Annotated in this window: 108 protein-coding genes (2 of these 108 cut by a window edge); 31 read left to right on the forward strand and 77 right to left on the reverse strand. The window is 65.5% G+C overall.

Annotated elements, in window-relative coordinates:
* Positions 1–899, forward strand: partial view of an ATP-binding protein gene (locus tag HL671_RS10225; RefSeq protein WP_041750797.1) — the 3' portion only. It extends 106 nt beyond the left edge of the window; 899 of the gene's 1,005 nt are visible here — the last part of the coding sequence; its start codon lies beyond the left edge, outside the window; the stop codon is at positions 897–899.
* A 185-nt stretch (positions 900–1,084) separates the two neighbouring features.
* Here HL671_RS10225 and HL671_RS10230 read toward each other — a convergent pair whose 3' ends face one another.
* Together HL671_RS10230 and HL671_RS10235 are read right to left on the reverse strand one after the other, a co-directional pair.
* Positions 1,085–2,539 (reverse strand): LysM peptidoglycan-binding domain-containing M23 family metallopeptidase, encoded by a 1,455-nt coding sequence (locus HL671_RS10230; RefSeq protein WP_172236332.1) that lies wholly within the window; start codon positions 2,537–2,539, stop codon positions 1,085–1,087.
* Positions 2,540–2,646: 107 nt separating this feature from the next.
* On the reverse strand, positions 2,647–3,294 hold the full coding sequence (locus HL671_RS10235) for a protein-L-isoaspartate(D-aspartate) O-methyltransferase (protein WP_012044446.1): 648 nt from the start codon (positions 3,292–3,294) through the stop codon (positions 2,647–2,649).
* Positions 3,295–3,571: 277 nt separating this feature from the next.
* Here HL671_RS10235 and HL671_RS10240 point away from each other — a divergent pair, with 277 nt between their 5' ends.
* Positions 3,572–3,967 (forward strand): response regulator, encoded by a 396-nt coding sequence (locus tag HL671_RS10240; protein ID WP_012044447.1) that lies wholly within the window; start codon positions 3,572–3,574, stop codon positions 3,965–3,967.
* Here HL671_RS10240 and surE read toward each other — a convergent pair.
* The 12 genes from surE to HL671_RS10300 all read right to left on the reverse strand — a co-directional run bounded on the left by surE (position 3,959) and on the right by HL671_RS10300 (position 16,462).
* Complete coding sequence (surE, locus tag HL671_RS10245; RefSeq protein ID WP_172236333.1) at positions 3,959–4,726, reverse strand: 5'/3'-nucleotidase SurE; 768 nt, start codon at positions 4,724–4,726, stop codon at positions 3,959–3,961. The genes HL671_RS10240 and surE overlap by 9 nt on opposite strands.
* A 95-nt stretch (positions 4,727–4,821) precedes the next feature.
* Positions 4,822–5,181, reverse strand: a complete 360-nt coding sequence (locus HL671_RS10250; protein WP_172236334.1) for a hypothetical protein — start codon at positions 5,179–5,181, stop codon at positions 4,822–4,824.
* Between the two features lie 103 nt (positions 5,182–5,284).
* The gene (gene serS / locus HL671_RS10255; RefSeq protein WP_172236335.1) at positions 5,285–6,613 is read right to left on the reverse strand and encodes a serine--tRNA ligase; all 1,329 of its coding nucleotides are present in this window, start codon (positions 6,611–6,613) and stop codon (positions 5,285–5,287) included.
* 131 nt (positions 6,614–6,744) lie between these two features.
* A complete protein-coding gene (tatC, locus tag HL671_RS10260) occupies positions 6,745–7,560 on the reverse strand; it encodes a twin-arginine translocase subunit TatC (protein ID WP_172236336.1) in 816 nt (271 codons plus the stop codon).
* Positions 7,557–8,099 carry a Sec-independent protein translocase protein TatB gene (gene tatB / locus HL671_RS10265; RefSeq protein ID WP_172236337.1) on the reverse strand — a complete coding sequence of 181 codons (543 nt, stop codon included), beginning with the start codon at positions 8,097–8,099 and terminating at the stop codon, positions 7,557–7,559. The genes tatC and tatB overlap by 4 nt, the downstream gene beginning before the upstream one ends.
* Positions 8,100–8,208: 109 nt before the next feature.
* Complete coding sequence (locus tag HL671_RS10270) at positions 8,209–8,442, reverse strand: twin-arginine translocase TatA/TatE family subunit (protein WP_006614346.1); 234 nt, start codon at positions 8,440–8,442, stop codon at positions 8,209–8,211.
* Between the two features lie 279 nt (positions 8,443–8,721).
* Positions 8,722–9,879, reverse strand: a complete 1,158-nt coding sequence (gene scpB, locus HL671_RS10275; protein WP_172236338.1) for an SMC-Scp complex subunit ScpB — start codon at positions 9,877–9,879, stop codon at positions 8,722–8,724.
* Positions 9,880–9,898: 19 nt separating this feature from the next.
* Positions 9,899–10,738 (reverse strand): segregation and condensation protein A, encoded by an 840-nt coding sequence (locus tag HL671_RS10280; protein WP_012044454.1) that lies wholly within the window; start codon positions 10,736–10,738, stop codon positions 9,899–9,901.
* Complete coding sequence (gene nagZ, locus HL671_RS10285; RefSeq protein ID WP_172236339.1) at positions 10,735–11,763, reverse strand: beta-N-acetylhexosaminidase; 1,029 nt, start codon at positions 11,761–11,763, stop codon at positions 10,735–10,737. The genes HL671_RS10280 and nagZ overlap by 4 nt, the downstream gene beginning before the upstream one ends.
* Positions 11,764–11,805: 42 nt before the next feature.
* A complete protein-coding gene (locus tag HL671_RS10290) occupies positions 11,806–13,395 on the reverse strand; it encodes an SPOR domain-containing protein (RefSeq protein WP_172236340.1) in 1,590 nt (529 codons plus the stop codon).
* A gap of 95 nt (positions 13,396–13,490) precedes the next feature.
* Positions 13,491–15,287, reverse strand: a complete 1,797-nt coding sequence (gene argS / locus HL671_RS10295; RefSeq protein ID WP_172236341.1) for an arginine--tRNA ligase — start codon at positions 15,285–15,287, stop codon at positions 13,491–13,493.
* 8 nt (positions 15,288–15,295) lie between these two features.
* Positions 15,296–16,462: a deoxyguanosinetriphosphate triphosphohydrolase gene (locus HL671_RS10300; RefSeq protein ID WP_172236342.1), complete on the reverse strand. Its 1,167-nt coding sequence runs from the start codon at positions 16,460–16,462 to the stop codon at positions 15,296–15,298.
* Between the two features lie 109 nt (positions 16,463–16,571).
* Between HL671_RS10300 and erpA the strand changes: the two genes are divergently transcribed.
* A complete protein-coding gene (gene erpA, locus HL671_RS10305) occupies positions 16,572–16,913 on the forward strand; it encodes an iron-sulfur cluster insertion protein ErpA (RefSeq protein ID WP_012044459.1) in 342 nt (113 codons plus the stop codon).
* Positions 16,914–16,928: 15 nt separating this feature from the next.
* Here the strand turns inward: erpA and HL671_RS10310 are convergent, their stop codons facing one another.
* Both HL671_RS10310 and HL671_RS10315 read right to left on the reverse strand, forming a co-directional pair.
* Positions 16,929–19,247: a hybrid sensor histidine kinase/response regulator gene (locus HL671_RS10310; protein WP_172236343.1), complete on the reverse strand. Its 2,319-nt coding sequence runs from the start codon at positions 19,245–19,247 to the stop codon at positions 16,929–16,931.
* 801 nt (positions 19,248–20,048) lie between these two features.
* The gene (locus HL671_RS10315; RefSeq protein ID WP_172236344.1) at positions 20,049–20,789 is read right to left on the reverse strand and encodes a metallophosphoesterase family protein; all 741 of its coding nucleotides are present in this window, start codon (positions 20,787–20,789) and stop codon (positions 20,049–20,051) included.
* A gap of 244 nt (positions 20,790–21,033) precedes the next feature.
* Here HL671_RS10315 and HL671_RS10320 point away from each other — a divergent pair, with 244 nt between their 5' ends.
* Positions 21,034–22,344, forward strand: coding sequence for an MFS transporter (locus HL671_RS10320; protein ID WP_041750799.1), 1,311 nt, complete (start codon positions 21,034–21,036; stop codon positions 22,342–22,344).
* Positions 22,345–22,371: 27 nt separating this feature from the next.
* On the opposite strand, the gene HL671_RS10325 is transcribed toward HL671_RS10320, so the two are convergent.
* Complete coding sequence (locus HL671_RS10325; RefSeq protein ID WP_172236345.1) at positions 22,372–23,016, reverse strand: hypothetical protein; 645 nt, start codon at positions 23,014–23,016, stop codon at positions 22,372–22,374.
* Positions 23,017–23,289: 273 nt separating this feature from the next.
* Between HL671_RS10325 and HL671_RS10330 the strand changes: the two genes are divergently transcribed.
* Complete coding sequence (locus tag HL671_RS10330) at positions 23,290–23,613, forward strand: hypothetical protein (protein ID WP_172236346.1); 324 nt, start codon at positions 23,290–23,292, stop codon at positions 23,611–23,613.
* Positions 23,614–23,638: 25 nt separating this feature from the next.
* On the opposite strand, the gene HL671_RS10335 is transcribed toward HL671_RS10330, so the two are convergent.
* Positions 23,639–24,544: a LysR family transcriptional regulator gene (locus HL671_RS10335; protein ID WP_172236347.1), complete on the reverse strand. Its 906-nt coding sequence runs from the start codon at positions 24,542–24,544 to the stop codon at positions 23,639–23,641.
* A 97-nt stretch (positions 24,545–24,641) separates the two neighbouring features.
* On the opposite strand from HL671_RS10335, the gene styA reads away from it, so the two are divergent.
* Both styA and HL671_RS10345 read left to right on the forward strand, forming a co-directional pair.
* A complete protein-coding gene (gene styA / locus HL671_RS10340; RefSeq protein WP_172236348.1) occupies positions 24,642–25,889 on the forward strand; it encodes a styrene monooxygenase subunit StyA in 1,248 nt (415 codons plus the stop codon).
* A gap of 22 nt (positions 25,890–25,911) precedes the next feature.
* Positions 25,912–26,439, forward strand: a complete 528-nt coding sequence (locus HL671_RS10345; protein ID WP_172236349.1) for a flavin reductase family protein — start codon at positions 25,912–25,914, stop codon at positions 26,437–26,439.
* A gap of 406 nt (positions 26,440–26,845) precedes the next feature.
* Here the strand turns inward: HL671_RS10345 and HL671_RS10350 are convergent, their stop codons facing one another.
* Positions 26,846–27,868 (reverse strand): aldo/keto reductase, encoded by a 1,023-nt coding sequence (locus HL671_RS10350; RefSeq protein WP_172236350.1) that lies wholly within the window; start codon positions 27,866–27,868, stop codon positions 26,846–26,848.
* A gap of 199 nt (positions 27,869–28,067) precedes the next feature.
* Between HL671_RS10350 and xth the strand changes: the two genes are divergently transcribed.
* Both xth and bla read left to right on the forward strand, forming a co-directional pair.
* Complete coding sequence (xth, locus tag HL671_RS10355; RefSeq protein ID WP_172236351.1) at positions 28,068–28,859, forward strand: exodeoxyribonuclease III; 792 nt, start codon at positions 28,068–28,070, stop codon at positions 28,857–28,859.
* Between the two features lie 19 nt (positions 28,860–28,878).
* Positions 28,879–29,745 carry a class A beta-lactamase gene (gene bla / locus HL671_RS10360; protein ID WP_172236352.1) on the forward strand — a complete coding sequence of 289 codons (867 nt, stop codon included), beginning with the start codon at positions 28,879–28,881 and terminating at the stop codon, positions 29,743–29,745.
* Here bla and HL671_RS10365 read toward each other — a convergent pair.
* The 24 genes from HL671_RS10365 to pdhA all read right to left on the reverse strand — a co-directional run bounded on the left by HL671_RS10365 (position 29,700) and on the right by pdhA (position 54,370).
* Positions 29,700–30,560 carry an urease accessory protein UreD gene (locus tag HL671_RS10365; RefSeq protein WP_172236353.1) on the reverse strand — a complete coding sequence of 287 codons (861 nt, stop codon included), beginning with the start codon at positions 30,558–30,560 and terminating at the stop codon, positions 29,700–29,702. The genes bla and HL671_RS10365 overlap by 46 nt on opposite strands.
* Entirely contained in the window at positions 30,557–31,201 is a 645-nt protein-coding gene (ureG, locus tag HL671_RS10370) for an urease accessory protein UreG (RefSeq protein WP_012044473.1), read from the reverse strand. Before ureG ends, HL671_RS10365 begins: the two co-directional genes overlap by 4 nt.
* Positions 31,198–32,904 carry an urease subunit alpha gene (ureC, locus tag HL671_RS10375; protein WP_012044474.1) on the reverse strand — a complete coding sequence of 569 codons (1,707 nt, stop codon included), beginning with the start codon at positions 32,902–32,904 and terminating at the stop codon, positions 31,198–31,200. Before ureC ends, ureG begins: the two co-directional genes overlap by 4 nt.
* A 4-nt stretch (positions 32,905–32,908) precedes the next feature.
* Positions 32,909–33,607, reverse strand: a complete 699-nt coding sequence (gene ureB, locus HL671_RS10380; protein WP_012044475.1) for an urease subunit beta — start codon at positions 33,605–33,607, stop codon at positions 32,909–32,911.
* 16 nt (positions 33,608–33,623) lie between these two features.
* Entirely contained in the window at positions 33,624–34,301 is a 678-nt protein-coding gene (locus HL671_RS10385; protein WP_012044476.1) for an urease accessory protein UreF, read from the reverse strand.
* Positions 34,294–34,743: an urease accessory protein UreE gene (gene ureE, locus HL671_RS10390; protein WP_012044477.1), complete on the reverse strand. Its 450-nt coding sequence runs from the start codon at positions 34,741–34,743 to the stop codon at positions 34,294–34,296. The genes HL671_RS10385 and ureE overlap by 8 nt, the downstream gene beginning before the upstream one ends.
* 261 nt (positions 34,744–35,004) lie before the next feature.
* Positions 35,005–35,307, reverse strand: a complete 303-nt coding sequence (locus tag HL671_RS10395; RefSeq protein ID WP_012044478.1) for a putative quinol monooxygenase — start codon at positions 35,305–35,307, stop codon at positions 35,005–35,007.
* Positions 35,307–36,821, reverse strand: a complete 1,515-nt coding sequence (locus HL671_RS10400; protein ID WP_012044479.1) for an amidase — start codon at positions 36,819–36,821, stop codon at positions 35,307–35,309. Before HL671_RS10400 ends, HL671_RS10395 begins: the two co-directional genes overlap by 1 nt.
* An 84-nt stretch (positions 36,822–36,905) precedes the next feature.
* Positions 36,906–37,607, reverse strand: coding sequence for an ABC transporter ATP-binding protein (locus HL671_RS10405; protein ID WP_012044480.1), 702 nt, complete (start codon positions 37,605–37,607; stop codon positions 36,906–36,908).
* Positions 37,604–38,332, reverse strand: a complete 729-nt coding sequence (locus tag HL671_RS10410) for an ATP-binding cassette domain-containing protein (RefSeq protein ID WP_012044481.1) — start codon at positions 38,330–38,332, stop codon at positions 37,604–37,606. Before HL671_RS10410 ends, HL671_RS10405 begins: the two co-directional genes overlap by 4 nt.
* A 1-nt stretch (position 38,333) precedes the next feature.
* Positions 38,334–39,389, reverse strand: coding sequence for a branched-chain amino acid ABC transporter permease (locus HL671_RS10415; RefSeq protein WP_012044482.1), 1,056 nt, complete (start codon positions 39,387–39,389; stop codon positions 38,334–38,336).
* Positions 39,389–40,255 (reverse strand): branched-chain amino acid ABC transporter permease, encoded by an 867-nt coding sequence (locus HL671_RS10420; protein WP_172236354.1) that lies wholly within the window; start codon positions 40,253–40,255, stop codon positions 39,389–39,391. Before HL671_RS10420 ends, HL671_RS10415 begins: the two co-directional genes overlap by 1 nt.
* 65 nt (positions 40,256–40,320) lie before the next feature.
* Entirely contained in the window at positions 40,321–41,559 is a 1,239-nt protein-coding gene (locus tag HL671_RS10425; protein WP_012044484.1) for an urea ABC transporter substrate-binding protein, read from the reverse strand.
* A gap of 97 nt (positions 41,560–41,656) precedes the next feature.
* On the reverse strand, positions 41,657–42,709 hold the full coding sequence (locus HL671_RS10430) for a substrate-binding domain-containing protein (protein ID WP_012044485.1): 1,053 nt from the start codon (positions 42,707–42,709) through the stop codon (positions 41,657–41,659).
* A gap of 197 nt (positions 42,710–42,906) precedes the next feature.
* A complete protein-coding gene (locus HL671_RS10435) occupies positions 42,907–43,398 on the reverse strand; it encodes a GNAT family N-acetyltransferase (RefSeq protein WP_012044486.1) in 492 nt (163 codons plus the stop codon).
* 47 nt (positions 43,399–43,445) lie between these two features.
* Entirely contained in the window at positions 43,446–44,168 is a 723-nt protein-coding gene (locus HL671_RS10440) for a tetratricopeptide repeat protein (protein WP_012044487.1), read from the reverse strand.
* A gap of 103 nt (positions 44,169–44,271) precedes the next feature.
* Entirely contained in the window at positions 44,272–45,996 is a 1,725-nt protein-coding gene (ilvD, locus tag HL671_RS10445; protein ID WP_172236355.1) for a dihydroxy-acid dehydratase, read from the reverse strand.
* Positions 45,997–46,229: 233 nt separating this feature from the next.
* A complete protein-coding gene (locus HL671_RS10450; RefSeq protein WP_172236356.1) occupies positions 46,230–47,201 on the reverse strand; it encodes a tripartite tricarboxylate transporter substrate binding protein BugD in 972 nt (323 codons plus the stop codon).
* 89 nt (positions 47,202–47,290) lie between these two features.
* Positions 47,291–48,532 carry a threonine synthase gene (locus HL671_RS10455; protein ID WP_172236357.1) on the reverse strand — a complete coding sequence of 414 codons (1,242 nt, stop codon included), beginning with the start codon at positions 48,530–48,532 and terminating at the stop codon, positions 47,291–47,293.
* A gap of 134 nt (positions 48,533–48,666) precedes the next feature.
* Positions 48,667–50,088 (reverse strand): dihydrolipoyl dehydrogenase, encoded by a 1,422-nt coding sequence (lpdA, locus tag HL671_RS10460; protein WP_012044491.1) that lies wholly within the window; start codon positions 50,086–50,088, stop codon positions 48,667–48,669.
* Between the two features lie 151 nt (positions 50,089–50,239).
* Positions 50,240–51,598: a pyruvate dehydrogenase complex dihydrolipoamide acetyltransferase gene (locus HL671_RS10465; protein ID WP_012044492.1), complete on the reverse strand. Its 1,359-nt coding sequence runs from the start codon at positions 51,596–51,598 to the stop codon at positions 50,240–50,242.
* A 2-nt stretch (positions 51,599–51,600) separates the two neighbouring features.
* A complete protein-coding gene (locus tag HL671_RS10470; protein ID WP_012044493.1) occupies positions 51,601–51,906 on the reverse strand; it encodes a DUF5076 domain-containing protein in 306 nt (101 codons plus the stop codon).
* A gap of 14 nt (positions 51,907–51,920) precedes the next feature.
* Positions 51,921–53,318, reverse strand: a complete 1,398-nt coding sequence (locus tag HL671_RS10475) for a pyruvate dehydrogenase complex E1 component subunit beta (RefSeq protein ID WP_172236358.1) — start codon at positions 53,316–53,318, stop codon at positions 51,921–51,923.
* Positions 53,319–53,347: 29 nt separating this feature from the next.
* Entirely contained in the window at positions 53,348–54,370 is a 1,023-nt protein-coding gene (gene pdhA / locus HL671_RS10480) for a pyruvate dehydrogenase (acetyl-transferring) E1 component subunit alpha (RefSeq protein ID WP_012044495.1), read from the reverse strand.
* A 471-nt stretch (positions 54,371–54,841) separates the two neighbouring features.
* Here pdhA and HL671_RS10485 point away from each other — a divergent pair, with 471 nt between their 5' ends.
* Positions 54,842–56,521, forward strand: coding sequence for a methyl-accepting chemotaxis protein (locus HL671_RS10485; protein ID WP_244424059.1), 1,680 nt, complete (start codon positions 54,842–54,844; stop codon positions 56,519–56,521).
* 87 nt (positions 56,522–56,608) lie between these two features.
* Here HL671_RS10485 and HL671_RS10490 read toward each other — a convergent pair whose 3' ends face one another.
* The 7 genes from HL671_RS10490 to eno form a co-directional block, all read right to left on the reverse strand.
* Positions 56,609–56,923: an FtsB family cell division protein gene (locus tag HL671_RS10490; RefSeq protein WP_012044497.1), complete on the reverse strand. Its 315-nt coding sequence runs from the start codon at positions 56,921–56,923 to the stop codon at positions 56,609–56,611.
* Positions 56,924–56,985: 62 nt separating this feature from the next.
* The gene (locus tag HL671_RS10495; protein WP_012044498.1) at positions 56,986–57,777 is read right to left on the reverse strand and encodes an aldolase; all 792 of its coding nucleotides are present in this window, start codon (positions 57,775–57,777) and stop codon (positions 56,986–56,988) included.
* A gap of 165 nt (positions 57,778–57,942) precedes the next feature.
* Positions 57,943–58,500 (reverse strand): NADPH-dependent FMN reductase, encoded by a 558-nt coding sequence (locus HL671_RS10500; protein WP_012044499.1) that lies wholly within the window; start codon positions 58,498–58,500, stop codon positions 57,943–57,945.
* Positions 58,501–58,647: 147 nt separating this feature from the next.
* Entirely contained in the window at positions 58,648–59,817 is a 1,170-nt protein-coding gene (locus HL671_RS10505) for a serine hydrolase domain-containing protein (protein ID WP_172236359.1), read from the reverse strand.
* Positions 59,818–60,037: 220 nt separating this feature from the next.
* Positions 60,038–61,036 carry an MBL fold metallo-hydrolase gene (locus HL671_RS10510; protein WP_012044501.1) on the reverse strand — a complete coding sequence of 333 codons (999 nt, stop codon included), beginning with the start codon at positions 61,034–61,036 and terminating at the stop codon, positions 60,038–60,040.
* A gap of 120 nt (positions 61,037–61,156) precedes the next feature.
* A complete protein-coding gene (locus tag HL671_RS10515) occupies positions 61,157–62,299 on the reverse strand; it encodes a zinc-binding dehydrogenase (protein WP_012044502.1) in 1,143 nt (380 codons plus the stop codon).
* A 36-nt stretch (positions 62,300–62,335) separates the two neighbouring features.
* Positions 62,336–63,619, reverse strand: a complete 1,284-nt coding sequence (eno, locus tag HL671_RS10520) for a phosphopyruvate hydratase (protein WP_012044503.1) — start codon at positions 63,617–63,619, stop codon at positions 62,336–62,338.
* A gap of 186 nt (positions 63,620–63,805) precedes the next feature.
* Between eno and queF the strand changes: the two genes are divergently transcribed.
* Positions 63,806–64,282 (forward strand): preQ(1) synthase, encoded by a 477-nt coding sequence (gene queF, locus HL671_RS10525; RefSeq protein WP_012044504.1) that lies wholly within the window; start codon positions 63,806–63,808, stop codon positions 64,280–64,282.
* Between the two features lie 356 nt (positions 64,283–64,638).
* On the opposite strand, the gene HL671_RS10530 is transcribed toward queF, so the two are convergent.
* Positions 64,639–65,187: a hypothetical protein gene (locus tag HL671_RS10530; protein WP_307768991.1), complete on the reverse strand. Its 549-nt coding sequence runs from the start codon at positions 65,185–65,187 to the stop codon at positions 64,639–64,641.
* An 800-nt stretch (positions 65,188–65,987) separates the two neighbouring features.
* On the opposite strand from HL671_RS10530, the gene HL671_RS10535 reads away from it, so the two are divergent.
* Positions 65,988–66,128: a hypothetical protein gene (locus HL671_RS10535; RefSeq protein ID WP_172236361.1), complete on the forward strand. Its 141-nt coding sequence runs from the start codon at positions 65,988–65,990 to the stop codon at positions 66,126–66,128.
* 281 nt (positions 66,129–66,409) lie between these two features.
* On the opposite strand, the gene HL671_RS10540 is transcribed toward HL671_RS10535, so the two are convergent.
* The 5 genes from HL671_RS10540 to secG form a co-directional block, all read right to left on the reverse strand.
* Positions 66,410–67,621, reverse strand: a complete 1,212-nt coding sequence (locus tag HL671_RS10540) for an MFS transporter (RefSeq protein ID WP_172236362.1) — start codon at positions 67,619–67,621, stop codon at positions 66,410–66,412.
* Positions 67,621–68,481 carry a 3-deoxy-8-phosphooctulonate synthase gene (kdsA, locus tag HL671_RS10545; RefSeq protein ID WP_172236363.1) on the reverse strand — a complete coding sequence of 287 codons (861 nt, stop codon included), beginning with the start codon at positions 68,479–68,481 and terminating at the stop codon, positions 67,621–67,623. Before kdsA ends, HL671_RS10540 begins: the two co-directional genes overlap by 1 nt.
* Positions 68,482–68,613: 132 nt before the next feature.
* The gene (locus HL671_RS10550; RefSeq protein WP_012044507.1) at positions 68,614–68,940 is read right to left on the reverse strand and encodes an NIPSNAP family protein; all 327 of its coding nucleotides are present in this window, start codon (positions 68,938–68,940) and stop codon (positions 68,614–68,616) included.
* 196 nt (positions 68,941–69,136) lie between these two features.
* Entirely contained in the window at positions 69,137–70,768 is a 1,632-nt protein-coding gene (locus tag HL671_RS10555; RefSeq protein WP_012044508.1) for a CTP synthase, read from the reverse strand.
* 167 nt (positions 70,769–70,935) lie between these two features.
* Positions 70,936–71,319, reverse strand: coding sequence for a preprotein translocase subunit SecG (gene secG / locus HL671_RS10560; RefSeq protein ID WP_012044509.1), 384 nt, complete (start codon positions 71,317–71,319; stop codon positions 70,936–70,938).
* 209 nt (positions 71,320–71,528) lie between these two features.
* Here secG and HL671_RS10565 point away from each other — a divergent pair, with 209 nt between their 5' ends.
* On the forward strand, positions 71,529–72,095 hold the full coding sequence (locus HL671_RS10565) for a helix-turn-helix domain-containing protein (protein ID WP_172236364.1): 567 nt from the start codon (positions 71,529–71,531) through the stop codon (positions 72,093–72,095).
* A 2-nt stretch (positions 72,096–72,097) separates the two neighbouring features.
* The gene (locus tag HL671_RS10570) at positions 72,098–72,625 is read left to right on the forward strand and encodes a GNAT family N-acetyltransferase (protein ID WP_012044511.1); all 528 of its coding nucleotides are present in this window, start codon (positions 72,098–72,100) and stop codon (positions 72,623–72,625) included.
* Between the two features lie 36 nt (positions 72,626–72,661).
* Here HL671_RS10570 and tpiA read toward each other — a convergent pair whose 3' ends face one another.
* Positions 72,662–73,417 (reverse strand): triose-phosphate isomerase, encoded by a 756-nt coding sequence (gene tpiA, locus HL671_RS10575; RefSeq protein WP_012044512.1) that lies wholly within the window; start codon positions 73,415–73,417, stop codon positions 72,662–72,664.
* Between the two features lie 223 nt (positions 73,418–73,640).
* On the opposite strand from tpiA, the gene HL671_RS10580 reads away from it, so the two are divergent.
* The 5 genes from HL671_RS10580 (at position 73,641) to HL671_RS10600 (ending at position 80,785) form a co-directional block, all read left to right on the forward strand.
* Positions 73,641–75,551 (forward strand): peptidylprolyl isomerase, encoded by a 1,911-nt coding sequence (locus tag HL671_RS10580; RefSeq protein ID WP_012044513.1) that lies wholly within the window; start codon positions 73,641–73,643, stop codon positions 75,549–75,551.
* Between the two features lie 19 nt (positions 75,552–75,570).
* Entirely contained in the window at positions 75,571–76,584 is a 1,014-nt protein-coding gene (gene trpD / locus HL671_RS10585) for an anthranilate phosphoribosyltransferase (RefSeq protein ID WP_012044514.1), read from the forward strand.
* 16 nt (positions 76,585–76,600) lie between these two features.
* Positions 76,601–77,419 carry an indole-3-glycerol phosphate synthase TrpC gene (trpC, locus tag HL671_RS10590; RefSeq protein WP_172236365.1) on the forward strand — a complete coding sequence of 273 codons (819 nt, stop codon included), beginning with the start codon at positions 76,601–76,603 and terminating at the stop codon, positions 77,417–77,419.
* A gap of 2 nt (positions 77,420–77,421) precedes the next feature.
* Positions 77,422–77,913 carry a cyclic pyranopterin monophosphate synthase MoaC gene (gene moaC, locus HL671_RS10595; RefSeq protein ID WP_012044516.1) on the forward strand — a complete coding sequence of 164 codons (492 nt, stop codon included), beginning with the start codon at positions 77,422–77,424 and terminating at the stop codon, positions 77,911–77,913.
* Between the two features lie 148 nt (positions 77,914–78,061).
* On the forward strand, positions 78,062–80,785 hold the full coding sequence (locus HL671_RS10600) for a bifunctional diguanylate cyclase/phosphodiesterase (protein WP_172236366.1): 2,724 nt from the start codon (positions 78,062–78,064) through the stop codon (positions 80,783–80,785).
* 266 nt (positions 80,786–81,051) lie between these two features.
* Here HL671_RS10600 and HL671_RS10605 read toward each other — a convergent pair whose 3' ends face one another.
* Positions 81,052–82,386 (reverse strand): S41 family peptidase, encoded by a 1,335-nt coding sequence (locus tag HL671_RS10605; RefSeq protein ID WP_012044518.1) that lies wholly within the window; start codon positions 82,384–82,386, stop codon positions 81,052–81,054.
* A gap of 267 nt (positions 82,387–82,653) precedes the next feature.
* Positions 82,654–82,827: a hypothetical protein gene (locus HL671_RS37975; protein WP_210263844.1), complete on the reverse strand. Its 174-nt coding sequence runs from the start codon at positions 82,825–82,827 to the stop codon at positions 82,654–82,656.
* On the opposite strand from HL671_RS37975, the gene HL671_RS10610 reads away from it, so the two are divergent.
* The 8 genes from HL671_RS10610 to HL671_RS10645 all read left to right on the forward strand — a co-directional run bounded on the left by HL671_RS10610 (position 82,826) and on the right by HL671_RS10645 (position 89,880).
* Positions 82,826–83,962 (forward strand): alpha-hydroxy acid oxidase, encoded by a 1,137-nt coding sequence (locus tag HL671_RS10610; protein ID WP_172236367.1) that lies wholly within the window; start codon positions 82,826–82,828, stop codon positions 83,960–83,962. The two genes, HL671_RS37975 and HL671_RS10610, sit on opposite strands and share 2 nt — an antisense overlap.
* A gap of 42 nt (positions 83,963–84,004) precedes the next feature.
* Positions 84,005–84,634, forward strand: coding sequence for an HAD family hydrolase (locus HL671_RS10615; protein ID WP_172236368.1), 630 nt, complete (start codon positions 84,005–84,007; stop codon positions 84,632–84,634).
* Between the two features lie 276 nt (positions 84,635–84,910).
* Positions 84,911–85,570 carry a hypothetical protein gene (locus tag HL671_RS10620; protein ID WP_172236423.1) on the forward strand — a complete coding sequence of 220 codons (660 nt, stop codon included), beginning with the start codon at positions 84,911–84,913 and terminating at the stop codon, positions 85,568–85,570.
* Between the two features lie 45 nt (positions 85,571–85,615).
* Positions 85,616–85,996, forward strand: coding sequence for a TfoX/Sxy family protein (locus HL671_RS10625; RefSeq protein ID WP_172236369.1), 381 nt, complete (start codon positions 85,616–85,618; stop codon positions 85,994–85,996).
* Positions 85,993–86,805: an alpha/beta fold hydrolase gene (locus HL671_RS10630; RefSeq protein WP_172236370.1), complete on the forward strand. Its 813-nt coding sequence runs from the start codon at positions 85,993–85,995 to the stop codon at positions 86,803–86,805. The genes HL671_RS10625 and HL671_RS10630 overlap by 4 nt, the downstream gene beginning before the upstream one ends.
* 133 nt (positions 86,806–86,938) lie before the next feature.
* Entirely contained in the window at positions 86,939–88,147 is a 1,209-nt protein-coding gene (locus HL671_RS10635; RefSeq protein ID WP_172236371.1) for a molybdopterin molybdotransferase MoeA, read from the forward strand.
* A 201-nt stretch (positions 88,148–88,348) separates the two neighbouring features.
* Positions 88,349–89,047 carry a transcriptional repressor LexA gene (gene lexA / locus HL671_RS10640; protein ID WP_012044524.1) on the forward strand — a complete coding sequence of 233 codons (699 nt, stop codon included), beginning with the start codon at positions 88,349–88,351 and terminating at the stop codon, positions 89,045–89,047.
* Between the two features lie 392 nt (positions 89,048–89,439).
* A complete protein-coding gene (locus HL671_RS10645; protein ID WP_012044525.1) occupies positions 89,440–89,880 on the forward strand; it encodes a hypothetical protein in 441 nt (146 codons plus the stop codon).
* Positions 89,881–90,181: 301 nt separating this feature from the next.
* Here the strand turns inward: HL671_RS10645 and HL671_RS10650 are convergent, their stop codons facing one another.
* Positions 90,182–92,470 (reverse strand): ComEC/Rec2 family competence protein, encoded by a 2,289-nt coding sequence (locus HL671_RS10650; RefSeq protein WP_172236372.1) that lies wholly within the window; start codon positions 92,468–92,470, stop codon positions 90,182–90,184.
* A 138-nt stretch (positions 92,471–92,608) separates the two neighbouring features.
* Between HL671_RS10650 and HL671_RS10655 the strand changes: the two genes are divergently transcribed.
* Positions 92,609–92,821 carry a hypothetical protein gene (locus tag HL671_RS10655; protein WP_172236373.1) on the forward strand — a complete coding sequence of 71 codons (213 nt, stop codon included), beginning with the start codon at positions 92,609–92,611 and terminating at the stop codon, positions 92,819–92,821.
* Between the two features lie 26 nt (positions 92,822–92,847).
* Here HL671_RS10655 and HL671_RS10660 read toward each other — a convergent pair whose 3' ends face one another.
* Entirely contained in the window at positions 92,848–94,539 is a 1,692-nt protein-coding gene (locus HL671_RS10660) for a glutamine--tRNA ligase/YqeY domain fusion protein (protein ID WP_172236374.1), read from the reverse strand.
* 136 nt (positions 94,540–94,675) lie between these two features.
* Here HL671_RS10660 and gltX point away from each other — a divergent pair, with 136 nt between their 5' ends.
* From gltX to HL671_RS10675, 3 genes are all read left to right on the forward strand, one after another.
* Positions 94,676–96,100 carry a glutamate--tRNA ligase gene (gene gltX, locus HL671_RS10665; protein WP_172236375.1) on the forward strand — a complete coding sequence of 475 codons (1,425 nt, stop codon included), beginning with the start codon at positions 94,676–94,678 and terminating at the stop codon, positions 96,098–96,100.
* Positions 96,101–96,433: 333 nt separating this feature from the next.
* Complete coding sequence (gltA, locus tag HL671_RS10670) at positions 96,434–97,738, forward strand: citrate synthase (protein WP_012044530.1); 1,305 nt, start codon at positions 96,434–96,436, stop codon at positions 97,736–97,738.
* A 100-nt stretch (positions 97,739–97,838) separates the two neighbouring features.
* Positions 97,839–98,615 carry a dienelactone hydrolase family protein gene (locus HL671_RS10675; protein ID WP_172236376.1) on the forward strand — a complete coding sequence of 259 codons (777 nt, stop codon included), beginning with the start codon at positions 97,839–97,841 and terminating at the stop codon, positions 98,613–98,615.
* A 40-nt stretch (positions 98,616–98,655) separates the two neighbouring features.
* On the opposite strand, the gene lpxB is transcribed toward HL671_RS10675, so the two are convergent.
* From lpxB to HL671_RS10755, 16 genes are all read right to left on the reverse strand, one after another.
* A complete protein-coding gene (gene lpxB, locus HL671_RS10680; protein WP_172236377.1) occupies positions 98,656–99,849 on the reverse strand; it encodes a lipid-A-disaccharide synthase in 1,194 nt (397 codons plus the stop codon).
* Entirely contained in the window at positions 99,846–100,703 is an 858-nt protein-coding gene (locus HL671_RS10685) for an LpxI family protein (protein ID WP_012044533.1), read from the reverse strand. The genes lpxB and HL671_RS10685 overlap by 4 nt, the downstream gene beginning before the upstream one ends.
* Positions 100,704–100,708: 5 nt before the next feature.
* Complete coding sequence (lpxA, locus tag HL671_RS10690; RefSeq protein WP_012044534.1) at positions 100,709–101,518, reverse strand: acyl-ACP--UDP-N-acetylglucosamine O-acyltransferase; 810 nt, start codon at positions 101,516–101,518, stop codon at positions 100,709–100,711.
* A gap of 33 nt (positions 101,519–101,551) precedes the next feature.
* On the reverse strand, positions 101,552–102,010 hold the full coding sequence (gene fabZ / locus HL671_RS10695) for a 3-hydroxyacyl-ACP dehydratase FabZ (RefSeq protein WP_172236378.1): 459 nt from the start codon (positions 102,008–102,010) through the stop codon (positions 101,552–101,554).
* The gene (lpxD, locus tag HL671_RS10700; protein WP_012044536.1) at positions 102,010–103,077 is read right to left on the reverse strand and encodes a UDP-3-O-(3-hydroxymyristoyl)glucosamine N-acyltransferase; all 1,068 of its coding nucleotides are present in this window, start codon (positions 103,075–103,077) and stop codon (positions 102,010–102,012) included. The genes fabZ and lpxD overlap by 1 nt, the downstream gene beginning before the upstream one ends.
* A 118-nt stretch (positions 103,078–103,195) precedes the next feature.
* Positions 103,196–105,754, reverse strand: a complete 2,559-nt coding sequence (gene bamA, locus HL671_RS10705) for an outer membrane protein assembly factor BamA (RefSeq protein ID WP_012044537.1) — start codon at positions 105,752–105,754, stop codon at positions 103,196–103,198.
* Positions 105,755–105,926: 172 nt separating this feature from the next.
* On the reverse strand, positions 105,927–107,078 hold the full coding sequence (gene rseP, locus HL671_RS10710; RefSeq protein WP_012044538.1) for an RIP metalloprotease RseP: 1,152 nt from the start codon (positions 107,076–107,078) through the stop codon (positions 105,927–105,929).
* Between the two features lie 40 nt (positions 107,079–107,118).
* Positions 107,119–108,342 (reverse strand): 1-deoxy-D-xylulose-5-phosphate reductoisomerase, encoded by a 1,224-nt coding sequence (gene dxr / locus HL671_RS10715; RefSeq protein WP_172236379.1) that lies wholly within the window; start codon positions 108,340–108,342, stop codon positions 107,119–107,121.
* A gap of 37 nt (positions 108,343–108,379) precedes the next feature.
* Positions 108,380–109,249, reverse strand: coding sequence for a phosphatidate cytidylyltransferase (locus HL671_RS10720; protein WP_172236380.1), 870 nt, complete (start codon positions 109,247–109,249; stop codon positions 108,380–108,382).
* On the reverse strand, positions 109,246–110,001 hold the full coding sequence (locus HL671_RS10725) for an isoprenyl transferase (protein ID WP_172236381.1): 756 nt from the start codon (positions 109,999–110,001) through the stop codon (positions 109,246–109,248). The genes HL671_RS10720 and HL671_RS10725 overlap by 4 nt, the downstream gene beginning before the upstream one ends.
* 12 nt (positions 110,002–110,013) lie before the next feature.
* Positions 110,014–110,577, reverse strand: coding sequence for a ribosome recycling factor (gene frr, locus HL671_RS10730; RefSeq protein WP_012044542.1), 564 nt, complete (start codon positions 110,575–110,577; stop codon positions 110,014–110,016).
* Between the two features lie 166 nt (positions 110,578–110,743).
* Entirely contained in the window at positions 110,744–111,460 is a 717-nt protein-coding gene (gene pyrH / locus HL671_RS10735; protein WP_012044543.1) for a UMP kinase, read from the reverse strand.
* Positions 111,461–111,533: 73 nt separating this feature from the next.
* Positions 111,534–112,457 (reverse strand): translation elongation factor Ts, encoded by a 924-nt coding sequence (gene tsf, locus HL671_RS10740; protein ID WP_041750803.1) that lies wholly within the window; start codon positions 112,455–112,457, stop codon positions 111,534–111,536.
* Between the two features lie 129 nt (positions 112,458–112,586).
* Positions 112,587–113,579, reverse strand: coding sequence for a 30S ribosomal protein S2 (locus HL671_RS10745; protein ID WP_012044545.1), 993 nt, complete (start codon positions 113,577–113,579; stop codon positions 112,587–112,589).
* A gap of 154 nt (positions 113,580–113,733) precedes the next feature.
* The gene (locus HL671_RS10750; protein ID WP_246579460.1) at positions 113,734–114,255 is read right to left on the reverse strand and encodes a DUF2846 domain-containing protein; all 522 of its coding nucleotides are present in this window, start codon (positions 114,253–114,255) and stop codon (positions 113,734–113,736) included.
* An 88-nt stretch (positions 114,256–114,343) separates the two neighbouring features.
* Positions 114,344–114,371: the 3' end of an FHA domain-containing protein gene (locus HL671_RS10755; RefSeq protein WP_172236382.1), read on the reverse strand. Its footprint extends 935 nt past the window's final position; 28 of the gene's 963 nt are visible here — the last part of the coding sequence; its start codon lies beyond the right edge, outside the window; its stop codon occupies positions 114,344–114,346.

Below are 114,371 nucleotides of genomic sequence, written 5' to 3' on the forward strand. Positions count from 1 at the left end.
CGGCAAAACGTCCCGGCGGCCCTGCTCCCGCCGACACGCGGGAGCGGATCGCCACGGCGCTGGAGGCGATTGCGGCGCATCTGGCAGCCACCCGTACCGCGGCGGCGCCGGCACTGGATCTGAATGCGGCCGACGCCTTCGTCTGGCATCCGGACGGCCGGCTCTCGACCGTGCCGCGCGTCAGTCGCGTCGAGATCGATCTGCTCAAGGGCATCGACCGGATGCGCGACATCCTGATCGAGAACACCGAGCGCTTCGCCAACGGCCTGCCCGCCAACAACGCGCTGCTATGGGGTGCGCGCGGCATGGGCAAGTCCTCTCTGGTGAAGGCCGCCCACGCCAGCATCAACGCCACCCGCAAGCCGGCCGACCGGCTGAAGCTGATCGAGATTCACCGCGAGGACATCGAGAGCCTGCCGGCCCTGATGGACATCCTGCGCGCGGCGCCGTTCCACTTCATCGTGTTTTGCGACGATCTCTCTTTCGACGGCAATGATGCCTCCTACAAGTCGCTCAAGGCTGTGCTCGAAGGCGGCATCGAAGGCCGCCCCGAGAACGTCATCCTCTACGCGACGTCGAATCGGCGCCATCTGCTCGCCCGCGAGATGATCGAGAACGAGCGCTCCACCGCCATCAATCCGGGGGAAGCCGTCGAGGAAAAAGTATCGCTGTCGGATCGCTTCGGCCTGTGGCTCGGCTTCCACCGCTGCAGCCAGGACGAATACCTTGCAATGGTCAGAGGCTATTGCAGCCATTTCGCCATCAAGGTGGATGATGAGGCGCTGGAGCGCGAGGCGCTGGAATGGGCGACCACGCGCGGCTCGCGGTCCGGCCGTGTCGCCTGGCAATTCACGCAGGATCTGGCAGGTCGTCTCGGCGTAAGGCTGAGCGCGAAATAGCAATCTCGGTTGTCATCCCGCGCAGGCCGTGGGAGGCACACCGCCTCGATCTCAAAATTGGGATGCCCCGCGCAGGCGGGCATGCAGTGCGCCGGGACGTTCATGCGTCCCGAGCAGCCGGTGTCTACTAAGCCGTCCGCCTGCGCGGACGATGACAGTTTCCCAGAGGCGACAGCTCGCCGGCCTCACGCCCCGTTGAGGAATTGCAGCGGGTCAACCGGCGACGATCCCTTGCGGATCTCGAAGTGGAGCTGCGGCGATCCGACCTCTCCCGATTGACCCGACTTGGCAATGACCTGGCCGCGCTTGATCGGATCACCGCGCTTCACCATCAGCTCACTCGCATGGGCATATGCGGTGACATAGCCGTTGGAATGCCGCACCAGGACCAGATTGCCATATCCCTTCAGCTCGTTGCCGGCATAGGCCACGACGCCATCCTCGGCGGCCTTCACCGGCGTGCCCTCCGGCACTGCGATGTTGATGCCATCGTTGGATTTGCCGTTGGTCTTGGCGCCGTAGCTCGTGATCACCTTGCCCCGTGCCGGCCAGCGGAAGGTCGGCAGCGAGCTGGTGGTCTCGGCCGGGCGCGCCGGCTCCTCCTCTTTCTCAGGCGCCGGATTGGCCTGCGCCAGCCGAGCGGTCTGGACCGGACCCGCCGCCGCCACCCGGGTGGTCGGCGCCGGGGCCGGCACGGTCGCAACCGCCTGGGGAACGGTTGCGACCGGAGCCACGGGTGCAGCCACAGCAGCGGCCTTGGCAGGGACGGTCAGCCTGGCACCAAGCTTCAAGGGCGAAGCCTGATCGAGATTGTTGGCGCGGGCGAGCTCGGCCGGCGTCAGATGGTTCTGGCGCGCGATGCTGGCAAGCGTCTCGCCGCGATTGACGAAATGCACGGTGGACGGGGCCGTGGCTGCTGCAACCGCCACCGGCTTCGGCGCGACCGGCGCCGCAGCCACGGGCGTCGCGACGGGCTGAGCCGCCGGCGCTGCAGCGACCGCGCCCGGATGCGGAATGATCAGCTGCTGCCCCGGCGACAGCGCGCGCGGGCCCTTGTAGCCATTGGCCGCAAGGATCTCAGCCGGGCTCACCCGGTAGCGCTTGGCCAGGATCTCGAGCGTATCGCTGGTCCCGACGATGATCTTGGTGCCTCCCGTCGGACGCGCCGCGGCAACCGAGCGAGGCGGCACGGCCCCCGTGGTCTCGAGCTGCGGCTGCGCCGGCGGCGCATAGGAATGGGTCGGCTGGGCGTAAGCCGGTTGCGGCGCTGCCGCCGGGACCGCCGCCGGCGGCACATAGGACGCAACGCCGCGCCCGCCGCCCGACACGCCTCCAGACCCGCCGCCGGATGGATAGGATTGCGGCGTGGCGACCGCCGGCGGCGGCAGCGCCGAGGACGAATAAGTGGGGGCCGGCGCAGGTGCGGGCGTGTATTGCTGAGCGACCGGCTGATGCTGCCGCGGGGGCGCCTGCACCGAACCGGTGGCGTCGGAGGCGAAGGGATTCGAAAAGGGATTTTGCGCTTGCGACAGCCGCGTCGACATATCGGCGCTGCAGCCGGCAACGCCGAATGACATCAGCGCCAGCGCCGCGAACTGCGGCAGGCGGCGCGAGCGAGGCAACTCGACGATAGCGGGCATGGTTACTCACTCGTACGCAACAAACAACGAATTTGAGTAAACACAGCCGCGGTAAATAAGCGCTTAAGCCGCGAATAAAGCGTTGTGCGGCCTGCTGATCCGCTGCCTCAAAGTTCGCGTGCAATCCCCGGAATAGCCGGCACAAATCGCACGTCGACGAGCTCTTTCCGGTCGAAATGATCGCCCGTCCGCGTGACCCGCACCAGCGTCTGCACCCCGTGTTGCGGTCCCACTGGCGCGATCAGGATACCGTCCGGCTCCAGCCGGTCGAGCAGGCTCTGTGGAATCTGGTCCATCGCCGCGGTGACGATGATACGGTCGAATTGGCCGGCCCCTGGGGGCAGCGCATAACCGTCGCCCAGCATGACCTCGACATTGAAGCAGTTGAGCTTCTCCAGCCGCTCCCGCGCCTTGTCGGCCAACGTGCGGAATCGCTCCACCGTCAGGACGTTGGCGCACAGACGCGACAAGATCGCCGCCTGGTATCCCGACCCGGTGCCGATCTCGAGCACGCGGTGATTCTTCTGCAGCTTCAGCTGCTCGGTCATGTAGGCGACGACGAAAGGCTGGCTGATGGTCTGTCCGCAGGCGATCGCCATCGCGCTGTCGCGATAGGCCTCGGCCCGATCAGCCGGCAGAACGAACTCCTCCCGCGGCACCTCCTCCATCGTGCGCAGGACCGCCTGGTCGCTAATTCCCCGCCGACGCAGCGTCAGCTGGAACATCATCTTCTCGGGCGGGGCAGTCGGAGGCATTCGTGCTGTCGCTTGTTGGGCCGGCGTCAATTTAGACGTCGCCTTGACGTCGCGCACCGTTTTTCCTCACGACCCGACACAACCACGGGTGCCCTGCCGGTCGCGAACCGAAAATCCGTTCCCCCTCGGAGGAACCAAGTCCGGTCGGGCGTGTTGACCGTCGAAGGCGAATTTGCCCGCGCCGCAGGGCCGCGACCAGCAAGGACCACGCAGTTGACGTTGCGCATCGACCCGGTATTTGCGAGCGTCACATCAGGTATGGGCAAGGACTGACATCATGACTGCACCGCGGCCGCCACGCGGCTCTGTGTTTCTGGTTGAAGACGAAGTCATGATTCGGATGATGGTGGCCGACATGCTTGAAGAGCTCGGCTACACCGTGGCGGCTGAAGCCGGCGAAATCGGCGAGGCGATGCGGCTTGCCGAGAGCACCTATTTCGACGTCGCGATCCTGGACGTCAACGTCAACGGCAAGGTCATTTCCCCGGTCGCCGACGTGATCAGGGGGCGCAACCGCCCCTTCATCTTCGCAACGGGCTATGGCTCGTCCGGCCTCCCCGAAGAGTATCGCGATCGCCCGGCTCTGCAGAAGCCGTTCCAATTGGAGACGCTGGGCAAGGCCATCGAGCAGGCCCTGCGGGGCGCCGCCCCTCAGGGCTCGACCTCAGCCTAGGATCGTCGTGAGCTTGCCGGAGAACGCCTCGTCGGTCCGGTCGAGGCGGAGCGGCGTCACCGACACGTAACGGGCCGCCAAAGCGGCAAGATCCGTCCCCTCGTCCGGAACATCGAGAGCTGCAGCGCGATCGAAGCCGATCCAGAAGTAGGGATTGCCACGGCCGTCGCGCCGTTCGTCGACCTTCAGGAAGCCGAGATTGCGCTTGCCCTGGCGGGTGACGACGATACCCTTGACCTCATCCGGCGCGCAGGCCGGGAAATTCACATTGATCACCGTGTTCCTGGGCACGCCGGCTTCGAGCACCTTGCGCACGATCTGCGGCCCGAATTTCAGGGCGGTGTCCCAGGACGGCTTGTCACGGGTGGCGATGCTGAACTCCTGAGAGAGCGCAAAGGAGGGCAAGCCGAGAATGGTCCCTTCGAGCGCGCCGGCGATGGTCCCGGAATAGACGACGTCTTCGGCGACGTTGCGTCCCTTGTTCACCCCCGACAGCACCAGATCGGGCAGCTTGGCCCCGAGGATATGCCGGGCGCCCATGATGACGCAGTCGGTCGGCGTGCCGCGCACGGCAAAGTGCCGCGGACCGACCTCGCGCAGCCGCAGCGGATCATTGAGCGAGAGCGAATGCGACACGCCGCTCTGGTCGAGCTCGGGAGCGACGATCCAGACGTCATCGGACAGAGCGCGCGCGATCTCCTCGATCACCTTGAGACCCGGTGCATGGATCCCGTCATCATTGGTGCAGAGAATCCGCATGACCACCCTTTCATCGCGTTCAAGACGATTGCTGGGGTGTCTTATCTGCTGCGCAGCATCGAGGCAAACCCGCCGCCAATAGCTAAATCAACCGGTCAACACCGGATCCGCCATTGCGGCAGGAAGCGCGCCAGCTGCCCTCGCGTGCTGAGCTGAAACGCGACCGGGGCTCCGGGCTCTGCGGCGTCTCCCTGCCGGTCGACGACGCGCGTCGGCGCAGCACGCGACGCTTGTTCCGCCGGTGGAAACCGGCCGCGGGCGACGCCCAGGGCGTTGTCGAAATCAGCCGCGTTGAACCAGGGCAACTCGTGCAGGGACGTGAGCAGGCCATCGTCCCATACCTTCGCGCGGTCAATGTCGAACGCCCCTTTCAGGCGCTGGTCGATCGCCTGGATACCGGCACCGGTGACCGCCCATTGCCGTCCGATCCAGAAAATGTCCCGATGCAGGGCCATGGCGCCGGTGTTCTGACAAGCGATTGCTGATCAGACCCGAGGATACGATCCACCGGCCGCCGTGCAATCGCGGCGACCGTGCCGATTGCAATTTGCCGCGCGGCTATGGCTCCGCGGCCACCACCTTGAGGCCGCCCATATAGGGTTGGAGCACGTCCGGCACCGCGATCGAGCCGTCCGCCTGCTGATAGGTCTCCATGACGGCGATCAGGGCGCGCCCGACGGCGGTGCCGGAACCGTTCAGCGTATGAACGAAGCGTGGCTTTCCGTCGCTTGCGCGGTAGCGGGCATCCATGCGCCGCGCCTGGAAGTCGCCGCAGACCGAACAGCTCGAGATTTCGCGGAACGCGCCGCCGTCGCCCTGCCCCGGCATCCAGACCTCGATGTCGTAGGTCTTCTGGGACGAGAAACCCATGTCGCCGGTGCACAGCGTGATGACGCGGTAGTGCAGATCGAGCCGGCGCAGCACCTCCTCGGCGCAGGCGAGCATGCGCTCATGCTCGTCCTTGCTGTTCTCCGGCGTCGTGATCGACACCAGCTCGACCTTGGTGAACTGGTGCTGGCGGATCATCCCGCGGGTGTCGCGGCCGGCGGCGCCCGCCTCGGCGCGGAAGCACGGCGTCAGCGCCGTGAGCCGCATCGGCAGCTCCTTCTCGTCGACGATCGACTCGCGCACGAGGTTGGTCAGCGCGACCTCAGCGGTCGGGATCAGGCCCAGACGCTCGGTCTTGAGACGCTCATCGGGCGCGATCAGTAGCTCGCCTCTCACCGCCCAGAACTGATCGTCCTCGAATTTCGGCAACTGCCCGGTCCCGAACATGACGTCGTTGCGGACCAGCAGCGGCGGATTGATCTCGGTATAGCCGTGCTCGGTCGTGTGCAGATCGAGCATGAACTGCCCGATCGCGCGCTCGAGTCGCGCCAGTCCCTTCTTCAGCACGACGAAGCGCGCGCCTGACAGCTTCGCCGCCGATTCGAAGTCCATGCCGAGGGCCGCGCCGATCTCGTCATGCGGCCTGGGCGCGAAGGCGTAGTTGCGCCGGGCGCCGAACACGTGGCGCTCGACATTTTCGTGCTCGTCCTTGCCGTCAGGCACCTCGTCGAGCGGCAAATTGGGAATCGCCGAAAGCTCGCGCGCCAGCTCCTCGTCCGCCTGCTTCGCGGCCGCCTCGAGCTCCGGCATCGTCGTCTTGAGCTTGGCGACTTCCTCCATCAGCGCTGACGCACGCGCGTCATCCTTCGCCTTCTTGGCCTCGCCGATCTCCTTGGACGCCGCATTGCGCCGCGCCTGCGCCTGCTCGGAGGCCAGGATCGCGGCCCGCCGGCGCTCATCGATCGCAAGCAGGTGCGACGACTGGGGCGACAGACCCCGGCGCGTCAGCGCCGCATCGAAACCTTGCGGATTATCGCGGATCGATTTGATGTCGTGCATGGTCGTTCGGTCCTGGGAACGAAAGGATGACGGCGAGTCGCCCGGCTCGGGCCAAGCGCGCTTGCACTACCGCGAATGGGACCAGATGGGAACAGCCAACCCCGCAACGGGGCCGGGCGGCGCAGGCCGCCCTACTCCGATGGATTGGTCGGCACGTTGCCGGGGCCCGAGGATGCGCCGGCCTTGGCCGCAGCCACCTGCTTCTCGACGATGCCCACCGCGATGATCGCCCCCTCGTACAGCGCCATCAGCGGGAGCGCCAGCGACGCCTGGCTCAGCACGTCCGGCGGCGTCAGGACGGCGGCAATGATGAAGGCGATGACGATGAAATAGCGCCGCTTCTCCTTCAGCATCTTCGAGGTCACGATACCGATCCGGCCGAGCAGCGTCAGGATCACCGGCAGCTGGAACGCGATGCCGAAAGCGAAGATCAGCGACATCATCAGCGACAGATATTCGCCGACCTTGGGCATCAGCGCGATCTGCGCCGTCTCGGGGCCGCCAAGCTGCTGCATGCCGAGTGAGAAACGCACGATCATCGGCCACACCGCAAAATACACCAGCATGGCGCCGAGCACGAAGAAGACGGGGGTCGCGATCAGATAGGGCAGGAACGCATTGCGCTCATGGCGATAGAGGCCGGGGGCCACGAATTTGTAGATCTGCGTCGCCACGATCGGGAATGAGATGAAGCCGGCGCCGAACATCGCGAGCTTGAGCTGGGTGATGAAGTATTCCAGCAGCTGCGTGTAGATGAACTTGCTGTTCTCCGCGCCGGCCACCCAGACGAACGGCAGCACCAGGATGTTGTAGATCTGCTTGGCAAAGAAGAAGCAGAAGATGAAGGCCACGCCGAAGCCGAGCAGCGCCTTGATCAGCCGCGAACGCAGCTCGATCAGGTGATCCATCAACGGGGCTTTGCTGGCCTCGATATCTTCGACGGTCATGACGCTTTGGCGTCCTTCAGACGTTCGGCCTCTGCCGGCGCAGCGCCATCGAGGGACTGCGGCTGCGGCTCGGGCTTGATTTCGCGGACGATGGCCAGCGGCTCGCCGACAGCCTGGTGCGCGTCGGATTCCACGAAGGTCTCGACGCGCGGCGGTTCAGGAGTGGTCGGAGTTGCCGGAGCCTCGACGGTCGCGCTTGTCTCCGGGGCCGCGGAGGCGGCCGGCTGAGATTCGACCGGCTTGTCCACACCCTCGATATCCAGGGCCTTGTCGACGTCGCGCTGCAATGACGACATCATGCCGCTCGGTGAGAAGCCGCTCGCGGCCTCCTTCACCTCGTCGAAGCTCTTCTTGAGGTCGGCCATCTCGGCCTCGCGCATGGCTTCCTGGAACTGGCCCTGGAATTCCGATGCCATCCGGCGGGCCTTGCCCATCCACTGCCCGACCATGCGCAGAACGCCGGGAAGCTCCTTGGGGCCGATCGCAATGAGAGCGACGACCCCAATGACGAGCAGCTCACTCCAGCCGATATCGAACATGAAACAATCCGCCTACGCGACGACGCCAATGATCCCGCTCTGCCCGGGCCTATGGGAGCAGGCCCTGCTCTTGCGGGAGCGCGCGCCGCCCGCGCCCATCACGCGCAGATCAAACGGCCTTGCTGCCGACATCCGTGCGGGTGGCCGACGGCGTGGCACCGTGATCGATCGACTTGACCGGCTCGGTCTTTTCCGGCGCCTTGTCGTCGTCCTGCATGCCCTTCTTGAAGGCCTTGATGCCCTGCGCGACGTCGCCCATCAGATCGGAGATCTTGCCGCGCCCGAACAACAGCAGGACGACCGCGATCACCACGATCCAGTGCCAAATGCTAAGCGAACCCATCCTGCAACCCTCCAAACACCGGTGCAGCCGTCCAGCAACTGCCCGCCAACGCTACCGCCGAAACCGCGCCACATCCATGGACTTTGACCGCGACACTTCGCTTCTAGCATCCGATTGTGAAACAGCAACCTGGACCGAAGGCGGCATCAGCCGAAAACGGCGCGCGGATAGCCCGATCTGGCCGGAAGGTAGGCGTCGGCGTCCTCAAAAACAAGCACTTAAGGTCCGCCAAATCGCGGTCGGACCTACGTAATAACGCGAGTGTTAACGGCGCGGCCGTTAGCCCCGGTGGGACGAGTCATCCTCGCCGGTATCGCGGTCGCCTTCGTCATCCGCGGCCTCGCCATCGATCTCGGCCTCGGCTTCGTCCGAGAGTTCCGCTTCGCCCTCGGCCTCGGCCGTAGCATCGACCAGTTCGGCAACGACCTCATCGTCCTGCTCGGCGATCAGTTCCTCGGCCTCGAGCGCCAGGTCCTTGAGCGCATCGCCATCGAGCTCCTGGACCTCAAGGCTCACTTCCGCGATTTCAGCCTCCGCGTCGGCGGCCGAGAGCTCCAGATCGCCGACGACCTGCGACGCGGTGTCTTCACCAAAAACCGCCGCATCGTCCTGTACCGTTCCCACCTCGGGAGTCTCGGCCAGAGTTTCGATGGAACCGGTTTCGCTGACGTCAGCCTCGGCGACAGTCGCTTCCGCCTCTGCTGTTGTCGCCTCTGTAGCCTCGGCCTCTCCGGCCTCGACCTCGACAGCCGGCGCCAGCGCCAGATCGAGATCACCCGGATCCAGCGGTTCCTCGTCGTCGCGCAGGGTCGGATCGTCGGACGGCGTCGGCACCGTGAAGCCGGTGGGCAGGCGCGAATCCAGCAGGCCCGTGCCCTTCAGCTCTTCCAGGCCCGGCAGATCGCCCAGGGTCTCCAGGCTGAACTGGGCGAGGAAAGCATCCGTCGTGCCGAAGGTCAGCGGCCGGCCGGGGGTCTTGCGGCGCCCGCGGGGCTTGATCCAGCCCGTCTCCAGAAGAACGTCCAGCGTGCCCTTTGACGTCACGACGCCGCGAATCTCTTCGATCTCGGCACGGGTCACCGGCTGGTGATAGGCGACGATGGCGAGCACCTCGATGGCCGCCCGCGACAGCTTGCGGGTCTCGGTGCTCTCACGGGTCATCAGCCAAGCGAGGTCGCCGGCGGTACGGAACGTCCATTTGTTGGCGACGCGCACGAGATTGACGCCGCGATTGGCATATTCTGCCTGCAGCTGGGCCAGCGCGGCCTTGATATCGACACCTTCAGGCATACGCTTGGCAAGTGTCGCCTGCTCGAGCGGCTCGGCCGAGGCAAACAGGAGAGCCTCAAGGATGCGCAACTCTTCGGGGCGCACCTCGGGCTCGCTCGCCACGATCTCGTCGGGCTCTTCCATGCGCAGTTCCGCCAAGCTTGCCATGGCAAGGTCTCCTTCTTCGTTACTCAACCGTCAAGTCCGGCGCAGCCATCGCGCCGGGCTGGTTCGGTGGACGCTTACGAAAATACAGCGGCGCGAACGCCTGCTTCTGGTTCAGCTCGAGCTTGCCTTCGCGGACCAGTTCCAGCACGGCCGCAAAGCTCGAGGCGAAGACGGTGGCCTTCTGTGTGGGCTCGGCGACGTAATCCAGCAGGTAATCGTCGAGACATCCCCAATCGTCCGATACCTCGGTCATGCCGACCAGCCGCTCGAGCGTCGCGCGCGCCTCGGCAAGCGACCAGACGGTGCGCTTGGCCATATGAACGGAGGTCACGACACGCGCCTGGCGCTGGATGGCGTAGGCCGACAGCAGATCGAACAGGGTGGCCGTGAATTTGGGACGCCGGACTTCGGCGATCTCTTCCGGATTGCCGCGCGGGAACACGTCGCGCTGGAACTGCGGACGGTTCATCAGGCGGTTGGCGGCCTCGCGGATCGCCTCCAGCCGACGCAGCCGGTTGGCGAGCGCAGTCGCCATCTCCTCGGCGCTCGGCCCTTCCTGCGCAGGCGGCTCCGGCAGCAGCAGGCGCGACTTCAGGAAGGCAAGCCAGGCCGCCATCACGAGATAGTCGGCGGCGAGTTCGAGCCGGATTTTTCGCGCAGCCTCGATGAATTGGAGATACTGGTCGGCGAGCGCCAGGATCGAGATCTTGGCGAGATCCACCTTCTGCTGCCGCGCCAGCGCGAGCAGCAGGTCGAGCGGGCCTTCATAGCCCTCGACGTCGACAACCAATGCCGGCTCGGCCTCGGCCAGCTCCGTCGTGGGACGGCCGGTTTCAAACGACAGAATTTCAGCGGTCATGCGCTCGCGGGTCCCAGCCGGTTGATCAGGGCATCGAGCTCGGCGCGCGCGGCGATCCGGTCAAAGCCCGAGGGGGTCTTGCGCGCCGCAAGCGCGCGATCGGCGCGGAGCAAAGCCTGGCCAGCCAGCTCTGGCGTCTCGGCGGCGACGGCCTGCATCTCGTCGAGCTTGCCGTTGCAATGCAGAACCATGTCGCACCCCGCCGCGACGATCGCGCGCGTGCGCTCGGCGATCGATCCGGCCAGAGCGTTCATGGAAACGTCATCACTCATCAACAAACCCTGGAACCCGATCCGCTCGCGAATCACCCGCTGGATCATTGTCGCAGAAGTCGTGGCCGGATGGGCGGCATCGATCGCGCTAAACACAACATGTGCAGTCATCGCCATCGGCAGATCCGCGAGCGGCCGGAAGGCAGCGAAATCGGTGGCGTCGAGCTCGGTTTCCGGGGTGTCAACGGTCGGCAGCCGGAAATGCGTGTCGGCGGTGGCCCGGCCGTGACCGGGAATGTGCTTGAGCACCGGCAGCACGCCGCCCTGCTCCAGCCCATCCGTCACCGCCCGCGCGATCGCCGCCACCTTGGCCGGCGTCGTTCCATAGGCCCGATCGCCGATCACCGCGTCCGCGCCGGCAACCGGGACATCGGCCAGCGGCAGGCAATCCACGGTGATGCCGAGCTGCTGCAGGTCTTCGGCGATCAGGCGGGCGCTGAGCCAGGCGGCACGCAGGCCGAGGGACGAATCAAGGTCGTAGAGGCGGTCGAAGACGACACCAGCGGGATAGACCGGCCAATGCGGCGGCCCCAGCCGCTGCACCCGCCCGCCCTCTTGGTCGATCAAAACGGGGGCCTCGGCCCGACCCGCGCAAGCACGCAATTGTTCAACGAGTGCAGTCACTTGCGCAGGTGACTGGACATTGCGTTTGAACAGGATGAAGCCCCAGGGCTTCGCCGCGCGGATGAACGCGCGCTCGGCCTCGGTGAGATCAGGGCCGGAGATGCCGGTAATGAAAGCCCGCATGGTCATGCGGGCCGCATAGACCCCGCTTCGGGGTCGGTCAAGCAAGCCTTAATTGTTGCTAAACGGGAAACACTGTCCGCCGGCAGTTTTCAACGTTCCGCACATCTTGTTGGCCTCTTCCTTGGTCGCGAAGGGGCCGACGGCCGCACGGTACTTGACACCGCCCTTTTCACCCAGATCCGCGCGCTTGATGATCGGCTCATATTTGCCGAGCACGGCTGAGTACTTGTCCTGCGCGGCCTTGTAGGCCCGCATGGCCTCGTCCTCGCTGGCCTGCGACGAGATCGAGACCAGATAGCCCCCCGTAGCGCCGCCGCCGCTCGACGGGGCCTGCTCAGTGACCGGAACAGCAGTGGCGATCCGCGCCGGCGCGGGCGCCGACGGCTGCGGCGTAAGCGGCATCGGGCTGTCCCCGGTCGGCGGATTGGCCGAGGCATTGGCGTTGGCCGCGGATTTCTTGCCAGCCTTCGCGGCCTTGGCCGGGGGCGGGGTCGGCGCCGCAGTTGCCGGATCGGCTGCCGCCTGGTTGCCGCCGGTCACCGACAGCGTCTTGATCGGACGCGGATCGCTGTTCGGCAGCGTCCCATTGGCGTTGGCCATTTGCGACGGCATGCCACCCGGCGCGACGCTCGACGCCGCCGGCGGCGCGCCGTTCTGGTTGAGCTGCGGGAACACGACGCGCGGATTGCCTCCGCGCGCATTCGCATTCACGTCCATCGGCGTCTCCTCGCGGGACACCAACTTCTCGCCGCCATCATTGCCGAGCAGACGATCGGGCACTTTCGGCGTCGTATCCTGCTGCGCCATGATCTTGGTCGGCGTATTGTCAGCCCGGATGATCGGCGGCTCGCCGGTCCGGGCGGACGAGATATAGGTCTTGTAGCCGTAGGCGCCGCCGGTTCCGACCACGGCCAGCGTCAGCACTGCCAGGACCGTGCTCATGCCGCTGCGGCGACGGGGCCTCTCTTCTTCCTCGCCCTCGTCATAGCCGTCCTGATAGCCGTATTGGCCATCCTGGAATTCGTTGTCGCCCTGAAAACCCTGCTGGTTGGCCCCCATCTGGCCGAACAGCGCATCATCGTAGCGCGATGAATCCTGATCGTTGTCGTCGAAATCCGAACCGCGATTGTAGTCGGGATCGTTCTCGGCGAAGCGATGGCGCGACTCGCCGACGCTGTAATCAAGCTTGGACAGTTGGTCAGCGAACTCATTGTTCGGATAACCGGCCTGCTGCCGCTGGGCCGGCGCGGCAGCAAAATTCGGTTCGGAAAAACCGGGCTCCTGGCCGCGCTGATCCTGGAAGCCAGCCGGGAAGGCCGGGGGCTGCGGAGCCGGCGGCTCACGTCCCATGTCGGCGAACGGATTGGCCGCCGTCGGTTGCGGAGCGTTCGAGCGCTGCATCCATGTCGGAGGCCCAGCCGGCGGCATGCCGGCGGCTTGATCGGGGGCAGCCGGCGCGGCCGGCCTGGCATTGGCGCGTGGAGCAGCCTGGGGCGTCGCGCGGCCCGATTGCGCGAAAGGATCGTTTTGCCCGATCAGGCGAGCGAGCTCGGCGAGCGGATCGGCATCGGCCGGCTGGTTTCCACCGCGGCCAAAACCATCAGCGGGAAAGGGTCTGTCCTGGTAACGATCAGCCATCGTGATGAAGCGTCCCTGCGGGTGAGCCGCATATGCGTCCTAAGGCGGACCCTGCCAGATTGAGGCCCCCAACTGAAGTCGCGTGTTTCCCCCAATCAGCGCATTGCGTCAGGAGCATTAACGCCCAAGATCGCGAGTCCCGACGCCAGAACCGAGACGACGCCCTGAACCATGGCCAAACGTGCCATGGTCAATTCTGCATCATCATCGATAATGAAGCGTAAATAGGGCAAATCCCGCCCCCGCGTCCAGAGGGCGTGAAATTCGCTAGCAAGATCATAGAGGTAGAAGGCCACCCTGTGCGGCTCATGGGCCAGGGCCGCGCTTTCCACCGTACGTGGGTACAGCGCCAGCCGTTTCAAGAGGTCGATCTCGGAGGGATCGGCGAGTTTTTCGAGCTTGGCCTGGCGAAGGAACGCGAGTCGCGCCCCCTCCTCCACGGGCAGGCTGGGGAAGCTGTCCCGGGCATTGCGGAAGATCGAATGCCCCCGGGCATGGCCATATTGGACATAGAAGACCGGATTGTCGCGCGACTGCTCGATGACCTTGGCGAGGTCGAAATCGAGCACGGCGTCGTTCTTGCGATAAAGCATCATGAAACGGACCGCATCGCGCCCCACTTCATCAACAACTTCCCGCAAAGTGACGAAGTCACCGGAGCGCTTCGACATCTTCACCGGCTCGCCGTTGCGCAACAGCTTCACGAGCTGAACGACCTTGACGTCGAGCACCGCCTGCGCGGCCGTCACCGCCTTCACCGCGGCCTGCATCCGCTTGATGTAGCCGCCATGATCGGCGCCGAACACGTCGATCAGGTCGGCAAAGCCGCGCTCGAATTTGTGCCGGTGGTTGGCGATATCCGAGGCGAAATAGGTGTAGGAGCCGTCCGACTTGATCAAGGGGCGATCGACGTCGTCGCCATAGGCGGTGGCGCGGAACAGCAACTGCTCGCGATCCTCCCAATCCTCGACCGGCGCGCCCTTCGGCGGCGGCAGACGGCCTTCATAGACGTCGCCGCGTTCGCGCAGGAATTCGATCGTATCGGCGACCTTGTTGGTGCTGCCTGCGATCAGCGAGCGCTCCGAGAAGAACACGTCGTGCCGGATGTTGAGCGCGGCGAGATCGTCCTTGATCTCGGCCATCATCATCGCGATCGCCTTGTCGCGCACGATCGGCAGCCACTGCGCCTCCGGCATCGCCTTCAGCCTGTCGCCATGCTCGGCCGCGAGCGCCTGCCCCACCGGCTTCAGATAGTCGCCGGGATAGAGCCCTTCCGGGATGACACCGATCTCCTCACCGAGCGCCTCGCGATATCTCAGAAACGCCGAGCGCGCGAGCACGTCGACCTGCGCGCCGGCGTCGTTGATGTAGTACTCGCGGGTGACATCGCGGCCGGCGAACTGCAACAGACTGCATAGCGCGTCACCGAACACGGCACCGCGGCAATGGCCGACATGCATCGGCCCGGTCGGGTTGGCCGAGACATATTCGACATTGACCTTCGGCGCGCCCACGACCGGCGCGATGCGGCCATAGGCATCGCCGTCGCGCAGGATCGTGCCGAGCTGCCTCGCCCAGACCACCGGGTGCAGGGTCAGGTTGATGAAGCCGGGGCCGGCGACATCGACCTTTGCGACCAGTTCGTCGGCCCGCAGCCGTTCGGCGATCGCCTCGGCGAGGTCGCGCGGCTTGGCCTTGGCCTCCTTGGCAAGCACCATCGCGGCATTGGTGGCCATGTCGCCATGGCTCGGATCGCGCGGCGGCTCGACGACCACGCGCGAGACATCGATGCCCTCGGGCCAATTGCCGTCCTTGGCGAGCGCCGCGCAGATTGCGTGGACGCGCGCGAGGACGTCAGCAAATAAATGAAGATTGGAAGCTTGTTCGAGCATGTCGCCGCCTAACGCAAATCCGGGGTCGAGTCAAAAAGACGGTGGTGCTCGGTTAAGGCGAAACGGTCGGTCATTCCGGCGATAAAATGGCCGATCCGGCGGGCGCGGTCGCCCTCGCTGTCGCATCCCTCCAGCCAGCCCGCCGGCAGCGACGCGGGATCGGCCTGATAGCGGCCGAACAGATCGGCCACGATTCGCTCGGCATCGCGCATCACCCGCATCACCCGCTCGTGCCGATACATGCGCTGCCAGAGGAACCGCTTGATCGTCGCCTCATGCTCGGCGACGTCGGCCGGAAACGCCACCAATGGACCGGCATGTCGCCGCACATCGTGCGGGGACATCGGCTGCGCCCGCTCGATCCGCCGTTGCGACTCGGCGGCGACCGCCGCGATCAGATAGGAGATCAGTTCGCGCACCAGCTCGGCGCCACGTCTGAGGTCGACGAGGCCAGGATAATGGCGATCGATGTCGCCGATCATGGCCTCGAGCAGCGGCACCTCGCGCAAATCGTCCACGGTGAACAGACCGGCCCGCAGGCCGTCGTCGATGTCATGGGCGTCATAGGCGATGTCGTCGGATAAGGCGGCGATCTGGGCTTCCAGAGAGGCGTAGCTCCACAGCTCCAGGTCGAAGCGCGCATTGAACTCGGCGATCCCGCTAGGAATGGCCTCGTGCAACGGTCCGTTGTGCTTGACGATGCCCTCGAGCGATTCCCAGGTCAGGTTGAGGCCATCGAAATCCGGATAGCGCTGCTCGAACGTGGTGACGATGCGCAGTGTCTGGGCATTGTGATCGAAGCCGCCATGGGCCTCCATGCAGCGGTTCAGCGCCCGCTCCCCGGCATGGCCGAATGGCGGGTGGCCGAGATCATGCGCCAGCGCCAGGGTCTCGGTCAGGTCCTCGTCAAGGCCGAGCTGGCGGGCGAGCGCGCGGGCGATCTGGGCGACTTCCAGGGAGTGGGTCAAACGGGTGCGGTAATGGTCGCCCTCGTGGAAGACGAACACCTGGGTCTTGTGCTTGAGCCTGCGGAAGGCGGTCGAATGGATCACCCGGTCGCAATCCCGGCGGAACGGGCTGCGGGTCCGGGACGGCGGCTCGGCGACCAGCCGACCCCGGCTGCGATCGGGATCGCAGGAATAAGGTGCGCGGGGGGCAGCCATTCCGACCGACACGGGCGATTGTTCCCTTGGAGATTTGATTCCTCGACGAAGCCCACTTAACTATGGGGAGTGCCCGATACCAAATGAATAGGGCATGACGAGCTTCAGGAGACTCTTGGTGATGACCGCAACCACGACCACCCCCGTCACCATCAGCGAACGCGCCGCCCGCCGCATCGGCGAGATCCTCGGCAAGGAGACGGAAGGCGCCATGCTGCGCATTTCCGTCGAAGGCGGCGGCTGCTCCGGCTTCCAGTACAAGTTCGACATCGACCGCGCCAAGGCCGACGACGACCTCGTGATCGCGCGCGACCGCGCCGTGGTGCTGGTCGATCCGGCCTCGGTGCCGTTCCTGGCCGGATCGGAGGTCGATTTCGTCGACGACCTGATGGGCGCCTCGTTCCGGATCAACAATCCCAATGCCACCGCCTCCTGCGGCTGCGGCACCAGCTTCTCGGTCTAACACCCCTCTCCTGCGTCAGGCCTCCGCCGCCACCGAGGCGCCGTCCTCGGACGGCGCCAAGCTCGGTGCCGCGACGGTCGGCGCCGCCGGGCCAAGCGCCTTCAGCATCGCCGCGACCATCGCCGGCTTGCGCAGCGGCTTGGCCAGAAAATCGGACATCCCGGCCTCGCGGCACTGCTTGATGTCGTCGGGGAAGGCGTTGGCGGTGAGCGCGATGATCGGCAGCTCGGCGAGCCGGCCGCCCTTGGCGCGGATCGTCCGGGTGGCGGTGATGCCGTCCATCTCCGGCATGCGGACGTCCATCAGGACGAGATCGAACTCCTGTTCGCCGGCCGCCTTCACCGCCTGCAGCCCGTCCGGCACGATGCACTTGTCGACGGCAAACTCCTGCAACATCTTCGACACGACCATGCGGTTGGTGGCGTCGTCTTCCGCGATCAAGACGCGCAATGGGCGGCCGAGCGCCTCGATGCGCTCCTTGAGATCGCCGGCACCGACCCGGTCGCCGCGCTGATCGGAGATCTGCTTGTCGCTCCACGGCAAGGTCAGGCTGAAGCGGAACGTCGAGCCTTCGCCCTGCACCGACGACACGGCAATGGCGCCGCCCATCTGCTCGATGATGCGGCGGGAGATCGCGAGGCCAAGCCCGGTGCCGCCAAAGCGGCGGTTGATGGAGGCGTCCGCCTGGGCGAAATCGGTGAACAGCTTGCCGACGCGGTCGGCGGGAATGCCGATGCCGGTGTCGGAGACCCGCCACTCGATCGTCGCCTTGTGATCGTCGCGGGTGCGGCAGGCCACGGCGATGGTGAGGCCGCCGCGCTCGGTGAACTTGACGGCATTGGAGGCGAGATTGATGAGCACCTGACGAATGCGCGCGACATCGCCCTTCAGCGCCGGCGGCAATTTCGGGTCGATATCGGCGTTGACCAGCAGGCTCTTGGTCTTCGCATTGACGCCGATGATCGCCGTGACGGCCTCGACCAGGGCGGCCGGCGAAAAGTCGACCGATTCGAACTCCAGCTTGCCGGCGTTGAGCTTCGAGAGGTCAAGAATGTCGTTGAGGATGCGCTGCAGATTGTCGCCGGACTCGCGGATCGTCATGACCGCGTGACGCTGCTCGGGATCGAGCTTGGTCTCCAACAGCGTCGAAGCCAGGCCCAGCACGCCGTTCATCGGCGTGCGGATCTCGTGGCTCATCATCGCCAGGAATTCGGATTTCGCCCGGCTCTCGGCCTCGGCCTGTTCGGCACGCCAGCGCTCGGTGACGTCGCGGCCGAAGCCGCGATAGCCTGCGAATTTTCCCTCATAGTCGCGCGCCGGCCGCGCGGTCAATGCCCAGCGCCGCCGTTCGCCGCCGGCGACCACGACATGGATCAGGATCTCCGGAATCGACAGCCGCCGCGCCATGCGATCGGCGAAGGTCGCCAAGGTGGCCGTGTCGGTCGGACACAGATATTCCAGCGTGTCGACGAGCCGTTCGCCCTTGAGCTGATCGAGCGGCAGCTGGGCCACGTCGGCGAAGCGCTGCGGCGCATCGATCAGGCGGCCCTCGGCATCGGTCTGCCACAGCCAGCTCGCGGCGTTCTCCTGGAATTCCTTGAGCAGCAGCGAGATCGTCTCGTTCTGCCGCTCGTGCCGGATCTGGGCCTTCAGGTTTTCCAGGAACACATTGCCGTGCGACACCAGATGGCGCACCATGAAGGAGGAGTAAAGCAGCAGAAAGACCACCAGCACCAGATAGGTCGTGCCGCCACACAGCAACAGCGAGCCGACGGACGCCAGCATCAGCGTCCAGGTGTAGGTCAGCCCCGCCCGCGGCACGCTCGACATCGCGAACGCGCCGCCGGAGATCATGCCTGTCATCAGCGAGCCGACGATGATCTGCAGTTCCGGCTCGATCTGCGGCATCAGGATCAGCGGCAGCGATCCCCACACCGCGGCGAGGAAGAAGGCCTGCAATGTCATGCGCCGGAGGCCGCGCTCGGACGCCTCCTTCGGCCGCGACTTGCGGGCACGCCACCAGCCGCGCAGTGCGAGGCCTCCGGCCACGGCGATGGACAGGCCCCACGCCGTCAGAAATGCGTTGGAGATGTGGTTCCAGAACACCCCGAGAATGATTGCGGCATTGGCGAAGTTGATGCCGATCGTCACCGGGACAAGGCTCGCCACGGCGTCGATCTGCCGCGCCCGGATGCGCCGGCGATCACGCTCGGTCAGGGACTCGTCGTCGAGCCCTTCGATCGCACTGAAGCCGCCGATCCAGAGAAAGAAGGCGCTGAGCGGATTGCCGCCGGCAGTGCGCTTGGAGCTGGATGTGTCCCCGGGCCAATTCATGAGGGCGCAACGTTTCCTTGTGATCCCCTGCCATGCACGAGCGGCTGCTTCAGCGGCGTTAATTGTTCCGCCCGTAGAATTACGGAACGGACCTGTCTGGCCGGCGCTCGCTATTGCTGTGATCCCCAAGGACCGCCGCGTGCCGTCATCAACTCACCAAGGCAATTCACCCAGGCACGGTTTCGCTGTCTCGCGGCGCGAACCGCCCGAGCTGTGCGTTTCGATGTCACCCTCCTGAAAGCAAGGGCGCAGGGAATGCCGGGCGCTGGCCGCAACCCATGGCCCGCCTGCAGCAAAAAAAGCAGGCGGCAGTCACCACAGGTCGAGCCGGTCAACCGGCATTCCCTGCACGACGGCTCTACGCTTTATACGCATTCTCCCCGGGGACCGGGCTGTCTTGCCCCCGTGACCGGCAGATCATCGTCACCGCCAGCGTAGCATCAGCATCGGGATGCCAGGACCATGCGATTTCGGCGTGCGCTCCGGCCCGTTCGTCGGCATGACCTACGCCATGCTGCGGACCGCAGCGCCCATCGCATCCCACCCCGCGTGCCGTGACGATCGCGATACGCCCCTCGTGCCGAGGCGGGACGCGCTCATACCAGCACGACTTCTGAAAAAGAGAAACAGAAATCTTTTTCGGCTCCGGACTGGACAAGCCAAATCAACTTGAAGACGCTGATGAAAATGGACTTCGTGCGCAGACGGAAATGACGCCGCAGAGCAGATGAAAGCTCCTATCAACACCCTGCTGCGCAGGCCCGATTTGCCCGTCGCGCAGGCCGATCGCGAGCGCCGCATTCAGAGCACGGCACCGGAGGCGTAGGCGCTGGCCCAATTCGGGAAGCCGTTCTCGACGGCGCGCGCCGCGGCGCGATCCCAATCATAGGTCAGCGCCAGCAGTTCCGCCTGCCAATGGCCGCGCCGCTCCGTCAGGATGGCGTAACGGGCATGCGGCGAACGATATTCGAGCTGGGCGGCGATCGGAATGTCGCCGAAGACAGGACAACCGACGCTGCCGGGATTGACGATCAACGGGCCGCGGAACACCTGCACGACCGCCTGCCGGTGACTATGTCCGCACAGGACGAGCCCGGCACCGCCGATATTGGCGAGGCGCGACGTCAGCACGTCGCGACGGGCCGGGACATAGCGGCCGTCCTCCAACATCTCCTCAAGCAGACAGGCACTGTCGTCGTCGGGCGTGCCGTGAACGGCGAGAATGCCCTGCTCCAGCGCAATCCGCGCAGGCAGGCCATGCAAATGGAGACGCTGCTCGGCGGTCAGCGCTGCCCGCGAAAACCGGCCGGCCGGCGAGAGCTTCTCCTCGGGCCATTCCTGGATCCAGCGATCATGATTGCCCCGCACCGTCGGCAGCGCCAGCTGCTCCAGCAATGCGAAGGTTTCACGCGGCCACAACGGACCGGTCACACAGTCGCCGAGATTGATCGTGGCGTCGACGCCGCGCGTCTCGATGTCCGCAAGCACCGCCTCCAGCGCCGGCAGATTGCCATGCACGTCGGATATCACGGCCAGTCGCATCGGTCCTCTCCTTCACCGCCCGGCGCAGAGCTATCACTTCGAATCCCGGGTGTCGCATTCGATCCACATCGGGCCCGGACATATCCCGACCGACGCCTCCTGTCGTTCGCTCGCGCAGCGGAACGGCATTGTTCAGGACATGCGACGCATGGTAATTTGGTATTCGGGGATTCTCGAGACATGTGCCGCATTCGCGCCCTCGATCGGGGCAGCCTGTTTGCGCACAGCAGGGGAGCATGGGGCGTTGACGACAGCAGCAGCAGTCAATCTGGAGCAAGGCCAAGCACACGGCCCTTCGGTCTCCCGCGTCGTGTGGGCGAGCGTGCTCGGAACCGCGATCGAATGGTACGACTTCCTGATCTACGCCACGGCGGCCGCCCTGGTCTTCAACAAATTGTTCTTTCCCGCCTTCGATCCCATGGTCGGCACCATGGCTGCGTTCAGCACCTACGCCGTCGGATTCGTTGCCCGTCCGATCGGCGGCGCCATCATCGCTCACTTCGGCGATCGCATCGGCCGCAAGGCGATGCTCGTGACCACCATGATCATGATGGGGGTCGGCACGTTCGCGATCGGCTGCCTGCCGACCTATGACCAGATCGGCGTCTGGGCTCCCGTGCTGCTGATCCTGTTGCGCTTCATCCAGGGCGTCGGAATCGGCGGCGAGTGGAGCGGCGCCGTGACCATGGTCATCGAGCACGCCGGCCGTCGGCGCGGCCTGTATGGCAGCCTCGTGCAGATCGGCTTCCCGGCCGGGGTCGCCGCATCCACCGGCATCTTCGCATTGATGGTCCAATTGCCAGAGGCCAGCTTCCTGAGCTGGGGCTGGCGCGTGCCGTTCCTTGCCAGCCTCGTGCTGGTTCTCGTCGGCCTGTTCGCCCGCTATCGCCTGACCGAGACGCCGGAATTCCACCAGGTGCTGGACCGCAAGGATGTGCTGCGGCAACCGACGCTGGAGGTCATCCGGCGCAGCCGCCGGGAGCTGCTGCTGGCGATCGGCATCACGGTGTCCGAGGTCGGCCTGGCCTATCTTCTGACCGTGTTCGTCATCACCTATGCGACCACGATGCTCGGTCTGTCGCGACAGGTCATTCTGAATGCCGTGGTCTATGCGTCCCTGTTCGAATTCCTGACGCTTCCGCTCGCGGGCTGGGCGTCGGACCGGTGGGGACGGAAACCCTTGTACATGATCGGCGCACTCGCCTCGATCGTGCTGGCGTTTCCGCTGTTCTGGCTGCTCGACACACGGAGCCCGGTGATCATCACGGCCACGCTGATCGTGACGATGACCATGACGCATGCACTGTTGTTCGGGCCGAAGGCCGCCTTCCTGCCGGAACTGTTTGGCACCCGCATGCGATACAGCGGCGCCTCGCTCGGCGCCAACATCGCTGCTGCCTTGAGCGGCGGCTTCACGCCCCTGATCGCGACCGCCCTGCTGGTCTGGGCCGGCGCGTCCTGGGCGATCTCGCTCTATTTGATCGGGCTGTCCCTGCTCACCGTGATCGCTGTGCTTGCGGCTCCTGAAACGGCGCGTCTGCCGTTGAAGTACTGATCATGCGGGGAGACGCCGCGAACGAGGTCAAGCCGGTCGCTGCGAAGACACGGCCGCGTAGCGCAGCAGCAGCCGGTGGGTCGGATAAAAGATCACGAGCGGCAATCCGACCAGCAGCATCGCGAACCAGGCCGGTCCCGGCATGAAGCTCTGCGCCACCGCGTCGCTCAATCCGTAGACATAGTTGATGTTGACCGGCAGGTCGCTGGTCGCGGGCGGCGGCGGCATCAGGAAATAGCACACCGACAGCAGCCCCCAGGCAGCGACGGTCCACACCGCAAAGGCGCGACGATCGTAGCCGAGCCGCCACACCAGCCAGGCCAGCACGAAAGGCAGCCAGAAATGGAAGAACGACAGGCCGCGCGTGAACAGTGGTAGCTTGGCGTCGAACATGTAGGCCGTCATGCCGGTCAACGGCACGCCGGCAGCGGTGCCGAGGAAGTCGATGACCCACAGCGCCTGCGGCAGGATAATGCCGACCGCCGGTGCCGATGCGAGCAATGGGCTCTCCAGCCAGACCGCAGCCAGCGTGGTCAACAGCGCGACATCGCAGAAATAGAGGAAATTGGTCGGGCCGTAGGCCATGAGATAGGTTGGCACCAGCACCGCGCAGAAGGCGCTATAAGCGAGCTTGAACCACAGCGGAATGCCTGGCTTCGCGGCCTCGTTCATCGATCCCCTTCCCCTGCAATATAACTTTGTTGGCAATCGCGCGGAGATTGTCGGGCGACAGGCCGGCGCGTCAATCACGCCGCCGGCGATCTTCGCGCTCAGCGTTAATGAGAGTTTGACCGAAGCATCGCGGGCGCGGTCGAAGACGGGCGCGCGATCGGCTGCGGCGGACGCTCGGCCCGCCCTCGATGTCCTACCAAGTTGAAACGCTTGCGATGCCGTGCCAGGCTGCCGAGGCGGCCCCGTTCATCTGCAACGCGTGGAGACGGAAGCATGGTGGGCGTGTTTACTGGCCCTGCTATCGCCTGGGTGACACTGTTCGGCGTCCTCATGCTGATCGTGCTGAGCGCCGGCGTGTATTGGCTATTCAACAAACAAGTCAGATTGAGAGAGATCGCGATCCTGCGCGAGAAACTCAGCCGCTTGACGACGATGGATCCTGAATATGGCGCGGTGAGAGCGCTGTACACGTCGATGGTGATCGACGCGCAGCGGTGGCACTTTTTCCATTCCGACGCAGCCTCGGCAGATCACGGCGGCGGTCACCATGCGGGCGGCAACGATGCCGGCGCGGTTGGCGGTGCCGACCACGGATGATGTGTCGTTCGTCCCTCCGAATTGCTCACTGGGGCGTATTGATCGCGAATACATCTGCGCGTTCGATGATCAGGTCGCGGAACAGCCGGGCGCGGTGCGACATCCATTGCGGGTCTGGATAAACCACGTGCAGCGGCAGTGACGGGACATCATAGTCGGGCAGCAGATGGATGAGTTTGCCTGACGCGATGTGACCGACCGCGCACCAGTCGGGCAGCACAGCGGCGCCGAGGCCTTCCAGCGCGGCCAGCGACATGATGTCGGCGTCGTCGCAGGTGAGCGACGGCGTGATGCCGACGACGTGGCGGCCGGTCTCGGACTCGAAGCTCCATTCGTTCTTCGGCGACAGCCGCGAATAGGTCACGCAAGGCAGCTGGCGCAGATCGTTGGGCAGCCGCGGCGGGCGATGCCGCGTGAGCAGAGCGGGCGCGGCCACCAGCAGCCGCTTGACGGTGCCGACGCGGCGCGCCACGAGCGAGCTCGAGCTGAGCACGCCGATGCGAATGGCGAGCTCGGTTCCGGTCTCGACGAGGTCGACAAACTGCTCGGTGAAGCGGATGTCGAGCCGCACCTCGGGATAGCGCCGGCCATATTCGGCGAAGATGTCGCCGAAGAAATAGCGGCCGAACGAGGTCGGCACCGTCATCCGCAGGGTGCCGGAGGGCGCTCCGACCCGTTTCGGCGACGGCAGGCCCGCGCTCTCGAACAAGGTGACGATCTCCTTGGCGAGCTTCAGCACCCGGTCGGCCTCCGCGGTCGGGCGCAGCTTGCGCGTGGTGCGGACGAACAGGCGGCAGCCGAACTGCTCTTCCAGAAGCGCGATGCGCTTGGTGATGGCAGGCTGTCCCAGGCCGAGATCGGCCGCCGCCTGGGTGAAGCTGCCGGCCTCCATGACCCGGATGAAGGTTTGCAGCGCGTCGATCCGGTCCATCCATTCCTCCCCGGAATGAGTTTTATTCTTGTCATTCCGTATACGTGATCGGGAGGACTGGTCTAGCCTCGCAAAAAAATGAACCGGAGGGAGACCCATGGAGAAGTCGATTGGCATCGTCGGCGCCGGCATTGGCGGCCTGCATCTGGCGCTGTATCTGCAGCAACACGGCATTCAGGCGACCGTCCTGACGGACCGCGCGCCCGAGCAATATGCAGCAACGCGATTGATGAACACGGTGGCGCATCACGGCGTCACGGTGGCGCGCGAGAACGAGCTCGGGGTGAACCACTGGGATGATCCCGACGTGGTCTATCACCACCACGATCATTTCTTCAATTTCCCGGGCAGTCCCCTGCTCTTCCGCGGCGCCTTCAAGCAGCCGAGCCGCGCGGTCGACTACCGGATCTATTTGCCGGCGCTGATGAAGGATTTCGAGGATCGCGGCGGCACGATCGAATATGCCAGCATTCAGGACGACGACATTCCGGCGCTGGTGGCGCGCTTCGATCTGCTGGTGGTCTCGACCGGCAAGGGCGCGCTCGGGCGGATGTTCAGCCACCGGCCGGAGCTGTCGCCCTACAGCCAGCCACAGCGCCTGCTTTGCGTCGGCCTCTATGACGGCGTCGATCACGGCAGTCCCGACGGCGACGATCCGCGCGGCGTCACGCTGTCAGTCTCGCCCGGGCATGGCGAGATGATCGTGATCCCGACATTGACGTTCGGCGGCATGAAAACGGCGCTGCTGATGGAGAACATTCCCGGCGGTGACATGGCCGAGCTGGTGTCGCTCAACTACGATGCCGATCCCGCCGCGTTCCGGCAGACGATGCTCGACAAGCTCGAGACGCACCATCCGCACACCTACAACCGCATCGACACGCACCGCTTCGACCTGCAGCCGCTGGACCTGCTGCAGGGCGCCGTGGTGCCGACGGTGCGGCGCTCCTCGGTCAGCTTCGACGACGGCAAGATCGCCATCGCGCTCGGCGACGTGCACTCGGTGGTCGATCCGATGATGGGCCAGGGCGCCAACATGGCTTCCTATGCCGCGTTCGAGCTCGGCAGGGCGATCGTCGGCGCCGTGGCGTTCGACGACCGCTTCGTCGAGACCGTCGATCGCGCCCGCGAGAACCGCGTGCTCGCCGCCGCGCGCTGGACCAATCTGATGCTGCAGCCGCCGTCGGAGGCGATGGGCCGGCTGATCTTCACGATGGCGCAGAACCGCGCGCTCTGCGACGAGTTCACCGACAATTTCAACTATCCGGAACGGCAATGGGACCGGCTGGCGAGCGACCGGCGCATTCATGCCTGGATCGACGAGCGAACGCAGCTGGCAGCGTGAGGTGGATGGCGGAGAGCGATCGATGAGCCATCATCCGGATGCGGCGAGCTTCCGCGCCGCGGCCTCGCGCTTCTCCACCGGCGTGACCGTCGTCACCAGCCGCGGTGCCGACGGCGCGGCCGTCGGCATGACGGCCAACAGCTTCACGACGGTGTCGATGCAGCCGCCGACCGTGCTGGTCTCGCTGAAGCGCGGCCGCACCTGGCAGGCGGTGAGCGAGACCCGCCGCTATGCGGTCAACGTGCTCGCCGCCGATGATGTCGCGATCGGCCGGCATTTCGCCGGGACGCCGCTCGCACAGGGCACGCCGGCCTTGGACGAACACGACGGTTTCTTGCTGCTGCCGCAGGCCATCGCGCAGTTCGGCTGTGCGGTGGTGAACGCGGTCGAGATCGCCGACCACACCCTGTTCATCGGCGAAGTGCGCTGGTGCCGGCACCAGGACGGCCTGCCACTGGCGTTCTACGCCAGCCGCTTCCGCAAAGGGGTGGGCGCGGAGATATCGCCAAGCGACGCGCTGGCGTATCCGGCGGAGGGGTGGACGATCTGATCGCGCGGGCGGCCAGTGTTCTTCGTACCGCCCCTGCTTACCCCTCTCCATGAGGACGTAACCGGCAGCGTCCTCATGGTTTGTTTGCAGCGCCGGTTGGCGCACGCGACTCATGGTAAGGAGCGAGCGATTCTCTCTTCAAATAAGACCTGATGCGGTTCGCCGGGACGACTTAGTGAGCCAAACATCGTCACATTGAAGACTGCGGGTCCGGCACAGTCGTGAGGCTCAACCGCCGATCGGTCCGGGGTCGATGCCCCCCGTTGTGGCGGCTCCAGAATGACCGAAGCGCGGCCACGTGACGATCGAATAACGATGTTATCGCTCGCTCCCGCTCGCCGTCAAATGGATCGGTGACGCAGGCGCCGCGCCACCGCGATTCCACAACCATTGAACGGCCGAGCGACTAACGGCGCTCGTTCAGCATCGGGAAGCCACGCTGATGCCAGACTGGATAGGCGGCGGGGATGTCGCTCGCGGCATCGAGCGTGGCCACCTGCTCTGCCGTGAGGCTCCAACCGACTGCACCGATATTCTCGATCAGCTGACTCTCGTTGCGGGCGCCGACGATGATGGTGGCGACCGTCGGGCGCTGCAGCAACCAGTTCAGCGCCACCTGCGGAATGGTCCTGCCGGTTTCCTTGGCGACGCCATCGAGCGCATCGACGACGCGATAGAGCCGCTCGTCCTCGAAATGCGGCCCGGTGCCGGCGATGTCATGGGCGCGGGTGCCGGGCTTGGCCGGCTGTCCCCGGCGGATCTTGCCGGTCAGCTTGCCCCAGCCGAGCGGGCTCCAGATCACGGCGCCGACGCCCTGGTCGAGGCCGAGCGGCATCAGCTCCCATTCATAGTCGCGGTTCAGCAGCGAGTAATAGGCCTGGTGCGCGACATAGCGCGGAGTGCCGTAGCGGTCGGCGGCGGCGAGCGACTTCATCAGGTGCCAGCCGGAGAAGTTCGAGCAGCCGATGTAGCGGATCTTGCCGGCGCGCACGAGCTGGTCGAGCGTCGACAAGGTCTCCTCGACCGGCGTGTTGTAGTCCTGGCCATGCAGCTGGAACAGGTCGATGTGATCGACCCCGAGCCGCTTCAGCGAGCCGTCGATCGCCTCGATCAGATGCTGGCGTGACGAGCCATAATCGTTCGGACCATTGCCTCGCGGGAACGTGGCCTTGGTCGAGATCAACAGGCGGTTGCGCTTGCCCTTGATGGCCTGGCCGAGAATGGTCTCGGCGAGACCATCCGAATAGACATCGGCGCTGTCGAACATCGCCAGGCCGTGGTCGAGGCAGACGTCGATCAGCCGCGCGGCGCCCTCGGAATCGGTGCCGCCCCAGGCCTTGAAGAAGTCGTTGCTGCCACCGAAGGTGGCAGTGCCGAAGCTGAGCGCCGGCACGCGCAGGCCGGAATGCCCAAGACGTCGATGGTCCATCTTCTTCTCCCTTGCCGCGGTCGCCCGGACCGGCTTCGCTGTGGCGAGATGGATACGCCCGCCCGTCGTCGCCGACCATGGGTCACCGTGCATGGCATTGTTGCGCTTGTCTGTGGTTCGCCCGCGCATCCGCCTTGACCGGAGCCGCCGCGGCTTGATCTAACCGGGCCGTCTCTCCTGAAGGTCTCTGGAACCCGCCATGCGCATCGCCACCTGGAACGTCAATTCGGTCCGGCAACGGATCGAGCACCTCGTGACCTGGCTCAAGGAGTGCTCGCCTGACATCGTCTGCCTGCAGGAGATCAAATGCACGGACGATGCGTTCCCGCGGCTGGAGATCGAGGCGCTGGGCTACAATGTGGTCACCCACGGCCAGAAGACCTTCAACGGCGTCGCCCTGCTGTCGAAGCTGCCATTCGACGAAACCAGATCCGGGCTCGATGGCGATGCCGAGGACGTGCATGCGCGGTTCCTCGAAGGCGTGGTCAGCCTGAAGCACGGCGTGGTGCGCATCGCCTGCCTCTATCTGCCCAACGGCAATCCGCCGAACACGGAGAAATATCCCTACAAGCTCAAATGGATGTCGCGGCTTCGTGACTATACGCGTGAACGGCTGAAGACCGAGGAGCCGCTGATCCTCGCAGGCGACTTCAACGTCATCCCGGCGGCGGCGGATGTCTCCAATCCCGAGGCCTGGGTCGAGGACGCGCTGTTCCGGCCGGAGACGCGCGAGAGTTTTCAGGCGCTGCTCGGCTTGGGGCTCACCGACGCGCTGCGCGCCGTCACCGATGCGCCGGGGCAGTACACATTCTGGGACTATCAGGCCGGCGCTTGGCAAAAGAACGCAGGGATCCGCATTGATCACCTGTTGTTGTCCCCACAGGCCAGCGACCGGCTGGTCGAGGTCGGCATCGACAGCTACGTCAGGGCCTGGGAGAAGCCGTCCGATCATGTGCCGGTGTGGGCCGATTTCGATCTCGAGACGGCGTGAGAGACCAAGGACGGGTCCCGTGACGCGTGCCACACGGCGGCAATTGTTTCCGCTCGCGCTGCTGCCGCTGTTCGCGCGGCCGGCTCGCGCGGCCGATCTGCAGCAAACGATCGCCGGCATCGAGGCAGATTGCGGCGGACGGCTTGGGGTGGCCCTGCTGGACTCCGCGAGCGGCGCGCTCAGCGGCCACCGGCTCGATGAGCGGTTCCCGATGTGCAGCACCTTCAAAGCGCTGCTCGCGGCGGCGATCCTGACCAAGGTCGATGCCGGCGCCGAGCAGCTGTCGCGGCGCATTCCGATCGCACAAGCCGACATCCTGTCCTATGCGCCGGTCACCAAGCAGCATGTCGGCACGTCGGGTCTGTCGGTCGGCGAATTGTGCGAGGCGACCGTCACGCTCAGCGACAACACCGCGGCAAACCTGTTGCTGGCGACGCTCGACGGCCCCGCCGGGCTCACGCGAACAATCCGCGGCTTTGGCGATGCCATCACCCGGCTCGACCGCATCGAGCCCGGGCTCAATGAGAGCATCCCAGGCGATCCCAGGGACACCACGACGCCGGCAGCGATGGCGCAGACATTGGCGAAGCTGACGGTCGGCAACACGCTGTCGGCAGCGTCGCGCGACGTGCTGAATGGCTGGCTGATCGGCTGCAAGACCGGTGCGGCCAAGCTGCGCGCCGGCCTGCCCGCCGAGTGGCGCGTTGGCGACAAGACCGGCGCGGGCGATCATGGCAGCAGCAACGACGTCGCGGTGATCTGGCCCGCCGGGCGCGGGCCGGTGATCGTGACGAGCTATCTCACTGAGACCAAGGCCAGCGACGACAGGCGCAACGCGGCTCACGCGGCCGTCGGCCGCGCCGTGGCCGCGGCGCTCGGCGCCTGAGCGGCGCGCGCACCGAGATCGATCTCGCGCACCAGCGCCGCGACCGCGTCGAAGCCGGCCCGCAGCTGGCGCAGCTCGCGGGCTGCAAGGCGAATGCCGATGCCGACACTCTCCGGCAGCAGGCTCGCGGCGGCATAGAGCTCATCGATGTGCGCGAGCGTGTCGATGACACGCAGGCGGATCGCGGCGCGATCGTGCATGTCGGGCAGCATCAACACCGCCGAGCCGAAGGCGCGGCGGCCCTTGAACAGCGCGGTCCCGGGATCGCGCAGCTGCGTGCGGTCGATCAGCAGCGGCTCCTGGCTTGGCCGGCGCACAATGACAGTCGAGTCGAGCTCGCGAAACAGCCGCCCCTGCCCGTCCGGATCGTGCATCGTGAATGCGTCGGTGACGAGCGCGACAGCATCGGCGGCGCAGTCGAGCTCCAGCACCTGGCACAACGCCGCGTCGGGAAACAGGATGCGCGGCTCCGGCCGGTAGTCGAGCGACGCGCCGGCCGCGACGCGCAGCTGCACCTGCTCGACGGCGCGCGCGCCCGGCTCGGCGCGATGCACCGAGGTCGCGCCCTGCGTCGTGACAGAGACGGCTGCTCCTTCTCTCAGCGTGAAGCGTTGCGTCAGCCGGTCCTCGCCATGCACGGCGCCGCTGCCGGTCTGCAGGATGACGCTGAGCAGGTCCGGCCGCGCACCATCCGTGTGGAAGCTGCGCGTCAGCACAAACGGCCAGGCGAACAGCCGCCGGTCGATCACAGTGCGGCCGCCGCGCCGGACAAACGAGAGATCGAGTCGTGGCGGCTCCGGGGCTGAAGCGCTCACTTGCGGAACAGCACCTCGCGCTCCAAGAGATCGACGATCGCCTCGATGCCCTCGCCGCGCCGGCAATTGGTCAAGAGCACCGGCCGTCCGCCCCGCACCTCCGTCGCCTCGCGCTGCATCCGCCCGAGATCGACGCCGACATGAGGGGCGAGATCGACCTTGTTGATGACCAGGAGATCGGCGCGGATGACGCCGGGGCCGCGCTTGCGCGGAATGTCGTCGCCGCCGGCGACGTCGATCACGAACATCCAGAAATCGGTGAGATCGCGCGAGAAGGTCGAGGCGAGATTGTCGCCGCCGCTCTCCAGCAGGATCAGCTCGACGCCAGGAAAGCGCCGCTCCAACTCATCGGCGGCCTCGATGTTGAGCGTCGGATCCTCGCGGATCACGGTGTGCGGACAGGCCCCCGCCTCCACCGCCGAGACGCGCTCGGGATCGATCAGGCCGGAGCGGCGGACGCGCTCGGCATCTTCGGCCGTGACGAGATCGTTGGTGATGACGGCGATGTCTATGCCGCGCGTCTGCAGCGCCGGGATCAGGCGTTCGACCAGCGCGGTCTTGCCGGAGCCGACGGGGCCGCCGATGCCGACGCGCGCGGCGGTCATCGGCTCATCGGCGCGGGTGAGAGCAAGCCGGCTCATCGCAGCATGAACCTCCTGGCGAGCGGCACGGTCGTGGCCGGCGGACACATCAGGAGCTTGCCGTCGGCGCGCACCTCGAAGGTCTGCGGATCGACCTCGACATGCGGCATCGCCGCGTTGCGGATCATGTCGGTCTTGCGCAAACGGCGGACGTTCTTGATCTGCACGGTCGCGCGTCCCAGCCCGAGCCTGCCACGGATGTCGGCGTCGACCGCGAGCTTGGACATGAAGTTGACGCCGAGCCGCTGCGGTGCGGCGCCGAGCGCGCCCCACATCCGCTTCTGGATCATCGGCTCCGACAGGCCGAGGCTGCCATTGCCGTCGCCCATCGCCGCCCACACCGGGAATCCGTTCTTGATCACCATATAGGGCTTCAGCCCGAACGAGGCGCGCGGCCAGAGCACGAGATCGGCCATCTTGCCGACCTCGATCGAGCCGACGACGTGATCGATGCCGACGGCGATCGCCGGGTTGATCGTGAGCTTGGCGATGTAGCGCTTGATCCGCTCATTGTCGGCGCGCGCGGTGGTCTCCTCCGGCAGCCGGCCGGTGCGATCCTTCATGACGCTGGCGAGCTGCCAGCATTTGGCGACGTTCTCGGCGAGCCGCCCCATGCCCTGCGTATCCGTGCCGAAGATCGAGATCGCGCCCATGTCGTGCAGGAAATCCTCGGCCGCCATCGACTGCGCGCGCACCCGCGCCTCACCGAACATCACGTCCTCGGGTGCATTGTAGTTGAGCTGATGACAGATCATCGTCATCGGCACGCCTTCCTCCATGCCATAGGAGGTATAGGGATTGGTCGGATTGGTCGATGACGGGATCACGTTGGGCCATGAGACCACCTTGAGCAGATCGGGCGCGTGGCCGCCGCCGGCGCCCTCGACGTGATACATGTGGATGGTGCGGCCATCGACCGCCGCCATCGTATCCTCGCAGAAGCCGTATTCGTTGATCGAGTCCGTGTGCAGGTGGACGGCGAAGTCGTGACGATCAGCGGCGATCAGGGTCTTGTCGATGACATCGGGCGCCGCGCCGAAATCCTCATGGATCTTGACCGACATGCCGCCGGCCGCGACCGCCTCCTCGACCGCCTCCGGGTTGGAGCCGCCACGGCCGAACAGCGCGTAGTTCAGCGGCGAGAACTCGATCGACTTGAGGAAATGCCCGAAATTCGGCCCCGAGCCGGAGCCGACATCGAACACCGGCCCCGAGCCGTTGCCGATCATCGTCGTCGTGCCGCCGGACAGCGCGTGGTCGGACTGTTCCGGCGAGATCAGATGCGCGTGGCTCTCGATCGCGCCGGCTGTGACGATGAACGGACCGCCGGCGATCGGCGCCGTGGTGTGGCCGACCACCATGTCCGGATGCACGTCGGGCATCACGTCGGAATTGCCTGCCTTGCCGATGCCGACGATGCGGCCGTCGCGGATGCCGATATCGGCCTTCACGATGCCGATGACGGCGTCGACGATGGTCGCGTTCTTGACGACGACGTCGAGGGCCTTGTGCTGCGAGGTGCGGTGCGCCGCGACGGCCTCGCCGTCGCGCAAATTCTTTCCGGCGCCGACCAGGAGCTCATGGCCGTAGGTCGTGTAGTCGTGCTCGATCTCGGCGAGCAGGCTGGTGTCGGCGAGCCTGACGAGATCCCCTTTGGTGGGACCGTAGAGCTCGGCATAGGCGCGGCGGGTCAGCGTGGCCATCAGTTCAAGCTCCCAGATAGCCGCGCGACTGCGCGAGCTTGAGCGCGGCATCGCGGGCGCCGGGTGCATCGAGCGGACCGTTGACGAGTCCGGCCTGGCCGCGCACGATGCGGTCGCCTGTGATCGGCACCAGCCGGACCGACTTGAAGACACCGGGCTCGAAGCGCATGCCGAGGCCTGCGGGGCGGTCGATCTTCATGCCCCAGGCGGCGGCGCGGTCGAAGCGCAGCGCGCGGTTGACCTCGAAGAAATGGGTGTGGCTGCGCACCTGGATGTCGCGGTCGCCGGTGTTGACGACGTCGATGGTGACGGCCGCGAGCTCCATGAACATCTCGATGTCGCCGGAGCCTTCGATGATCTCGCCGGGCACGATGTCGTCGGCAACAGCGCCTTCGGCCGGCTGGATCGGCTCGAACAACGCCATCACCTTGGTGCCCTCGGCGAACATCAGCTCGACATAGAGCATCGGGATCATCTGGGCGACGCCGGGCTCGACGTCATCGGTCGTCAGCAGCCGGCCCGCCATGTCGCGGATCTCGGCGTAGGGCAGATTGCGGCGCGCCGCCGTCATCACTTCATCCGTGATGTAGGCGACCGCCTCGGGATGGCTGAGCTTGATGCCGAGCGAGCGGTTGCGCCGCGCCATCTGCGCGGCGTTGAAGATCACGAGACGATCCATCTCGGTCGGCGACAGGTTCATCATGGCGCGGCACCTCTCGTCAGGTCGTGAACATGCGCACATGCCGCAGCGGCCCGCGCGACACGGCGATATCGATGAAGGGCGTGAAGCTCGACGGCATCGCGTCGTCGTCGGGCGTCTCGGCGAGCAGCTCGGTGAGCCGCGCGCGGGCGGTTGCGAGGCTGCGCTGGGACTCGATGTGACCGATCAGGCCGAGCCGCACGGCGGCGCTGACGAGGCCGGTGATGAGGGTCCAGCCGGAGACCAGCTCGGCGGCCTCGAGGCCGAGGCCCGCATCGCGGCCGGTGATCGCCTGCACGACGGCGAGATGACCGAGATTCGCATCCGCGGACACCCGAGCACGATAGGATACGGCCAAGGGACCCGAGAGCTTGACCCAGACGCCGAGCAGCGCCCTGCCCGCGCGCCGCGAGCCGTCGCGCATCTCCGCCGACGGCGTGGTGGCCTCAGCGAGGCGATCGGCAGCGGCGATCGCCGCGATGTCGTTCGCCTGCCATGCGCGACGCAGCAGAATGCGATCCATGCTCGCCCAGCGCTGCGCGAGATGATCAGCAATGACGCCGTCGAGATCGCCGCGATTGGACAGCAGGCCATCGGCGGCGAGGCCTTCGATGCCCCAGGAGAAGGCAAAGCCGCCGGCCGGAAAGGCGCTGTCGCCGAGCTGCAGCAATGCCAGGGCCGCGCTGCGGTCAAACATGATCGCGCTCCACCACCTCACCGGCGTCGAGCAGTGGCCGGATGCGGGCGCGATAGGTGTCGATCGGCGCGTCGAGCAGGACGACCAGATGGTCGCCCTCGAAGCGGACGCGCCAGTGCAGATTGCCGGCATGCCAGCCGAGCTTGAGGGCGCTGGCGTCGTCGCGGGCCTTGAGGCGCCAAACCTGCTGCTCGCCGAAACGGACGATGATCGCGCGATCGGCATCGAGATGCAGCAGCGCGCCGTCGACCAGCTCCTCGTCGCGATCGAGGCTGACCGCGCAGTCGGTACCGCGATCGGTGGTCAGGCGGAAACGCTTGCGGCCGGCATCGGCCGGCGGCACGAACAACAGCTCGATGCCGCCGCGATGCTCCAGCGCGTGGAGCTGCCGGGCATAGGCCCGGTCGTCGGCGCGTCCCATGATGCCGTGCAGACGGAGCATCGGCGGTGGTCCTCTGGTTGTTCAGCACTCGTCGTTCGAATGGGGGCCTCGTGGTTCGAGACGCCCGCCAAGGGCGGGCTCCTCACCATGAGGGGTGAGATATCGGGCGCGACATCCTCGGGCGAACTCCGCCATTCTCGGCACCAGTCCGATGCGAGACCGCAAGCCGCCGCTCGCCGCACCCACCGCCCTCGTCCTGAGGAGCCCGCCGCAAGGCGGGCGTCTCGAAGGACGGTTGGTTTGCTCATCTCTCGCCGCGCGCTACCGCAGCGTCGCCGAGATCTCCTGCGAGGTCACGAGAATGACCTCGCCGTCGAGGATCGGCTTGGCAATGCCGAAGAAGGTCGCCACCGCGGCGGAGCCGTTGTGGCGGTCCATCGCGGCCTTGTCGGCGAAGCGCTCATAGGTGGTGAACAGACCGGGCTCCGTCTCGCTCTGCGAGATGAAGAACCCGATCGTCTCCGGCTCGTTGGCCGCGACATGGGCCGCGACGGCGACGAGAGCGTCGCGCATCGTGGCCTCGTGTCCCGCCTTGGCCCTGATGACCGCGGTGATGGTGATCATCAGAACGTCTTCCAGTCGCCGTCGGCCTCGAACGCCGCCGCCGCCTGGTAGATGGTGGATTCGGCGTAGTCCTTGCCGATCAGCATCAGGCCGACGGGGAGACCGTCGGAGAGTCCGCATGGCAGGGTCATCGCCGGATGACCTGTCACGTCGAACGGGCTCGTCGTGGCGGTCATCTCGAAGGCGCGCTGCACGACTTCGGCGAGCGGTGCGTCCTTGGCCGGGATCGGCGTGGCGACGCACGGCAGGGTCGGCATCAGCAGGAGGTCGTAGGAGCCGAACATGGCGTCATAGGCGGCCTTGGCCTGGATCGCGATGTTGCGCGACTTGGCGTAGTAGCGGCCGCGATAGTGCTCGAGGCCCCACTGCCCGACCAGCATGGTCAGCTTCAGCGTCACCGACAGGTCGTCGGCGCGGGTGCGCCAGCCGGAATGCGCGTCGAGCAGACCGACGTCGTAGAGGCCCTTCCAGTTGAAGCCCATGCCGTTGCCGAGCATCATCTGCACCAGGAAGCCTTCGAGCGTGATCGGGTTCCACGCCGCCAGCGCATGCATGTGCTCGGGGATCGAGACCTCGGACACCGAGGCGCCCAGCTTGGCGAAGCGCTCCGCGCCGGCCTTGACCTTGGACACCACGCCCTCTTCCATGTTCGGCGCGCTGAAGCCTTCCTTGAGCACGCCGATCTTGAGGCCCTTGACGCCCTTGCCGAGCGCCTCGGTGTAGGCCGAGACCTTCGGCGCATATTGCCTGGGATCGAGGCCGTCGGCGCCGGCCAGCACTTCGAGCAGCAGCGCATTGTCCTTGACGTTGGCCGTCATCGGTCCGGTGTGGTCGATCGTCGACTCGATCGGCATCACGCCGGTGTAGGGCACGAGGCCATGAGTCGCCTTCATGCCATAGATGCCGCAATAGGACGCGGGGATACGGATCGAGCCGCCCTGGTCACCGCCGATGGACATGTCGACCTCACCGGCCGCTACCAGCGCGGCGCTGCCCGAGGACGAGCCGCCGGCTGAATAGCCCATCTTCCAGGGATTGTGCACCGGCGCGGGATCGGAGGTGTGGCTGCCGCCGGACAGGCAGAAATGCTCGCACACGGCCTTGCCGACGATGGTGCCACCGGCATCGAGGATGCGGGACACGATGGTGGCGTCGGCGGCGGGAATAAAGCCTTCGAGCGTGGTCGAGCCGTTCATCATCGGCACGCCCGCGAGCGCGACGTTGTCCTTCAGCACGACGGTGCGGCCGGCGAGCTTGCCGCTTGACGCGCCCTTGACCTCGGTCTTGATCGCCCAGGCGTTGTACTTGTTCTCCTTGGCCGGCGGCTTGGCGCCCGGCGTGCGCGGATATTTCACCGGCGGCAGCGGGTTCGGCAACTCATCGATGATGTCGTACTGGTCGAACATGCCGCCCATCAGCGACAGATATTCGGCGGCCTCCTCGACCGTCATGTTCATGTGCAGGCTGGCGGCGAGATCGGCGACTTCCTCGGCATTCGGGCGTTTGATGGACATGAGTCATCCTTTCTTGTGAGGACAAGCTGAGGCAGAGACAGCAATGTGCAGTTCAATGGGCCGGCGCAGCCGCGCCGGAAGTTTCTAGCTCGGGACCATCTGACCTTCCCGGGCCAGCAGACTCTCACGATCGAGTTCCTCGGTGATGCGTCCCTTCTGGATGTGCAGGATGCGGTCCGATAACGACGTGATGAATTCCAGGTTCTGCTCGACGACGATCAAAGACAGCTTCCAACGCGTCTTCAGCGCCAGAAGCGTCTCGATGATCTCCTCGATGATGGAGGGCTGGATGCCCTCGGTGGGCTCGTCCAGCAGGATCAGCTTTGGCTTGGTGCAGAGGCAGCGCGCCAGCGCCAGCAATTGCTGCTCGCCGCCGGAGAGCGCGCCGCCGCGGCGATCGAGCAGCCGCACCAGGCGCGGAAAATCCTGCAGCACGGTGTCGATGACGCTGCGGTCCTCCTTGGGCGCCGCAGCAAGGCCCATGCGCAGATTCTCCATCACCGACAGATCCGGGAAGATCTCGCGGCCCTGCGGCACCAGCCCGATGCCGAGCCGCGAGCGCTCATGCGGCTTGAGATGCGTGATGGTCTTGCCTGCGAACACCACCGAGCCGTCGGTGGTCGGCAGATGTCCCATCAAGGTCCGCAGCGCCGTGGTCTTGCCCATGCCGTTGTGGCCGAGAATGCCGAGATACTCGCCGTCGGCCACCGTCAGATCGACGCCGAACAGGATCGGAATCCGGCCGTAGCCGGATTTGAGACCCTTGACCTCGAGGAGCGCGCTCATGCTGCCACCTTCTTGCCGAGATAGACGTCGCGCACGCGGCTGTCGGCGAGCACCTTGTCGACGGTGTCCTCGACCAGCACACGGCCCTGGTGGAACACGGTAACGCGCTTGGCGATCTGCTTGATGAACTCCATGTCGTGCTCGACGACGACGATGGCGCGGGTCTGGTTGATCTCGCGGATGATCGCGGCGGTGTGGAAGGTCTCCTCGTCGGTCATGCCCGCGGCGGGCTCGTCGAGCAGGATCAACTCCGGCTCGGCGGCCAGCACCATGCCGATCTCGACCCATTGCCGCTGACCGTGCGACAAGGTGGCGACGATGCTGTCGGCGTAGTCGGTCAGCCGGATCATCTGCAGCACCGCATCGACCGCCGGGCCCTGCTGCCGCGGCGTCGCCTTGCGGCGCACCGCCATCCAGATGTTCTCGCGCACCGACAGGCCATTGAACACGTTCGGCACCTGGGTCTTGATGCCGATACCCATGCGCGCGATCTCATGCGAGGCCTTGCCGGCAATCGGCATGCCGCGGAAGGCGATCGTGCCCGAGGTCGGCACCAGTTGCCCGGTGAGGGTCTTGAAGAAGGTGCTCTTGCCGGCACCGTTCGGACCGATCAGGCAGCGCAGCTCCATCTCCTGCAAAGTGAAGGTGATGTCGTCATTGGCGACGACGCCGCCGAAGCGCATGGTCAGGTGCTCGGCCTTGAGCAGAGGGACGAGGTCGGCCATGTCATTCGGCTCCTGCAGGATGCGGCGCCGCCGCCGATTGCACCGGCGGACCGTTGGTCTTCGGTTTGTTCTGCGGCATCAGCCGCAGCACCAGATCGCGCGCGGTCGGTACGATGCCCTTCGGCAGCAGCAGCACGAAGATGACGAGCACGCCGCCGAGCACGAGATTGGAGTTCAAGAGCTGCTGCGAGCCGATATAGGCGACGATGTACTCGATCACGACGCAGCCGATGATCGGGCCGAGCAAGGTGCCGAGACCGCCCACCGTGATCCAGATGATGATCTCCGCCGACAGCGACAGGCTGAAGATGGTCGGGCTGACGAAGGCGCCCCAATTGACGTAGAGCGCGCCCGCAAGGCCGGCGATGGCACCGCCGAGGATGAAGGTCAGGCATTTCACCAGCCGCGGGTCGTAGCCGAGCAGCGAGGCCCGCACCTCGTTCTCGCGCACGGCGACGATGACGCGCCCTGCCGGCAGCGCCAGCAGCAGGCGCAGCATCAGGAACACGGCGAGCAGCACGCCGGCGGTGGTCCACCATGACTGCTCCGGCGACAGCACCGTCGACGGATCGAACGGCACGTTGAAGGTCGGCACCGCCGGCATGCCGTTGAAGCCGCCGAGCAGCGCCTTACCGATCTTGTACGCATCGCCCGAGGTCGAGTTGACCGAGTTGAACAGGATCAGCGTGACGGTGAGCGTGATGACGCCGAGATAGACGTCCGAGATGCGGCCGAAGAAGATGAAATAGCCGAGGATCGCGGCGAACAAAGCGGGGACAGCGATCGCCAGCAGGATCGCCGGCGTCGAGTCCTGGAAGTTGACCGCCGCGATGGCGTAGGCATAGCCGCCGAGGCCGAAGAAGGCGGTCTGGCCGAACGACAGGATGCCGCCGAAGCCCCAGATGAAGGCGAGGCTCAGCGCCAGCACCGCCATCGCCGCAAACAAGGTCAGCTGCATCAGCGCGAACAGCTCGATGACGCTGGGTACGACCGCGATGGCGACGATCGCCAGCAGGATTCCTGCCGCCTGGAGAGCGAGACGGACGTGCTTGGGCATCACAGGTTCCCCTTGAAGAAGCGCCCGGAGATGCCCTGCGGCAGCAAGCGGATCAGCACGATCGCGGTGGTGAAGACGATGACCTCGCCATAAACCGGCGTGGTAAAATAGGCGCCGATCTGGTTGACCGAGCCGAACAGGCTCGCCGCCGAGAGCGTGCCGGAGAGGATCGCGGCGCCGCCACCGACCACGGTCATGAAGGCCTTGGCGACATAGGCGCCGCCCATCACCGGGGTGATGCCGGACACTGGCGCCAGCAGGCCGCCGGCGAGGCCCGTCACCGCGGCGCCGAGCGCGAAGGTGCTCATATAGACACGGGCCGGATTGACGCCGAGCGTCGCCGCCGTGGCCGGATTCTGCATCGTTGCGCGCGCAACCAGGCCGAAGCGGGTATAGCGCATCACGCCGTAGATGATGGCCATCATGACGGCTGCCATCAAGGCGAGGAACAGCGTGTAGTAGCTCGACTGGTACGAGCCGATCGAGAAGCCGCCGAGCGGCGTCGGCACGCCCTGCTGGGTGTTGCCATAGATCGTCGTGATGATGCCGATGATCAGCAGGCTGAGCCCCCAGGTCGCCAGCATGGAATCGACCAGGCGGCCATAGAGGAAGCGGATCAGGCAGCGCTCGATGACGAGGCCGACGATGCCGACGAACAAGGGCGCGACGATCAGCATCGCGATCCAGATGTTCACCCCGGCATTGGCCGAGATCACCGTCGCATAGGCCCCTAACATGATGAACTCGCCATGGGCGAGGTTGATGATCTTCATCATGCCGAAGATGATCGCCAGTCCCAGGCACAGCAGGAACAGCGATGAGATTCCATTGAGGACGTCGAGCGCGAGGATGACGTAGATCGCCATGCGTCAGGTCTTTCAGGGCAGTTCAATGAATCCGGGTCCCGCCGGCCGGCGGGACCCGGCAGGCGTCAGAGATTGATGATGTACTGCTTGACGTCGTTCGGGTTCTTGACGAGGTCGCAGACGCTCGCGGTGTCCGCCGGCTTGGCGTCGGTGTAGGTTTCCAGCACCGACCATTTGCGGTCCTTGACCTCGGCGAGGAACGCGTTACGGACCGTATGATGGGTCTGCTTGTCGAGCGAGACCTTGCCGCTCGGGCCGTCGAAAACGAGGCCGCTTTCGAGGGCTTCGATCACCTTCATGCGGTCGATGCTGCCCGCCTTCTTGACGCCCTCGGCCCACAGCATCACGCCTTCATAGGTACACGAGGCGAGCTCGCTGATGTAAGGCGAATCCGGATGCGCCTTCTTGATCTTCTCGACGAAGCTCTTGGAGGCCGGCGTGGTCAGCTCCTCGAAATAGCCGTACGCGCCGATGATCGCGTCGCTTTCGGCGGCATCGAGCGTCGAGGGCTCGTTGACCAGGCCGAAGGTGGTCGAGGCGATCGGGATCTTCCCCTTCATGCCGGCCGCGGTCCACTGCCGGTAGAAGGCGGTGTGGTTGCCGCCGACCAGCGCCGACAGGATCAGGTCGGGCTTGGCCGCCTGGATCTTCGAGATGGTGGAGCCGAAATTGGTGACGTCGAGCGGGAAGAAGTCGGTCGAGAGGATCTCGCCGCCATTGTCCTTGCAGTACTTGGTCATCCACTTCGCGGTGATCTGACCATAATTGTAGTCGGCCGCGATGATGTAGGCCTTCTTGCCTGCCTTCTTCATCGCGCTCGGCACCAGCTTCTCCACCGTCTGCGCCGGCGTCGTGCCGGTGCAGAAGGTGTTGCGGTCGCAGACGCCACCTTCATACAGCGTGTTGTAGAAATACAGCACCTTGAAGCGGTCGAAGGTCGGCCGGATCGCCTCGCGCGAAGCCGAGGTGATGCCGCCGTGCACGACATCGACCTTGTCCTTCACCGCCAGTTGCTGGGCGTATTGCGAGTACAGCTGGATGTTGGACTGGGTGTCGTAGTGGATGACCTTCAGCGGCCGGCCGAGCAGGCCGCCGCCGGCATTGATCTCGTCAACGGCCAGCTGCAACGCATACACCATCGGCGTGCCGGAGGTGCCGATCGGACCGGACTGGTCGTGCAGGCTGCCGACCGTGATCGGGTTCTCGGCCGCGAGCGCACCCGAACGGAACACCGCTGGTGCCGCGATCAGCGTCGAGGTCGCGAGGGCCGAGCGTTGCAGGAAACGACGGCGGGAAAGAGTCATAAGGGGTCCCCATGGGTTGGTGATGCTGGTTCACGAGCCGGTTAAAGTTTAAAATTACAATATTTGAAAAGGCAAGCGATTTTTGGTGCGACGCGCCTCAGTGCGACGTCGCGACGAGCGAAAAATCGTAGCCGTCCAGCTCGGCGAGATGGACGGGATGGCGGCCGCCAACCACCGGCTGTGCCTCGACGCCGCGCGCGGTGCGGCGCTGCAGGGTGCGCCCGTAATAGCGCCGGAGCTCGCGGGCATCGAAGCTTCCGGCTCGTTCGATCAACGCCGCCAGCGCGTGAACGCCTTCGTAGCAGGACTCGCCATAGCCGTTCGGCGGCGGCGGATTATCGCCATAGGCCGTGTAGTAGCGCTCCAGGAATGCGCCGTTGTTGCGCGAATGCATCGACGCGAAATAGCTCGACGCAACAAACAGGTTCTCGGTCTGGCTGCTGTCAAGGCCGTAGACGATGGTCTCGTCGAAGGCGGAGGAGAAGCGCAGCACGTGGCGGCTCAGCCCGGCGGCGCAGAAGGCTCGGCTGAAGGCGATGCAGTCGAAACCGAGAAACACCGGCAGCACCACGTCGCTGCGCGTGATCTTGATGCGGTCGAGCATCTCGTCGAAGTCGTGAGCGCCGACCGGCAGATAGCACTCGCCGGTGACCGTGCAGCCGACACCGGCGATGAGCCGCTTGGCGATCTGAAGCGACGCGCGCGGCCAAATGTAGTCGTTGCCGCACAGGAAGAAGCGCCTCGCGCGCTTCGCCTCGGAGAGCCATCGGATGGCGGGCGCCATCAATTCGCCGGCCGTTTCTCCGGTCGTCATCACGTCCGCGTTGGTCGCCAGCCCCTCGAATTGCGGCGTGTAGACAAAGGGAACCTGCCCCTGTGTCGCCTGGACCACGGGATCGCGCGCATAGCTCGGCAACATGCCGATGAGGCCGTCGACGGCGAGCTCGTCGACCGCCTCACGCGCCGCGTGCGCCGCGCTTCGTCCGGTCTCGCCGGCATTCACCACGATCAGTTCCACCGGGCGGCGCATGATACCTGCAGCCTGGTTCAGCTCGGACACGGCCAACCGTCCGCAGGCCTCGGCGGAGGGCGCCCAGAGGCCCGCCGAGCCGCTCAGAGGGACGAGAAGACCGATCCGTACGCTGCGCAAAGCGTGGCGCCTCCGTTGTATCGAGGTCGCCCACTCACGAATCGTGCCAACAGCGGGTTTCCTGCAAAGCAGGTCATTCGTGTACGAAAGATCGCCAATTCCAGGGTCGCCGGCCACAACTGATCAAGAGAGCGGCGGCACCTCGCTTAATCCTTGGGCAGAAGGGCCCGGCCCGCGAATCGCGTGCCGGCGGCGGCTCAGCCGGGCTGCCGACGACCGGACGCGGCGATCGGCTTGGCCATCGGATAGGAGGATGCCGTGCCGAACTTTCCGACCGGGACGCCGGTGTCGACATAGCCACGTGCCAGATAGAAGCGGTGAGCGGTCTCGGTGCTCAGCAGCACGCAGCTCGTGGCGCCCTGCTCCGCCGCGCGCTGTTCGAGCGCCGCAAGCATGGCCGAGCTGACCCCGCGATAGCGGGCCTGCGGCGCCACATAGTTCAGCGTGATCTCGCCGGGATGCGCCAGCCCGCCGACGGCGAGAATCGCATCACCCTCGATCGCCACGAGCAGCGATCGCCCTTGCCCATCCGCCCATTGCGCGACGACGTCGGGCGTCTTGTTGGCGAGCCATCGGCCAAGGATGTCCGGATCGCCGCGGTGGTCGGCGCTGCACAATTCGGAAATCGACGCACGAATGACGGCGCAGGCCGCCGCCGCATCGCCAGGGGTCGCATCGCGAATGATCATGACGTGCCCTCTCTCGCAAGGAGGGAACGCGATGCATTCCGCTCCTGCTATTCCCGCTTGCCCTGCACCCAGCTCTCGAGCATCTGCAACGCGCTGGCGCGGTCGTCGTCCGAGGCCTTGGCAAAGGCCCGGTTGTAGCTTTCCTTGATCCAGGCCTCGTCCGGACCGGCGCTGTCACGCGCCAAGGTCAACCACATCAGGCCGCGCGCCGGCTGCCGGGGCAGACGGTCGCCGTTGAACAGCATCTGGCCGAGCAAGGCCTGGGCCTGATGCTGCCCCTTCTGGGCGGCGAGGCCAAGCCAGCGCGCGCCATAGCGGAAGTCGTCGCGCGAGGCGTCCGCCGTCTTCAGATACATCCGCGCCAGATCGTACTGGGCATCGGCATTGCCGAAATAGGATGCCGCATAGGAGAACATCTCGCGGGCGCGATCCGGATCGGCCTTCACCTTCGAGTTCGGGATTCCGTTCAAGTAATAGCGGCCAAGCGCCACGAAGGCGTTGGCGACGATCTGCGCCTGCGGCGCCGACGGACTATCCTCGGCATGCGCGTTGGCGATGCGGCTGAAATAGTCGAACGCGCGGATATCGTCGCGCACGACGCCGTCGCCCGCGGCATACATCCGGCCAAGCTTGAACTGCGCCACCGGGTGACCTTCCTCAGCCGCATATTGCAATGCGGTCAAAGAAGGCGTCGTGGTGGTCGCGTTCGCGGCGGCGGCCGGCACCGATTTACGCAGCGCGCCGGGCGCGCCCGACTGAGGGCTTGCCACTGGGATTGCCGGCTCCTGGTTGACCGGAGCACCGTCGAAAGCGAATGACGGCGTCGGTAACGCGAGCGGGGCAACCCCCAGCATCAATGCGAATATGAGTCGATCAGATGTCCGCATAGCAATGTTTCTCTTGCGCACCACCTGGATGGGTCACGGCGCCCGCAACGGCCGGCCCCACCTGCTGGGCATATTTCCAAAGCGCACCTGACGTGTGCTGTGTCTCACGCGGCGTCCACTTGGTCTTGCGTGCCGCGAGTTCGGCATCACTCAACTTGACGTCGAGACGCCCTGCGACGGCGTCGATTTCGATAATGTCGCCGTCTTCGACGAGGGCGATCGGCCCCCCGATGGCGGCCTCCGGTCCGATATGGCCGATGCAGAAGCCACGGGTCGCGCCCGAGAACCGGCCGTCGGTGATCAGCGCGATCTTGCCGCCCATGCCCTGTCCGGTGAGCGCCGCCGTGGTCTGCAGCATCTCCCGCATGCCGGGACCGCCGCGCGGCCCCTCATAGCGGATGACGATGACATCGCCTTCGCGATAGGTCCGCTTCTGCACCGCCTCAAAGGCATCCTCTTCCCGATCGAAGCAGCGGGCCGGCCCAGAGAATTTCAAGTTCGACATGCCCGCGACTTTCACGATCGCACCCTCTGGCGCGAGATTGCCTTTCAGACCGACAACACCACCGGTCGCAGTGATCGGCTGATCAGCCGGCCTCACCACGTCCTGGTGCGGATTCCATTTCACGCCTTTGAGGTTTTCGGCGATCGTCCGGCCGGTGACTGTGAGGCAGTCGCCATTCAAATAGCCATGGTCGAGCAACGTCTTCATCAGAAGCGGAATACCACCAGCCTCGAACATGTCTTTGGCGACATAGCGGCCACCTGGCTTCAAATCCGCGATATAAGGTGTCTTTTTGAAGATTTCGGCGACATCAAACAGGTCAAACTTGATACCTGCCTCGTGTGCAATCGCTGGTAGGTGCAGCGCAGCGTTGGTCGAGCCGCCGGAGGCCGCGACGACGGCCGCCGCATTCTCCAGCGCCGCCCGCGTGACGATGTCGCGCGGCCGGATGTTGGCCGCGATCAGCTCCATCACCTTCTCGCCCGCGGTCATGCAGAACGAATCGCGGATCTCGTAAGGCGCCGGAGCCCCGGCCGAATAGGGCAGCGCCAGTCCGATCGCCTCGGAGACCGTCGCCATCGTGTTGGCCGTGAACTGCGCGCCACAGGCGCCGGCCGACGGACAGGCGACGCGCTCGAGCTCATCGAGATCGTCGTCCGACATCTGGCCGACCGAATGCTTGCCAACGGCCTCGAACATGTCCTGCACGGTGACCTGCTGCCCGCGGAAATTGCCGGGCAGGATCGAGCCGCCATAGATGAAGATCGACGGCACGTTGAGCCGGACCATCGCCATCATCATGCCCGGCAGCGACTTGTCGCAGCCGGCCAGACCGACGAGCGCGTCGTAGGCATGACCGCGAATCGTCAGCTCGACGGAATCAGCGATCGTCTCGCGCGAGGGCAGCGACGAGCGCATGCCGTCATGGCCCATCGCGATGCCATCGGTGACGGTGATGGTGCAAAACTCGCGCGGCGTGCCGCCGGCGTGGGCAACGCCCTTCTTGACGGCCTGAGCTTGCCGCATCAGCGCGATGTTACACGGCGCGGCCTCGTTCCAGCACGAGGCGACGCCGACGAAGGGCTGATGGATCTGAGCCGTGGTGAGGCCCATCGCGTAGAGATAGGACCGATGCGGCGCACGCTCGGGCCCTTCCGTCACGTGACGGCTGGGCAGCCTGCGCTTGATGTCGGTCTTCGCGTCCATCGCTGTTCTGGCCTCCCGGTGCTCCGAAGGCCGCCAAATCCCAGGAGTGGATTTTTGCAGCCTCACACGCACTGGTACTGTTCTGATCAAAGTATTTCACGACCAGGTGTGGCCAAAAAGCGGCGCGTTTGCGGAGCGCCCGAGATTGTTACCAAAACTTCGTAAACTGTGACTGCGTCGCAACATTCGTGGCCGATGCGCCACCATCGCTCGCAGAGCCTAATACCTCTCCTTTACTCTGGCACCACTCCCGCGGCCCTGATTATGGGCCACCATTTAGCGATTTCCTGCCGCTGCAGGGTGCCGAGCGCCTCCGGCGTCAGCTGATTTGGGGACGGCATCTGCAACCCCAAGTTATTCAATTGATTTTTTACAGCCGGATCATTCAGGGCGGCGACGGCGGCCGCATTGAGTGTCGTGACGATCTCCCCCGCCGTTCCTTTCGGCAGCCAGAGCCCGGACCACAGGGTCATGTGGAAGCCCGGCAGGCCTGCCTCATCGGTCGTCGGAATATCGGGCGCACTGTCCAGGCGCTTGGCGTCGGTCACGGCATAAGCGCGGATCGTGCCGGCCCGGACCTGGCCGATGGCGTTCGATGTCTGGTCGACGATCAGGTCGATCTGGCCGCCGACGAGGTCGTTCATGGCCGGGCCCGTGCCGCGGTAAGGCACGTATTGCAGCTTGATGCCGGTCACCTGCTCGAAATAGAGGCCGGCGATGTGGCTGCCGGAGCCGTTGCCGGCGGTACCGGCGGATGCCGGGTTCGACTGCGATTTGAGCCAGGCGACCAGTTCGGGCAATGATTTCGCCGGCACATTCGTCTTGCTGACGATGATCATCGGATTGCTCGGCAGCAGCACGACCGGCTCGAGATCGGCGACGAGATCGTAGCCCAGCCGATAGACCGCGCCGTTGGCGACATGGGTGCCGAGATGACCGAAGCTCACCGTGTAGCCGTCGGGCTTCGACCGCACGGCGCGCCCGACCCCGATCGAGCCACCCGCACCGGTCACATTCTCGACCAGCACCGGCTGCCCCAGCGTCCGCTTCATGTGTTCGGCCAGGATGCGCATCATCGCATCCGACGGCCCGCCGGCCGCGAAGGGCACGATCACGGTGATCGGGCGCGAGGGATAGGTGTCCGCCCGCGAAGGCATCGCCAAGGCGACCCACGCAAGCAGCACGGCGCAAACAGCTCGTCGCATCACGTCCTCCCTTGTGCCGCACGCGCCAAGCGCAGACGCCGATGCGTCTGCGCTGCAGCTCGTGCCCGAGGCCGCGGTGCGGTTGTTAGTTAGAACTGCCCGAAATCGATCGGCTGGTGACGATCGAGCGTACGGGTGACCGGCGGCAGCGGATATTTAAGTCCTGTCGCGCAATTGAACAGCATGACGCGATCGTTTTTCGTCACGCGCCCGTCGGCGAGGCTCTGCTTGTAGGCGGCGTAGGTCGCAGCGCCCTCGGGGCACAGCAACAGCCCCTCCTCGCGCGCGACCTCCGACAGCGCAGATGAAATCTTGTCGTCGTCGACCGCGATCGCTAAACCCTTGCTCTCGCGAACGGCGCGCAAAATGAGAAAATCCCCCACGGCCTGCGGCACGCGAATGCCGGAGGCGATGGTGTGGGCGTCCTCCCAGCGCGTCGCATGCTCGACGCCAGCTTCGTAAGCGCGCACCATCGGCGCGCAGCCGGACGCCTGCACCGCGACCATGCGCGGGCGCTTCGAACCGATGAACCCGATCTTTTCGAGCTCGTCGAATGCCTTCCACATGCCGATCAGGCCGGTGCCGCCGCCGGTCGGATAGAAGATCACGTCGGGCACATCCCAGCCGAGCTGCTCGGCGAGCTCCAGCCCCATCGTCTTCTTGCCCTCGATGCGATACGGCTCCTTCAAGGTCGACGTATCGAACCAGCCGACCTTGGCCTTGCCCTCGCCGACGATCTTGCCGCAATCGTCGATCAGCCCGTTGACGCGATAGACCGTCGCGCCCTGCATCTCGATCTCGCTGACGTTCACCTCCGGCGTATCCGCCGGACAGAAAATCGTGGTCTTGATGCCGCAGGAGGTCGCATAGGCGGCGAGCGCTGCACCGGCATTGCCGTTGGTCGGCATCGCCATGTGCCGGATGCCGAGCGCCTTGCCCATCGACACCGCCATGACCAGGCCGCGTGCCTTGAACGACCCGGTCGGCAGCCGGCCCTCATCCTTGACGATGATCTCACCGCCGCCGAGCTTCTTCGACAGCTTGGGCAGGTTGATCAGCGGCGTCATCACCTCACCGAGGCTGACGATATCCTGGCATTTGCGCACCGGCAGCAGCTCGCGATAGCGCCACATGTCGGCGGGCCGCTGCGCCAGCGCATCCTTGGTCAGCGCCTGCTTCACGCCGGCGAGATCGTAGCGCACCAGCAGCGGCTTGCCAGCCTTGGAGAGGTTGTGGGCCTGGTCGGCCGGATAATGATCGCCCTCCATCGCGCATTCGAGATGGGTGACGAAGGTCGGACGCTCGGTGGTGAGATTGTCGCTGGATTTCACGGGCACTTACTTTCGGGATCGAGGCACATGTGTTTCAGCGCCGTCATTGCGAGCGGAGCGAAGCAATCCAGAGTCTCACCGCAGAGGCAGTCTGGATTGCTTCGTCGCTACGCTCCTCGCAATGACGCCCGGAGCTACATGTTCAGCACGCGGCCATAGGCATCGAGCACGGCTTCCTTCATCATCTCCGACAGGGTCGGATGCGGGAACACCGTGTGCATCAGCTCCTCCTCCGTCGTCTCCAGGTTCATCGCGACGACATAGCCCTGGATCAGCTCGGTCACCTCGGCGCCGACCATATGCGCGCCGATCAGCTGTCCCGTCTTCTTGTCGAAGATCACCTTGACCAGGCCCTGGTCCTCGCCGAGCGCGATCGCCTTGCCGTTGCCAACGAAGGGGAAGCGGCCGACACGGATGTCGCGGCCCTGCTCCTTGGCCTTGGCCTCGGTGAGGCCGACGGAGGCGATCTGCGGATGGCAGTAGGTGCAGCCCGGAATGAGGTTCTTGTCCATCGCGTGCGGATGCAGGCCCTTGATCGCCTCGATGCAGACCACGCCCTCATGCTCGGCCTTGTGCGCCAGCATCGGGGGACCGGCAACGTCACCGATGGCGTAGATGCCGGGCACGTTGGTCTTGCCGTAGCCGTCGATGACGATGCAGCCGCGATCGGTCTTCACCCCGAGCTTCTCCAGCCCGAGATTTTCGATGTTGCCGACCACGCCGACGGCCGAGATCACGCGCTCGAATTCGACCGCCTCGATCTTGCCCTTGCCGTCGTCGATCGTGGCGACCACGCTGTCGGTCTTCTTGTCGAGCTTAGTGACCTTGGCGCCGGTCATGATCTTGAGGCCCTGCTTCTCCAGCTGCTTGCGGGCGATGCCGGCGATCTCGGCGTCCTCCACTGGCAGGATCTGCGGCAGCACCTCGACCACCGTCACCTCGGAGCCCATGGTGCGGAAGAACGAGGCGAACTCGATGCCGATCGCGCCGGAGCCGACCACCAGCAGCGACTTCGGCATCTTCTCCGGCACCATCGCCTCGAAATAGGTCCACACCAGCTTCTTGTCCGGCTCGAGGCCCGGCAGCACGCGCGGCCGCGCACCGGTCGCGACAATGATGTGCTTGGCCTGATAGGTGCCCTCGCCCAGCGCGCCCTTGGGCGACTCGACGTCGGATTTGGTCACCGTGATCTTGCCGGGCGCGTCGATGGCAGCCTTGCCCCAGATCACCTGGACCTTGTTCTTCTTCATCAGGAAGCCGACGCCATCGTTCAGCCGCTTCGACACGCCGCGCGAGCGGGCCACGACAGCCTTCGGATCGTAGGAGATCTTCTCGGCAGAGAGGCCGTAATCCTTGGCGTGCTGCATGTAGTGATAGATCTCGGCCGAGCGCAGCAACGCCTTGGTCGGGATGCAGCCCCAGTTCAGGCAGATGCCGCCGAGATAGGACTTCTCGATGATCGCGGTCTTGAAGCCGAGCTGGGCGGCGCGGATCGCGGTGACGTAGCCGCCCGGGCCGGAGCCAATGATGATGACGTCGAAGGATGTGTCGGCCATGGCTATGCAATCATTCTCATCGTTAGCCGGGTCAGTCGAACTCTCTCCGTCATTGCGAGGAGCGGAAGCGACGACGCAATCCAGGGTTCCGGCGGGACTCTGGATTGCTTCGCTGCGCTCGCAATGACGGCGGATGCGGTCGCAGCGTGGCTCACACCATCATCATCACGGGATTTTCGATCAGCTGCTTGAAGGCGCCGATCAGCTCGGCGCCGAGCGCGCCGTCGATCGCGCGGTGATCGCAGGACAGGGTCACGCTCATCATGTTCGCGATCTCGATCTTGCCGTTGCGTACCACCGGCCGCTCTTCCGACGTGCCGACCGCGAGGATGGTCGCATGCGGCGGATTGATCACGGCGGTGAAGTGATTGATGCCGTACATGCCGAGGTTGGACACCGCGGTGGTGCCGCCCTGATACTCCTCCGGCTTCAGCTTGCGCGAGCGGGCGCGCGCGGCGAAGTCCTTCATCTCACCTGAGATCGCCGACAGCGTCTTGGTCTCGGCCTTGCGAATGATCGGGGTGATCAGGCCGCCCGGCATCGCGACGGCGACGCCGACGTCGGAATGCTTGTGCTTGACCATGCCGCCTTCGGTCCAGCTGACGTTGCAGTTCGGAATCTTCTGCAGCGCCACCGCCATCGCCTTGATGACGAAGTCGTTCACCGAGAGCTTGTAGAGCGGCTTCTTCTCCTTGTCCTTTGGAGCTGCCGCATTGATCTCCTCGCGCGCGGTGAGCAGCTTGCCGATGTCGCAGTCGATCGTGAGATAGAAGTGCGGAACGTTCTGCACCGAGGCGGTCAGGCGCTGCGCAATGGTGCGGCGCATGCCGTCATGCGGGATGACTTCGTAGGAGCCCGGCTCGAACAGCGCCAGGATCTGCTTGTCGGACATCGACGGCGCCAGCGCGGGTGCGCCCGCAGCGGCGGGCGCCGCCGACGGCGCGGCCTTGAGGCCCTTGCCGGACTTCGCTTCCTCGACGTCACGCGCCACGACGCGGCCATGCGGGCCGGTGCCGGTGATACGCGCGAGATCGATGCCGGCGTCCTTGGCGAGACGCCGCGCCAGCGGCGACGAGAACACGCGGGCGTGGCCGTTCAACTGCGGAGCAGCGGCAGCGGCCGGCGCGGGCACAGCCGGAGCAGCAGCCGGCTTTGGCGCAGGCGCGGCGGCCGGAGCAGCCGCGGCCGCGGGAGCCGCCGCAGCGGCCTTGGTCTCAGCCTTGGGCGCCGCGGCCGCCGGAGCGCTGCCGGCCGCCTTGACGTCCTCGCCTTCGCCGGCGAGCACCGCGATCACGTCGTTGACCGGCACGTCCTGCGTGCCTTCTGGCACCAGGATCTTGGCGAGCGTGCCTTCGTCGACCGCCTCGACCTCCATCGTGGCCTTGTCGGTCTCGATCTCGGCGATGACCTCGCCCGACTTGACCTGGTCGCCTTCCTTCTTGAGCCAACGAGCGAGGTTGCCCTTCTCCATCGTCGGCGACAGCGCGGGCATCAGAATATTGATCGGCATGATCAGTGACCTTGTTTCGACCTGGGGCTGGTGCTGCCCATATCAGTCGGCCGAGCCAGCTCGGCTTCGAACATCTCGACGATGCGCTGCAGCGCCTCGTCTTCGGAATAATCGCTCTCGCGCGCATAGGCGCGCGCAGCATGACGGGCGACGTCGACCAGGAGCAGCCCCCACACGTCGGGCTCCTCGAAGGCGCGTTGGAACGCGATCGAGAGCCCGCCATCGAGCACGAAGGCGCGCAACACTTCGGTGGCGTCCTCGCGGCCGACAACGTCGGGCGGCAGCGGCTGCTCCTTGGGTCCGGCCATGTTCGGGATTTCCCTTAGCGGTAGCAGACGGATTTGGCGGCCTGCACGACCTCCGCAGCCGAGGGCAGCGCGAGCTTCTCGAGGTTCGCCGCATACGGCATCGGCACGTCCTTGCCGGACACGCGCGTCACGGGCGCATCGAGATAGTCGAAGGCGTGCTCCATGATGCGCGCGGCGATCTCGGCGCCGACGCCGCTCTGCGCCCAGCCCTCTTCCACCGTAACCGCACGTCCCGTCTTCTTGACCGAGGCGATGATGGTTTCAGTGTCCATCGGACGCAGGGTGCGCAGGTCGATCACCTCGGCCTCGATGCCCTCCTTGGCGAGCTCGTCGGCGGCCTTCAGCGCGTAGGTCATGCCGTTCGACCAGGAGATGATGGTGACGTCCTTGCCGCTCCGCGCGATGCGCGCCTTGCCGATCGGGATCACGTAGTCGTCGAGCTTCGGCACCTCGCCGGAGTGACCGTAAAGCACCTCGTTCTCGAGGAAGATCACCGGGTTCGGATCACGGATCGCAGCCTTCAAGAGGCCCTTGGCGTCGGCCGCGGAATACGGCGCGACCACCTTGAGGCCGGGGATGTGCGAGTACCAGGACGAGTAGTCCTGGCTGTGCTGCGCGGCGACGCGGGCAGCCGCGCCGTTCGGACCGCGGAACACGATCGAGCAGCCCATCTGGCCGCCGGACATGTACAGCGTCTTGGCCGCGGAGTTGATGATCTGGTCGATCGCCTGCATGGCGAAGTTGAAGGTCATGAACTCGACGATCGGCTTGAGGCCGGCCATCGCCGCGCCGACGCCGATGCCGGCGAAGCCATGCTCGGTGATCGGCGTGTCCATCACGCGGCGGGCGCCGAACTCCTGCAGCAGACCCTGGGTGACCTTGTAGGCGCCCTGATATTCGGCGACCTCCTCGCCCATGATGAAGACGTCGCCGTCGCGGCGCATCTCCTCGGCCATGGCGTCGCGCAGCGCCTCGCGGATGGTCTGCGTGACCATCTCGGTGCCGGCGGGCACTTCCGGATCCGGCTCGGCCACGCTGTGCGGCGCAGCCACACCGGTCGGCGCGGGCGAGGCCTGCACGGAGGCGGCCGGCTCGGCCGGCGGCGCCGATTGCGCGGCCTTCATCTCGGCAGCGGGCGCGGCCGCCTTACCGAGATCGGCCGCGGTCTCGCCGTCGGCGAGGATGGTCGCGATCGGCGTGTTGACGGCGACGTCGGCGGTGCCTTCGGGAATCAGGATCTTGCCGAGCGTGCCCTCGTCGGTCGCCTCGACTTCCATCGTCGCCTTGTCGGTCTCGATCTCGGCGATCACGTCACCCGACTTGATCGCCTCGCCTTCCTTCTTCAGCCATTTGGCGAGGTTGCCCTTCTCCATCGTGGGCGACAGCGCAGGCATCAAAACTTGAATTGGCATATCAGCTCCGGAAGAAACAGCGTCTGCGCTTAGCGGTAAACGTCGGTGTAAAGCTCGGCGGCATCAGGCTCGGGATCGGCCTGGGCGAAATCGGCCGCCTCGTTGACGATCTTGCGCACATCGGCATCGATCGCCTTGAGATCCTGCTCGCTGACCTTGGCCGCCAGCAGGCGGTTGCGGACCTGCTCGATCGGATCCTGGTCGTGACGGACCTTCTCGACCTCCTCGCGGGTGCGGTACTTGGCCGGGTCCGACATCGAGTGGCCGCGATAGCGGTAGGTCTGCATTTCCAGAATGTAGGGGCCCTTGCCCTCGCGGCACCAGGCGACCGCCTTCTCGCCGGCAGCCTTCACGGCGCGCACGTCCATGCCGTCGACCTGCTCGCCCGGGATGTTGAAGGAGATGCCGCGCTTGGAGAAGTCGGTCTGCGCCGAGGCGCGCGACACCGCGGTGCCCATGGCATAGCGGTTGTTCTCGATGACGTAGATCACCGGCAGCTTCCAGAGCTCCGCCATGTTGAAGCTCTCATAGACCTGGCCCTGATTGGCCGCGCCGTCGCCGAAATAAGCGACGCTGACCGAGTCGTTGCCGCGGTAGCGGTTGGCGAGCGCCAGCCCCGTGCCGAGCGACACCTGGGCGCCGACGATGCCGTGGCCGCCGAAGAAGTTCTTCTCCATGCTGAACATGTGCATGGAGCCGCCCTTGCCCTTGGAGTAGCCGCCACGGCGCCCAGTGAGCTCGGCCATGACGCCCTTGGCATCCATGCCGCAGGCCAGCATGTGGCCGTGGTCGCGATAACCGGTGATGACCTGGTCACCCTCCTTCAGCGCCATCTGCATGCCGACCACCACAGCCTCCTGGCCGATATAGAGGTGGCAGAAGCCGCCGATCGCACCCATGCCATAAAGCTGACCCGCCTTCTCCTCAAAGCGACGGATCAGCAGCATGTCGCGCAGCGCGGCCAATTCCTGTTCTCTGGTGAATTCCGGCGGCGGGCCGTTGTCTCTGTCCTGCCCTTGTTCCTTTGTGGCGGTTTTCTTGGGTGCGGCCATGGCAATTCCGGATGAGAGAAAAAAGTAGCCCTCTCTAGCTCAACTCCAGGAGACGTAAAAGGACCGCGTGAACCACCATTCACTTTGCGTTTGCCGCACTGCAACGGGCACGAAATTTTAGAAATCCAACAGCCCGTTTTTTGAAACGAAGAATGGGGAGCTGGCCCTGGCCGTCACTTTGCTGCGAGCTGGGCTGCATCAGCAACCGACCGAGGTGCGCCCGTCGGATTGCCCAAGGTCGCGCCAGCACCCCGCCCGATTGAGCGGCCCGCGCGAGCGGAAGGTCCGATCGCCGAAACGATCCACAACGCGGCAGACGAAGGCCACGCCACGCGCAGACCGGGCTGCTCCGGCCCACGCGGACCGCCGGCAATCTGCGTAGTCCTACGGAGACAAATTCAGCCGGCTTAAACCATCGGCCCGCACTGTATGTGCCACGCAGCAATGGAGCTGCGGGCCCTGGGAATGCATATGGTCCTGACGATCCCTCGCCGTTTCGGCATCCTTGTCGCCGTTTCCATCGCGATCTGCATCGCGGCCATCGCAAGCCAGCTGTTGAGCGCCCGCTCCGCCCTTCTCGACGAACGCAAGACGGCCATCGTCGGCCAGGTGCAGTCGGCCGTATCGATCGTGAAGGCGCTGGCCGCCGAGGTTCAGAAGGGCACGCTGACCGAAGCAGAGGCGCAGAGCCGCGCCAAGGCCACGCTGCGCAGCATCCGATATGGCAAGAACGACTACATCTTCGTCTACAAGCCGGACGGAGAGAATATCGTTCTTGGTCCCCGCCCCGACTGGGAAGGCAAGAATCTCAGCAACGAAAAGGACGCCAATGGCCTGTTGTTCGTGCGCGAACTGGTCACGGCGGGCCTGCGCGACGGCGGCGGTTTCTCCGAATACATGTTTGCCCGCGCCGGTAGCACCATTCCCGTCGCCAAGCTGGGCTATACGCTGAAGGCCGATCCCTGGAATTGGATCGTCGGCACCGGCGTCTATGTCGACGATCTGGACGAGATGTTCTACGCGTCCGTGAAGACGGCCTTGCTCTGGGCCGCGGGACTGATCGCGCTGCTTTGCATGATTGCCCTGCTCATTGCGCGGGGACTGGTCCGTCCGCTGCAGGCCATCACGAAGGTGATGACCGAGCTCGCGACGGGCAATCTGGCCGTGCTTGTTCCGGGCGCCGAGCGGCGCGACGAGCTCGGCGAGATGGCGCGGGCGGTCGAAGTCTTCAAGGTCAATGCGGCGGCGCGCCAGCGTCTCGAAGCCGAGCAGAAGGAGCAGGAAGGCCGCCTCGCGGCACAGCGCAAGGCGGACACCGAGCGGCTCGCCAACGAGTTCGAGCGTTCGGTCGGCAGCATCATCGAGACCGTCTCGTCGGCGGCGACCGCGCTGGAATCCTCGGCCAAGTCGCTGACAGCGACGGCCGACCGGTCTCAGGGGCTCGCCACCGTCGTCGCCAACGCCTCGGGCGACGCGTCCAACAACGTCCAATCGGTGGCGGCCTCGACCGAGGAGATGTCCTCCTCCGTCAACGAGATCAGCCGCCAGGTGCAGCAATCGGCCGCGATCGCGAGCGAAGCCGTCGAGCAGGCACGGCGCACTAACCAGCGGGTCGGCGAATTGTCGCAGGCGGCCGCCCGCATCGGCGATGTCGTCGAATTGATCAATACGATCGCGGGCCAGACCAATCTGCTGGCGCTAAACGCGACGATCGAGGCGGCGCGCGCCGGCGACGCCGGCCGCGGCTTCGCGGTGGTCGCCTCCGAGGTCAAGGCGCTGGCCGAGCAGACCGCCAAGGCCACCGATGAGATCAGCCAGCAGATCGGCGCGATCCAGGCCGCCACCCAGCATTCGGTCTCGGCGATCAGGGAGATCGGCGACACGATCGGGCGCATGTCCGAGATCGCCTCGACCATCGCCGCGGCCGTGGAGGAACAGGGCGCGGCCACCCAGGAGATCTCCCGCAACATTCAACAGGCCGCGCAGGGCACGCGCCAGGTCTCGGCCAACATTGCCCAGGTGCAGCGCGAGGCGAGCGAGACCGGATCGGCGTCGTCGCAGGTGCTCAATTCAGTGCAGTGTCTGTCGCAGGACAGCCAGCGCCTCAAGCTCGAGGTCAGCCGGTTCCTCGAATCCGTGCGCGCCGCCTGACGTATGGATCGCTGCAAGCCGGCTCGGCTCCGGGCCGGCTTTCCGGCCCCGGCAGCGTCCGCCCTCCCAACGTAGACGGGTCGATCACTACGGACGGTTGATCCGGATCAGATCGTGGGGGTTGGCGTAGCCCAGCTGAAAGCGCGCGCGCTCATCGAGCATATCGGGGTCGACCCGGTCGGAGCGCAGCAGCGACACCCGCCTCTCGCCCTCGGCCCGCTCCTGCTTCAGGCGCACGAGCTCAGAAGTGAGGGAGATGATCTCCTGGTCGAGTTCCTGGCGCGCGGTGAGTCCGTAGCGCCCCGTATAAGCGTTGATGCCGAAATAGCCGATGATGGCCGCCGCCATCGTATAGAGGGCGAGCCCCGTCAGGAACGATTTCAGGCGTGCGCGGGAGACCATAGGCGCGACAATGCGAGCCCGGCGGTTAAGGAATCGCTAACCCTGCCCAACCCACGAGGCGCTCAACTCCGATACGCCGGCTCCTCGGCGTCCAGCGTGCGCTTGATCGCCTCGAGATGCAGCCGCGCCGATTCCGTATCGCCGTCCCGCATCTGCCGGTAGGTCGCTTCGGCAATCTCGGGGGCGACCGGCACGACCGTCCGCCCGGTCGACAGCGCCAGGCACTGCACCTGGCAGGCGCGCTCGAGATAGTACAGATCGTCCCAGGCTTCCGCGATGGTCGGCGCCAGCACCATCACGCCATGATGCTTCATGAACACGATGTCGGCGTCGCCGATCGCGGCGGCGATGCGGTCGCCCTCGCTGTTGTTGAGCGCCAACCCGTTGTAGTTCTCGTCGACGGCGGTGCGGCCGTAGAATTTCAACGCGGTCTGTCCGGCAAAGATCAGCGGCTGGCCTTCCGTCATCGACAGCGCCGTTGCATAGGGCATGTGCGTGTGGAAGGCGACCTTGGCGCGCGGCAGCGCCTTGTGGATGCGGGCATGAATGTAGAAGGCGGTGGCTTCCGGGCGGCCGTCGCCGGCGATGACGTTGCCGTCGAAATCGCACACCAGCAGCTGCGATGCCGTCAGCTCGCGAAAGGCGTAGCCGTAGGGATTGACGATGAAGAGGTCATCGTAGCCGGGCACCAGCGCCGAGAAGTGGTTGCAGATGCCCTCCTCCAGGCCGTACCGCGCCGCCATGCGAAAACAGGCCGCGAGGTTGACGCGCGCCTGCCAGATCGCCTCCGAATTCAGCTCCGGCTGGTTCGGACCGGGCTTCGACGAGTTGGCAGGGGTGAATGCATGAGCCATGGCGCGTCCTTGCTGCGTGACCTTGGTGCGTCTCGTTGCGGCGCGTCCTGGCGTGCGCATCATTGCGCAGGGCGCCGCCTCCCCTTGAAAACCGATCGGGCAGAGCGCGTCAACGCCCTGCCCTGCTCGACGCGGATGGCCCGCCTGATGCGGCGAGGATGAAAGTCAGCCGTTCTGCTTGGCCACGAAGACGGCGAATGCGTCCAGATATTGCTGCAGCACCGTCTTCAGCGCGTCCTTGGTCAGTTCGCCCTGGCCATCGAACGCATCGCCGACGCCGTTGAGATAGATCTCAGGCTGGCCCATCACCGGACCCGAGATGCCCGGCATGATATTCTGCAGATGCTTGGCCGCGGCGACGCCCCCGAGCGGGCCCGGCGAATTGGAGATGAGGCCGACCGGCTTGCCCAGGAACGAGCTCTGCCCATACGGACGCGAGGCGATGTCGATGGCGTTCTTCAGCACGCCGGGGATCGAGCGATTATATTCGGGCGTCAGGATCAGCACGCCGTTCGAGGCCTTGAGCTTCTCCCGCAAGGCGAGCCAATCCGCGGGCGGGTTGGCCTCGAGATCCTGGTTGAAGAACGACAGGCCTTCGAGCGTGGCCACCTCGATCTTGAGGCTGGCGGGGGCAAGCTTGGCCATCGCCTTCGCGATCTTGAGGGTGAAGCTCTCCTTGCGGAGGCTGCCGACGAGCGCGACGATCGAATAGGGAGCGGGCATGAGACCATCCTTTGAAGAGGAACGTATGGGACGCACTTAAGGCCCGCAGCCAACAACATGCAAGTGCATGAACTAGCCGATCGCGAAACTCAGCGTTTCATCGCGGGAAACGTTCGGATGTTCCAGCCGGTCACCGCCGCGGCCAGATCACCGTGCGGCCATGATGCAGCGGGTGAATTCGGCCACCGCCTTGTGTGTGAGCCAGATCGATGGCCCCTCGACCGGCTGCGGCCAGGAGGACAGCTTTGCGATCACGATTGCGTTCGCAGCATCGACGAACAGGTTCTGGCCGTGAATGCCCATCGCGAATGTCAGCTGTGGCTGATCGTTGATGACGTACCACCCGCTGCGATAATGCATGTTGCGGCTGATGGCTGCGAAGCTGTCGCGCCATTGGCCGTCGCGCCAGGCCTGCGCGTCTCCGTTGGTCCTGATGTCGTCGAGCCAGGTCTCGGGGATGATCGCATGCGAGCCGCGCCGGCCGGCCGACAGCACGAGTTGGCCGAGCCGGGCGAAATCCCGCAAGGTGGCGCAGAAGCCGCCGGTGCAGCGCGGCGCGCCCTTGGGATCGAGCGTGATGAAGGCCTCGCCGCTCGCGCCCATCGGCTTCCACAGCAGGGTGCTTACGAGGCTGGCGAAACTGCGGCCGGTGGCGCGCTCGATCGCCCAGCCTAGCAGATCGGTGTTGGACGAGACGTAGCTGAAAGCACCGCCATGCGGCTTGGCCTGCGCGCGCATCGTCGCGAAGAAGTCATGCAGGTTCGGCGTTGTGCCCGGCGCGACCGGCTCCCAGCCGGCGGCGTCGGCATAGGCCTGCAGACCGGCGCCGTCGAACACGATCCCGGCGCGCATGTCGATGAGCTCACGGATCGTGGCGCCCTGGTAGGCCGTGGCCGCGACCTCCGGCACGTAGCGCGCCACCTCGGCATCGATGTCGATCTCGCCGCGATCCGCGAGGATGCCGAGCATCAAGCCGGTGATCGACTTGGTCGCGGACATCAGAATGTGCGGCGTGTCGCGATCGGTGCCGCCGTCATAGTGTTCGAACACGATGTGGCCGTCCTGCAGGATCAACAGTCCGTCGGTCGCCGTCGTCTTCAGGAAGCCATCGAGGTCGAGCGTGCCACCCTTGGGCAGGCGCAGGCTGAAATCATCGAACGCAACCGGACGTGCCGGCAGGGACCAGGCGCTGCCCGGCGCGCTCTCGATCTCGGCGACCGGCAGGATCGATCGGATGTTGTGAAAGGCCCAGCGGCTGAACGGCGCGGTGCGCCAGTTGGAGAGATCGGCGCGGGAGGGAGAAAGATCGGTCGACATGCGAATCCTGCGGGATTTCCGAGGTGCTCGACATAGGGGTTCGCAGCGAGCGCGGAAAGCCCGACATTTCGCATATGCAAAAACGACCAGGCCGCCCAAAGGCGGCCCGGCACTCTCTCTCCTGCGTCATTGCGAGCGAAGCGAAGCAATCCAGGGCTCGGTTGGGACTCTGGATTGCTTCGTCGCTACGCTCCTCGCAATGACACCCACAGAGGCTGAATCAAAGCACCGAATTCCACGGCGCCGGGATCAGCCGGTACTTGGCGCCGTCCTTCTCGACATAGCCCACCGAGGGGAACGAGAAATGGAAGCCGATCACCTTGGCTTTCTCGGCAGCGACCATGTCGTAGAACTTGTGCCGGGTCTCTTGCGCCTGCGCGGCATCGGTGTCGAACATCACGTGCCAGTCGGGATTGCGCAAGAACAGCTCCGGCACGTTGGTGACGTCGGACTGGATGAACACCTTGGCATTGCCCGAGGCGACGGCGAACGAGGTGTGGCCCGGCGTATGACCCGGCGTCGCCAGCGCCGTGATGCCCGGCGCAACTTCCTTGTCCCACTCGTATTGGGTGACCTTGCTCTCGAGCCCGCCGAACACCTTCTTGAAGTTGGCGAAATTGCCCTTCATCAGCTCCGACTGCGCCTTGGCGGCGTTCTCGTCGCTGTTCCAGAACGCCCACTCCACCGAGGGCACCTTGAGCTCGGCATTCGGGAACGCCAGCGAGCCATCGGCGAGCCTGAGGCCGTTGATGTGGTCGCCATGCATGTGGGAGAGCACGACGACGTCGATGCTCTTCGGATCGACGCCGGCCGCGGCCAGGTTCTGCAGGGTGCGACCGACCGCGCCCTTGCTCGCCTCGAAGGCGCCCGCGCCGTTGCCGGTATCGATCAGGACCAGCTTGGAGCCGGTATTGATCAGCTGCGGATTGAACGGAATCGTGACCATGCCCTTCGGCATGTAGGCGCTTTCCGCCGCCGCCAGCGCGTCGTCCTTGGCGGTGTTGACCACGAACTTGTCAGGCATCGGGAAGGTGCGCGCTCCGTCATTGACGGAGGTACATTCGTAGTCGCCGACCTTGTAGCGGTAGAAGCCGGGCGCCTGCGCACCGGCAGGCGCGACGGCCGCGCGAGCCTCGCGGCCGGCCAACGGCGGCAACGCGCTCGCGGCTCCGGCAAGGGCCGCCCCGGCCAGAAATCGACGGCGATCCAACTGCGTCATGACACATCTCTCCTCAGTGCTGTCAGCGGCCAACACCGCCCTCGGACAAAACGGCGCGGATTGTCTCCGGCCGCAGGCCAAACGCAAGCCTGTCCGCAACGTCCGGGGAGCGACGTTAGGTCACTTATCTTTGTGAGGGTCGATAAGGAATTTTTCGCCAGTTGCCCGTTTGGCGTACACTGCAAGGTTGGCCGGATCGAGCGCCTCGGTCAATGACACGACCTTCGTGTAGTGGCTGGCGAAGGTGGTCTTGAGCTCGTCGACGACGCGCTGGCGCAGCCGTTCTGTGTCCGCCCGGCCGATCTTCATCAGGAACGGAAACAGCAGCCAGCCGCCGACGCTCCAGGTCATGCCGAAGCCGCGGGTGATCTCAGTCGGGCGCGTATCCAGGCCGCCATAGATGTAGACCTGCTTGTGCACGCTTGAGCCGTAGCGGCTGTAGGGATGCTTGCCGGACTTGTTGATCGCGGCTTCCATCGCATTGAGGATCTGGCCGGCGAGCTTGCCGCCGCCGATCGCGTCGAAGGCGATGGTCGCGCCGGTCTCGACCAGCGCCGCGATCAGCTCGTCCATGAAGGTCGGCGATGTCGAATCGACGATGTATGTTGCACCGATGCCGCGCAGGATCTCAGCCTGGGCTGCGCTGCGCACGATGTTGACCAGGGGAATGCCGTCCTTCAGGCAGATCTTGTTGAGCATCTGACCGAGATTGGAGGCGGCGGCGGTGTGCACCAGCGCGGTATGGCCCTCGCGCCGCATCGTCTCGGTCATGCCGAGCGACGTCAGCGGATTGACGAAGCAGGATGCGCCCTCGGCCGCCGTGGTGCCCGTCGGCAGCGGCAGGCATTCGGAAATCTTGAGGCAGCGATATTGGCTGTACATCGCGCCGCCGATGGCGGCGACGGTGCGGCCCATCAGCGCCTTGGCAGCCTCCGACGAGCCGGTCTTGACCACGGTGCCGGCCCCCTCATTGCCGATCGGCAAGGATTCGTCGAGCCGGCCGGCCATCGCCCGCATCCCCGCCTCCGGCACCTTGGCAGTGATCACGGGCCGCGCCTTCGTGCCCGACGCCTGGAGTGTCGAGAGATCGGCCGCGCCAACGAGGAGGCCGAGATCGGACGGGTTGATCGGCGCCGCCTCGATCCGCACCACGACCTCGTCCGGCCCCGGCTCAGGGGTCGGCACGTCGACCAGCGAGAGCTCAAGCTCGCCGCTGCGCTTGATCAATGTCCGCAGCTGCAGGCCCTGTGTCTCGACACTCATGCGCGCCTCCCCTGTTGTCTTGTTTTCAGCGAACGATCAGGCCAGCGCCTTCAGCGCCGAACGGCCGGCGTAGCGCGCCTGCGCGTCGAGCTCCTGCTCGATGCGCAGCAGCTGGTTGTACTTGGCGGTACGGTCGGCACGCGCCAGCGAGCCGGTCTTGATCTGCCCGCAATTGGTGGCGACGGCGAGATCAGCGATCGTCGAATCCTCGGTCTCGCCTGAGCGATGCGACATCACGGCCGTGTAGCCGGCCTTGTAGGCCATCTCGACCGCCGCCAGCGTCTCTGTCAGCGTGCCGATCTGGTTGACCTTGATCAGGATCGAATTGGCGCGGCCGTTGCGGATGCCATCGGCCAAGCGGTTGACGTTGGTGACGAACAGATCGTCGCCGACCAGCTGGCACTTGCTTCCGATCAGGTCGGTGAGCTCCTTCCAGCCGTCCATGTCGTCCTCCGACATGCCATCCTCGATCGAGACGATCGGGTAGCGCGCGACAAGGTCGGCGAGATATCTGGCCTGCTCGGAACGCGAGCGGCTCTTGTTCTCGCCTTCATAGACATACTTGCCGTCCCTGAAGAACTCGGTGGCGGCGCAGTCCAGCGCCAGCATGACGTCCTCGCCCGCATTGTAGCCGGCCTTGCCGATCGCGCTCATGACGAAGTCGAGCGCGGCATCGGCCGACGGCAGGTTCGGCGCGAAGCCGCCCTCGTCCCCGACATTGGTGTTGTGGCCGGCCTTCTTCAGCTCGCCCTTCAGGGTGTGGAAGATCTCCGAGCCGCAGCGCAGCGCTTCGGCGAAGCTCGGCGCGCCCACCGGCATGATCATGAATTCCTGGAAGTCGATCGGGTTGTCGGCATGGACGCCGCCATTGACGATGTTCATCATCGGCACCGGCAACGTGCGGGCCGAGGTGCCGCCGACATAGCGATACAGCGGCATGTCGTAGGAGATCGCGGCCGCCTTAGCACAGGCCAGCGACACACCGAGAATCGCGTTGGCGCCGATCCGGCTCTTGTTCGGGGTGCCGTCGAGCTCGATCAGGATCTGGTCGATCTGGACCTGGTCCTGGACCGACATGTCGCTGAGCGCCTCATAGATCTCGTCATTGATCGCCTCGACCGCCTTCAGCACGCCCTTGCCGAGGTAGCGATGCTTGTCGCCGTCGCGCAGCTCGACCGCCTCATGGGCGCCGGTGGAGGCACCGGACGGCACGGCGGCGCGGCCGACCGAGCCGTCCTCCAGCACGACGTCGACCTCGACCGTGGGATTGCCGCGGCTGTCAAGGATTTCGCGGCCGATGATATCGACGATGGCGGTCATGGGGTCCTCTTGAGGGCTTTTCTGGTGGGTTTTGCTGCGCCGCTTCTAGCGCAGGGACGGGAGGCCGAAAAGGCCAAGTCGCGACCAAATCAAGTCGCAACCAGATTAGGTCGCCAAGTCACGAAGCGGGTGACGCCAGCGGTACGATTGGATAAGACCACCCCAACCTCATCCGTGACCCGAGACATGGCAAAAAGATCCATCAAATCCGAGACATCACCCGAGCTCCAGCTGGGCCGGCCGGTCACCGCGCCGGACAGTCCGGAGACGGCCAGGCTCGATCGCGTGCCCAATCCGCAGAAGGATACGGATTATCTGGCCCGCTTCACGGTGCCGGAGTTCACCTCGCTGTGCCCGGTCACCGGCCAGCCGGACTTCGCCCATCTGGTGATCGACTATGCGCCGGGCCCATGGCTGGTCGAATCCAAGTCGCTGAAGCTCTATCTGGCGAGCTTCCGCAACCATGGCGCGTTCCACGAGGACTGCACCGTGGCGATCGGCAAGCGCCTGGCCACCGAGCTCAAGCCGAAATGGCTCCGTATCGGCGGCTATTGGTACCCCCGCGGCGGCATCCCGATCGACGTGTTCTGGCAGACCGGCAAGCTGCCGAAGGGCCTGTGGGTGCCGGACCAGGGCGTGGCACCGTATCGCGGACGGGGGTGAGGCCGATCGGGAAGCGGGAGTTGCAGTCGTGAACGGCGCAGTCGAATATGCCCGCCTGTCGGTGTACTGTCCCAAGTGCACCACAACACTCACGTGGCCGTCTTCGCTGTCAGCAGCGGACAAGGCGAGAATTGCAGCCGAAATCCGCCGCAGCCAGATTGAGGGCCACAAACTGCTTGTCGCCCAGTTCGGCTTCTCGATGAGGGAAGCCAAGGCTATGACGCTACATGTCACGCTGACGGCAGGCTCATGTCACCGCTGCCATCGTCCCCTTTCCCAGAAGGACGATGTGAGCGTCTGCGAGACGTGCCGCTCAGCCAATCTTAACTGGTAGTCGTCGATCACGCGCTCCTGTCTCAGTACGCGTGATAGCCGTCGAACTTCGCCTTGTAGGCTGCCGGACACAGCACCGCGAACGTACTCAGCATCGCGTCCGTCCTCGCCGCCGTGCTGTTGTCGACGATCTGCTCGTTGCGATGATCCTTCCAATTGGTGCGGATCATCTTCTTTCCTTCGCCGCTCGACTCGGGCTCGCCGGCGCCGACCAGCGAGAAGTTGCCGAACTCGGTATAGACGGTGTTCTTGGAGCACATCGCCCGCCGCTTGATCTGTTTGCCGGCGTTGAGATCCATCACCTGCTTGGCGCAACGCGCCACCTCGGCCGGCTTGATGTCGTCGGGCGGCGGCTCGCGCAGGCAGCTCTCGATCGCGTCGTCGAGCTCGATCCGGAACGTCACTGCCGCGGTGTCGCTGTCGAGATCGGACAAAGTCAGGATGGTCGCATCGCCCCGATGCGAACTGACCAGGATCTTGGTCGGCGCCTTGGCGACGGCTGCGCGCGGGCTCTCTGACTTTGCCGGCGGCTGCGCCCGCGCCTGTCGTAGACCACCCGCCACGATCCCCACAACCAGCAATAGGCGCCCTCTGCGCTTCCCCGTCGTTCTCCGCTCACCCACAAGAAAAGATGATCAGAAACACAAGTCGAAGGTACCCGCAGGTTGCACTGCTGACGGAGTGCTGCAGCGCCGGGACCGGCTGTCACGAGCTTGCCCTCGGTATTCGTCAGCACGTGATAGGGATTGTCAGCATCCGGGCCGCCATGATGCTTGATGGAGTTGAGCTTGAGCGGTTGTCCCGCTCCTTCATGAAGCACATCGACTTCTGCATCCGATCAACTTCACAACCGGCTCCATCAGCCTGCTGAGATAGCGGTGCATCAGACCGACCAACGGAGCCCCCCGCAGTCACGGCACCTTGCGCGATCGGGTATCGATAGGCACGCTGGTGCTTGCGGTGGCAGTCCACTTACTAACAATCAGCGCTATGATTGCAGAAGTTAAGTGTCACAGCAGCTTCCGCTGCCGTGCACGAGCCTCCTCGCATCTTATCCTGGCAGTTTCGGCGTGCCTGGGATGGGATCGGGGTTCGCCGCTACAAAAAAATAGATGAGACCGTACACCGGCACAAATGCCGACAACACAGCGTGGATGGCAGAACCGTTCTTTACGCCCCTTACGATGCCCATAATAGGACTCGCGAACATCACAATAACTACAACCCAGTGCCAAATCGAAATTGAGCCCATCTGCTCCTCCCACCTTGCGCCAACTATGCGCCATTTTCCATTAGCGGTCCACTTCCAGTAAACGATCGCTTGCGCTCGTTCGGCGGCCCTTGACAACTCAACCAAGAGTTGTGATACCACATGCAGAATCTCGAATTTCGTTACGGCGTCCTCCCCACGATTGTCCGAGCAGAAGCGTCAGCAGACACCAACCTCACCGAAGGCGCGAAAGCCAGCAGCTACAAGGCCTGCCAAGCCGCGCAGGTTAAGCATCGGGAGTAGAAAAGGGCTTCCTGGCTCTTGCCCAGGGCTAAGATATTTGACGATGGGCATTCGCGCTCGCCTGTCTTCACGTCGTCAGGGCCGGGCTCGTCCCGGCTATCCGCGCCGTTCGGCATGCCGAGAAGGACGTGGATGCCCGGCCTTCGCCGTGCCAAAGCGACTTCGGCCGCGCAGGCGGGACAAGCCCGGCCATGACTGCGCAACGAATGAGCAGGAATTCCTGCAGCGATGCCCCGATGTCTTCAAACGCGATAGCCCGGCGCTCGTGCCGGAGGTGGCCGTCAAGTCGCTGCCACATCCGCCGGCGGCCGCTGTCGCAGCAATGCGGCGCAGGCGAAGCCGAGCCCGACCATCATGATGGCGGCGATGATCAAGGTCGATTGTTTGCCGCCATGGGCCAGACCGAAGCCATAGGCGATCGGGCCGACCGTCTGGCCCATGAAGAAGAAGAACGAGTGCAGCGACATCGCGGTGGCGCGCGCCTCGATCGACAGCTCGCTGGCGAACACCTGCAGGCAGCCGTGGATCATGTAGAAGCCCCAGCCCATCATCAGCATGCAGGCGAATTGCAGCTTCCAGCCGGGACCGAAGGCGAGCGCGGCGAGCTGCAGGGCGACGAGGCTCGCGCCCACGATCATCATGCCCTTGACGCCGAGCCGCGGCAGGAAGTTCGACACCGTCGCCGTGTAGAACAGTCCGCCGACCGCAAAGCCCGCGATTACGATGCCTGCGATCGAGAGCGAGGTCTCGCCGAGATCGAACAGCAGCGCGGCGATGAACGGAAACAGCCCGAACACGCAGCAGCCCTCGACGAACACGGCCGAGTAGCAGAACCGCGTATTCGGGTTGGAGAAGATGGTACGGTAGCCCTTGCGCAGCGATGCGAGATCGGTGGTCGAGGTGTGCGTGACGCTGGCGCCGCGAAAGCCGGCGGCGACCGCGAAGGAGGCGATCAGCCCGAGCGCGCCGAGAATGGCGAGCACGCCGCGCCAGCCGATGAAATCGCCGATGATCCCCGATGCCGTGGCGCCGAGCAGGTTGCCGGCCATCGAGCCCGCGAGCGTGCGGCCGATCGCGACCTGGCGCTTGTCGGGCGCGACGAGATCGCTGGTCAGGCCGAGCGCGACCGGAAACACGCCGCCCGAGGCGATGCCGGCGAGAATGCGGGTGGCGAACAGCAGCGGAAACGAGGTGGCGAGCGCGCCCAGGATGCTGGCGACACCGAGCAGCGCCAGGCACAAGGTCATCAGCCGCGCTTTGCCGAACAGGTCGGCGGCTGCGCCGATCGCCGGCTGGATCAAGGCATAGATCAGCGCATAGCCGGCGGCGATGCCGGCCGCGGTGGCGATGCTGATCGCAAAATCCTCGGCGACATGCGGCAGCACGGGGTCGAGCGCCCGCGTCGACAGCGCCGCCGAGAAGCCGGCCAGCGCAATGATGTTGACCGCTGGCGGAAAGCGCTGCTCGGTGGGCTTGGCGACGGCCTGGTGCATCAGCGCGTGTCGGTCGCCGGTGCCTTGGCCAGCTTATCGAACGCCATCAACCTGCGCAGCAGACCTTCGAACTCCGCCAGCGGCACCATGTTCGGCCCGTCGGAGGGCGCATGATCCGGATCGGGATGGGTCTCGATGAAGACGCCGGCCACACCGACGGCGACTGCGGCGCGCGCCAGCACCGGCACGAATTCGCGCTGGCCGCCCGAGGACATCCCCTGCCCGCCCGGCTGCTGCACCGAATGCGTGGCATCGAAGATGACGGGGGCGCCGGTCGTGCGCGCCATGATCGGCAGCGAGCGCATGTCCGAGATCAGCGTGTTGTAGCCGAACGAGACGCCGCGCTCGGTCGCGAGCACGTTGGGATTGCCGGCGCCGGTGATCTTGGCGACGACATTGGCCATGTCCCACGGCGCCAGGAACTGGCCCTTCTTGACGTTGACCACCCTGCCGGTCGCGGCCGCCGCGAGCAGCAGGTCGGTCTGCCGGCACAGGAACGCCGGGATCTGCAGGACGTCGACGGCCTGCGCCACTTCGGCACATTGGCTTGCGTCGTGAATGTCGGTCAGCACCGGAAGACCGAGGGACGACCGGATCTCGGCGAAGATCGGCAGCGACTGCGCCAGCCCGAGGCCACGCCCGGCGGAGCCGCTGGTACGGTTCGCCTTGTCGAACGAGGTCTTGTAGACGAGCCCGATGTTCAGCCGCGTCGCGATCTCCTTCAGCGCCGAGGCGACCTCGAGCGCATGACCGCGGCTTTCCAACGCGCACGGTCCGGCGATGACCGCCAGCGGCAGATCATTGCCGAAGCGCACCGAACCAACGGTGACGATCGGGGCGGCAGTGGTGGCTGTGGTCATGGTCACGATCCCCTCGGGTTGGCCGGACCATGCCCAGCATTGTCCGGAGGATCAAGGCATTCGCACCGGCGCATCGCAGGGTTGCGCCGCGACCGTCTCCTGCCCGATCGCAGCACGCTCCGACCGATACCGTCACTTCACGGTCGAGAACGCGGTCGGCACCAGGATCTGGCTGACGATGTTGGCGACGATCTGGCCGTCGGCCTCGGTCTTGGCGCGGGCCTCGATCCATTCCGGGTCGGTCTGGAACGCCGTCCACTTGGTCTCGCGCTCGGCGAGCGATTCCCAGGCCAGATAATAGGTCAGCTCCTGGTTCGATTCGCCGATCAACGTCGTGAAGAACCCCGCCGGCCTGATGCCGTGCTTCTCGAACATCTTGAGCGTGATCGTCTCGAACCGCTTGAGCAGCGCCGGCAGGCGCCCAGGCACGCAGCGATAGACGCGGCTTTCATAGATCATTGGAGGTCCTCCCTGATGTCGTTGTCGAAGATCAGGAAGCGTTGTCGCAACAATCGCCGCGGCCGTCAAAGGCCGCGTTGCGCGCCCCGGCCGTCATTGCGAGCGGAGCGCGGAGCGAAGCAATCCAGAGTCGCGGGCGGGACTCTGGATTGCTTCGTCGCTGGCGCTCCTCGCAATGACGCTCGAGGCAGGCTCGTCACACCAGCCTCGACTGCACCACCGCCGCCTGAATGAAGGACGCGAACAGCGGATGCGGCTCGAACGGCCGCGACTTCAGCTCGGGGTGGAACTGGACGCCGATGAACCAGGGATGATCAGCATATTCCACGATCTCCGGCAGGACGCCGTCCGGCGACAGGCCGGAGAATTTCAGGCCGTGCTGCTCAAGCCGGTCCTTGTAGGCGGTGTTGACCTCGTAGCGGTGGCGATGGCGCTCGGAGATCTCGGTGGCGCCGCCATAGACCTCGGAGACGCGGCTCCCGCGCTTGAGCATCGCCGGATAGGCGCCGAGCCGCATCGTGCCACCAAGATCGCCGCTCTGCGAGCGCCGCTCCAACTCGTTGCCGCGCAGCCATTCGGTCATCAGGCCGACCAGCGGCTCCTTGGTCGGACCGAACTCGGTCGAATTCGCCTCGGTGATTCCGACCAGATTGCGCGCAGCCTCGATCACCGCCATCTGCATGCCGAAGCAGATGCCGAAATACGGCACGTCGCGTTCGCGTGCGAACTGCGCCGCGCGGATCTTGCCCTCGGCGCCGCGCTGGCCGAAGCCGCCGGGGACCAGGATGCCGTTGACGTGCTCCAGGAACGGCGCCGGGTCTTCGTTCTCGAACACCTCGCTCTCGATCCAGTCGAGCTTGACGCGCACCTTGTTGGCAATGCCGCCATGCGACAGCGCCTCGATCAGCGATTTGTAGGCGTCCTTCATGCCGGTGTATTTGCCGACGATCGCGATCGTCACATCACCTTCGGGATTGCGGACGCGCTCATTGATCGTGTGCCAGCTCGCCAGCGCCGGCGGCACCCGCGGCTCGATGCCGAACGCGGCCAGCACCTCGTCGTCGAGACCGGCGGCGTGGTAGGCCTCCGGCACGGCGTAGATGTTGTCGACGTCGCGCGCCTCGATGACGGCGCTTTCGCGCACGTTGCAGAACAGGCCGAGCTTGCGCCGCTCCTCCTTCGGGATCTCGCGGTCGGTGCGGCACAGCAGGATATCCGGCTGGATGCCGATCGAGCGCAGTTCCTTCACCGAATGCTGCGTCGGCTTGGTCTTCAATTCGCCGGCGCTCGGGATGTAGGGCAGCAGCGTGAGATGGATGTAGATCGCATGGTCGCGCGGCAGCTCGTTCTTGAGCTGGCGGATCGCCTCGAAGAACGGCAGGCCCTCGATGTCGCCGACGGTGCCGCCGATCTCGACCAGCACGAAATCGTACTCGTCATTACCCGACAGCACGAAATCCTTGATCGCGTTGGTGACGTGCGGGACGACCTGGATGGTCGCGCCGAGATAGTCGCCGCGGCGTTCCTTGGTCAGGATGTCCTGGTAGATCCGGCCCGTGGTGATGTTGTCGGCCTTGGTCGCCGGCCGGCCGGTGAAACGTTCATAATGGCCGAGATCGAGATCGGTCTCGGCGCCGTCATCCGTCACGAATACTTCGCCGTGCTGATACGGCGACATCGTGCCTGGATCGAGGTTGAGATAGGGGTCGAGCTTGCGAAGCCGGACCTTGTAGCCGCGGGCCTGCAGCAGCGCGCCTAACGCGGCTGAAGCCAGACCCTTTCCGAGCGAGGAAACCACGCCGCCGGTGATGAAGATATACCGCGCCATGGGACCCTACCTTTAATGCCGCGCGCTCGATTCGCCAAAACGAATCACCTGCAGCCCGCAACGTGGTCGCGGGCCTGTGGGTTACGTCAAAATATGAATGGTCTCAGCGAGTTGAGACCGTCTCATCATGCAGAAAGGCCAACCGCCTGCTGCATGGCTTCCCCGCATTATTGCGATTGCGGGGCCTGCGGCGCCGATGGTGCCGCCGGGCTCTGCTGCTCGTCCGCCTTCTTGAGCTGGTCGAGAACGCCGCCGCCGGTCGGCGCCACCGGAGTGGCCCCGCCTGACTGGGTCTGCCCGGGCACGTTGCCGAGGATCGAGGTGGGCTTGCGATCGTAGCCTGCCAGCCAGGTCAGCAGCAGGCTGGTGACGAAGAAGCCGACGGCCAGCACTGCGGTGGTCCGGGTGAGCAGGTTCGCCGTGCCCCGGCTCGACATGAAGCCGGCACCGCCGCCCATGCCGAGGCCACCGCCTTCGGACTTCTGCAACAGCACCGCGCCGATCAGGACGGCGACGATCATGAGATGAATGACGATAAAGACAGTCTGCATGGTGACCTTCCGTCACAAGCACTCGCAGGCCCCGACCGCGGGCCGGGATCGCGAGAGCTTCGCGGGCTATTCGGAAATTTGCGCGGTGTTACACGATCATGCCGGGCAACGCCACCCCTGCAGATCATCGCAGGCACGCTTCTCACAAGCACCAAGCCAGCCCTGAGCCGGCTGTTGCCTCGATCAAGAATTTCTATTATTAGAGACGAATGGATCAATTAATAGACGATTTCAGCACCAGGCTCGCCCGCCGCATTCTGCTGGAGCGCGAGAGCCGCGGCTGGTCGCTGGCCGACCTTGCCGACCAGTCCGGCGTGTCCAAGGCGACGATCAGCAAGATCGAGCGGGCCGAGGTCAGCCCCACCGCCGTCATCCTCGTCAAGCTGGCGAGTGCCTTCGATCTCACCTTGGCCGGCCTGATGTTGCGCGCGGAGGCCCGGGCCGAGCGCCTGTCGAGAGCCGACGACCAGCCGGTCTGGCGCGATCCCGACACCGGCTATCTGAGGCGACAGATCTTCCTGCGGCCGGACCACCCGATTGAGCTCGTCACCGTCGAGATGCCCGCAAAGGCAAGCCTGACGCTGCCAGCCTCCTCCTACATCCATATCCGCCAGCTCGTCTGGGTGCAGAGCGGGCGACTGACGATCACGGAAGGCACTGAGCGCCATGTGCTCGGGCCGGGCGACTGCCTCGGCTTCGGGCCGCCGATCGACACCACCTTCGCCAACGAGACCGACGCGCCTTGCGTCTATGTGGTCGCCCTCGCCCGGAGCTGACAATGCCGCCGATTCGAATCGCAGCGCTTTCCGACACCCCCGCGATCCGGGCCGCCTTGAGCGGCATGCTGATCGAAACCGTCGCCCATGGCGGCTCGGTCAGCTTCATGCATCCGCTGGCCGAGCACGAGGCCAACGAGTTCTGGCAGAGTTCGCTTGCCGCCGCTGCGCGCGGCGAACGCATCGTTCTCGGCGCCTTCGACGGTGACGATGTGGTTGCGACCGTGACATTGCAGCTGAAGCTGCCACCGAACCAGCCCCACCGCGCCGAGATCGCCAAGATGATGACGCGTGTCAGCCACCGCAAGCGCGGCATCGCCGCCGCGCTGCTGCGGGCCGCCGAAAGCCTCGCCCGCCGGCATGGCCGCTCGATGCTCGTCCTCGACACCGCCGTCGATGGCGGTGCCTCGCAGCTCTATGAGGGCCTGGGTTTCCAACTCACCGGGATCATTCCGGATTATGCCCTGAAGCCGCATGGCGGCCTCACCGGCACCAAGATCTACTGGAAGCGCGTCGCGCCAACGGAGTGAATGCGGCGCGTTCGCGCAATCTCGGCAGATTGCCGCTCAACATCCTTTCGCAATTGCGAGAAAATCCGCCGCCTTGAGGCTGGCGCCGCCGACCAGGGCGCCATTCACATTCGCGACCGCCATCAGCTCGGCCGCATTGGACGGCTTCACCGAACCGCCATAGAGGATGCGCATCCGCGCCCCCTCGCCGTTGAAGCGCTCGATCAGCAGCGTCCTGATAAATGCATGGATTTGCTCGACATCCTTTGCGGTCGGGGTCAGGCCGGTGCCGATCGCCCAAACCGGCTCATAGGCCACGGTCAGATTGGCCGCCGTGGAGCCTTGCGGCAGGCTGAGGTTCAGCTGGCCGCGCAGGATGTCCAGGGTCTGACCGGCGTCGCGCTGCTGCTGGGTCTCGCCGACGCAGACGATCGCAACCAGGCCGGCGCGCCAGACGGCTTCCGTCTTCTGGTGCACCACAACATCGCTCTCACCATGATCGGCGCGACGTTCGGAGTGGCCGACGATGATCGCACTGGCGCCGGCATCAGCCAGCATCTCGGCTGAAAGGTCGCCGGTATGGGCCCCCGATGCCTTGGCGTGGCAATCCTGCGCGCCGACGGCCACAGCCCTCGTGCCACGCGCTTTGTCGGCAAAGCCGGCCAGCAAGGTTGCCGGCGGACACACCAGGAGATCGGCCTTGCCGGTGACTTCGGCGGCGCCCGCCAGCATCGCCTCGAACTCGGCGGTGGAGGCCTTCAGGCCGTTCATTTTCCAGTTGCCGGCGATCAGCGGCCGGATGTGGTCGGTCATGGCAGGATTCCAGCAAGCGTTGGTGACAGGGATCGGCTAGCAGAGCCGTTCGAGCAGTACCAGAGCGCGGCCGGCCTTCCCACCGCTTCAATCCGCCTCAGGCCCGAGGTTGCGACCCGGCGGCGGCGTCTTTATAAGCCGTTTCAACTCGGTGACGCCCTTTCGCGGATTCTGCTCTAAGGCGCGGCCCCTTCATCCTTTTTCCTGCAGACAGACTGGACCCATGCTTCGAGGATTACGCAAGGCCTCATCAAACTGGCTCGGCAAGACCATCATGGCGGTGGTCATGGGCGTTTTGATCGTCAGTTTCGGCATCTGGGGCATCGCCGATATCTTCCGCGGCTTCGGACAATCGACGGCTGCCACGGTGGGCCGGACTGAGATCTCGATCAACGAGTTCCGGCAGATCTATACCGATCGGCTGCAGCAGATTGGCCGCCAGCTCGGCCGTCCCCTGACGCAGGAGCAGGCCCGCATGTTCGGGCTCGACCGCACCGTGCTGCAGCAGACGATCGCAGAAGCAGCGCTTGACGAGGACGCGCGCCGTCTCGGGCTCGGCCAGTCCGATGCCGAGACGATGCGCGTGATTCTCAGCGATCCGAACTTCAAGGGCCCGAACGGCGCCTTCGATCCGCAGCGCTTCCAGGCCATCATCCGCAATTTCGGCTTCACCGAGCAGCGCTATCTGGCGGACCAGCGCCGGGTCTCGCTGCGGCGGCAGATCACGGGCACGATCGCGGCTGGCCTCGAGCCGCCGAACACGATGCTGGACGCACTGAGCCGCTTCCAGAACGAGCAGCGCTCGATCGACTATCTCAAGCTCGATGCGGCGCAGGCCGGCCCGATCGATGCGCCCTCGCCGGAGGTGCTTGCCTCCTATTTCGATGAGCACAAGGCGCAGTTCAAGGCGCCGGAATATCGCAAGATCTCGTTCGTTCTGGTGACCCCGGAAGACATCGGCAAATGGACCGATGTCTCGGATGAGGATGCCAGGAAGCTGTTCGACCAGCGCAAGGCGCAAATGGGCACGCCGGAGAAGCGCCAGGTGCAGCAGATGACCTTCCCGACCATGGAGGAGGCGCAGGCGGCGCGCGCGCGCATCGCTTCAGGTGAGGTCAGCTTCGACGAGCTCGCCAAGGAGCGCAACCTCAACCCCGCCGACCTCGATCTCGGACTGGTGACGAAAACGGCCATCCTCGACCCTGCCGTTGCCGACATGGCGTTCTCGCTGCCGACCGGTGAGGTCAGCCAGCCGGTCAAGGGAGCGTTCAACGTGGCGCTCGTCAAGGTCAGCGCGATCCAGCCCGGCCAGCAGCCGGCCTATGAGAGCGTCGCGACCGACATCAAGAAGGAGATCGCTGCCGACCGCGCCAAGTCGCAGGTGGCCAATCTTCGCGACAAGATGGAAGACGAGCGCGGCGGCGGCGCCAGCGTGGCCGAGGCTGCCAAGAAGCTGGGCCTCAACGCCATCACGGTCGAGGCGGTCGACCGGTCCGGCAAGCAGCCCGACGGCCAGCCGGTGCCGAACATCCCGCTCGGCCTCGACGTCGTTGCGCAGGCCTTCAACAGCGATGTCGGCGTCGACAACGAGCCGATCTCGTTCCGTGGCGGCTATGTCTGGTACGAGGTGCTCGGCATTACCCCGCCGCGCGACCGCAGCCTCGACGAGGTGAAGGATCAGGTCGCCGCCAAATGGCGCGATGACGAGGTCGCGGCCAAGCTGCGCGCCAAGGCCACCGATCTCGTCAAGAAGCTCAACGAAGGCGGCAAGCTCGCCGATGAGGCGGCCATGCTCGGCGTAAAGGTCGAAACCGCCAGCGCGTTCAAGCGCGATGCGACTGTGCCCGGCGTGCCGGCCGGCGCTATCGTCGCCGCGTTCCGGACGGCCAAGGACGGCGTCGGCCAAACCGAAGCCGAGGGTGGCCGGCAATGGATCGTCTTTCGCGTCACCGATATCACCGAGCCGAAGGTCGATCTCGCCTCCGAGGACATTAAGAAGCTGAAGGACCAGCTGCAACGGGCGCTGGCCGACGAGCAAGGCACGGCCTATGTCATGAAGCTCGAGAAGGACATCGGGACGACGATCAACGAGGCCGCCGTCGCACAGGTGGTCGGCGGCGGCAACAACCAGTAACGGACGGCTGAGTGAGGCGATGAACGATCTCAAGTCCATCATCGGCAAGGTCGCGACCGGCGCGCCCTTGTCGCGCGAGGAGGCCGCATCCGCCTTCGACAGCATGATGTCCGGCGAAGCAACGCCGTCGCAGATGGGCGCGCTGCTGATGGCGTTGCGCGTGCGCGGCGAGACGGTGGAGGAGATCACCGGCGCGGTCAGCGTGATGCGGGCCAAGATGCTGCGGGTCGATGCGCCCGCCGGCGCAGTCGACATCGTCGGCACCGGCGGTGACGGTTCGGGCTCGGTCAACGTCTCGACCTGCGCGGCCTTCATCGTCGCGGGCGCCGGGATCCCGGTCGCCAAGCACGGCAATCGCGCTTTGTCCTCGCGGTCGGGCGCGGCCGACGTGCTCGCCGCGCTCGGCGTCAAGATCGATCTCAAGCCCGATCAGGTCGGGCGCTGCGTCCAGGAGGCCGGCATCGGCTTCATGTTCGCGCCGGCGCATCATCCGGCGATGAAGAATGTCGGCCCGACCCGCGTCGAGCTCGCGACCCGCACCATCTTCAATCTGCTGGGCCCGTTGTCGAATCCCGCAGGCGTCAAACACCAGATGGTCGGTGTGTTCTCGCGGCAATGGGTGGAGCCGCTGGCGCAGGTCTTGAAGAATCTCGGCTCGAAGGCGGCCTGGGTCGTGCACGGCTCCGACGGGCTCGACGAGATCACGTTGACCGGCCCGACCTTCGTCGCCGCGCTCGAGCACGGTCAGATCAGGACATTCGAGGTCACCCCCGAGCAGGCCGGGCTTGGCCTGTGCGGCAGCGACGGGCTCAAGGGCGGTGACGCGGCGGCCAATGCCGTGGCGCTGCAGAGCGTCCTGGACGGGATGCCGAGCCCCTATCGCGACGTCGCCCTGCTGAATGCGGCGGCGGCGCTGGTCGTCGCCGGCCGAGCCAAGACGCTTGCGGAAGGCGTTGCAATCGGCCGCGACGCGCTCGACAGCGGCGCGGCGGCGGCGCGGCTGAAGCACCTGATCGCGGTCTCCAACAGCTGATCTTTCGGAGCGCGCCATGTCGGATATCCTGGCCAAGATCGAAGCCTATAAGCGCGAGGAGATCGCCGCTGCCAAGCGCGCCTGTCCGCTCGCGGAGCTCGAGGCCCGCGCGCGCGACGCTTCGCCTCCCCGCGGATTTGTGGCCGCCATCCGCAACAAGCATGCGAACGGCGACTATGCGCTGATCGCGGAGGTGAAGAAGGCGTCGCCGTCGAAGGGGCTGATCCGCGCCGATTTCGACCCGCCCGTTCTCGCCAGGGCCTATCAGGCCGGCGGCGCCGCCTGCCTCTCTGTGCTGACCGATACGCCATCCTTCCAGGGGCATCTGGAGTTCATGGTGGCGGCGCGATCCGCGACCACTCTGCCCGTGTTGCGCAAGGACTTCTTGTTCGACACCTACCAGGTGGCCGAGGCGCGTGCGCATGGCGCAGACTGCATCCTGATCATCATGGCGGCGCTGGATGACGCAGCTGCCGCCGATATCGAGGCCGCGGCGCTCGACAGCGGCATGGATGTGCTGATCGAAATCCATGATCGCGACGAGCTCGACCGCGCGCTCAAGCTGCGCTCGCCGATGATCGGCATCAACAACCGCAACCTGCGCACCTTCGAGACCACGCTGGCGACCTCCGAGGCGCTCGCGCCGCTGGTGCCCAAGGAGCGTCTGCTCGTCGGCGAGAGCGGCATCTTCACCCCAGCCGATCTCACCCGTCTGGCGCGCGTCGACATCCAGACCTTCCTGGTCGGCGAAAGCCTGATGCGCCAGGCTGACGTGACCGCCGCGACGCGCGCGCTGCTGGCGCGCGACGCCAGCCCCGCAAACGCGGCCGAGTGATCATGGCCGATACGCCGGACAAGCCGTCCCTCACCCATATCGATGCCCGCGGCGAAGCCCGCATGGTCGACGTCTCGGACAAGCCCGCGACGGAGCGGACCGCGACCGCCGAGGGCCGCGTTGTCATGAGCGCCGCGACGCTGGAGCTGATCATGTCCGGCAACGCCAAGAAGGGCGACGTGCTCGGCACCGCCCGGATCGCCGGCATCATGGCCGCGAAGCGGACCTCGGACCTCATTCCGTTGTGCCACCCGCTGGCCCTCTCGAAGGTCACGGTCGACATCACCCCTGATGCCGCCCTGCCCGGCTGCCTGGTGAGCGCGACCGTGAAGGTCACCGGACCCACCGGCGTCGAGATGGAGGCGCTGACCGCCGTCTCCGTCGCCTGTCTCACCATCTATGATATGATCAAGGCTGCCGAGCGCGGCGTCCGCATCGAAGGCATTCGCTTGACCGAGAAACTCGGCGGCAAGTCCGGACACTATCGCGCCTGACGGCACCTGGGTGCCGAATACAACCGTAAATTAACCCATCGCTAACTCAACTTCCTAACCTGACCTGCACGGCGGTCCCTGTAGCCATGGTGGTGGGAGGGATACATTGCACGTCCGTCCCTCACGCCCTAGCAGCGTAACGGGACCGATGACGACAAACGCCAGTTCGGGGAGTTCCATCAGAGCCACGGCCGATCACGGGGGGCCGATCCGCTGGCTCATCGGTGGTGGTCTGACACTGATCGCAGCCATTGCGATCGGCGCCACCATCATGGCCGACAGCTTTCGGGAACGTGCGCTGAACAGCGCAACGCGCGAATTGGAGAACACCGTCCTGCTGCTGGCGCGCCATTTCGACCAGCAGATGGAAGATCTCGGCGCGATCCAGCGCGACCTCGCCGATTACGTCCGGCAGAGGCACATCGACACCGCCGCCCGCTTCAGAGAGCAGATGGGCAGCGCGCCCGTCAACGCCATGCTGCAAAGCAAGCTGAGCGCGGTGTCCTATGTCGGCGGCGTCAGCATCTTCGATTCCGAAGGCAACCTGATCAATTCCGCAACGTCATGGCCGGTGCCGGCGATCAATGTCGCCGATCGCGGTTATTTCCAGCGGCTGAAGTTCGATCCCGCATCGCCGCAACTGCTGATCGAACCGGTCGTGAGCCGGGTCACCGGCACGCATGTCGCCGTCATCGCGCTGAAGCTGACCGCGCCCAACGGCGAGTTCCTCGGCGTCATCGCCCGCAGTCTCGAGCCCGTCAATGTCGAGCGCTTCTTCGCGTCCGTCGCCCTCGGGCCTGAAGCCGCGATCTCGATGATGCATCGCGATGGGACATTGCTGGCGCGGCACCCCCGCCACGAGGGGATGCTGAACCAGAACTACAAAGATGCGCCGATCTTCCGGCAGATCCTGGCCGGCGACGGCAATACGACCGGCATCTTCAGCAGCCCCGTCGACCGCGAACACAGGATCGGCGCATCGCATCGCCTGACGAGCTATCCGCTGATCGTGACCGCGACGACGACGGTCTCGGCGGCGCTCGCCGATTGGCGCGAGCAGATGCGTTTCCTGATCGGCGTGGGCGTCACGTCGGTGCTGCTGATCGCCGGGATGCTCTATGTGGTGGTGCGCCGACTGATCAGCGACCACGAAGCATCGAACCAGCGATTGACGCTGGAGAAGGAACGGCTCGACAAGGCGGTCAACAACATGACCCAGGGTCTTCTGATGTTCGACGCATCGGAGCGCCTCGTCATCAGCAATCAGCGCTACATCGAGATGTACGGCCTCTCCGCCGACGTCGTGAAGCCCGGCTGCACGTTCCGCGAGCTGATCGCGCACCGCAAGGCCACCGGCTCCTTCATCGGCGACGAGGCCGAATATGTCGCAACTATTCTGCGCGACATCGGGCGCAAGAAGTCCCATTTGATCGAGACGCCGGACGGCCGCTCCATCGAGATCGTCAACGAGCCGCTCGCCGACGGCGGCTGGCTCGCCACCCATGAGGACATCACCGAGCGCCGCAAGGCCGAGCAGCGGATCACCCATCTTGCGCATTATGATGCGCTGACGGAGCTGCCGAACCGGACCCTGTTCCACGAGAGGCTGAAGCAGGAGCTGATCCACGTCTCCGCGGGACAGCGGCTCGCGCTGCATTACATCGACATCGACGAGTTCAAGGGCGTCAACGATTCACTCGGCCACCTGATCGGCGACGAGCTCCTGAAGTCGGTCGCCGCCAGCCTGAGCACCTGCGTCGGCGAGGCCGGCTTCGTCGCCCGGCTCGGTGGCGACGAATTCGCGGTCGTCCAGACGGGGATCCGCAACCGCGGCGATGTCGAGCAACTGATCGAGGACATTCTCGCCGCGATCCGCGCGCCGCGCGATTGTCTCGGCCATCAACTCACGGCCGACGCCTCGATCGGCGTCGCGCTGATCCCGGAACACGGCACCGAGCTCGACCAGATCATGAAGAACGCCGATCTGGCGATGTACGCCGCCAAGGGCGCGGGCCGCCGCACCTGGCGCTTCTTCGAGCCGGAGATGGATGCGCAGGTCAAGGCCCGCCATCAGCTCGAGGTCGACCTGCGCCAGGCGATGGTCGACGATCAACTCGAAGTCTACTATCAGCCCTGCGTGAGCCTGCAGGATGACCGTATCGTCGGCTGCGAGGCGCTGGTGCGCTGGAAACATCCGGTGCGCGGCAACGTCTCGCCCGCCGAGTTCATTCCGATTGCCGAGGACACCGGACTCATCAACCAGCTCGGCGAACGCGTTCTCCACCTCGCCTGCGCCGAGGCCGCGACCTGGCCGGACGACATCCGGCTCGCCGTCAACGTCTCGCCGGTGCAGTTCAAGAGCGGAACCCTGGCGCTCAAGGTCGCCAATGCACTGGCAACGTCGGGCCTGTCACCGCACCGGCTGGAGCTCGAAATCACCGAGGCCGTGCTGATCCGCGACGATGATGCGCTCGACACCCTGCACCAGCTGCGCGCGCTCGGCGTGCGCATTGCGCTCGACGATTTCGGCACAGGCTATTCCAGCCTGAGCTATCTGCAGCGGATCCCGTTCGACAAGATCAAGATCGACCGCTGCTTCGTCAAGGATATCACCGAGTCCGAAGGCTCGGCGAGCATCGTCCAGGCCGTGGTCAACATCGCCGCGATCCGCAAGATGTCGACAACAGCGGAAGGCGTCGAGACCGAGGCGCAGCGTCAGGTGCTGAAGCGGCTCGGCTGCTCGGAGATGCAGGGCTATCTGTTCAGCCCGCCGAAGCCCGCGGCCGACGTACGGAGCCTATTCAAGGCGCAGCGTCCCCCGAGCCGCGCCGATAGCACCAAGCGCCGGCGGCCGCGCTCCGATGCCGCGTGACCGCGGCCAGTTCCGAACCGATAAATACCGTTGCAATTTGAGCGTTTTCCGCAAGCCAAATTCAAACCCTGTCGACCGATCGAAACGCCGGCCGCTTGCCATCCCGCACGGTGCCATGATCTATCTGAAACAGACGGACATACTCCGTGTCCGCCTGTACACGATGGTCGAAAACCACGGCGGGACGGCTTCATAGCCGCCCCGTCGGGTGTGAGCATCTGGCCGCCGATAGGGCAGCCGCGCAGCCCTCCGAAACACCGGTCAGATCAATTCGGCACCGCTGCCTTGGCGCGAACGTCGGCATTCACAGTGACGCCGCGCAGCACGTTGAAGGCCGCGTGCAGCGCCTTGTCGTCCTTCTCATCCGGCGGAACGTAGGATTGCGAACCTGTCTGCTCGGTGCCGTCGGCCGCCGAGAGATGTCCGCGCATCGACGCTTCGCCCTTGATGTCGGTGCGATCCTTCAGATCATCCGGCACGTCCTGCTTGACCTCGATGTCGGGCGCGATGCCCTGCGCCTGGATCGAGCGGCCCGACGGCGTGTAATAGCGCGCGGTGGTCAGGGCGAGCGCGCCATTGCCGGCCCCGAGCGGAATGATCGTCTGCACCGAGCCCTTGCCGAATGACCGCGTGCCCACCAGCGTCGCGCGCTTGTGATCATGCAGCGCGCCCGCGACGATCTCCGAGGCCGAGGCCGATCCGCCGTTGATCAGAACCACCAGCGGCTTGCCCTTGGTGAGATCGCCGCCACGCGCCGTGAAGCGCTGCGTCTCTTCCGGATTGCGCCCGCGCGTCGACACCACTTCGCCACGTGGCAGGAACGTGCTGGACACCGACACCGCCTGGTCGAGCAGGCCGCCCGGATTGTTGCGCAGGTCGACGACATAGCCGGCGAGCTTGTCCTGCGGAATGTCCTTCGAGATGCTGGTGATCGCCTTGCGCAGGCTCTCGGTGGTCTGCTCGTTGAACGAGGTGATGCGGATATAGCCGATATCGCCGCCCTCGGTGTGATAACGCACCGGGCGGACACGGATGATCTCCCGCGTCAGCGTCACGTCGAGCGGCGCGTCCTTGCCCTTGCGCATGATGGTGAGCTTGGTCTTGGTGTTGACGCCGCCCTTCATCTTGGCAACGGCCTGTTCGAGCGTCAGCCCCTGGACCGCTTCGCCATCGATCTTGGCAATCAGGTCACCCGAGAGAATGCCAGCCTTCGAGGCCGGCGTATCGTCGATCGGAGCGACCACCTTGACGAGCCCATCCTCCATCGTGACCTCGATACCGAGGCCGCCGAACTCACCGGATGTCGTTTCCTGCATGTCGCGCCAGGACTTGTCGTTCATGTAGCGCGAATGCGGATCGAGCGATGACACCATGCCATTGATCGCCCCCTCGATGAGGGCGGGATCATCGGGCTTTTCGACGTAGTCGGCACGAACGCGCTCGAACACCGCGCCGAACAGGTTGAGCTGCGAATAGGTGTCGGCCATGCCGGCCGCGGCCTTGGCCCGTGCGATCAGTTGCGCACCGTCGGGTCCGCTGACCAGCAAGGTCAGTCCGACACCGGTCAGCGTGCCCGCCAGGAACAGCCAGTTCTTCCGCATTGTCTTTGCTTCCCGCGCTCGTTTGTCGGCCGACCAAATCACCTAGGTTACAAACGACCGGCCGGGGTGATCAGACCACGAACTCACACCACATTTCCGGTTTCTTCAAGGCCGATATTGCAGCGCCATGTCGAGATTCCGGATCCACCGGACGCAGCGCTGCGCCTGCCGCCCAGATGGACTTTCACCGGGCAATGTTCAACCCTCGCGCCGGTCCTGCGCGCCGGTCTTGGAGGTCGAGCCGCCGCCCACCCCGGCCTTTTACGGTCACCGCGCGATCACAACTTGCGGAGCCAAAGCCTCGCTGCGAATCACGCCGGGGGCGCGCGCCAGCAGGCTCCGGGCCGCGGTGGTCCGCCAGTTCGGAATGGCTTGCGCATCGCGGGTCCAATCGGCGATGCTTGCCGGCAAATCAGAACAGGGGCCGGGAGGCTGGGGCATGAATCAACAAACTCCGATCGAGGCGGCGTGGCGGAATGTCGAGCTCGGCGCCAGCGACGAAAAGTTCCAGAACCTGCACGAGTTCATCACGAAGGCGCGGATTCAGCTCAACCAGAATGCCTGGGACTACATCATCGGGGGGGCGGAAACCGAAACCACGCTGCGCCGAAACCGAATGGCGCTCGACGAGATCGCGTTTCGTCCGCGTGTGCTGCGCGACGTGTCCAAGGTCGACGCCTCGGTCGAGAGATTCGGGCGCAGGATGCGCCTGCCGCTGGTGATGGCCCCTGTCGGCGCGCTGGAGATCTTCGATCCCGCCGGCGCGGCCGCGGTTGCCCGCGGCGCGGGACGGTTCGGGGCGGCGCACATGCTGAGTTCTGTCTCCGAGCCTGGGCTGGAGAGGACCGCCGAGGCGGCGCCAGACGCGCTGCGCATCTTCCAGCTCTATGTGCGCGGCGATGACGCCTTCGTCGAGGATTATGTCAGCCGTGCCGTCGCCAACAGCTACACGGCGTTCTGCCTGACCGTCGACACCGCCCATTACAGCCGGCGCGAGCGCGACATCGCCAAGCGCTATGTGCGCGAGAGCCGGCTGCGCGCCACGGGCGGCGACCACCAGAAGGCGCTGAGCTGGCACACCGTCAAGCTGATCAAGGACAAGTTCAAGCTGCCGCTGATCATCAAGGGCATCGCGACCGCGGAGGACGCCCATATCGCGGTCGATCACGGCGTCGATTGGATCTACGTCTCCAACCATGGCGGCCGTCAGCTCGATCATGGGCGCGGCGCCATGCATGTGCTGCCTGAGATCGTCGCTGCCGTAAACGGCCGCGCCAAGATCATGGTCGATGGCGGCTTCTGCCGCGGCACCGACATCGTCAAGGCGATCGCCTGCGGCGCTGACCTGGTCGGGGTCGGGCGGCTGCAATGCTGGGCGCTGGCTGCCGCCGGCGAGGACGGCATTGTGCGCATGCTGGAGCTCCTGGAGGATGAGGTGATCCGCACGCTTGGCCTGCTGGGCCTTGCCTCCTTCGCGGAGCTCAACACCTCCTACCTTCATCCGGCGACCGCAACCCATCCGCCGAGCGTGTTCAGCGCGTTTCCTCTGGTCGACATCGCGCCATACCGCTATTGAGAGGCTGTCGCGGTCTACCGCCAGGGAACGCCATCTCGTCACATGCTCTCCTCCGATCTTCGCCCCGGCGCGGTCGACGCGCTGCTGTTCGATCTCGGCCGGGTCGTGATCGACATCGATTTCGTGCAGGTCGTGTCGCGCTGGGCCAGCCATGCTGGCCGCGCGCCGGAGGATCTCGCCGCGCGCTTTGTGCGCGACGAGATCTATCACGGGCATGAGCGCGGCACCGTCTCCGATGCTGCCTTCTTCGCCAATCTGCGCCGGCAGCTCGGCATCGACATCACCGACGATCAATTTCTCGAGGGCTGGAACGCGATCTTTGTCGGCCCGATGCCCGGCATCGGTCCCCTGCTCGTCCGCGCGGCAGACAGATTGCCGCTCTACGCCTTCTCCAACACCAACCAGCCGCATATCGAGCACTTCTCATCGCGCTACGCCGATCTGCTCGGTCATTTCCGCGAGATCTTTCTGTCGTCGTCGATCGGCCTGCGCAAGCCGGACGCCGCGGCCTATCAGCACGTGGTGCAGGCGATTGGAATCCGGGCCGAGCGCATCCTGTTCTTCGACGATCTCGCTGAGAACATCGAGGGCGCCCGTGCCAGCGGGCTGCAGGCGGTGCTGGTGCGCTCGACGGAGGACATCGCCGCGGCCCTGCAGGCGTTGGGGATCTGATCGCGTCGGCCCCTCATGTCTGACCAGATCCCCGCGCGCCGATCGGCCCGCAGCCGCTCCGCCTGCAAAGAGGAAACCGGCGGCAGTCACCACAGGTCCGGCCGACATCCGCGCGATCGCTGGCCACCCAGGCCCGAACCGCCTAAGCTCGCGACAGCCTCACCAACGCGGCCTCCTGGAGCGCGAATGGATCTTGAGATCATCTCCCTCGGCGATCGGCCCGACCTGATTCCCCGCGTGTTCTCGCCCGAACTCGACGGCGTCTGGCCCGACTTCATGCGGCAGGATCGGACGGCGATGCTGTACTACAGCGAGGCCGCGTTCGCGCATTATGCCGACTGCGCCTTTGCCGCGCTTGCTGGCGACGAGGTGGTCGGGCGCGCCTTTGCCGTTCCCTTCGCGTTCGGTGCTGAGGGCCGCAGCGAGCTCCCCGATACGGGCTGGGACGAGGTGATCCGCTGGGGTCACGAGGACCGCATGCTGGAGCGGCGACCGACAACGATGAGCGCGCTGGAGATCGCGCTGCTGCCGAAGGCACGCGTACCCGGCAGCTCGCGCGCGATGCTCGCGGCGCTCAAGGACTGCGCACGCGCGAAAGGTTTCGCCGAATTGTACGCGCCGGTGCGACCGAACCAGAAACATCAGCTGCCGCGGATGCCGATGCGGGACTATCTGCAGCAGCGCCGCCCCGATGGTCTGCTCGCGGATTCCTGGCTGCGCACGCACCTCGCCATCGGCGGCGAGATCATCAAGATCGCGCCATGCTCGATGACCATCGTCGGCACCCTCGCCGAGTGGACGCAATGGACCGGCGTGACGTTCGACCGCTCCGGCGAGGTCGAGCTGCCCAACGCGCTGGTGCCCGTAACCGCGTCAGTCGCGCATGATTACGCCGTCTATGTCGAGCCGAATGTCTGGATCCGGCATGTGGTATGATGGCGTACGCACAAGCATCCCGCCGATCAGGGCAGAGGCTCCCGCATGGTTGCGACGCCGGACTATGTCGAATTCCTGCGCGAGCAATTCGCGCCGCTCGGCTCCATCACGCTCAGGCGCATGTTCGGCAAGACGGGTATCTTCCATGACGGCGCGATGCTCGGCATGGTCGCTGACAACACGCTGTATCTGCGGGTCGACGATGACAATCGTGCCATGTTCGCTGAAGCACAATCGCATCCGCCGCTGAACTATCGCAAGAAGGACGTCGCGATCGACCTCGCCTTCTGGCGCATTCCCGACCGGCTCTTCGATGAGCCCGACGAATTCATCAGCTGGAGCCGTGCGGCATTGGCGGCGGCGCGTCGAGCCGCGGCGAAGCGGAAAAAATCTCCCCGAATGGTTTGGCAAGAGAAACAAGCATGACGTCGAGCACCATCTGGATCCATTCGGGCCGCGCGCAGCTTGCCGCCGAGCTCGCGGGTCACGGCGCCCCCGTGGTGTTCCTGCATGCCGCCGTGTTCGACCGCACGATGTGGCGGGCGCAGCTCGATGCTGTCGCGGCAACGCATCTGGCGATTGCCTATGACCGGCGCGGCTTCGGCGAGACGCGGACGGAGACGGAAGATCATTCGCCGATCGCTGACCTCCTCGCCGTCATCGATGCGTTGGCGCCGGGCCGGCCGGCGACGCTCGTCGCGTGCTCGCAAGGCGGCCGCATCGCGCTCGATTTCGCGCTTCTGCATCCGTCGCGCCTCCGCGCGCTGGTGCTGATCGCGCCGTCGGTCAGCGGAGCGCCGGAGCCGGTCTATCCACCGCCGATCGAACCGCTGCTCACCCGGCTCGCCGCGGCCGAGGCTGCGCGCGACTGGGACCGGGTCAGCGCGATCAAGGTCCACCTCTGGCTTGATGGACCGCTGCAGCGGGAAGGCCGCATCACCGGCGAGCTGCGCGCGAGCTTTCTGCAGAAGAACCTGGCGGCACTGCGCGCGCCGGCGGTCGGCGCCAACCTCGACACGGCACCCGCCTTCCCGCGCCTCGCCGAGATCACCGCGCCGTCACGCATCATCTGGGGCGGGTCCGACTTTCCTCACATCCAGGAGCGAAGCCGCCTGATCGCGGCCACATTGCCGAACGGCTCGGGCTGCGCGATCGCCGAAGCGGCGCATCTGCCGAGCCTGGAGCGGCCGCAGGAGGTCACCCGCCTGATCACGGACTTTCTCGCGGGCTTGTGAGATCGCTGCCGAGGCAGGCCCCGCGGACTGATGCGAACTTGGCGTGCGGCTTAGACCTTGGCCGGGCCGTGTGCGTTCGGTTAGAAGGCGAGACTTTCGAGTCGTCCTCCCGTCTCCGTCCGAAGGAACTTCCATGGCCCTGATGCCGGTGTCCGATGCGTTGTCTGCAGTGCTCGCCGGCGCCGAGCCCCTGGCCGAGGAAAAGGTGGGGTTGGACGCCGCGTTTCACCGGGTGCTCGCCCGCGACCTCGCGGCGCTGCGGACCCAGCCGCCCGAAGCGATGTCGGCGATGGACGGCTATGCTCTGCGCGCAGCCGACGCCGACAAGCCCAAGGCACGATTGAAAGTCATCGGCGAGGTCGCGGCGGGACGGCCGTTCGACCGCGTCGTGGGGCCCGGCGAGACCGCCCGAATCTTCACCGGCGGCGTGGTGCCGGAGGGCGCCGATGCGGTCGTGATCCAGGAGGACACGATCGCCGAGGATGGCCACGTCGTGATCACGGAGCCGGCGATCAAGGGCCGGCACATCCGGCCCGCCGGCGTGGACTTCCACCAGGGCATGGTGCTGCTGCAGGCCGGACGCCGTCTCAGCGACCGCGATCTGTCGCTCGCCGCCAGCATGAACCATCCGGCGCTGCCGGTACGGCGCCGGCCGAAGGTGGCGCTGCTCGCGACCGGCGACGAGCTGGTGATGCCGGGATCCACGCCCGGGCCCGGCCAGATCGTCTATTCCAACGGCTACGCGCTGCGCGCGCTGGTGCGCAGCGAAGGCGCCGAAGCCATCGATCTCGGCATTGCCGCCGATACGCTCGAAGCGACCGTCGCCGGCATTCGCCGCGCGCGCGAGGCCGCGGCCGACATTCTCGTCACCACCGGCGGCGCGTCGGTTGGCGATCATGACCTGGTCAAGCAGGCGCTCGAGGCCGAGGGCGTCGAGATGGCGTTCTGGAAGATCGCGATGCGCCCGGGCAAGCCGATGATGCATGGCCGCCTCGCCGGCATGCGCGTCATCGGTCTGCCGGGTAATCCGGTGTCGTCCTATGTCTGCGCGATCCTGTTTCTGGTGCCGCTGATTCGCAGCCTGCTCGGCCGGGAGCCGCAGCTGCCGCGCGAGACCGCCCTGCTCGGCCGCGACCTCGGCGCCAACGATTCGCGTGAGGACTATCTGCGGGCACAGCTCGACAAGCGCGCCGACGGCACGCTGATCGCAACCCCCGTGACGCAGCAGGATTCCTCGCTGCTCGGGAATCTCGCGCTGTCGCAGGCGCTGGTGATCCGCCCGGCGTTCGCGCCGAAGGCATCGGCCGGCAGCCCATGCGAGATCCTGCGCCTTCCGCTCTGAGCCGATTTCCCCGGCAAATCCCGGTCCGTTCACCATATTTTTGGGATTGCGGAACACACATCGAACATATAGTGTCCGTTCATGATTTGTTTTTAGTATGTTGCGGGCGAACGCGATCGTCCGATTCCCCTTCGCTCTCGAACGCTGGTCGTCGGAGCACGGCACGGGACTCGGACGACACCAACTGGGGACCAGGTCGAGATGCTGACGCGCAAACAGTACGAACTTCTGCGGTTCATCAATGAACGGCTCAAGGAAGCCGGTGTGCCGCCGTCCTTCGACGAGATGAAAGATGCGCTCGACCTGCGCTCGAAGTCCGGCATCCATCGCCTGATCACGGCGCTGGAGGAGCGTGGCTTCATCCGTCGGTTGCCCAATCGCGCCCGCGCGATCGAGGTGATCAAGCTTCCGGAGCTGTCGCAGGCGGCCAGCAATCGCCGCGGTTTCACGCCGTCGGTCATCGAGGGGAATCTCGGCAAGGTGAGAACCTCCACGCCGGCGCTCGACGACGGCGAACGGCCCGTCGCGGTGCCGGTCATGGGCCGGATTGCCGCCGGTACCCCGATCGAGGCGCTGCAGACCCGCAGCCATACAATCAGCGTTCCGGCTGACATGCTCGGCAATGGCGATCATTACGCCCTCGAAGTGCGCGGCGATTCGATGGTCGATGCCGGTATTCTCGACGGCGACATGGCGCTGATCCAGCGCAACGAGACCGCCGACACCGGCGACATCGTGGTGGCGCTGATCGACGATGAGGAAGCGACATTGAAGCGCTTCCGGCGCCGCGGCGCCTCGATCGCGCTGGAGCCCGCCAACACCGCTTACGAGGTGCGCATCCTGCCGCCCAACCGGGTGAAGATCCAGGGCAAGCTGGTTGGCCTCTATCGCAAATACTGATCGCGGACATGCTGCGCGGATACTGACGCCGACAAGCTCGGCGGTCGTCACGATCAGCGGACCTCAACACTGACCGGGGGCGTGAGTGAGCTCCGCCGTCGGGACGATGCGGCGGCCACCTCAGGAAGCGGTGCGTCGCGCGACAGCGGCCGCTGGCGGCGAGCAATCACGCCCTCTGCCAATGCACCTCATGATGTGCAACGGATGTGCAACGCGGCAGACTCGAACGCGTGCTCAAACGCTTGTGATCGCGCGCAGGCAGAGGCCGTGCAGATCAGCGCAGAAATGCCGCGAAGCGCGCGCTAACATCCTCCTTGATGTCCACTCTGATAGAGGCCTGCGCCTGTCCGGGGGGAGCGTGGGTCGGCTATCTCTGAACGAGGAGCGATCCGATGTGTGACTACAGCCTCCATGCCGTTGCCTCCCGTCCCGCCAAGGTCGGCGAGACGCTGATTTCGACGACGTTCCGCGGCACCGCGACCCGTGGCTTCGCCTTGGAAAGCGAGCCCAACGTCGCGGTCTGCATGCTCCCCGGCACCGAGCTCGCGTTCGCCGAGGACGTCCGCTACGATAGCCGCTGGCTGTGGACCCGCACGATCCGCGAGCGCGTGGCCAAGTTCAACACCATCGAGAAGCACGTCCCCGATCGCCATCACGACGCCGTTGAGTTCGCCGACGGGCGCCATGTGCTTGTCACCCAGCTGTGCGAGGGCCAGCGCGTAACCGTGCTGCAGCTGCCGGTCACCAAGCCATCAGCCGATCGACGCCCGGATGTTGCGGAGGAGCTTCCGGCGACAGAAAGCCCGACGATTCGCCGTATCAGCATCACCTGATCGTACCGCTCGGCACCCGCTCGCGTTTTCTTGGCAAATCCACCCTCGTTCGGCGCGTCTGGATTCGCCGAGTCTGGATTCGCCAAGCCCATTCTTCGGATCGCACCGACGCGGCGCGGCAGCTCCTCGTTTTGGCAACAACCGGCGGCCGCCGCTTGGCGGCCTCTGGAAACGAACATCTGGTAACGAACATGGGGCGCTCGGCGGTCATCTTGTGAGTCCGCGGAGCGTCTCGTGATGTTGGCGTTCCATTTGAGATGATTGCGTGGGTGAACCGGCCCCCTCGCCGGTCGTGAACGACCTAATCATCTGCACCCTGCTCCGCCTCAGGCGGTGTCGCGTCCTGGACGCGTGGCATCGACGCGCGCGGCGTCAGCACCGGCTCGAACTCGCCCGTCTCGGCGGCTGGCCACCATGGCCGGCTGGTGCCGACGGCGCGCGCCGGTGTGACAGCAAATCCCGCCCCCTGCGTCGCCAGCATCAAGGCGCCCTGCTGCTGCAGGCGCTGGCGATCAATCGCGGCGGCTGCGCAGGACGCTGGCGCAGCGCGCGACGTCACGATCAGTGCCGCGCGCGTGCAATCGTCGGCCAGCGCCTCCGGGCGCAGCGTCAGCGCCACGAACCGGCCATCGGCCATGGCCATCACACAACCGGACTCGTCGCAGGACACCCCGTCTCCCAGGGTGGGGTCCGACGGCACGCGCGGATCGGCATCGGCCGCCAGCCACTCCTTGACGACGAACACATCCTTGCCGGTCCGCATCACATGCAGCCGACCGTCGCGCCCGCGCACGGCGACCGCGCGTCCGTCGCCGGAAATCAGGATGTCCGGCTGCGGCGTGCTGACGGACCAGATCGTGGCAATAGCGATCAGGACCGCGCCCGACCAGCGCAGCGGTGTCCGCAACAGGCCGATGAGCAGGAGCCCGAAACTGGCCAGGATCAGCGGACCGATGCCGAACGCCGTGACGCGTCCGACGGCCCCAGGTAGCGCCGCCACCCAGCGCGTCACCGCGATCATCCAGTCGATGCCCCAGCCCATCAATGTCCAGCAAAGACCGTCGAGTCCGAAGGGCGCCGCAAGCAGTCCCAGCAGGCCGGCCGGCATCACCAGCGCCGAGACCACGGGCATGGCCGCAAGATTGGCCAGCACGCCATAGGGCGTGATCCGATGGAAGTGAAACGCCGCATAGGGCGTCGTGGCGAGCCCAGCGATCAGCGAGGCCAAGAGCAGCATCGCGAGTTCGCGGCCGCCCCATAATGCGATGCGTTCGGTGACGGACCTGTCCGGCGTCGCGAATAATCGCGGCAGCCCGAATTGCACCAGCGCGACCAGGCCGAGCGTCGCCGCGAACGACATCTGAAAGCTCGGATGGACGAGCGCTTCGGGCGCCGCGATCAGGACGATCATCGCCGCGACGGCCAGCGTGCGGAACGTCACCGCGCGGCGGTCGACCATGACTGCGATCAGCACGACGGCCGTCATGAAGAACGACCGCTGTGTCGCGACCTCCGCGCCCGACAGGAGCAGATAGAACGCCGCCGCGACCAAAGCCGCCGCAGCCGCCCATTTCTTGATCGGGAGGCTCACCGTGAGGCCGGGGATCAGTGCGAGCAGCGCGCGCACCGCGAAGAACACGACGCCCGCGACCACCGCCATGTGATAGCCCGAGATCGAGAGCACATGGCCGAGGCCCGAGATGAACATCGCGTCGTTGACATCAGGCGTGATCGCATCGCGCCGGCCGGTCAGCAGCGCGGTCGCGATGGCGCGCTCGTCGCCATCGAGCCGGGCCCGGATGCGCGCGTCGATCGCATCGCGCAGGCCCTGCATGGCCGCCCCATAGCGCAGGCCAAAGCCGCCCTCCTGCGGCGGCGTCAGCGTCGTGATCCCGCCCATTACGAAGCCGGAGGCGCCGATGCCTTGGAAGAACATGTCGCGCGCGAAATCGTAGCTGCCGGGCCGCACCGGCGCCAGTGGGGGCAGCAGCCGCGCCTTGAGCTGCACGAAGCTGCCGACATCGGGCGCGGTGCCCTTGCGCACGGCCAGCCGGACGCGCGTCAGCGTGATCGCGTGGCGATCGCTCTCCATCGCGGTCACACGCAGCACGATGCGATCGCTGCGCTCGCGGATGTCACGCGCCTCGACGAAGCCGGACAGCGCCACGGAGTAAAGCGGCCGAGGCAGCACCGGATGCGCCACGCGTGCGGTCTTGCTGGTCGCGACCGCATAGCCGGACGCCGCGGCCGCGATCATCACCACCGCCGGAAACAGCGGATGCCGCCGCATCAGCGCGGCGACGATGCAGAGCAGCAGCGCGGTCGGCACGCTTGCCCACAGCGCGGGCTCATGATCGGCGGCAAAATAAACCGCAATGCCGGCGCCGAAGGCGACCGGCACCCAGGGCAGCAGCCGGCCAGCCCCGGCCTCCTCGCGCGTCCAGCGCGTCAGATGGGCGGATAGCGACGGCCAGGCGTCGGCGCCGACCTCAGGCCAGCCTCCGGTCCGCGCGCCGCGTGGCGGCCAGACATCGGCCATCACGCCCGCGATCCCGCGACGCCATCCTGGCGGCCTGGCGGGCTCCGCCATCTCGGTACCCCGTAATTTTACGGAAGCAGAGGCTAGCGGAACTCAGCGGAACTGGCCTAGCGGAACAAAACGCGAATCTCGCAGCTATGTGCACGAATGGTGATTGGAACTTTGGGTCGCATCGGTGCTTATTGGGGCATGGACGACGACCGTATTGACGACCCCCTTGCCGATCTCGATCTCGAGAAGGCGATCCACCTGCGCTGGACATTGCGAGACATCAAAGGACGCCGGCTCGCGCTCTCGCCCGTCGCGGACGAGGATATTGCGCTGCTCACCGCCCGCGGTCTTGTCGAGGTCAGCAACGGCGTGCCGAGGCTGACCGAGGCTGGCCATGACGCGATCACCTGAGGCGGCGATCGCGCCGGCCGGGCGCATCATCCGCCTTTCGCGACTTCCTTGGCGAACGTATCGCGCAGGCCGATCGTGCGGTTGAAGACGAGCTTGTCCGGCGTCGAGTCCGGATCGCGCACGAAATAGCCCTGGCGCTCGAACTGCATCGGTGCATCCGAATTGGCTGCCGCGATCGCCGGCTCGATCCGGGCGTCGGTCAGCACTTCGAGCGAGTTGGGGTTGAGGTCGGCGGTGAAGTCGGCGGCGTTGGGGCTCGGATTGGCGAACAGCTGATTGTAGATGCGGATCTCGGCCGTGAGGGACTGCGCTGCCGGCAGCCAGTGCATCGTCGCCTTGACTTTGCGCCCATCGGGCGCGTTGCCGCCCTTGGTCGCCGGATCATAGGTGCAGCGCAGCTCGACGATCTCGCCGGCCGCGTTCTTGATGACCTCGCGGCACTTGATGAAATAGGCATAGCGCAGCCGCACCTCGGTGCCGGGCGACAGGCGGAAGAACTTCTTGGGCGGGTTCTCCATGAAGTCGTCCTGCTCAATATAAAGCTCGCGGCCGAAAGCGATCTTGCGGGTGCCGGCGGATGGATCGTCCGGATGGTTGATCGCCTCGAGTTCCTCGACCTGGCCTTCCGGATAGTTCTCGATCACCATCTTCAAGGGACGCAGCACCGCCATGCGGCGCAACGCCGTGCGGTTCAGCTCCTCGCGGATGCAGAATTCGAGCATGCCGACATCGACGATGCTGTTGGCTTTCGCAATGCCGATGCGCTTGATGAACTCGCGCACCGCGGCCGGCGGCACGCCGCGGCGCTTCAGCCCGGCGATGGTCGGCATGCGCGGATCGTTCCAGCCGGCAACGTGGCCGTCCTGCACCAGCCGCGTCAGCACGCGCTTGGACAGCAGCGTGTAGGTCAGGTTGAGCCGCGCGAACTCGTATTGATGCGGATGCGACGGCACCGGCAGCTTGTCGAGGAGCCATTCGTAGAGCGGCCGGTGATCCTCGAATTCGAGCGTGCAGATCGAGTGCGTGACGCCCTCGATCGCGTCCGACTGGCCGTGGGCGTAATCATAGCTCGGATAGATCTTCCAGGTGTCGCCGGTGCGCGGGTGATGGGCGTGCAGAATCCGGTAAAGCACGGGGTCGCGCAGGTTGATGTTGCCGGCGGCCATGTCGATCTTGGCGCGCAGCACGCGCGCGCCGTTCGGGAATTCGCCGGCCTTCATGCGCCGGAACAGGTCGAGATTCTCCTCGACCGTTCGGTCGCGGAACGGGCTGTTCTTGCCGGGCTCGGTGAGCGTGCCGCGCGCCAGCCGGATCTCCTCCTGCGACTGGTCGTCGACATAAGCGAGGCCGGCCTTGATCAGCCCTTCCGCCCACTCGTAAAGCCGCTCGAAATAGTCCGACGCGTAGAACAGGTTGTCGCCCCAATCGTAGCCGAGCCAGCGCACGTCGGCCTGGATGGAATCGATATATTCCTGCTCCTCCTTGGTCGGATTGGTGTCGTCGAAACGCAGATTGCAGCGGCCGCCGAATTCCTTGGCGATGCCGAAGTTGAGACCGATCGACTTGGCATGGCCGATATGCAGGTAGCCGTTCGGCTCCGGCGGGAACCGGGTGACGACGGTCTTGTGCCTGCCGCTGTCGAGATCGGCCTGGACGATGTCGCGGATGAAGTCGCGCCCTGCCTCAGCCGTCGCTGCCGTGTCTGTCGTCGTGGTCATCAAGAATATCCTGCTCCGGAATTTGGCAGCCTATCTGCCAAATCCGCCTCCCCCAAGGAAGGCTTTAGTTATGCGATAGGCCTGCTATACACCCCCCGCCCTTTACAGCCCCTGCCTGGATTTCGTGCTGCCGCCCATGACCTCACCGATCGTCACGCGCTTTGCCCCCTCCCCGACCGGCTTTCTCCATATCGGAGGCGCCCGGACGGCGCTGTTCAACTGGCTGTATGCGCGCGGCCGCGGCGGCAAGATGCTGCTCAGAATCGAGGACACCGACCGCGAGCGCTCGACGACGGCAGCGATCGACGCCATCCTGGACGGGCTGAAATGGCTCGAACTCGATTGGGACGGCGAGGTCATCTACCAATATAGCCGCGCCGCGCGCCACCGCGAGGTCGCCGAGCAGCTGCTCGCCAGCGGCATGGCGTATCGCTGCTATGCCACCGCGGAAGAGCTGGCTGCCATGCGCGAGAAGGCGCGCGCCGAAGGCCGTACCCGGCTCTATGACGGGATGTGGCGCGACCGCGACCCGAAGGACGCGCCAGGCGACGTCAAGCCGACGATCCGGCTGCGCGCACCGCTGACCGGCGAGACCGTCATCGAGGACCAGGTGCAGGGCCGCGTGGTCTGGCAGAACGAGAATCTCGACGACCTCGTGCTGCTGCGAGGCGATGGCAATCCGACCTATATGCTGGCCGTGGTGGTCGACGATCACGATATGGGGGTCACCCATGTGATCCGCGGCGACGACCATCTGATCAACGCCGCGCGCCAGAAGCAGATCTACGATGCGCTGGGCTGGACGGTGCCGTCGATGTCGCACATCCCGTTGATTCACGGGCCCGACGGTTCGAAGCTGTCGAAGCGCCACGGCGCACTCGGCGTCGATGCCTACCGCGCGATGGGATATTTGCCGTCCGCGCTGCGCAATTACCTGGTGCGGCTCGGCTGGAGCCATGGCGACCAGGAGATTTTCTCGACCGAGGAGATGATCAAAGCGTTCGATCTGCCGGCGATCGGCCGCTCGGCGGCGCGTTTCGACTTCGCCAAGCTGGAAAATCTCAACGGCCACTATATCCGCCACAGCGATGACGCAGCGCTCGTCCGGCAGTTCGAGGACGTGCTGAATTACGTGCCGAACGGCGCGACGCTCAAGGCCAAGCTCAATGACGCGACGCGCGCGCAGCTGACCCAGGCGATGCCGAGCCTGAAGGAGCGCGCCAAGACGCTGCTGGAGCTGATCGACGGCGCCGCCTTCCTCTTCGCCGACCGGCCGCTGCCGATCGATGCCAAGGCTGCCGCCCTGCTGACGCCGGACAGTCGCGCCTTGATCGGCCGACTGCACGACGCGCTGGCGGCCGTGGAGCCCTGGAGCGGCCCGGCCACAGAAGCCGCGCTGCGTGCATTTGCCGAAACGAACAATCTCAAGCTGGGCGCGGTGGCCCAGCCGCTGCGCGCCGCGCTGACCGGACGGACCACCTCGCCCGGCATCTTCGACGTTTTGGCAATTCTGGGGCGTGATGAATCCCTAGGCCGTCTCAAAGATCAGACCACCTCATAAGGTCTCATTTACCCCATCTTGCAGCGCACAGGGCAATACGATACGCATTTGCGCGGCACCAACCGGTGTCCCGGCTTTGGCATTCGTAACACGTTGCGGCGGGCCTCGTTTACGGATGTTACAGCCGAAGGACACTAGTAAGTATAAGAATCCAGTGCGGTTTCGGATTTGACCTTCGCTTAAGGTCTTCGCAGCGAAAGTGCATGCGAATGTCTTTGACGCGAATGTCTCTGACGCGAATGTCAAAGCCACCGCACTAGATAAAGTCCACCCGCCCTGCCATCTCTCAAAAAGAACAAGGGCCAAGCCTAACGATCTCATCGGGGACAAACGATGGACGCAAAATCCGCAAGCAAGACCGCGACCCTCACCGTCGGCAACAAGAACTTTGATCTTCCGATCCTGAGCGGCACGGTGGGCCCCGACGTCATCGACATCGGCAAGCTCTACGCCCAGACCGGGATGTTCACCTATGACCCCGGCTTCACCTCCACCGGCAGCTGCCAGTCCAAGATCACCTATATCGACGGCGACGCCGGCGTCCTGGAATACCGCGGCTACCCGATCGAGCAGCTCGCCGAGAAGGGCGACTTCCTGGAGACCTGCTATCTCCTGCTGTACGGGGAACTCCCGACGGCGGCGCAGAAGAAAGACTTCGACTATCGCGTGACCCATCACACGATGGTGCACGAGCAGATGTCGCGCTTCTTCCACGGCTTCCGCCGTGACGCGCATCCGATGGCGGTCATGGTGGCCTCGGTCGGCGCGCTGGCCGCGTTCTACCACGACTCGACCGACATCAACGATCCGAAGCAGCGCATGATCGCGTCGATGCGGATGATCGCGAAGATCCCGACGCTCGCGGCGATGGCCTACAAATACACCATCGGCCAGCCCTTCGTTTATCCGAAGAACGCGCTGTCGTTCGCCGAGAACTTCCTGCACATGTGCTTCGCCGTGCCGTGCGAGGATTACAAGCCGAACCCGGTGCTCGCCGACGCGCTCGACAAGATCTTCATCCTGCACGCCGATCACGAGCAGAACGCGTCGACCTCGACGGTCCGCATCGCCGGCTCCTCGGGCGCCAATCCGTTCGCCTGCATCGCCGCCGGCATTGCCTGCCTGTGGGGCCCGGCGCATGGCGGCGCCAATGAGGCCGCACTGAACATGCTGGCCGAGATCGGCACCGTCGACAAGATCCCTGAGTTCATCGCCAAGGTGAAGGACAAGAACAGCGACGTGCGCCTGATGGGCTTCGGCCATCGCGTCTACAAGAACTACGACCCGCGCGCCAAGATCATGCAGAAGATGTGTCACGCGGTGCTCAAGGAGACGGGCCACGCCGACGACCAGATGCTGAAGGTCGCGCTGGAGCTCGAGAAGATCGCGCTCAGCGATCAGTACTTCATCGACCGCAAGCTGTATCCGAACGTCGACTTCTATTCGGGCATCACGCTCAAGGCGATGGGCTTCCCGGTCTCGATGTTCACCGTGCTGTTCGCGGTCGCCCGCACCGTCGGCTGGATCAGCCAGTGGAGCGAGATGATCGAGGACCCGCAGCAGAAGATCGGCCGGCCGCGCCAGCTCTACACCGGCGTGGCCACCCGCAACTATGTCGAGATCGACAAGCGCGGCTGATCGATAGCGAGATCAATCATCAAGGGCCCGTCCAGAGCGCTGGACGGGCCTTTTTCATTGCGGTTGGATGGTCTGATCTCAACAGCGCAAGGGCGGCGCAATGGCCAAACGGCTTCGGCTCTTCCGACGGATCTGCGCCACGGCGCTGATGCTGGCCTGCATCGGCGCGAGCCCAACGCATGCAGACGATGCAGCGCCGCAGGAACTGACCGTCGCGACCGCCGACGCGCCGGTCGCGATCAAGCTGTTTCCCGGCCGTCAGGACGGCAGGCGGCCGGCCGTGATCATTCTCCACGGCGCACAGGGGATTGAGCGCTTTGCGGCAGCGTATCGACGTTATGCCGAGACGCTGGCTCAGAAGGGGATCGATGCGGTTCTCGTCTCCTACTACGCCGCCGCCGACATCGAGCCGATGGGATCATCTGATCAGGCTTCGCGGCAAGCGTACTTCTCCGAACACTTGCCAAAGTGGTCGGCGCGCATCCGCGACGTCGTCTCCTTCATGGCGCGACGTGACGTGTTCTCCGGCAAGGTCGGGCTGCTCGGTTTCTCCAATGGCGGCTTCCTCGCCGTGACCTCTGCCGCATCAGATCCGCGGATCGACGCGCTGGTGGTGTTTTATGGCGGGATTCCCGGCCCGGCTCAGCATGGCCTGGCTCACCTGCCGCCTCTGCTCGCGCTGCACGGCGACGCCGACCGCAACGTCCCCCTCTCGTCGGGCAAGGCGCTTGTCGATCGTGCCGCGGCACTCGGCGGTGCGGCCGATCTGGTCGTCTATCCGGGCATGGGCCACGGCTTCGATTTCGATCCAAGCCGCCCTGAAGCCGCCGACGCGCTGACACGAACGGTCAGTTTTCTCCAGGCGCATTTGCGGTGAGCGCGTCCTGACATCGCCGGATGTCCGCGCCCCGAACGCATCAGCCCGGCGCTCGTTCGCGGCGCATCGTCGCCAGCACGATGTCGGCGGCACGCTCGCTCGGCGAGGCCGCGCCTGTCGCCATGATGCTGTCGAGGCGACTGAACGCGGCAACTTGGCGGGCGCGGACGGGCCCGTCTTTCAACAGATCGACCAGCACCGGCGCAAGATTGTCCGCCGTGCAGTCTTCCTGCAGGAACTCCGGAATGACGGCCTCGCCGATCACGAGATTGGCGAGGATCACCGATGGCACCTTGACGAGACGCCGCAGGATGAAGGCTTCGACTTGGCCGACGCGATAGGCCGTGACCATCGGCACGCCGGCCAGCGCGAGTTCGAGGGTCACCGTACCGGATTTGGCGAGCGCCGCGCGCGCGCTGCGGAAGGCGGCGCGCTTCTCGTCCTCGCCCATGATGATGGTCGGCTGCACCGGCCAATTGGCCACCCCTGCTTTGACAGCGGCCTCGAGATGCGGTGTCGTCGGCAGCACCGCTTCGCACGCGATGCCTTGGGCCTGCAGCCGGGCCAGGGTCTCGCCGAACACCGGCATATGCCGCCCGACCTCGCTGCGGCGGCTGCCGGGCAGCACCAGCAACCGTGGCGGCGCGGCCTCGCGGCGCGCCTGCTCCTCCGGGGTGGGACGCAGGCTCGCAAGCTGCTCGATCAGGGGATGGCCGACATAGGTGCAGGGCGGACCATCGAGCCGGCGGAATGCGTCGGGCTCGAACGGCAGCAGGCCGAGGACATGATCGACATAGCCACGCATCGTCTGTGCCCGGCCCGGCCGCCACGCCCACACGGTCGGCGCCACGTAGTTGACGATCGGGATCGCGCCATCGCGCGCGCGAACCCGCTTCGCCACGCGCTGGGTGAAATCGGGACTGTCGATGATGACGAGCACGTCCGGCTGCGACGCGACGATCGCATCCACCGTGCCGCGGATCAGGCGCAAGATCTTGGGCAGCTGCTTCAGCACGGCGGTGAAACCGACGATCGACAGCTCCTCGATCGGAAACAGCGAGACGAGACCCTCGCCGATCATGCCGCGGCCGCCGACGCCGGAAAACGCGACGCCATCCCCGAGACGTTGGCGCAGCACCTTCATCAGGCTGGCGCCGAGACGGTCCCCCGACTCCTCGGTCGCGACCAGACAGATCCTGCGGATGGCCGGGCCTGCCGCGGGGAGCGCCGTCACGCAGCGACGCCCGTGATGAACAGGCCGGCACGATCGGCCGCCGAGACGGTTTCCTGCGGGTCGGCCAGCAGCGTGTAGCCGGCAGAGACGGCGACGCCGGCGAGGCCCGCAGCGGACAGGCCTTCCACGGTGCGCGGACCGATGGTCGGCAGGTCATAGCGGAGGTCCTGGCCGGATTTCGGCGCCTTCACCAGCACGCCTCGCCCGGCCGCGGACCGGATGCGGCGATCGGCGCGCAGGCGCACGACGCGGGCCAACAGCCCGTCGGTGCCCCCAATGTCTTCGAGTGCCACGACATGCCCATCGATCACGACCACGGCCTGGCCGACATCGAACGGCGCCATGGCGCGGAGCACGGCGAGCCCCTTGGCGATATCGCCGGTGACCAGATCATTCGGCCGGCTTCGCGTCAGATGCCCTTCGGGAACGAGCAGATTGGGAGCGACATCCTTGACGCCGATCATATGGAAGCCGTGGCGCTCGAAGATACGGCCGACGCCCGACAGCAGATGATCGTCGCCGCCCCGGAATGCCGACCAGATGTAGGGCAGCTCGCGCAAGGTGCCCCAGTCGATACGGATCTCGGAGACCGCGGGACGCACGAGGTTGCCGATGAACATCAGGTCGCGGACGCCCTCGGCCTTCAACAACTTCAAGGCATTGCCGAGCTGGCCGAGGCCGATCCAGTGATGGCGGAAGCGCGCCAGCGGCTTCGGGTCGCAGATGCCTTTCAACGCAAACAGCACCGGCGTCTGCCCGCGCGCCACGATCTCGTCGGCCACCGCGAAGGGCAGCACGCCACCGGCCGCGATCAGGCCAACAGGCGGCGAGGTCTCGGTGGCCGGCCCGCCCATGTCGGTCAAAGCTCCGCAGCCGGTCTGCCGATCTCGGGCAGGCAGAGCGCGCGATGTCGACCACCGTCGATGAAGGACAGGATCTCGCCGATGGCCGGATCATCTCCCGCCATCGGACGCACGGCCGCAAGCCGATCGGCGAACACGCCGGGGCCGTGGAACAGCTTCTGATAAAAGGCGCGGACCGTCGCGAGCCGTTCGCGGGTGAACTTGCGGCGCTTCATGCCGATGATGTTGAGGCCTTCGAGCGCGGCATACTGGCCGTTGACCAGACCGTACGGAATGATGTCGCCGCGCACGCCGCAGACGCCGCCGACCATCACGCCATGGCCGATCCGGGTGAACTGATGCACTGCCGACAGGCCGCCGATATAGACGGAATCGCCGACCTCGACATGACCGCCGAGCGTCGCCGAGGTGGCGAAAATGACGTTGTTGCCGACCACGCAATCATGGGCGACATGGGCGTTGTTCATGAAGAACCCGCCATCGCCGACCTTGGTCAACCCGCCGCCCTTGGTGGTGCCGATGTTCATCGTCACGCCTTCGCGGAAGGTGCAGCCGGAGCCGATCACGAGCCGGTGCGGCTCGCCGCGATAGCTCAGATCCTGCGGCGCGCCGCCCAGCACCACGAAGGGCGAGATCACATTGTCGTCGCCGATCGTGGTGTGGCCCATGATCTGGACGTGGCTGATCAGCTTGCAATTCGCCCCGATGACGACGTGTGGGCCGATGACGCAGAAGGGACCGATGACGGTGCCCTCGCCGATGACGGCGCCGTCCTCGACGCGCGCGGTGGGATCAATCTTGCTCATCTCGACGCAATCAACTCTCTACCAGCACGCACGTCAGTCGGTCAGCATGGCGCCGACATCGGCCTCGGCGACGACTGTCCCGTCGACCTTGGCGTCACCGTGAAACCACCACATCGTCTTGCGCCGCCCGATCGAGCGCATGTGATATTCGATGGTCTGGCCCGGCAGCACCGGCTTGCGGAATTTGCACTTATCGATGGTCAGAAAATACACCGCGCGCGGCTTTTCCGTGCCCTCGACCGACTTGATGCCGATCACGCCCGCCGTCTGCGCCATGCCCTCGATCATCAGCACGCCCGGATAGACCGGCCGCTCCGGGAAATGGCCCTGGAAGCAGGGCTCTCCGATCGAAACGTTCTTGACGCCGATGCCGCTGTAGTCGGCGCGGATGTTCTTCACGCGGTCGATCAGGAGAAACGGATAACGGTGCGGAAGTGTCTTGAGAATCTCGTTGATGTCGACGTCCGCAAACCTGATGGGTGACTCCTCCATCACTCCTGTCCTTCGTCCTTGTTCGTCGCCGTCTGATCGCGCACCAGCCGTTCCACCGCGACGATCTCGCGGAACCACTGTTTGGTCGGCTTGGCGAAGAACCCGCCCCACCGGCCATTCGGCGGGATGTCGTCCTTGACGCCGCTCATCGCGGTCACCTGCGCCCCGTCACCGATCGTCAGGTGGTTGTTGATGCCGACCTTTGCCCCAAGCGCGACGTTGTCGCCGATCGTGAGGCTCCCCGCCAGCCCGATCTGGGCTGCCAGGAGGCAATGCCGCCCGATCGTGACATTGTGGCCGATCTGGACCTGATTGTCGATTTTGGTGCCCTCGCCGATCACTGTGTCGCGCAGACTGCCGCGATCGATCGTCGTGCCGGCACCGATTTCGACATGATTCTGGATGATCACCCGCCCCGTCTGCGGCACTTTCACATGGCCACCTGGGCCGAAGAAGATGAAGCCATAGCCGTCCTGGCCGATCGCGCAGGCCGGATGGATCAGCACGTCATTGCCGATCAGCGCGCATTGGATGACGGTGCGAGCGCCGACATTGCAGTCGCGCCCGATCTTGACGTGCGGGCCGATCACCGCTCCGGCGCCGACGATGGTCCCCGCCCCGATCTCGACATGAGCGCCGATCACGGCCAGCGGCTCGACGACGACGCCGTCCTCCAGGCGCGCGCTGGGATCGATGATCGCTTGTGACGAAATCCCGTCGCACCCGAACCAGGATTGAGGACGCAGCGCGTCGGCGTGCATCGTGCGCGCGAGTTGCACGAAGGCCCGGAACGGCTGATTGGCCCTGACGACGGCGACATGGGACGGCACCCGCGCCTCGAAGCGTGGGCTGACCAGACAGGCGCCCGCTTTCGTCATCGCCAACTGGTCGGCGTATTTGAGATTGTCGAAAAAGGCGAGATGCATCGGACCGGCCTCATCGAGCGCCGCCAGTCCCGTGATCACCTGCTCGCCCCGGGAGGCATCGACCAGCGTGGCATTGGCCGCCGCAGCGATCGCCGCGAGGGTCGTGGGAGGTGGAGATTGAAAAAAGCTCGGCTGGGCCATCCGTCGCACTCTCAGGACAAAAAGTCAGAGCTCGGCTCCGTCTCCCGGAACCGAGCTCCATCCTCTTACACCGTCACGGTCGGCCTACGCCAATCCGGATCGGGCCGCAACAGCCGTCTTAGAACGACGTGCCACCACCGAAGCGGAATTCCTGGGTCCGGTCGAACTGCCCCTTGGTGAGCGGGATCGCGTAGTCGAAGCGCAGCGGTCCGAACGGCGACGCCCACACCAGACCCACACCGACCGAGCTGCGGACCTTGTTCTGGTCGTCGAACTGCAGTCCGAGGCAGGTGCCGGCATTGGCAGGCACGGTTCCCGTGGCTCGCGTCGGTGCCCGACAGCCGGCCACATTGACCTCGCCGGTCTGGGCCCACGACGTCGGTCCCTGATAGCCCCAGAGCCCGCCGGCGTCGGCATAGACCGCACCCTTCAGACCCACTTCCTTGGGCAGGAACCAGAACGGCATCTGCAGTTCGAGCGAAGCACCCCAGTACTTGGTGCCGCCCAGCGCGTCCTGCGTGCCGAACGGGTTGATGTCACGCGGACCGATGCCGTTCGGGGCGAAGCCGCGGACCAGATTCGGGCCCATCTGGAAGTGATCGAGCATGCGCAGCTGCGTGTTGCCGATCTTGTTCAGGATACCGCCCTGCAGATGGACGATGCTGACGATGTCCGACACCAGCGGGGTGAAGTACTTCGCATCGAACGCGGTCTTCAGGTACGACACGTCGCCGCCAACACCCGCGAAGTCCTGCTTGAAGTCGATGAGCAGGCCGTCGGTCGGGTTCTTGTTGTTGTCCAGCGTGTTGTAGTTGAGCGTGTAGCCCAGCGCCGAGGTCAGGGTCGCGCCCTTCGCCAGCTCCTGGCGGACCGGCAGCGACGCCTCGCCGTTGGCGAAGCAGCCCAGGCCGTTATTGCCGGTCGGATCGACGCCGCCATTGGCATTGATAAACGCAGGCGTCGGGTTGAACGGCACGAAGCGGTTGCCGATCAGGGTACCGGCGGTCAGGTTGTTACAGTCCGACAGCGTCGCCGGTAGCGTGATCTCCTGGCGGTAGATCGAGTAGCGCAGCTGCAGCGACAGATCCTCGCGCAGCTGGAAGCCGAGCCGCGGGCTGAAGCCGAGCGTCTTGGTGCCGTAGGAGATGAAGTTGTTGGCCAGCTGCTGACGCTGATAGAGGTCGAGGCCGAGCGCCACCCGGTAGTCGAGCAGATAGGGCTCGACAAAGGACAGCGAGTAGCCACGGGCGAACTGACCGTAGGTGACGGAGGCCTTGGCGAACAAACCGCGGCCCAGGAAGTTGCGCTCCGAGATCGACACCTCGGCCAGCGCGCCATCGGTGGTCGAATAGCCGCCGGAGATCGAGAAGTCACCGGTCGATTTCTCTTCGAGATTGACGACCAGGATGACGCGGTCGCTCGAGGAGCCCGGCTCGGTCGTGATCTTCACGTCCTTGAAGAAGTCGAGATTCTTCAGGCGGCGCTCGGCCCGGTCGACCAGCGCACGGTTATAGGCGTCGCCCTCGGAGATATCGAACTCGCGACGAATGACGTAATCGCGGGTGCGGGTGTTGCCGCGGATATTGATGCGCTCGATATAGGTGCGCGGGCCCTCGTCGATGGCGAACACCACCGAGACGGTGTGGGCCTCGAAATTACGGTCGCCACGCGGCCGCACCACGGCGAAGGCATAGCCGCGCCGCGAGGCCTCGATCTGCATCTCTTCGACCGACTTTTCGAGGCTTTCGACGTTGTAGAGCGAACCGACATTCACCCGCGAGAACGTGCGCAGCGAATTGGGGTCGAGCGTCGGGATCGTCGACTGGAAGTCGACCGAACCGACCCGATATTGCTGGCCTTCCTCGATCTTGAAGGTGACCAGGAAGCCCTTGCGCTCCGGATCATATTCGGTGAGCGCGGCGACGACCTGCACGTCGGCGTAGCCGTTCTTGAGGTAAAAGCGGCGGATGAGATCGCGGTCGGCCTCGACACGGTCCGGATCGTAGACGTCGCCGGAGCCGAGGAAGCTTAAAAGATTGGTCTCGTGCGTCTTGATGACGTCCTTCAGACGGTAGGACGAGAACGCGTTGTTGCCGACGAACTCGATCGACTTCACGCCGGTCTTGGCACCTTCCTCGACCGTGAAGATCAGGTCGACGCGGTTGTTCGGCTGCTCGATCATTTCCGGCGTGACGCGCACGTCGTAACGGCCGGACCGGCGATAGATCTCGGCGATGCGCTGCGCATCCGACTGGACCATCGGCCGCGACAGGGTGCCGCGCGGCTTCGACTGGACCTCGGCTTGGAGCTGCTCGTCCTTGACCTTCTTGTTGCCCTCGAAGGCGACGCGGCCGATCACCGGGTTTTCCACCACGGTCACGACCAGGCGTCCGCCCTGGCGGTTGATCTTCACATCCGAGAACAAGCCGGTCTCGATCAGGGCCTTGAGGCCGTCGTCAACGCGGCCGGCATCAAGCGTGCCGCCCGGACCCGGCTTGAAATACGAGCGGATGGTCTCCACCTCGACGCGACGGTTGCCGACAACTTCGATCGCATTGACCGACTGTGCGGCGGCTGGCGACGACATCATCACATTCGCCAGCGGCAGAGCCACCGGAACGGCGAACATGATTAGGGTGGCCAGCATGCCCCCCCGCACCCGCAATCCGAACTTCATGCGCTACGCGCCCTTATCCCGATGCCGGTTCAGTACCCCTACCGAACCGACAGATTCCCATTTGTCGTTCGCTTGTAGCCAATTTGAACCCGACGGCAAACGCCGGATTTCTCCGAATTTTCAAATTCGTTTCAAAACGTTGCCCATCCGCCACGTCTTAAAATGGCCGTGATCACGACCCGGCGAGGTGCAGAATATCGTTGTAGGTCGCGAACACCATCAGCATCAGAACCAGCCCCAGGCCGATTCGGAACCCCATTTCCTGCGCCCGCTCGGACAGCGGACGGCCGCGGACCGCTTCAACCCCGTAAAACAGCAGGTGCCCGCCATCGAGCAGAGGAACCGGGAACAGGTTCAACAGGCCGATGGAGACCGACAGGGTCGCACACAGCTGCACAACGAATTGGAAACCAAGGCTCGCAGCCTGCCCGGAGAGTTGTGCGATTCGGATCGGACCGCCGACATCGCCGGCGCTCCCGGCTCCCGCGAACAATGACGCGATGAACTTGAAGGTTGTCGCGATGATGAACCAGACCTGCTCGAAGCCGATCTTGATCGATTCGAAGAACCCGACCGGGATCGAGCGCGATTCGTCCGGCTTGGCATTGTACTGAATGCCGAGCACGCCGATCCGGTGGCTGTTGCCGAACAGATCCTTGACCTCCTTCAGCGCCGGGGTGGCCTTCAGGGTCAGTTCCGTGCCGTCGCGCTTGATCAGAAACGACAATTCCGAGCCGGCGCTGACCGACACCACCCGCTGCATGTCGGCGAAGGTCTCAATCGGCCGGCCGTCAATGGCGGCGATAACGTCACCATTCTTGAAGCCGGCCGCCGCCGCGACGCTGTCCGGCTGCACCGCGTCGACCCGCGGCGTGGTGTTCGGCTTGCCGAAATACAGCGCCATGCCGGCGAAGATGATCACGGCGAGGATGAAATTGGCGATCGGGCCGGCCGCGACGATCGCGGCGCGCTGGCCGACCGTCTTGTGGTGGAAGCTGTCGGCGCGCTCCTGCGGCGTCATCTTGGCCAGCGCCTCGGCCGACGGTGTCGAGGCCTCGGATTCGTCGCCGAAGAACTTTACATAGCCGCCGAGCGGGATCGCGGAGATCTTCCAGCGGGTGTTGTGGCGGTCGTTGAAACCGATCAGTTCCGGACCAAATCCGAGCGAAAACGTTAGCACCTTCACGCCCGCCCAGCGCGCGATCAGGAAGTGGCCGAGTTCGTGGAAGAACACCACGATCGTCAGCACGAACAGGAACGGGACGATATAGCCGAGAAGGCCGTTGCTCAACGTATTGAAGATATGGTGGAAAAACTCGGACATCCGCTTCCCTTCCCGTGGGCCCGGAGACCCGTCGAACCCTTTAAGATGCTTTTGCGGCGATTTGAGGCAAGAGCCCCGCGGCGGTTTTTCGCGCATCATGGTCAATGGCGATCGCGTCGTCCGCCGATGTTAGAGGTGCCTGATTACCGGATCGTGTCCAATGCTCAAGCGTGGCCTCGACCAGCCGGGCGATCGCGCCGAAGCGGATCTGCCCGGCGGCAAACGCCGCCACCGCGACCTCGTTGGCCGCATTGTACACCGTGGTGGCGCCGCGGCCGGTGCGGAGCGAATCATAGGCCAGCCGCAGACCGGGGAACCGCACGAAGTCGGGCGCCTCGAAGGTCAGCGTGCCGATCTTGGCCAGATCAAGCCGGGCCGACGGTCCCGCGATCCGGTCAGGCCAGCCCAGACAATGGGCGATCGGGATGCGCATGTCGGGGGCACCGAGCTGCGCCACCACCGACCGGTCCGAGAACTCGACCATGCCGTGGACGATCGACTGCGGATGCACCAGCACGTCGATCTCGTCCGGGGACAGCGCGAACAGGTAGGACGCCTCGATCACTTCGAGGCCCTTGTTCATCATGGAGGCCGAATCGATCGTGATCTTCTGGCCCATGCTCCAGTTCGGATGCTTCAGCGCCTGCGCCAGGGTCGCCTGCTCGATATCGGCGGCGGCCCAGGTTCGGAACGGACCACCGGATGCGGTGATGATCACCCGCACCAGCTCCTCGCGATTGCCCGAGGACAGCGCCTGGAACAGCGCATTGTGCTCCGAATCGGCCGGCAGGATGCAGGCGCCGGCCTGCGCGGCGCGTTGCATGAAGAAGTCGCCCGCACAGACCAGGCATTCCTTGTTGGCGAGTGCCACCGTGGCGCCGCGGTCGACGGCGGCCAAAGCGGGTTTCAGGCCGGCGGCGCCGGACACGGCGGCCATGACCCAGTCGGCGGGACGCGCGGCCGCCTCGATGATGGCGCTCTCCCCCGCCCCGCATGCGATGCCGGTGCCGACCAGCGCATCGCGCAGCTCATTGAGCCGGGCCGGATCGGCAACCGCCACGAAGCCGGGCTTGAATTCGCGGGCGAGCTTGGCCAGCCCCTGCACATTGCTGTTGCCGGTCAGCGCCTCGACCCGATAGCGCTCGGGCGCACCGCGCAGCAGGTCCATGGTCGACTCGCCGATCGAGCCGGTGGCGCCGAGCACGGTGATGCTGCGCACCTCCGCGCGACCAGCCTTGTTGTTCCGCAATGGCACTGCGCTCATGTTCTCACCAAAGATTTCGACCGGTCAGCTACGCCGGTCACCAAACCAGAAGACCGCGGCCGACGCCTTCAAGGCCGCCGCGCAACAAACCGAGAATTGCGGCAAAGACAATTGCCGCGACATAGCCGTCCAGACGGTCCAATAGACCGCCATGGCCGGGGATGATGTGACTGGAGTCCTTGACGCCGAAGTGCCGCTTCACGGCGGACTCGAACAGGTCCCCGAGTTGCGACACGATCGACAGCACCGCTGCGAGCACGACCATAGCCATCAGGCCGCCGGCGCCGGCCAGCGCCCAACAGGCTGCGGCGAGGAGGCTCGTCCCGAAACCGCCGATCGCGCCGGCCCAGGTCTTGTTTGGACTGATCCGCGGTGCGAGCTTCGGCCCGCCGATGCCACGCCCCGCGACATAGCCTCCGATATCGCTCGACCACACGACCAGGAAGACCAGCACCAAGGCGTGCCAGCCCTCGGTCACGTCGAGGCGAACGAGCACGGAGGCGAGCTCGGCCGCGGCGGCGTAGATGAATCCGGTCGCCGCCCAGCTGCGGTGCCCGGCCGCCAGGGCCGCGACGAGCGCGAGGCCCAGTCCGAGCACGACCGCCGCGACGTCGACCAGGCCGAAAGCGAGACAGACCCCGACAGCCGCAATGGCCAGCGCGCCGATCACGCTCACGCGGACGGCGCGGACCTCGCCGACCACCATCAGCCATTCGAGATACAGGCCGACGGCGACCAGGGTGACCAAGGCGGTCCAGAACACGCCGCCGGCATAGGCTGCGCCCAGCGCCAGCGGCACCAGGACGAGAGCCGCCGCAATCCGGAGCAGAAGATTGCTCGGCGCGGCCTTTTTCGGCTGCGCGGTCGTCACAGCATCACCAACGGCTGCGGTGTCGGGCTTGGTCACGAGGCTGTTTTCGCCACGAGGCCGCCGAAGCGGCGTTCGCGCCGGCCGAACTCGGCGATCGCGCCTTCGAGCGCGGTCTTGTCGAAATCGGGCCAGTGCATGGGAACGAACACGAGCTCGCTATAGGCGGCCTGCCACATCAGGAAGTTCGACAGCCGCTGCTCGCCGCTGGTGCGGATGATGAGGTCAGGATCGGGAATATCGGGCGCATCGAGGTGGGCGCCGATCGCGTCGGCATCGATCGAGGCCGGATCGCGCCGTCCCTCGGCGACCTCGCGCGCCAGCCGCTGCGCCGCGCGCGCGATCTCCTGGCGGGAACCGTAATTGAAGGCGACCACCAGCGTGAGCTTGGTGTTGCCGCGGGTCAGCTCTTCAGCCTCGCTCAACAGCGCGCAGATGTCAGGCTCGAGGCCATCGCGCTCGCCAATCACCCTGACCCGCACGCCATCGCGATGCAGCGTGGCGAGGTCATTGCGGATGAAGCGGCGCAGCAGGCCGAACAGATCGCCGATCTCGCTCGCCGGCCGCGACCAGTTCTCGGACGAGAACGAAAATATGGTGAGATAGCGAATACCGAGCTCGTGCGAGGCGCGCACGACCCGGCGCAGCGCCTCGACGCCGCGGCGATGACCCTCCGCCCGCGGCAGTCCGCGCGCCGCAGCCCAGCGGCCATTGCCATCCATGATGATGGCAACATGGGCCGGACCGTCGGATCGATCCGGCGCCGTCATGGGGGCCGCGGCCTTGGTCATCAGGAGCATCCTTCAGACGGTCAGGATTTCCTTTTCCTTCGCCGCCAACAGCTGATCGATCTCGGAGATCACGCTGTCGGTCGCCTTCTGGATGTCGGTCGCGAGCCGCTCCTGATCATCCTCCGAAATCTCGTGATTCTTCTCGAGCTTCTTCACCGTGTCGAGCCCGTCGCGGCGGACATGGCGGACGGCGACGCGGGCAGCTTCCGCATATTTATGCGCGACCTTGACCAGTTCCTTGCGGCGCTCCTGATTGAGCTCGGGAATGCGCAGCCGGATCACCTGGCCCTCGGTGGCGGGCGACAGGCCCAGATTGGAATCGACGATCGCCTTCTCGACCGCCTTGACCATGGTGCGGTCCCACACCTGAACCGACAACAGGCGCGGCTCGGGCACAGAGACGGTGGCGAGCTGGTTGAGCGGCATGTGCGAACCATAGGCCTCGACCTGGACCGGCTCCACCATCGATGCCGAGGCGCGGCCGGTCCGCAGACCACCGAGTTCGTGCTTCAGCGCCTGGGTGGCGCCCTGCATGCGGCGCTTCAGTTCGTTGAGGTCGAAATTGCCCGTGCTCATCACGCTTTCCTTTCCTGCAACCCGGGGCACCGTGGCCGGCTGAGCCGGGCCTCCTGAACGGAGGCCCAAGGCCGGACCTGACGATTCCCGGACGAATTCCTGTGTCGCGTCTGCTTCTACCGCAGCCCTGGGCACGGTCCAACACCGGCAGCGGGCGGTATAGCGCTCACCCCGCGACGATGGTGCCGCGCCCTTCGCCCCGCAGCATCGCGCCGATCGCGCCGGGCTCGGCAATGGAGAACACAATGATAGGCAGCGATGTTTCCCGGGCAAGCGCGAATGCGGTCGCGTCCATGACCTTGTAGCCGCCTTCGATGGCCTGGGAATGGGTCAGCCGGTCAAAGCGCTTGGCGGCCGGGTCCTTCTTCGGATCGGCGCTGTAGACGCCGTCGACATTGGTGGCCTTCAGCACCGCCTGGGCGCCAATCTCGGCGGCCCGCAGCACGGCCGTGGTGTCGGTCGTAAAGTAAGGATTGCCGGTGCCGCCGCCGAGCACGACGATACGTCCCTCGGCGAGCGCCTTGTGCGCCGCAGCGCGCGTGAACAGCTCGCAGACCTGCGGCATCACGAAGGCCGACAGCGCCTGTGCCGGGGCCCCCTTGCGCTGGATCGCGGCCTCCAAGGCGAGGCAGTTCATCACAGTGGCAAGCATTCCCATCGTGTCGCCGGTCGGGCGCGACACGCCCTGGGACGAGACCTCGACGCCACGCACCATGTTGCCGCCGCCGACGACGACGGCGATCTCGATGCCGAGCTTTTGCGCCGCGATCAGGTCGTCGGCGATACGGTCGACGGTCGCCTGGTCGATACCGAAGGAGTGAGGGCCCGCGAGATACTCGCCGGACAGCTTGACCACGACGCGACGATAGACCGGCTCAGCCATGTGCCAATATGTCCCTATCCGCGCGTTGAGATCCGGCGCGAAGACCGCGCCGGATCGTGCCTGTCTTCAGTCGTTACTTCTTGCCGCTGGCGGCGGCGACTTCGGCTGCGAAGTCGGTCTCTTCCTTCTCGATGCCCTCACCGAGGGCATAACGGACGAAACCGGCAACCTTGATCGGACCGCCGACCTTGCCTTCGGCTTCCTTCAGCGCCTGTGCGACCGACTTGCCGCTGTCATGGATGAAGGCCTGCTCGAGCAGGGTGACTTCCTTGTAGTAGGTCTTCAGGCCGGACTCGACGATCTTCTCGATGACGTTTTCCGGCTTGCCCTGCTGGCGATATTTGTCGGCGAGCACGTCCTTCTCACGCTTGACGACCTCGGGATCGAGACCGGCGGCATCGATCGCCTGCGGATTGGCGGCCGCGACATGCATCGCGAGCTGACGGCCCAGCGCCGCGAGTTCGTCGGTCTTGCCGGGCGATTCCAGCGCGACAATCACGCCGAGCTTGCCGGCGCCCTCGATGACGGCCCCGTGGACGTAGCTCGACACCACGCCCTCGCTCACTTCGAGCGCGGCCGCGCGGCGCAAGGTCTGGTTCTCGCCGATGGTCGCGATCGAATCGGCAATCGCGGCCTCGACCGTGATGCTGCCGACCTTGGCGGCCTTGATCTTCTCGATATCGGCACCGGCGTCGAGCGCGACCTGGGCGATCATCTTGACCAGGCCCTGGAAGTGCTCGTTGCGCGCGACGAAGTCGGTTTCCGAGTTGACCTCGACGACCACGCCCTTCTTGCCCGAGGTGAGCGCGCCGATCAGGCCCTCGGCCGCGACGCGGCCCGCCTTCTTGGCGGCCTTCGACAGGCCCTTCTTGCGCAGCCAATCCTGCGCAGCCTGCATGTCGCCGCCGGTCTCGGTGAGCGCGGCCTTGCAATCCATCATGCCCGCGCCGGTCGACTCGCGCAGGTCCTTCACCATCGCTGCGGTGATATTAGCCATTGTTGAACGTCCTTTTGCCTGTCCAAAGCGCGACGCAGCGGATGGCTCGACGCCGTCCGCTGCCAGGAACTACCTATCTCAGTCGCGATGGCCGGCGTACGACGCCGGCCAGATTCTTGTCGTGTCGTCTTAGGCGTCGGCGAGCGACTTGGCCTGGGCGACCCAGGCGTCGGCCCGGCTCGGCAGACCGACTTCTTCGCCGATCTGGTGCGCCGTGTCGTGGTCGAGCTCGGCGAGCTGCCAGAAGTGGAAGATGCCGAGGTCGTTCAGCTTCTTCTCGATCGCACCGGACACGCCGGTGAGCTTCTTGAGATCGTCGGCGGTGCCGCGCGGACCAGGCAGACCCTGGAACGTCGAGGCGGCCGTCGCAGCCGGGAGCTCTTCCTCGAGCGGCGCAGCGGACGCGCCGATGTCGATGCCGAGCTCGCCCTGGGCGCGCGAGATGCCGTCGATGGCGGCGCGCGCGATCAGGTCGCAATACAGCGAAATGGCGCGGCCGGCGTCGTCATTGCCGGGAACCACGTAGGTGATGCCCTTCGGATCGCAGTTAGTGTCGACGATCGCGGCGACCGGAATGTTGAGGCGCTGGGCCTCCTGGATCGCGATGTCTTCCTTGTTGGTGTCGATCACGAAGATCATGTCGGGCAGACCGCCCATGTCCTTGATGCCACCGAGCGAGCGATCGAGCTTGTCGCGCTCGCGCTGCAGGGTCAGGCGCTCCTTCTTGGTGTAGGAATTGGCCTCGCCCGACGACAGCACCTCGTCGAGGTGACGCAGGCGCTTGATCGAGGCCGAGATCGTCTTCCAGTTGGTCAGCGTACCGCCGAGCCAGCGCGAATTGACGAAATACTGCGCGCAGCGCTTGGCCGCATCAGCGACGTTGTCCTGCGCCTGGCGCTTGGTGCCGACGAACAGGATACGGCCGCCCTTGGCGACGGTATCGCTGACGGCCTGCAGCGCCGTGTGCAGCAGCGGCACGGTCTGCGCGAGGTCGATGATGTGGATGTTGTTGCGGGCTCCGAAAATGTAATCGGCCATTTTCGGATTCCAGCGGTGAGACTGGTGACCAAAGTGCACGCCAGCTTCAAGCAGCTGGCGCATCGTGAATTCAGGCAGCGCCATTGGATATTCTCCGGTTGAGTCCTCCGGAAACGCGTGAGCAAAATCAGGCCGTTAAGGCCCGGCTTGCCACCGGACGCCCTCTAGGAGAGCCAAGTTTCCGTGTGAGATGGCGCGCTATATAGCCGGATTCTGGCGCAACGCAAGGAAAATGGGCCTATTCCGCCTGCAGAAGCTCGGCGAGCGCGGTCTTGGCCTGGCCCTCCTGGAGCGGAACGAAGTCAACAGGCCCCTTGTTGTCGGCCCCTGACGAGGCCGCGGCCATCACGCCCATGCCCACCAGGCCGAACGCGATTCCCCCGCCCTGCATCGCCCTCGACCGCTCGCTGGGCCTGATCGAGTAGAAATAGGTCTTGCCCGGCTCGGTGGTGAAATCGAGGTAGGATTCGCCTGGAAACAGCAGCTGGGTGGCCACGACATGGTGCGCACCGGCGGGACGGTCGACATAGGCATAGGTCCCGGGCAGCAGACGGGGCAGCGCCACGCCGTCCACCTTGGCGTCGCAATTGGTGCGATCCAGCCAGGAATCCTTCAGGCTCATGATGACGATCCGGGCATGGCCCGGCCGGGGCGCCCCGATCTTCTGCGACACGACGGCATATTCCGTGCCTTCCTTGCCCGTGAGGCATCCAGACACCAGAAGTGCCGCACCAAGCCCCAGAAGCGCCCGCCTGTTCATGTTTCCACCCCCGTAAAACCCCGGACAAAGGCTATGACGGGAACCGGGAACCTTGCAATCTCCGGCAACAAAGAGAGTGCGACTGTGCTCAGCGCTCCACACCGGGCGCTTTGAGC

The organism is Bradyrhizobium denitrificans (genome assembly GCF_013179005.1).
In the GTDB taxonomy this organism is placed as follows: Bacteria; Pseudomonadota; Alphaproteobacteria; order Rhizobiales; family Xanthobacteraceae; genus Bradyrhizobium; species Bradyrhizobium denitrificans.

Coding starts and splice junctions, on each gene's coding strand:
- queF (WP_012044504.1), top strand. CDS start 63,806: ATGGCAAAAAGATCCATCAAATCCGAGACATCACCCGAGCTCCAGCTG.
- HL671_RS10280 (WP_012044454.1), bottom strand. CDS start 10,738: ATGACCGCTGAAATTCTGTCGTTTGAAACCGGCCGTCCCACGACGGAG.
- HL671_RS10485 (WP_244424059.1), top strand. CDS start 54,842: ATGGTCCTGACGATCCCTCGCCGTTTCGGCATCCTTGTCGCCGTTTCC.
- pyrH (WP_012044543.1), bottom strand. CDS start 111,460: ATGGCTGAGCCGGTCTATCGTCGCGTCGTGGTCAAGCTGTCCGGCGAG.
- HL671_RS10405 (WP_012044480.1), bottom strand. CDS start 37,607: ATGAGCGCGCTCCTCGAGGTCAAGGGTCTCAAATCCGGCTACGGCCGG.
- kdsA (WP_172236363.1), bottom strand. CDS start 68,481: ATGACCACAGCCACCACTGCCGCCCCGATCGTCACCGTTGGTTCGGTG.
- HL671_RS10675 (WP_172236376.1), top strand. CDS start 97,839: ATGGCCAAACGGCTTCGGCTCTTCCGACGGATCTGCGCCACGGCGCTG.
- HL671_RS10420 (WP_172236354.1), bottom strand. CDS start 40,255: ATGGCGATCTACGTCATCCTCGCGCTCGACGTCCTCAATGGAATCTCA.
- ilvD (WP_172236355.1), bottom strand. CDS start 45,996: ATGGACGCGAAGACCGACATCAAGCGCAGGCTGCCCAGCCGTCACGTG.
- HL671_RS10335 (WP_172236347.1), bottom strand. CDS start 24,544: ATGGACCGGATCGACGCGCTGCAAACCTTCATCCGGGTCATGGAGGCC.
- HL671_RS10465 (WP_012044492.1), bottom strand. CDS start 51,598: ATGCCGATCAATATTCTGATGCCCGCGCTGTCGCCGACGATGGAGAAG.
- HL671_RS10625 (WP_172236369.1), top strand. CDS start 85,616: ATGGTTGCGACGCCGGACTATGTCGAATTCCTGCGCGAGCAATTCGCG.
- ureE (WP_012044477.1), bottom strand. CDS start 34,743: ATGCTCCGTCTGCACGGCATCATGGGACGCGCCGACGACCGGGCCTAT.
- HL671_RS10435 (WP_012044486.1), bottom strand. CDS start 43,398: ATGATCATTCGCGATGCGACCCCTGGCGATGCGGCGGCGGCCTGCGCC.
- eno (WP_012044503.1), bottom strand. CDS start 63,619: ATGACCGCCATCGTCGATATCATCGGCCGCGAAATCCTTGACAGCCGC.
- scpB (WP_172236338.1), bottom strand. CDS start 9,879: ATGGCAAGCTTGGCGGAACTGCGCATGGAAGAGCCCGACGAGATCGTG.
- HL671_RS10235 (WP_012044446.1), bottom strand. CDS start 3,294: ATGCCTCCGACTGCCCCGCCCGAGAAGATGATGTTCCAGCTGACGCTG.
- HL671_RS10470 (WP_012044493.1), bottom strand. CDS start 51,906: ATGGCCGGACCCAAGGAGCAGCCGCTGCCGCCCGACGTTGTCGGCCGC.
- HL671_RS10500 (WP_012044499.1), bottom strand. CDS start 58,500: ATGCCCGCTCCCTATTCGATCGTCGCGCTCGTCGGCAGCCTCCGCAAG.
- HL671_RS10580 (WP_012044513.1), top strand. CDS start 73,641: ATGCTTCGAGGATTACGCAAGGCCTCATCAAACTGGCTCGGCAAGACC.
- HL671_RS10345 (WP_172236349.1), top strand. CDS start 25,912: ATGAGCCATCATCCGGATGCGGCGAGCTTCCGCGCCGCGGCCTCGCGC.
- HL671_RS10495 (WP_012044498.1), bottom strand. CDS start 57,777: ATGGCTCATGCATTCACCCCTGCCAACTCGTCGAAGCCCGGTCCGAAC.
- gltA (WP_012044530.1), top strand. CDS start 96,434: ATGGACGCAAAATCCGCAAGCAAGACCGCGACCCTCACCGTCGGCAAC.
- ureC (WP_012044474.1), bottom strand. CDS start 32,904: ATGGCCACGCTGACCCGCCGCGCCTATGCCGAGCTCTACGGTCCCACC.
- HL671_RS10415 (WP_012044482.1), bottom strand. CDS start 39,389: ATGCCCAAGCACGTCCGTCTCGCTCTCCAGGCGGCAGGAATCCTGCTG.
- HL671_RS10310 (WP_172236343.1), bottom strand. CDS start 19,247: ATGAATTGGCCCGGGGACACATCCAGCTCCAAGCGCACTGCCGGCGGC.
- lpdA (WP_012044491.1), bottom strand. CDS start 50,088: ATGGCCGACACATCCTTCGACGTCATCATCATTGGCTCCGGCCCGGGC.
- lpxD (WP_012044536.1), bottom strand. CDS start 103,077: ATGGCCCAGCCGAGCTTTTTTCAATCTCCACCTCCCACGACCCTCGCG.
- HL671_RS10250 (WP_172236334.1), bottom strand. CDS start 5,181: ATGGCCCTGCATCGGGACATTTTCTGGATCGGACGGCAATGGGCGGTC.
- trpD (WP_012044514.1), top strand. CDS start 75,571: ATGAACGATCTCAAGTCCATCATCGGCAAGGTCGCGACCGGCGCGCCC.
- fabZ (WP_172236378.1), bottom strand. CDS start 102,010: ATGGAGGAGTCACCCATCAGGTTTGCGGACGTCGACATCAACGAGATT.
- HL671_RS10610 (WP_172236367.1), top strand. CDS start 82,826: ATGAATCAACAAACTCCGATCGAGGCGGCGTGGCGGAATGTCGAGCTC.
- HL671_RS10645 (WP_012044525.1), top strand. CDS start 89,440: ATGTGTGACTACAGCCTCCATGCCGTTGCCTCCCGTCCCGCCAAGGTC.
- erpA (WP_012044459.1), top strand. CDS start 16,572: ATGACCGCAACCACGACCACCCCCGTCACCATCAGCGAACGCGCCGCC.
- HL671_RS10555 (WP_012044508.1), bottom strand. CDS start 70,768: ATGGCGCGGTATATCTTCATCACCGGCGGCGTGGTTTCCTCGCTCGGA.
- HL671_RS10605 (WP_012044518.1), bottom strand. CDS start 82,386: ATGCGGAAGAACTGGCTGTTCCTGGCGGGCACGCTGACCGGTGTCGGA.
- HL671_RS10325 (WP_172236345.1), bottom strand. CDS start 23,016: ATGAACGAGGCCGCGAAGCCAGGCATTCCGCTGTGGTTCAAGCTCGCT.
- HL671_RS10565 (WP_172236364.1), top strand. CDS start 71,529: ATGGATCAATTAATAGACGATTTCAGCACCAGGCTCGCCCGCCGCATT.
- ureG (WP_012044473.1), bottom strand. CDS start 31,201: ATGAGCCGGCTTGCTCTCACCCGCGCCGATGAGCCGATGACCGCCGCG.
- HL671_RS10475 (WP_172236358.1), bottom strand. CDS start 53,318: ATGCCAATTCAAGTTTTGATGCCTGCGCTGTCGCCCACGATGGAGAAG.
- HL671_RS10620 (WP_172236423.1), top strand. CDS start 84,911: ATGCGGCAGGATCGGACGGCGATGCTGTACTACAGCGAGGCCGCGTTC.
- tsf (WP_041750803.1), bottom strand. CDS start 112,457: ATGGCTAATATCACCGCAGCGATGGTGAAGGACCTGCGCGAGTCGACC.
- HL671_RS10635 (WP_172236371.1), top strand. CDS start 86,939: ATGGCCCTGATGCCGGTGTCCGATGCGTTGTCTGCAGTGCTCGCCGGC.
- trpC (WP_172236365.1), top strand. CDS start 76,601: ATGTCGGATATCCTGGCCAAGATCGAAGCCTATAAGCGCGAGGAGATC.
- HL671_RS10550 (WP_012044507.1), bottom strand. CDS start 68,940: ATGATCTATGAAAGCCGCGTCTATCGCTGCGTGCCTGGGCGCCTGCCG.
- HL671_RS10330 (WP_172236346.1), top strand. CDS start 23,290: ATGGTGGGCGTGTTTACTGGCCCTGCTATCGCCTGGGTGACACTGTTC.
- HL671_RS10650 (WP_172236372.1), bottom strand. CDS start 92,470: ATGGCGGAGCCCGCCAGGCCGCCAGGATGGCGTCGCGGGATCGCGGGC.
- HL671_RS10505 (WP_172236359.1), bottom strand. CDS start 59,817: ATGTCGACCGATCTTTCTCCCTCCCGCGCCGATCTCTCCAACTGGCGC.
- tatB (WP_172236337.1), bottom strand. CDS start 8,099: ATGTTCGATATCGGCTGGAGTGAGCTGCTCGTCATTGGGGTCGTCGCT.
- frr (WP_012044542.1), bottom strand. CDS start 110,577: ATGAGCACGGGCAATTTCGACCTCAACGAACTGAAGCGCCGCATGCAG.
- HL671_RS10350 (WP_172236350.1), bottom strand. CDS start 27,868: ATGGACCATCGACGTCTTGGGCATTCCGGCCTGCGCGTGCCGGCGCTC.
- HL671_RS10510 (WP_012044501.1), bottom strand. CDS start 61,036: ATGACGCAGTTGGATCGCCGTCGATTTCTGGCCGGGGCGGCCCTTGCC.
- HL671_RS10535 (WP_172236361.1), top strand. CDS start 65,988: ATGCAGAATCTCGAATTTCGTTACGGCGTCCTCCCCACGATTGTCCGA.
- HL671_RS10750 (WP_246579460.1), bottom strand. CDS start 114,255: ATGAACAGGCGGGCGCTTCTGGGGCTTGGTGCGGCACTTCTGGTGTCT.
- ureB (WP_012044475.1), bottom strand. CDS start 33,607: ATGATGAACCTGTCGCCGACCGAGATGGATCGTCTCGTGATCTTCAAC.
- HL671_RS10630 (WP_172236370.1), top strand. CDS start 85,993: ATGACGTCGAGCACCATCTGGATCCATTCGGGCCGCGCGCAGCTTGCC.
- xth (WP_172236351.1), top strand. CDS start 28,068: ATGCGCATCGCCACCTGGAACGTCAATTCGGTCCGGCAACGGATCGAG.
- HL671_RS37975 (WP_210263844.1), bottom strand. CDS start 82,827: ATGCCCCAGCCTCCCGGCCCCTGTTCTGATTTGCCGGCAAGCATCGCC.
- styA (WP_172236348.1), top strand. CDS start 24,642: ATGGAGAAGTCGATTGGCATCGTCGGCGCCGGCATTGGCGGCCTGCAT.
- tpiA (WP_012044512.1), bottom strand. CDS start 73,417: ATGACCGACCACATCCGGCCGCTGATCGCCGGCAACTGGAAAATGAAC.
- HL671_RS10685 (WP_012044533.1), bottom strand. CDS start 100,703: ATGGGCGGGCCGGCCACCGAGACCTCGCCGCCTGTTGGCCTGATCGCG.
- lpxA (WP_012044534.1), bottom strand. CDS start 101,518: ATGAGCAAGATTGATCCCACCGCGCGCGTCGAGGACGGCGCCGTCATC.
- argS (WP_172236341.1), bottom strand. CDS start 15,287: ATGCTCGAACAAGCTTCCAATCTTCATTTATTTGCTGACGTCCTCGCG.
- gltX (WP_172236375.1), top strand. CDS start 94,676: ATGACCTCACCGATCGTCACGCGCTTTGCCCCCTCCCCGACCGGCTTT.
- HL671_RS10660 (WP_172236374.1), bottom strand. CDS start 94,539: ATGACCACGACGACAGACACGGCAGCGACGGCTGAGGCAGGGCGCGAC.
- lexA (WP_012044524.1), top strand. CDS start 88,349: ATGCTGACGCGCAAACAGTACGAACTTCTGCGGTTCATCAATGAACGG.
- HL671_RS10230 (WP_172236332.1), bottom strand. CDS start 2,539: ATGCCCGCTATCGTCGAGTTGCCTCGCTCGCGCCGCCTGCCGCAGTTC.
- tatC (WP_172236336.1), bottom strand. CDS start 7,560: ATGACCGTCGAAGATATCGAGGCCAGCAAAGCCCCGTTGATGGATCAC.
- bamA (WP_012044537.1), bottom strand. CDS start 105,754: ATGAAGTTCGGATTGCGGGTGCGGGGGGGCATGCTGGCCACCCTAATC.
- serS (WP_172236335.1), bottom strand. CDS start 6,613: ATGCACGACATCAAATCGATCCGCGATAATCCGCAAGGTTTCGATGCG.
- HL671_RS10315 (WP_172236344.1), bottom strand. CDS start 20,789: ATGCGACTGGCCGTGATATCCGACGTGCATGGCAATCTGCCGGCGCTG.
- nagZ (WP_172236339.1), bottom strand. CDS start 11,763: ATGACCATGCGGGCTTTCATTACCGGCATCTCCGGCCCTGATCTCACC.
- HL671_RS10615 (WP_172236368.1), top strand. CDS start 84,005: ATGCTCTCCTCCGATCTTCGCCCCGGCGCGGTCGACGCGCTGCTGTTC.
- HL671_RS10395 (WP_012044478.1), bottom strand. CDS start 35,307: ATGATCACCATCACCGCGGTCATCAGGGCCAAGGCGGGACACGAGGCC.
- HL671_RS10450 (WP_172236356.1), bottom strand. CDS start 47,201: ATGCGACGAGCTGTTTGCGCCGTGCTGCTTGCGTGGGTCGCCTTGGCG.
- HL671_RS10400 (WP_012044479.1), bottom strand. CDS start 36,821: ATGTCCATCAAACGCCCGAATGCCGAGGAAGTCGCCGATCTCGCCGCC.
- HL671_RS10290 (WP_172236340.1), bottom strand. CDS start 13,395: ATGGCTGATCGTTACCAGGACAGACCCTTTCCCGCTGATGGTTTTGGC.
- HL671_RS10600 (WP_172236366.1), top strand. CDS start 78,062: ATGACGACAAACGCCAGTTCGGGGAGTTCCATCAGAGCCACGGCCGAT.
- surE (WP_172236333.1), bottom strand. CDS start 4,726: ATGCGGATTCTCTGCACCAATGATGACGGGATCCATGCACCGGGTCTC.
- HL671_RS10515 (WP_012044502.1), bottom strand. CDS start 62,299: ATGAGTGTCGAGACACAGGGCCTGCAGCTGCGGACATTGATCAAGCGC.
- HL671_RS10240 (WP_012044447.1), top strand. CDS start 3,572: ATGACTGCACCGCGGCCGCCACGCGGCTCTGTGTTTCTGGTTGAAGAC.
- HL671_RS10385 (WP_012044476.1), bottom strand. CDS start 34,301: ATGTTTGACCGCAGCGCGGCCCTGGCATTGCTGCAGCTCGGCGACAGC.
- HL671_RS10270 (WP_006614346.1), bottom strand. CDS start 8,442: ATGGGTTCGCTTAGCATTTGGCACTGGATCGTGGTGATCGCGGTCGTC.
- HL671_RS10655 (WP_172236373.1), top strand. CDS start 92,609: ATGGACGACGACCGTATTGACGACCCCCTTGCCGATCTCGATCTCGAG.
- dxr (WP_172236379.1), bottom strand. CDS start 108,342: ATGAGCGCAGTGCCATTGCGGAACAACAAGGCTGGTCGCGCGGAGGTG.
- HL671_RS10540 (WP_172236362.1), bottom strand. CDS start 67,621: ATGCACCAGGCCGTCGCCAAGCCCACCGAGCAGCGCTTTCCGCCAGCG.
- HL671_RS10425 (WP_012044484.1), bottom strand. CDS start 41,559: ATGACTCTTTCCCGCCGTCGTTTCCTGCAACGCTCGGCCCTCGCGACC.
- HL671_RS10490 (WP_012044497.1), bottom strand. CDS start 56,923: ATGGTCTCCCGCGCACGCCTGAAATCGTTCCTGACGGGGCTCGCCCTC.
- HL671_RS10725 (WP_172236381.1), bottom strand. CDS start 110,001: ATGACCAAGGCCGCGGCCCCCATGACGGCGCCGGATCGATCCGACGGT.
- HL671_RS10570 (WP_012044511.1), top strand. CDS start 72,098: ATGCCGCCGATTCGAATCGCAGCGCTTTCCGACACCCCCGCGATCCGG.
- pdhA (WP_012044495.1), bottom strand. CDS start 54,370: ATGGCCGCACCCAAGAAAACCGCCACAAAGGAACAAGGGCAGGACAGA.
- HL671_RS10410 (WP_012044481.1), bottom strand. CDS start 38,332: ATGGCCGACCTCGTCCCTCTGCTCAAGGCCGAGCACCTGACCATGCGC.
- moaC (WP_012044516.1), top strand. CDS start 77,422: ATGGCCGATACGCCGGACAAGCCGTCCCTCACCCATATCGATGCCCGC.
- secG (WP_012044509.1), bottom strand. CDS start 71,319: ATGCAGACTGTCTTTATCGTCATTCATCTCATGATCGTCGCCGTCCTG.
- rseP (WP_012044538.1), bottom strand. CDS start 107,078: ATGTCCGAGTTTTTCCACCATATCTTCAATACGTTGAGCAACGGCCTT.
- HL671_RS10745 (WP_012044545.1), bottom strand. CDS start 113,579: ATGGCGCTGCCTGAATTCACGATGCGCCAGCTGCTTGAAGCTGGCGTG.